We start from the raw sequence: 115343 nt of genomic DNA, 5'->3' as shown, positions 1-115343 counted from the left end.
ACACATCCAGCCACTACTATGGTAACATCTTTCTTTTTTTGTGATGAATGAATCTTTCCGAGCTCTGAATAAAGTTTTTCTGCTGCTTTTTCTCTAATATGGCAGGTATTGAGTATCACTAAATCAGCTTTATCTGCGTCGCTAACAATATTAAAGCCCAGAGGTTTGATTATATTTTCCATTAAAATGGAATCATAGACATTCATCTGACAACCGTAAGTTTTAATATATAAGCCTTTCATGTTATTTAAATTTAATTTCTTATATAATATGTCAAAACTCAATGCCGATCTACAATATTACATTTTTTGCACTCAAACTCGCACAAATCATTAATGATGCACGTTTCACATGAAGGTCTCTGTGCTTTACAGATATATCTCCCATGTAGAACTAACCAGTGGTGAGCATAAAGTAGGTATTTTTCTGGTATAACATTTAAGAGAGATTGCTCTGTTTTCAATACATCTTTTTCTGCTACAAGGCCAACTCTATTGCTCACTCTAAAAACATGAGTGTCAACTGCTAAAGTTGGTATGCCGAGCCCTGAATTTAAAAAGACATTAGCACTTTTTCTTCCTACTCCCGGCAAAGATATTAAATCGTGAAAATCTGTAGGTACTTTACTGTCATACCGTTCCACCAATATTTTACTAAGCTCGATTACATTTTTTGCTTTAGTATTATATAAGCCAATACTACTTATACGTTTTCTTAGCTCATTTTGCCCAAAGTTCAGCATCTTTTCCGGACTATCTACAACTTTAAATAGTTCTTTTGTAATTTTATTAACGCTTACATCAGTTGTCCGTGCCGATAGAACGATTGCAACCAGCAATGTAAAATGGTTGACATAATTTAGCTCTATTTTTGGTGTAGAGTTTGATTGCTGAAACCTTTCAAATATCAGTCCTACTTTTTCTGCGTTCATACATAGAACTAAAAACTTATACTATACTGGAATATCTTGCTGTGTAAATTTAATGTCCCTCTTCTTTTAAAAAAGTTCTATTCAAATCTCAAAAAAATTGGTGCTGGTTTAGGTAATGCGATGCCCGAACTTATGGATATATTGCATAAAGATTCTAAATCACGTTGTTTTTGGGGAATTCGCAGTCGATCCAGTATCATCTCTGCTGATTTTGGAACGATCGGCTGCAACAAAATACCGATTATTCTTATATATTCTAGTAATTTATAAACCACTAAATTCATACGCTCTTTGTTGTTTTTACTTAATACCCAAGGTGCACTCTTATCTATGTATGCATTAGCCTCAGATGATAAATTAATGATCAAAAGTATAATGTGACTGAATTCATACCTGGAAAGGTGACTCATCACTTGTTCTAGTATAGATTTGCGATTTGGCAAACTTTCATCACCTTGAAGTAATTTTTGGTCGATTGTGGGAACAATACCAGAGCATTGCTTATGTAAAAATGAAATCGTCCTTTGTACTAGATTACCGATGTTGTTTGCAAGTTCTGAATTTATTCGGCTGATCATATTTTTCTTACTGAAATTGCCATCTTGACCAAAGCTTGCTTCTCTAAGAAGGAAATAACGTAGTTGATCAACACCAAACTCTGTTGCCAGACCAATCGGATCTATAACGTTTCCAAGAGATTTGGATATTTTTTCTCCTTCATTTAACCACCAGCCATGAACTGCAATTTGTTTTGGTAATGGTACATCTACAGCAAGGAGAATTGCTGGCCAATAGACAGCATGAAAGCGTAATATATCTTTACCGATAACATGAACATTAAAACAGTCTTCATTTGCCCAAAACTGCTTATATTCATTATCTTCAATCTCAGGAAAATTTACTGATGTAATATAGTTAGTTAATGCATCTATCCATACATAAATCACATGCTTATCATTTTCTGGTACTTTTATTCCCCAGTTAAAACTAGTACGAGAGATTGATAAATCAGTAAGTCCTGATTTTACAAATGATATAACTTCATTTTTTCTGCTCTCTGGAAAAATAAAATTTGGCTGATTTTGATATAGTTCAAGTAATTTGTCCTGCCAATTTGATAAGCGAAAAAAATAACTCTCTTCTTTCACCCATTCAACTTCAGCACCAGTTGGTGCTTTGCCATTTATTAATTCTGATTCTGGGTAAAATGCTTCATCACGAACTGAATACCAGCCTGAGTAAGAATCCAAATATATCTGTCCTCTTTTTTCTAATCTATTCCACAATGCTATCACTGCTTTTTCATGACGTTCTTCTGTAGTGCGAATAAAATCGTCATATTGAAAATTCATGAATTCAGCTAATTCTTTAAACGAAACACTTACTTCATCTGTAAATTCTTTTGGCTCCATTCCCCTTGCTTTGGCCGCTTTTTCGATCTTTTGTCCATGCTCATCTGTGCCTGTAGTAAATTTGACATTTTTTCCAGCTAATTTCATGAATCTTGCCACCACATCACAAAGAAGAGAGGTATATGCATGACCAATATGTGGCTTATCATTTACATAATATATTGGTGTGGTGATATAAAAGCTCTTAGATTGATCCATATTTTAAGTAACGAGAACTTTAATGTACTTATACTGGCAAGAAAAATCAACTTTTCTGTACAAACCTCTATTTTTTAATATATTTGCCATACTTGAATATTAAATCCAGATCTTTTATATGGAGGTATGTACTAACATGAGTATAATCAATGTGCCGTTACCAAGACTCGAACTTGGGACCTCGTCATTACCAATGACGTACTCTACCACCTGAGCTATAACGGCGTACTTATATATTATGATAATAATGAATAATACAAAAAAGAATAAACAAAAAGAAGAGGAGAAAAAAAGATTAGCGAAAGCTTTGAAACAAAATATTCTAAAAAGAAAAAAACAGCAACAGAGTAGACATAATGCCAGAACTACCGGAAGTGGAAGTAATATCTAATTTCTTGCGTAATAGAGTCAAAGATAAGCAGATTAGCAATGTTATAGTTAATAATTGGAGTTTACGTGCGCCAATAACAAGTAATATCGATGATTTGCTAAAAAATAAAATTATAAACGATATCAAGCGCAGAGGTAAATATATAATCTGTAACACAGACAGTAATATGGCTGTAATTATGCATCTTGGTATGAGCGGAAAACTTATCTATACTGAATATAATCAAGTGCAGAATAAACATGACCACGTGACATTCTTATTTTCTGATAATACCTCAATAATTTTTAATGATCCAAGAAGATTTGGTTTAGTTGTTGTGTTAAATAAAGAACAAGAAATAAATTTTTTCAATCATTTAGGAATAGAACCTCTCACAGATGAATTTAATGGAAACTATTTACAGAAGTTATTAAAAAATAAAAAAGTGAATATAAAATCAGCATTAATGGATAATAAAATAATAGTTGGAGTGGGCAACATATATGCTTCTGAGAGTTTATTTAGAGCTCGCATATCCCCACTCAGGTTAGCACAAGACTTATCACGTAGAGAATGCGAAAAACTTGCTGCTGCAATAAAAAATACTCTTGAATGTGCAATCACTGCAGGCGGTTCAACACTGAAAGATTATGTGCAACCATCAGGGTCTGTTGGGTATTTTCAAAATAGTTTTTATGTATATGGCAAGGCGCAAAAACCTTGCAAAATTTGCAATAACGCCATAACACTTGTACAACAAAGTGGTCGTAGTACTTATTTCTGCAATGTATGTCAGAGTTAAAGTTTTATTAACATCAATTTTTGATTAAAAAGCATGCTTGAAAAAGATCCAATTGATTTGTTTGCAAAGTGGTATAAAGAAGTACTGAGTTCATCATGTAAAGAGCCAGCTGCAATGACACTAGCCACTTGTAGCAAAAATTGTATTCCATCTGCAAGAATCGTGTTATTAAAAAAGTATAGCAAAGAAGGTTTCGTGTTCTTCACCAATTTAAATAGTAGAAAGGGAAAAGAATTAACTGAAAATCCTAGAGCTGCATTAATATTTCATTGGATAGAATTTTCTCAGCAGGTGCGAATTGAAGGAGACATTAAACTTCTGGGGAGTGGCAAAGCTGACGAATATTTTTCCTCTCGTGCACGTGATAGTCAAATTAGTGCGTGGTGCTCAAAACAATCTAGTGTTTTAAAAAATTGGCAGGATTTTGAACAAGGTATTGAATTAAAAAGTAGGGAATTTCATGATCAAAAAATTCCTCGTCCTGATTTTTGGGTAGGGTTTTGCGTGATACCAAAAGTAATCGAATTTTGGCAAGAAGGTAAATATAGGAGACATATTAGATTTAGATACACCTTCGTCGAGAGAGATAATTGGAAAGTAGAACAATTGTATCCTTAATTGTATAATACTTCTCACTTGGCTGCGTTTTCCAAAATTGGTTTAATCTTTTCGAATTTCTCACGACTTATGTCACTTGGGTGGGAATTTCTCATAGTATATATTTTTTACATATTAGACCTCTTTCGAAACTAGCATAAAGCCAAAAAAGGTCTATAATGAGGGTTTTGAGGTGAGGAAAAATGAAGTATGAAACAGTGAATAATTTGTCAGAATCTTTCCATAAAATAAGAAAAAATTGGGAAATAGCCTAAAACTATTTCCCTCGAATTAAACTATAAATGAGCAGCTTTTGGCATTGTTGGACAGCAAAGTGCCACATGTTTCAAATTAGGTAATGGTACTGGATAATCATCATAAGAACAAGCTGATTCATCTGTTTGATTAATGTACTTATTAACTATATTACAACCCTTTGCAGGGTCATTTATATCACTAACAAAAACATCTTCTCTTAGATTTGTAAGACCAAAATTCTCCTTAGCTCTCTCTTGAGAAGTTTTAAACATATTCTCTGCTTGATCTAACTTATTATCTAGTATAAGCCATGGATCGACAGGATTAGCAGATGGTGAAACAGGATTATTACGATCCTTAACATTACTAATAGAGCTGTTAATACGAGATAAAGCATTGGACCGATAAAACATTGAGCAAGTAGGCCCGCAAATCCAAACGTAGCTCCAATTCCAATTCCCAATACTTGTCTTGGACTAAACCATCCACTTCCTATTTGTTTAGGTGCTTCAACAGGTCGGACATTAGGTGCACTTTCTGCTGAAATATTTTCAAACAAGCTCTCAAGATACATATCACCATCTTCTTCTACTGCACTTGTTTGTTTTTTCGCTCTACGTTCTTGATGTATCTGCTGACTATCTACATCAGAATTAATGATGAATTTATTCTTAGCCTCTATCTTTCTTGCTTTTTTAGCAAGTTGATCTTTCATCTCAGAAATAACAACATCCTTTCCAGCAAGCTGCTCGTTCACACAAGAAATTACCACATCTTTATCTTTTACCTCTTTTGCCTTCTCAGCCAATTGAGTTTCTTGCTCAGCAATAGCTTTGTTTTTACTAATTGCTTTATATGAAAGTGTGATGGCTAAAAGAGAAAACACAGCACAAAATGCAATTATTGGAAGAGTCAAATTTAAAACTGCAATTGAAGTTGCAATTGGAGCTAAGAGCTGAACATGAGGAGCTACAGCTAATACTCCAGATGCTAATAAGGCTAAAGTAGCTATGCCACCCGATATATAATATGAGGCATTATACTTGTTATTTGACATTTATTACCTCACGTAAATATATTAATAGGTCAATATTAGCATAAATTAACAAGCAGAGTCAAACTAATTTTGGCATATTGATAGATTTTAGAATAAGGAAATTACAATAGAAATGTTATAGACGTATAGTCCCATAACTCCTCCGTTGATGGTAACTTCCCATATATCATACCAACGTACTCTGGGACTGTATAATCACTTGCTTGGAAAAGTACTGTAGATCCTGCTAATTTTGGCTTTATGATAGATTTGAAAAAAATCTATTAACTCTGACATCGATTTTATTTTTCAGGAATAGGGGAACCCTTATCTGTATCAATTCTATAGAACTTGACAATACATGATAGCATTGGTATGCTGAAATGTAAACTTATGTGAGGTAATTATGGTTAGTGATAAAGTGAAGCATCAATATGCATTTTGTGCTTCAGCTGTTTCATTGTTAGTTGGGTTGTCGTTAGTCACAGTTGCATTTATGATAAATTCTGCAATTACTCCAATTATTTTAGTTGCAGGAGGGGTTTTAACTTTTTTGTCTCCGTTACAAGCGATAGAAAGTTACTCGTTTCTACAAAATAGCGAAAAACCCGTGAGTAAAGTTAAAAACTATTTACCTGGTAAGCCGGAAAGTAAGCTTTTTATAGAAAGGATTCTTGAGCCATTTGTTGAAGTTTTTGGTAAGAACAAAAGAGCTGACTAAGTTTGAAACGTAGAAACATTTCACTTGTATCTTTTACCTATCCATTGTGCTAACCCAAGAAGTATTTTTTTGCAAACTGACCAATTTGGGAAAATAAGAATGGTTTATTAAAGCATTTTTTTACTTTTCATTGTATATTTCTCAACATATTATCTTTAAGTACTAATAATTAACAACTATGGCATTATTAATAGTGGAGTCACCTGCGAAAGCAAAGACAATAGGTAAATATTTGGGTAAAGAGTTTAAAGTAGCTGCATCTTTTGGACATGTAAGAGATCTGCCAGCAAAAAACGGGTCTGTAGATACGAATAATGATTTTGCTATAAAGTATGAAATCATTGAAAAAGCAGAAAAGTATGTAGAACAGTTAGTAAAAGCGGCAAGCAAAACAGCAGACATATACCTTGCAACAGATCCAGACAGAGAAGGAGAAGCAATAGCTTGGCATGTGGTAGAGGCATTAAAGGAAAGGAAAGCAATCAGTAACAAGAATAACGTTTATAGAGTAGTCTTTAATGAAATCACCAAAAAAGCGGTGCAAGAAGCAATAAAGAATCCACGAGAGATAAATATGGACTTAGTGCGTGCGCAGCAAACGCGCAGAGCTTTGGACTATCTTGTAGGGTTCAATATATCACCATTATTGTGGACAAAATTATCAGGTAGTAAATCTGCAGGGCGTGTGCAGTCTGTTGCATTAAAACTTATATGCGAACGAGAAGATGAAATTAGTAAGTTTGTATCGCAGGAATATTGGAACATAAAAGCAGAAATGCAAAACAACAAAAACGAAGCTTTTTTTGCTATGCTAAGCCACTACGATAATAAGAAGCTAGAAAAATTTGATATTAAAAATGAGGAAGAAGCAAAAGACTTGGTCAAGGAAATTGAGTCAAGGCAATATGCTGTAAAAACAATAGAGCGCAAGCAGGTCAAGAGAAACCCACTTCCTCCATTTATTACTTCCAGTCTCCAGCAAGATGCAGTAAACAAGCTGCACTTTTATGTAAAAAACGTTATGCGCATAGCTCAAAATTTATATGAAGGTATTGATATTGGTGGAGAAACCGTTGGGCTAATAACTTACATGCGTACAGATGGGTTTTACATTGCGAATGAGGCTATAAGCTCAATTAGGAAATCGATTAAGTCATTATATGGCGATAAATACCTGCCGCAGTCTCCTCGTCAATATGTTAAAAAAGTCAAAAATGCTCAGGAAGCGCATGAAGCGATCCGCCCAACTGATATCAACAGAACACCAAGCAGCATTAAGGACTACTTAACACCAGAGCAGTTTAAACTATATGATTTAATCTGGAAAAGAACCATAGCAAGCCAGATGGAATCGGCAATACTCGATCAAGTGGTAGTCGAAATTAGCTCAACTGATCAGAAAGTAATTCTGCGAGCAAATGGGTCAAGTATATTGTTTGATGGTTTTTACAAAGTCTATCAAGATAACATAGATGATACAAATGAAGGCCTGCTACCAATCATGAAAGAAGGGGAAGCATGTAAGCTTATTTCAGTTGATCCGAAACAACATTTCACTCAACCCTCTCCACGTTACAGTGAAGCAAGTATCGTCAAAAAAATGGAGGAAATCGGTATAGGCCGTCCATCAACCTATGCAGCAATTATTTCGGTATTACAGGATCGTGAGTACGTCACACTGGATAACAAAAGATTTATTCCAAGCAGTCGCGGTAAAATGGTTACTATATTTTTGAAATCATTTTTTCATCGTTACGTAGAATATGATTTCACGGCACTAATGGAAGAAAAGCTTGATTTAATCTCAAACGGGAATGAAGACTGGAAGAGGGAACTAAGCAATTTCTGGGTGCCATTTTTTGATAATGTAAATTCTGTCAAGAAAATGACACATGATGAGGTTTTCAGTGGCATTCATGATTTGGTGATTGATTGGTTTTGCTCAGAGGAAGGAAAAAAATATGTTGATACAAAATGCCCAGTTTGCTCGGATGGAATATTGAAATTGAACTTTGGGCGAGGTGGAGTATTTCTTGGATGCTCTAACTATCCTACATGCAACAATACAAAAGAAATTGTGAATACTAATGAAGTCTCAGAATATCCAAAAAGTTTAGGTGTAGATGATGTAACTGGACAAGAAGTATTGATCAAAAAAGGTCCTTACGGCCTTTATGTACAGCTGAGTAGTGAATCAGAAAAGAAAAAAATAGTTTCTATACCAAAAGATATAAATGTCAACGATGTTGATATGAATATTGCAACTAAACTACTCTCCTTACCAAAAGTGATCGGAGAGCATCCCGAAACTGGAAAAGAAGTAAAAGTCGGTCTTGGGCGTTTTGGATATTATATTTTTTATGATGGTAAATACTTCTCTCTCAAAAAAAGCTTCAATGAGGTGCTGAGCACCAACTTAAATGAAGCTGTACAAATTATTGCAAATAGCCCGCGTAAAGAGCAGAAGTCTCTTGGGGTGAATGAAAAGGGAAAAGAAATTTTTATCTGCAAAGGCAGGTACGGATTCTATATAAAATGTGATAAAACAAATGTTGCTTTAGGCAAGGATATAGACGTTGAAAGCATAGATTTGAAGGAGGCTCTAGAGTTAATTAAGAATAAAAAGGCGAGTAAATAGCTTTTTATTAGAAAAAATGCTTGCAAGTTCAATCACAAGTATATACATTGGCATTTTAATAGTGAAGGTAAAATTATGTTAAGCAATACAAATAAAGAACTTTTTCGTTTCATTAAAAAGAATAGCTATTCTGAGGTGCTTAAATGTCTTGAGAATGGTGCTAATGTTGATACAAGAGACGGTCAAGGTCGAACTGCATTACATATTGCTGCTACTTCTCAAAAGAATAATTATGATATAGCTGAACTTCTTTGTATGAAAAGTGCTAATGTTAATGCAATAGACAATCAAGGTCAAACTGCGTTACATCTTGCTGCTCTCTATGGCAACTCTAATATGGTAACTTTGCTTTTGAACTCTGGAGCTGATATTCATATCAAAGATAAGCATGGCAAAACTGCATTAGACATTGCCGTTTCTTCTCGTCACTTTGGTATAGCTAAATCTCTTGATTATAAAGATAGCCAAGGTCAAAAATTATTACATCGTTTAGCTTCGTCTAGAAAATCCCCTGAACTTGAATCTCTTTTGAATGAATATGAGTATGGAGGCGGGTATTATGATATTATTAATGAACAAGATAAAAACGGTCGAACTCCATTACACCTTGATTCTTCTGCTGGGTACAATTGTGTAGTTACGCGTCTTTTGGATTATGGTAGTGAGCGTGAACACAATAGAGCTAACCTTGATGCCAAAGACAATAATGGACGAACTCCATTACATCTTGCTACCTCTGCTGGTAACTCTGGTACAGTTAAACTTCTTTTGGAGCATAGCAGTAAGGATCATAGAGCCAATATTTATGCCAAAGACAACCAAGGTCAAACTGCATTACATCATGCTGTTTCTGCTGAAAACACCGATATGGTGAAACTTCTTTTGAAAAAAGGAGCTAAGATTAATGTTAAAGATACTGAAGGCAAAACTGCATTGCATCATGCTGTTTCTGCTAAAAACACCGATATGGTGAAACTTCTTTTGAAAAAAGGAGCTAAAGTTAACGTCAAGGATAATGGTGATAAAAAACCAATTTCTTTTGCTAATGATAATAAAGAAATAATTGATTTACTTGAAAAAACACCACGCAGCTGTATTGCTAGAATTATGATAAAGATTATACAACAACCTTATAAGCCTTTCGGGCCCCTTTAGGCACTATCTTAGGCGTAGATTTATCAAAATATCTACGCCGTTGACGCAGTGTACAGTTAACCAGAAGTACAGAAGATGGGGTAATAGTTGACGCATCTTTAAGAGCATCTTCAGTAATATATTTTTACAAAGTATAATCCAAAAGGGGGTGCTGTAACCCCAGCAGCACTTCTTTTGCATTGGTTTAATACGTTCAGCATTTCTTGTGGGTTAGTTCTATTTTTCCAAATTCAACCAAAGTGCCTACAATAATCCTCACTTGATTGTGTAAAAAGGATAAGGCAGACATTTTAATATATATATGATTCTCATTTTGGATAATATCTATATCATCAATTGTTCTCACAGGATTTGTAGCTTGACAATCTTTTGAGCGAAAACTTGAAAAATTATGCTTTCCAAGTAGATGTTTAGCTGCTGCTCGCATAATATCCACACCAAGAGGGTTAAATACTTGCCACACATAACCAGCTTCCAGAGCTGCAGGAGCATAACGATTAGTTATTTTGTATTCATAATGTCTTTTTTTTGCTGAAAACCGTGCATGAAAGGTATCGTCGACAACTTCTGCATTAAGTATAGCTATAGGAGTTGATTTTAAATGATAATTTATTGCATTTCTTATTCTATAAAGCTCAAATTCTCTTTGCATATCAAAATGAGCGACTTGCCCTAAAGCGTGAACTCCCGCATCAGTTCTACCACCGCAGCATAAAGTAACTTTCTCACCACTAAAATTAAATATAGCATTTTCTATAGTTTCTTGTATTGAGTTAACAGAATGCTGCTGTTTCTGCCAACCAAAAAAACTACTGCCATTATACTCTATAGTTATTTTGTACCGCACTGCACTATGTCAATAAATCTACTATTTTCTATCTTAACATAATTTAGTGTATTATTAATAGAGTCAATTTTTAAGAATTTTTGATATGTTATAAACAGTTTTGAGGCAGTGCCAAAGAAAAATTAAAAAGTGCTTGACAGGAAAAAACGAGTGTTATATAGCACTATCATCTCTCATTTTATCCCGCTTAACTTTAACCATTGAGTTAAGTAAGGAAAAGCCCATGTGTGGTGCAGCTAAGTTGTGCCACACTACTTTTGCCCTTGTTTTTTTAACAGATAAAGTTTTCTTCATATAGAAGTGACAATAGATTGTCATCTGTCATTCCAGCGCGTAACGCTGGGATCCAGTAAACCTTATTTATTTAACTATACAAATCTAATTTTATTTTTAAAGGAGGCTATTATGTCACTAACTGATATCGCTCACCGTATTAATGAACTATCTTTATCATGGGAGCAATTTAAATTAATAAATGATCGCAGACTAAAAGAAGTTGAAAGCAAAGGACGTGCTGACTCTGCAACAATTGAGCAACTATGCAGGGTAAATAATGCCATTGATGGCTGCAAAGAGCGTCTAGATCTTATCGAAACAGCAGTTCAACGCCCAGAAGTCAATACAGATTTTAGTACAAGCGATAAATACTTTACAGATTATATCCGCAAGGGAATGTCAAACGGCTTATCACAGAAAACTCTTACTGGAGATAGTAATGAGATAGGAGGATACCTTGTTACTTCGCATATTTTAAAACGTATAAATAAATGTGTGACTGATTCATCTCCAATGCGGCAAATATGCTCCACTCAAAAAATATCTACTGAGACATTAGATTACATTATAGAAAATTGTGATCGCGCTGATGCCGGTTGGAGTGGCGAAACAATCGAGGATCGAGGTGACAATGGAAATAAGTCAAAATATGATTTTAACAGTGACACTGAGACACCTAAAATCCAAAAAATTCGCATCACAACCTATGAGTTATATGCTCAACCACAAATATCACAAAAATTACTTGATGATGCATTTGTTGACGTTGAAAGTTGGTTAGTAGAAAAAATTGTTGAGACTTTTAGTACAAAAGAAAATGAAGCTTTCATCAAGGGTGATGGCACTTTTCAGCCCAAAGGGATTTTATCTTACAATGATGGAACCAGCTATGACGAAATAGATCAGGTGAAAAATGATAAGTTGGACAGTGATGCCATAACGATATTATATTATTCTCTGAATGAGTATTATTCTAAAAATGCATCATTTCTAATGAATAGAAGCACGCTTAAGGATGTTAGGCTACTTAAATCTGAGTCCGGTCAGTATCTCTGGCAACCAAGCTTGTCACTTGAAACACCAGACACTCTAATGGGCGTTCCAGTATACCAATCTGCTGATATGCCACCAACACCTACTGCACAACAAAGTCAAGATGGTAATTGGCTTCCTATCATTGCAGTAGCAGATTTTAAGCAGGCTTATAAAATTGTAGATAGCAGGGGAATGAAAATATTAAGAGATCCTTATACTAATAAACCGTATATTAGATTTTTTATCACTAAGCGGGTAGGTGGAGAGGTTGTCAATACCAATGCTATTAAGTTGTTAAAAATCATGAAAACTTCATAAATCTTCCACTTATAATTATTTTACTCCATTTTAAGGTGTAATTCAGCATAATTTCTATTTTTAAGGGAAGTATGTTGACAAGTTATAATTTGCATGTAATAATTAACTTAGCTTAATTGATTATTAATTTAAAGGAGTAAAATATGGCAAAAGAAACAACAAACAAAAAGACTTTGTGGGGTCGTTTTAAAAGCTGGCTTGCAGGAACTTGGCTAGGGAGAGCTTGGAGTAAGGTTTGGAATACTGTTAAAGGCTGGTTTTCTAGTAATGGTGCAACTAAAGCAAGTGATGGTCAACCAGAGGCTAAAACTAAAGATAACGGTAAGGATAATGGACCTAAAGTATCTCAAGATAAGAGTGAAGTTGCTTCACCTGCTGCATCTGTTGCCGAAGAACCTGCTAAACCAACGCCAGTTACGGTTCCGCAACCTGGACATGCAGGACCTGATAATGGTGATAAGTCCTTTGATATGAAGGAAACTAATCAAAACCCTGTTCAATCTGATTCAACGCCACTTACTCAACCACGGGTACCTGAAGTTGAAAAATTTTCTGGGAAAATTACTGTTTACTCAGATGGAAAAAATGAGGTAGAATTAAAGTTAAATGTAGGCAAACATTTTGATACATTGACAAAATGGAAAAATCCAGCTACTCCTAAGCAATTTTGTGTATTTATAAAACTTAGTGGTAAGATATTATATATCACTGGCCGTTATAGCTCAAGGACAGGGGTAGGTGGCAACGTCGTAGCTATAAATTCAGTAGGAATTGATGGCACTGGAACTGTGTGCAATGTTAATGACCTAAAAGGAATGAAAGATCTGTTAGGTTTAAATGAAACAACAGCAGAGGTTAAGGCTGAGATATATAAAGAGGCTAAAGCTGCAGAGACTGAAGCTAAAACACCTGCACCTGATGTAAATGGTGGAAATTCAAGCTCAAAAGCTGTTAAATCTAGCAAAGAACAACCAGATGAGGGCCAAGAACATGGGTCTGTAGCATCTGAAAACCCTGCACCTAAAGCTGCACTTGCAGACTCTTCATCTGAAGAAGAGGTGTATGAGTACTCCGGTGAATTTCAGGAATTATTGAAAAAGAATTCTAAAGTTGAAAGCCATGAACCTGCTGCAATTGGTGAAACACAAGCACCACTTAAGGAGGTCGTCGATACACCTGAGAAACAATCTGAAGGTGAGGATAAGGGCCAAGAACATAGGCTTGAAACCCCTGAAGATCAAGATAATGGTCAACAAGCGAAGGAAGATGCAGCCTCTGTAGGTGATGATGAAAAGCGAGACCCAGAAGCTGCTAACCCTAGCAATGCACCACCAGCACCAATTGGAGGTGAGAGTGCGGAAGGTAGCCAAGAACATGTGGATGAAGTATCTGGAAGTCAAGGTGAGGATCAACGAGAAGCATGGCAGGAAGTTGAAAGCAACTCTGAACCTGCTGCAAATGGTGGGGCACCATTCTCACAAACTACTTGTCCAAAACCAGAACATGTTCCTACTACTAATGGTAAACCTAGAACATAATCAATATAACAAACTTTTCAAAAAGGAGCATCTCTTCAGGTGTTCCTTTTTTTATATACACACAAACAATTAATCAGATAGAATTATGAACACAGTTTTTTTGTTCTGATGCTTTTCAACTCTATAGTTCTAGGATTAAATTTTGTCTGTTTATTATTATTTTCATACATCATCATAAGAAAGAATAGAAGACTAAATGAGGAAAAAATCAAATCGGCAAATCTTGAGGGTGATTTAGTTAAATTAGAACATGAATTTCAGAAAGCGAAACAAACTTTGCTCGAAAGAGATGAGGAAATAGTAGATTTCAGAATTAGAAAAGCAGAACTTGAAGTAACTTTGCAGAAGGAACGCGATGAGAAGGAAAGAGAGATAGAACTTCTCACAAAAGCAGAGGAAAGATTAACAAATACTTTTAAAGCACTTTCGCTTGATGCTCTGCAAGTAAATAACAATAATTTTTTGAATCTCGCAAAGGAAGTGATTGATAATAAATTGAAAGAAACAGCTAGTGATTTTAATAAAAGACAAACAACGATCAACGAAGTTGTAACTCCAATAAAAGAAAAATTAGAAAAATTTGATCATGAAATACGCGAGCTGGAGAAAGAAAGAGTGGGGGCTTACGAAGGCTTAAAAGAGCAAATTGGAGCACTGATGAATCAAACTTCTAACTTAGCTAACGCTTTAAGAAAACCTCATACTAGAGGAAAATGGGGTGAAATGCAGTTAAAAAGAGTAGTTGAAATGGCAGGAATGATAGAGTACTGTGATTTTTTGATTCAACCATCGGTAAGTGATAAAAATGACGATAATTTATTGCGTCCTGACTTGATAATCAAAATGCCATCTGGAAAACAGATAATAATAGATGCTAAAGTGCCGCTTGATTCTTACATGGATGCTATATCACAAAACGATTCGCAAATACAAAAAGAAAAATTAAAGGAACATTCGTTAGCGCTAAAAAAACATATAAATGACTTAGGTAAAAAAGAATACTGGAATCAATTTGAAAATACGCCAGAACTTGTGGTCTTATTTCTTACAGGGGAAGGAGCTTTTAGCGCAGCACTCGAATGTGAGCCTGCTTTGATAGAGATTGGTGTGGAAAAAAGAGTGATTATTGCAACACCTATTACTTTAATTGCGCTCTTAAGAGCAATAGCGTATGGGTGGAAGCAAGAGATGATAACCGAAAGTGCGAAAAAAATTAGTGAACTTGGACACATATTATATGAGCGCATCTGCACAATGGGTGAAAATTTTGATAATTTGCGCAAAAGTTTAAAGAGTGCTGTGGACAATTATAATAAAACTGCAGGATCGCTCGAAGCAAGGGTATTTCCTGCTGCTCGGGAATTTAATAAGCTTGGTATACATTCAAAAAATAAAGAATTGAGCGTTGCAAAAGATTTGGAGTTTTTACCACGCAATTTGCATGCTGAAGAATTGCAGAGCGATTAGAGATCTGCTGCAAAACAAGTGAAAAGAGGATGAAAGTAAGGTATAAAGAGAGATAAGATAAACAAAAATGAGGCAAAATGGGGTTAAATTACCATAATCTAAAGAAACATCCAAGAAATTTCGCAATATAACAGGGCTAAAAGTAGAGGGATTTGAAAAAATCGTGGAAAAAGTCAGGCCAGAGTGGAAAAAAAATGAAAAAACGTCACGGATACAGCGTCCGAAAGATAGCAAAAAGCAAAAGAAAAGTTATTCCGGAAAAAAGAAAACGACCACCAGTAGATAGTATAAAATATGCCGATTCTGGGTATCAAGGTTGGCAAAAACTGCAGAAAAACGTTGTGATTCCGTACAAAAAATACCGTAAAAACCACTAACGGAGGAGCAAAAGGAGCATAATCGAAAGCTGGCATCGTTCAGGATGCGTGTGGAAAATAAGATTCGCGAGATCAAAGTTTTTAAGATTATGTCAAATGTTTACCGCAATTTTCAGAAAAAATATAACATGAGATTTAATATTATTGCGGGTATTGTGAATTTGAGGCATGGTTTTTAATAATTTTTGGGCTGGGGACTTCTTACCAGATTTTATCAGCAACTTGCTTTACGTTGTTTCGCAGGGGGGGTCTATTATCAAAAGAATATGATCTGCTAACAACTTCAACAGAAAATTTTATATATTTAGCTATGAGTAAAGTTATGTTAAGTAGGGGAATATGCTTGATTTACTAGTTTGTGGACAAGCTCTTAGATTGCCTAAAAAATTACTTAAATGCTTGAATTCCAAGCTTGAAAAGACTGGATCTCAATATCACGCATTATTTCAATTTAATCATCATGTATATTACTTCATTTTCCATACGCAATGCCTTTGGAGGGATAAAGATAGCTTTTTTGTGTACTTATAGTTTATTTTGAATTATTATCAACTTTTAATTGTTGCACTAAATATATTAACTTTATGCGAATATTTTTACACAAAGATGATTGGCCAACTAGCTTCATACCTGATAATATAAGCTCTATAGCTATTGATACAGAGGCAATGGGACTACTCCATCGGAGGGATAGGTTATGTTTTGTGCAGGTATCTGTTGGCGATGGCAAAGCTCACTTGATTCAATTTACAAGCAATTACCAAGCTCCAAATTTAAGAGAAATATTAAAGAATAAATATATAACTAAAATATTTCATTTCGCACGGTTCGATATGGGCATACTGTATCACTACTTGAAAACTTGGGCGCTTCCATGCTATTGCACAAAAATAGCTTCACGATTAGTACGCACTTACACAGATAATCATAGCTTAAAGGGGTTGTGTGCAGAACTACTTGATATTAAATTAAACAAACAGCAACAATCCTCTGATTGGGGAAATGAAAATTTAACAGAAAAGCAAAAAATTTATGCTGCTTCCGATGTCTTGTATCTCCACAAAATAAAAGAAAAGCTAGATTTAATGTTGGAGCGTGAAAATAGAAAAGAATTGGCTAAAAAGTGCTTTGAATTTCTTCCTACGCGTATTGAGCTGGATTTAATGGGATGGGAAAATACAGATATCTTTAATCATCAAATATGACATTTGTCTAAGCAGGAATAGCGACTAAATTCTGTAATTTCTGGACAGGATTTTGATTATTCAAGCATGCAGTCAAAAATATTAGACATGCTGTAATTGCTATTGAATAATGGAGAGAAGCACCCCATTACTCAATAGCAATTACAGCATGTCTATTCTTTCAAATGGATGTCCACCCAAAAACCTGCTGCAAAACAAGAGAAAAGAGGATGAAAGTATGGCATAAAGAAGAATAGTACAAACAAAAATGATGCAAAATGGGATTAAATTACCGTAGACCCCCTGCGAAACAACGTGAAGCAAGTTGCTGATAAATCTGGTAAGAAATCCCCAGCTCAAAAATTATTAAAAACCATGCCGCAAATTCACAATACCCGCAATAATATTCAATCTCATGTTATATTTCTTCTGAAAATTTCTGTAAACATTTGACATAATCTTAAAAACTTTGATCTTGCAGATCTTATTTTCCACCCATATACTGAACGACGCCAACTTTCGATTATGCTCCTTTTGCCCCTCCGTTAGTGGTTTTTACGGTATTTTTTGTATGGAATCACAACGTTTTTCTGCAATTTTTGCCAACCTTGATACCCAGAATCGGCATATTTTATACTATCTACTGGTGGTCGTTTTCTTTTTTCCGGAATAACTTTTCTTTTGCTTTTTGCTATCTTTCGGACGCTGTATCCGTGACGTTTTTTCATTTTTTTTCCACTCTGGCCTGACTTTTTCCACGATTTTTTCAAATCCCTCTACTTTTAGCCCTGTTATATCGCGGAAATTTCTTGGATGTTTCTTTAGATTATGGTAATTTAACCCCATTTTGCATCATTTTTATTTGTACTATTCTTCTTTATGCCATACTTTCATCCTCTTTTCTCTTGTTTTGCAGCAGGTCTAGTCATTCTTGATAATGCGAGTTTCCATAAATCCAAGAAAACTAGTGAGCTTGCCAAACAGTTGGTGCTGAAATTCTTTATCTTCCTCCATACTCTCCTGATTTTAATGAAATTGAACACCAGTGGTTTCCTATTAAAAATAGGGCAAGGCAAAATCACTGCCATTAAGTTAAGGAAGGAATGGCTAAAAATTGAACAAAAAAGTTTGTAGTGATTAAGGAGTTATGGCAAATGCTAAAACAAAATAGAGCAAACTTTAAAGTAGATAAACTCTTAGATGTAAATTAGTTAAGAAATAGCTTATTTAAAAGTCATTTTACAGAAGATTTGACAAAAGTTGCTCCAGGAATACTGTCTTTCAGAAATGAGTAGGGTAGTATTCAAAATACGTGTTTTCTAGCCCTTTTTTGGTAATTGAGTGAACGAACATCAGATATCTTATGAAGATCAACTTTCCTCCCCTTCCTTACAACTAAAGTGTTTGTTAAAAATAACTTAGATAATTGCTCCATAACGCAATCCATGTCCGATTCTGTAGAAAAAATATCGAAAGCTAAGTTTTTAATTGCATTAAATGAAACAGATTTATTAATGCTTTTTTCAAGCTTACTATCAGCTAGGTCTGCATTCAATGCCTCTTCTACATCTTCTGTCATAATACTTTCTAGGTTGCTAATAAAAATGGTTGACCAAAAATCCTGCTTAATAGTTTCAACACTTTTACCTGTAAAATTCTCTAAGCCTAACCTTCCTTTGAGTTTAGAAAAAAATGTTTCTATTCCCCAACGTAAGTAGTATAACTCTTCAAATTCCTCAACCTTAAATTGCTGCTCATCTAATAATGATGTAATTAGCACTTCAATTTCACCAGAGGAAAGTATGATTTTAACTAGCCTAAATTCCATTTCATCAGGTAATCCTAGCTTTCTTAGCTGCCTTGCCACTTTAATAGGTGCAGTAGCTACTGCTATTGTACTAGAGGGACTGCCCGGCTTAAACATATCGTTTACTTCACTAAAAGATGAACTTGGACAACGAATTACATAATTAATTTTCCTTTCCGTAAGCTCGGCAATAAATCGATAAGATACATACCCTCTATCACAGATTAGTAAGTCATCTGAACTGAGGCTTTCAAGCATATCGGTTGCTAAATCAACTTCATAACTGTCACCTCTACTTAACACCGATTTTATTGCAATATTATTTAGCACATCATAACAAGCTTCAAAGGTTGCACTTGTATAATCTTCAAACCTCTGAACTCCATTCCATACTGCTCTTAAGCCAAACTACTCTATTACCTCATCACTTTTTGGTAGAATTAATATAGAAGCATCAAATGCAAGTACCCTGAAACCATGGTGAGTTTTAAACTCCTGATCCTGGTAATATAGGGAAACTACATCATCATTAAGTTCTGAAAATGCAGTATACTTTAGCTTCTGTCTTACTTGGGTAAAAGCACTTGCAGTAACTGTATAATCTCTCATCGTGTACAGAATAAATTCATTGAGCATCACTTGTAATGATTTCACACTTTTTCTGAAAATCAAAATGAATACATCAATAAAAGGCAATTTTCTTTTTCGTAGAAAGTCTTTTGGTGATACTTTGTGATCATTTATAAAGTTTAAACTTATCAATTTATTTTTTATGAATTCGATTATTGTTTTTTTTACTCATATTATTTTTCCTTTAAGTTTAGGAATTTTACTTGATTTATTAATATAGTCCATCCTTTTCTCTTAACTTAATGGCAGTGCATTTGCTCTGAACCCCTCTTCGGTTGAATTTCTCATTCATGCAAAATTCATTTAAAAAGATCGTTGACACTAAAAACACATGTGTTACAATATAGGGCCAAGTTTTGGTGTGTGAGTAATTTTTTATAGCCATTTAGCTTCATGGTGACGATAATTTATTAATTACATTTGAGGAGGGTCAAATGGGTGTGAATGAGCAACAATTAACTAATAATGGAACTACAATAGATGATACAGTGGAGCTTCATCGTTCAAAACGAAATGTATGGTCTGAGGTAATCGGCGAAGCCTCTGGGATTTTTGATGCGCTTTTTGGTGAAGAGCATGGTATAGAAGGGCAAAATGCTACAACAGCAATGCCTCAAGTTACAGAAAGACAAAATATTACAACAAAAGTGCCACGGATTACAGAAAGGCAAAATGCTACAACAGAAGTGCCACAAAATGTTACAACACAAATTCCACCAGTCACTAGAGTACAAAATGCTACAACAGAAATATCGCCAACTACAGAAATGCTACTAGCAGAAAGGTATAGTGATGCATCTGTGCACTCAGGCGCTGAGCAAGGTGATTTAGATATGATAAAGTATTTTGTAGAGGACGATGCTGATATTAATGCTAAAAATAGCAAGGGTGATGCTCCTTTGCACTTGGCTGTTAAGGGAGGTCATTTGAATATAGTTGAATATCTTAAGGCAAATGGTGCTGATATTAATGCTAAAAATGAAAGTGGTGATACGCTTTTACACTTGGCTGTTAAGGGAGGCCATTTGAATATAATTGAATATCTTGTAGAAAATGGTGCTGATTTAAATACTAAAGATTTTTTTCATAAAACACCTGTACATTTAGCTGCTGAGAGTGGCAACTTAGATTTAGTAAAATATCTTATCGGAAACGGGGCTGATTTTACATCTTCTGACAGATATGGCAGTACATCTTTATTGTATGCTGCTGAAAGTGGTAGCTTAGATTTAGTAAAATATCTTATAGAAAAAGCTGCTGGTGTTGACGTTAAAAGAAGAAACGATGTACCCTCATTATTATTGTCCTATGCTGCTAAGAGTGGCAACTTAAATTTAGTAAAATATCTTATCGAAAGCGGAGCTGGTGTTAATGTAAAGGACAGTAATGGCTACAGTCCTTTGCATAGAGCTGTTTTTAAAGGTGAGCTTGATGTAGTAAAGTATCTTGCAGGAAAAGGAGCTTATGTTAATGTTGAAGGAGGAAGTAGTAAAACTACACCTCTATATGATGCTGCCAGGAATGGTCATTTAGATATAGCAAAGTACCTCATAGAAAAGGGTGCTGATTCCAGGAGAGGTGGTAATGAAACTTTATTTCTAGCTATTAAAAAAGGAGATCTAGATTTAGTAAAATACCTTGTGGAAGAAAAAGGTGTTGGTGTTAATGTTTGGGTACGTGGAAAGCAATCTCTACAAGTAGCTATAGAAGAAGAGAAATTTGACATTGCAATATTTCTTGTAGATAAAGGAGCTAATCTTCATTGGAATAGGAGCAACATTCTGCATGAAGCTGCGAAAAAAGGCAGTTTAGATTTAGTTAAGCATCTTATAGAAAGGAAGGGAATGAATGTCAATATTAAACACAATCAAAGCACTTCTCTTCATATAGCTGCTGAAAGTGGCAATTTAGATTTAGTAAAATATCTCATAGAAAAAGGAGCTAATGTTAATCTTGGAGCGCCTTTGCATGCTGCTGTCAGTAAAGGTAATTTAGAGATAGTAAGATATCTTGTAAATGCAGGGGCTGATGTTAATTCTAAAAGATATGGTGAGACTCCTCTTCATTTGGCTGCTAAGAATGGTAACTTAGATATAGTAAAATACCTTATAGCAAATGGTGCTAATCCACAAGTTACTGATAGTGACGGCAAAACTCCTCTGCAAATAGCTGATCAAGACTGTCATTTAGATATAGTTGAACACCTTGCGGAGAAAGGACAACAAGTTACAGAAGTGCCACAGGCTACAGAAAGACAGCGAGTTACAGAAGGACAACAGGTTACAGAGGAGCCACGAGTCACATGTGACGAGCATGACAATACGTCTTTACATTCAGCTGCTAAGCATGGAAAGTTAGATAGGGTGAGATGTCTTGTACAGGAAGGTACTGATATTAATGTTAGGAGTGAAAGAGGTTATGCACCATATTTATATGAGGGTACTGATATTAGTGTTAGAAATGGAGGAGATTATACACCTTTACATGAGGCTGTTATCCATAGACACATTAATGTAGTTAAGTACCTTGTAGAGAATGGAGCTGACATTAATGCTCAAAGTAAAACAGGCCGTACACCTCTGCATTATGCTGCTATGCATGGTCTTATAAATAACCTTTGCTTGTATGGTAACTTAGATGTAGTTAAATACCTTGTAGAGAAAGGGGCTGATGTAATGGCTAAAGATAAGAGTGGTAAAACACCGTTAGATACTGCAAAAAGTCTATGTAATCCACAAGTCGTTGAATTTCTTTCACATTATCGATGCGGAAGACGTAGTCGTCGCTCTGTAACAGAAACCCAACCAGGAAGATCCTCATTGGTAAGTGATAAGGTTGTTAATTTGATTAAGGATTCTACTACAAAATCTTCAGCTCTACTTACTTCCGGAGATCATAATAATAACGCTGTTACAACTGCACCAACTACTATAGTAAATACCGTGTTATCGTTAGTGTATGTTGTTGCTGATATGTTTGTTACTGCTAAGTCTAACAAAATACAAAAACCAGTTCCTGAAAATCTTTTGTCACCAATTGAACAATCGATGGAGCGGAATAATGTAGGCGATGCTGAAAGAGCTATACGGAAAATGGGTGGGGGTGATCCTAATACTAGTCTTAATGAAATATTGCTTGGTGGTAATAAAACTTGGTTACAGAAATGATTTTTTGACCGGATATATAGCTAATTTAGGTATGATTTGCCGGTTCGTTATCCCGCTGCTTGTTAGCGGGATCTACGCTAAGGTACTCCAAATAAATCCACGCTGTTGTAAATTAAAAATATGATATAAATAAGATAGAAGGGAAGGTAACTCTACTTATACCCGTACTCATAATCTTCCGTAGACCTGCTGCGAATCAAGGGGTGAAAATTTAGAATATGAGATTAGGTAAAAACATTAAGAAATAAGATTGAAGCCCATGCCGCAAATTCACAATTCCGGTTGCTCCTACGATAGTGGCTTTTTACGGTATTTTTTGTACGGAATCACAACGTTCTTCTGCAATTTTTGCCAACCTTGATACCCAGAATCAGCATATTTTATGCTATCTTTGGGCAACAATTTTTCCTGTTTCCTTATGCGAAAATCATGCATTCGACCTCGATGTGATCTTGAAACTGACAAAATTTGCCCATTTCCCTCGATCACAATTTCGGTTTTTATTGTGGTCATTTTTTTCTTTCCGGAATAACTTTTCTTACGTTTTTTGCTGTCTTTCGGCCGCTGTATCGGTTGCTCCGTGACGTCTGCTAAAATTTTTAAAATCCTTTCTGGAGTCGGCGTTCTATCCTTTTTTATCGCAATTTTTTTGGCCAATAATGGCTCCATTTTCTTCAAAAGTCGGCAAATATTTGAGTTGTGCAAATTAAACAAAAAGCCCAAAAATGGATGCGTTATGTACGTTCTGTAATAAATTAGAACACATAAAATCCTGTCTTCTAGCGCCTCAACATGCGATTTTCTTCCGTGACATTTCTTTTTCGCTTCCATTTTTTCCCACTCTGGACGCACTTTTGCCACAATTTTTTCAAATTCAGATGTTGTGAGCCCTGTCAATTGTCTAAAAATATATGGTGTTCTTGCTATTTTTACGTAACTTATTGCCATTTTACTCTTCTAAAATTTTCATTTTACATGCTTTTTAGTCGTTTTCACCTACTTTCTACTTTTTCGCAGGGGGTCTACAGTTTTTTCACGATAAATTTGCAAAAACAGTGGTAATAGGATATAAACCTAGTTAACATTTCACTACAGCTATCAATATCATTGCGTACTTATTGAACTTTTAAAGTTATTTAATATTGACGCTATATACTTAAGTGTTAAAATAGAATGAGAAATTTTTAGGAGTTTATATGGCAGCAGGCGGAAAGGCGAAAACAGCTAGTAAAAATAACCCTACTCAGCGTAAGAAAGCTGAGCAAAGAATGTACAATAATAAACCAGTAAAGCCTGTTAGGTACATAGATCGTGATTCGCGTATGAACTATATGTCTGCTCAATATGATGATGGTAGTCTTGTTGAAGATGAGACTAGTGGTGATCCTATAAAATGGGAAGCTGTATCATAGGTTTAAATTTGTGGTTAAGGTTACTATCGACTCTAAGGAATGTGAAGTAGAGCACGGTCTCACTATAATTCAAGCTTGTGAAATGGCGGGGGTGGAGATTCCACGTTTTTGTTATCATGAGCGCTTAGCAATTGCTGGTAACTGCAGAATGTGTTTGGTTGAAGTGGAGGGTGGACCTCCAAAACCAGTAGCTTCTTGTGCAATGCCAGTTGCAGAAGGTATGGTTATTCATACTGATACTCCCAAAGTTAAGAAAGCGCGTGAAGGTGTGCTTGAATTCTTACTCATTAATCATCCGCTTGATTGCCCAATTTGTGATCAAGGTGGTGAGTGCGATCTGCAAGATATCACGATGACTTATGGGAAAGGAGTTAGCAGACTCGAGGAGCATAAAAGAGCTGTACCAAAAAAGCATTTTGGTCCACTGATTGAAACTGCGATGAACAGGTGCATTCATTGTACAAGGTGTGTTAGATTTTTGTCAGATGTTGCAGGTACAAATGAACTTGGAGGAATCGGAAGAGGAGAAAATGTAGAAATCAGCACTTACATAAGAAAGCATATTAGCTCTGAATTATCTGGAAACATCATAGATCTCTGCCCTGTGGGAGCTTTAACTTCCAAACCTTATTCTTTTAAAGCGCGTTCTTGGGAGCTATCACATTGTGAGACTATAGATGTGCTGGATGCAGTCGGTAGCGCAATCAGAGTTGATTATCGTGGTCCAGAGGTTATGCGGATATTGCCAAGGCTGAACGAAGAAATAAATGAAGAGTGGATATCAGATAAAACTCGATTTGCTTATGATGGGCTGAAAGTGCAGCGACTTGATCGACCTTATGTAAAAAAGGATGGTAAATTAGTTCCAGTTGATTGGAATGAGGCATTAACTGTTGCTACAAAAAAATTAAAGAGCACAAAATCAAATAAAATGGCTGCGCTTGCAGGGGATTTAGCAGATTGTGAGTCTATGCTTCTGCTCAAAGAAATGATGCAAAAGCTTGGTTCAGGAAATATAGATTGCAGACAAGATCGTGCAAAGCTTATACCAAATAATCGAGCATCATATGTGTTTAATACTACAATTGAGGGTATAGAAAACGCAGATTTATGTCTGCTGATAAATACAAATCCAAGAACAGAAGCACCAATCATTAACGCAAGATTGAGAAAGAGATACTTGCAAGGTGGTTTTACTATTGCAAGTATTGGTCCTGATATTGAATACCTATATCATGTTGAAAAATTAGGTGATGACCCAAACATTTTAAACGAAATAGCAGAAGGAAAGCATAAGTTCTGCGAGCTACTAAATGCTGCTCAGAATCCTATGCTAATCATCGGTCAAGACGCATTGATAAGGGATGATGCTAACTCAATTTTAGCTCTAGCTGGCACAATTGCAGAAAAATTTAACATGATTAAAGATGATTGGAATGGCTTTAATGTGCTTCATAAAGCTGCAGCGAGAGTTGGTGGTCTGGACGTTGGGTTTGTTCCCAAAAGAGGTGGAAAAGACACTAATCAGACACTGGAAAATGCAGAAAGTGGTAACATAGAAGTTGTTTATCTTCTTGCTGCAGATGAAATTGATACGTCAAAATTAGAAAATACATTTGTAATTTATCAAGGTCATCATGGTGATAAAAGCGCACATGTAGCAGATATCATACTACCTGGCTCTGCATATACAGAAAAATATGCAACTTATGTAAACACTGAGGGCAGAGTGCAAAGAACAAATTTAGCTGTATTTCCTCCAGGTGAAGCAAAGGAGGACTGGTTAATTATTAAAAATCTCTCACAATATTTGGATCTCTCATTACCGTATGATAGCTTATTTGATGTGAGAAAAAAATTAGACACTTTAGGTCCACAATTTAGAAATGCCGATCAAGTGATAAAAAATAAATGGGTATCGATAAGCAGTGCGGAGATAAATTTAAGTGATATGCCCTTTACTTTTAAAGAGTATAATTTTTATATGACAGATTCAATAAGTCGCGCTTCAAAAATAATGGCAGATTGTACTAAGGCTTTTCTCAGTTGCTAAAAGAGTATGATGTTTCTTGGATTTATTGTATTTCTTACGCTTGCAGCGATAATTTTTTTTCTCATCCCTAAAATTATTTCCGGCATGGTTTTGTTCAGAGCATTGAATTCATATCTTCTGAATAAAAAAAATATCAATATGACTCCCCTTGTTTTTTCCTTATGCGTGTATATCTGCTGCACTCTATGTTTTTTTTATATTAGTTTTATGGTTTCAGTGGATTTATACGCTCTCTGCTCCATGAGTTCGTTACTGCTGTTAGAAATGTGGTTTTATAAGCAGAAAACTGCTTATAAAATGATACTTTGTTATTTATTTTTCGCCTTTCCCTTATCAAATTTTATTGTATTTGAATTTGAAATTGTTGAATGTGATCCATTCGCTTCACTCAGAAGAATATTTCACATAGAATGCACTTCTATTGAAAGTATGTTCACAAGTTGTTTTTCTTTTTCAATTTTTTGTCTTGTGGTATTGATGATATTTATGATGTATTTTACTACCATGCTAAATAACGGGCGATTTAAAAGTACAGCAAATGTTTTTATTTTAGTTGTATTGTCCGTTTTATCTGTTATTTCAGTTAGTGTTCTGCCTTCTTTCATATTATTGCGGTAACTCTATGCTTCTGATAATTCAAATTCTCTTTCTTCTCATTCCGTTATTGTTGTCGGTTGCGTATTTGGTGTACTTTGAGCGTAAAGTTATTGGTGCAATTCAACTGAGGCACGGCCCAAGTGTGGTCGGACCATTTGGGTTATTACAGCCGTTTGCAGATGCTATCAAATTAATAATTAAAGAGCCAATAATACCCTTTAGAGCAAGTACTATACTGTTCATTATGGCTCCAATGCTAACTTTCATTTTAGCATTGATTGCCTGGGCAGTAATACCGTTTGGTGCTGATGTAATTATCGAAAATGGTCAGCAAGTGGTGATTCCTAAGGTTATAGCAAACATTAATGTCGGTGTGCTTTATGTGCTGGCTATATCATCTTTGGGAGTTTATGGTATCATTATTGCAGGCTGGTCAAGTAACTCTAACTACGCATTTCTTGGTGGCATAAGGTCAGCTGCTCAGATGATTTCATATGAAGTTTCAATAGGATTAATAGTTGCCACAGTTGTTATTACCACTGGCACATTAAATCTTGGAGAAATGGTCGTGAAAAAACATAATATGCCGTTTTGGGTTGATTTACTACTCATGCCTATCGGGGTAATATTTTTTATTTCTTTGCTTGCAGAAACGAATCGTCATCCATTTGACTTACCAGAAGCCGAATCAGAACTTGTTACCGGGTATAATGTTGAATATTCCTCCATGCCTTTTGCTCTCTTTTTCCTTGGAGAGTATGCAAATATGATTTTAGCAAGCGCTATGATGACAATATTCTTTCTGGGTGGGTGGTACCCTCCATTAGAGCTGAGTTTATTTTATAAAATTCCTGGTTTAATTTGGTTTATTTTAAAAATAGTTGTACTTTTGTTTATATTTATTTGGATTAGAGCCACAATACCTCGTTATCGATATGATCAACTCATGCGCCTTGGTTGGAAAGTGTTTTTACCAATATCAGTGTTTTGGGTGATTCTCGTTTCAGGAGTGTTGCTCTTTACTGGAAATTTACCTGGATCTAATGTTTAATTTCCCAAATACTAGACTAAGACGCAAGCGCTCAAGTCAGTGGATTCGCAATTTAACAAGTGAAAGCACTTTATCAGTAAATGATCTAGTTTTACCTCTTTTTGTTCAGGGCGGAGAAGAAACAACTGAACCAATTTCTGGCTTACCTGAAGTCAAATGCTATTCAATAGATGGAATAGTGTCGATAATTCAAGAAGCTAAGGATTTAGGAATCAATGCTGTTGCGATTTTTCCCGTAGTGAATAATAAATTAAAATCTAAAAATGCTGAAGAATCATATAACTCTAACAACTTAATCTGCAGAGCAATTCGTGCTGTAAAATCAAAGGTACCTGAAATTGGTATTATTGCAGATGTTGCACTTGATCCATACACTATTCATGGTCATGACGGTATTGTAAAAGACAACAAGGTGGATGTAGAAAATGATGAAACCGTGTCGATATTATGTAAGCAAGCACTTGCTTTAGCAAGGTCAGGGTGCGATATAGTTGCTCCTTCTGATATGATGGATGGTAGAATAGGAATGATTAGAAAGGCACTGGATGGTGAGAGTTTTCAGGATGTATCAATATTATCCTATGCGGTGAAATATTGTTCCAGTTTTTATGCACTATTCAGGCAAGTTGTTGGTTCATGTGGGCTATCAAATTCTATAGATAAAAGTGGTTATCAAATGGATTATCGGAATGCGCGTGAAGCAATCTGTGAAATTGAAATGGATATAAATGAAGGCGCAGATTTTATTATGGTTAAACCAGGCATGCCATATTTGGATGTTATTAAAACAGCAAGTGATAAATTTAATTTTCCGATTTTTGCTTATCAAGTAAGCGGTGAGTATGCAATGATAAAAGCTGCAGCAAATAATGGATGGCTAGATTATGACAAAGTAATTCATGAATCTTTAATCAGTTTTAAACGTGCAGGTGCAAGTGCAATATTCACTTATGCAGCTCTTGATGTTGCAAAAAGTTTGTAGTTCAAGGTGTGCCATAGAGACACAAAGAATGTTCTGAAAAGAGCAAACTAAGTGCAAAAGCTACGCAATAGATGAGGGTGGGCCCCTCGAAGCCGGTTTACAAGAGCAGGCTTCAAACAACCATAAGCTGCTTTGGTAAAGAGCCAAGGTAGTGAGCATTATGGAAAAGGCGTAATTATGCGTCATGTATGGAATAGAAAGATGAACGAAAGTGAACCACTGATGAAGTGTCGAAAACAATTAGGTGGCGTCAAAACCAGGGGGTCTTGATTAACCTGGGATAAGTCTATCAGGAACTTGTTTACTGGGTAGATGGCGTCCGGCATAGAGGTGGCATGAATCTATTTCAGGCTATTGTGTGGAACTACGGGAACCTGTCGTTTCGATGATAAGGGAGAAATCCAAGGAGCTAAACTCCAAGGGTGAGAGTACCGATACGGAAAACAGGGGCGGATCAGCTCGTAGTAGTGAAGAAGTTTCTGTAATGGGAATGGAGCGAAGGGGCTGAGTTATTCAGTTTTAGTTATTTGTCAACCGAAAGGGAGGAGTAAATGAATAAAACAAAGTCTTTTGATATACCGAAGCAACTTATTAGGAGAGCTTATAAACAAGTGTCCAAAAACAAGGGTGCTGCTGGTGTAGATGAGGTTTCGATAACAAAGTTTGAGGAAGATCTAAAAGATAATCTCTATAAACTATGGAATCGGATGTCATCTGGAAGTTATTTTCCAGAGCCTGTAAAAGCTGTAGCAATACCAAAAGGTACGGGAGGGGGACAAAGAATTTTATGTGTTCCTTCAGTATCGGACAGGATAGCGCAGACAGCAGCTACAATGTATCTAGAACCGTTAGTAGAACCGAAGTTTCATGAAGATTCATATGGTTATAGACCAAACAAATCTGCACTGGATGCGGTAGGAACTGCGAGGAAAAGATGCTGGTGGTACGATTGGACGATAGATCTTGATATAGCAGGATTTTTCGACAATTTGGACCACGAGTTGGCATTGCAAGCTATCAAAAGGCACACAGACTGCAAATGGGTCATACTGTATGTTGAAAGATGGATAAAAGCTCCAATTCAGCAAGCAGATGGCGGTAAGGTAGTTAGGGAAAAAGGAGTTCCGCAAGGAGGTTCAACAAGCCCGCTGATCTCAAACATATTTATGCATCATGTATTTGATGAGTGGATGAGACGAAAGTGCCCAACAATAGCATTTGAGAGGTATGTAGATGATGCGATAGTGCACTGCAAGAGTAGTAGGCAGGCAGAATTTATGAGGGTAGCAATAGAAGAAAGATTGGCTGAGTATAAGCTAAAATTACATCCTGAAAAGACACAAATTGTGTACTGCAAGGATGACAATAGGAAAAGTGAATTTCCTAAACAAAGTTTTGATTTTCTGGGTTATACATTTAGACCCAGGTTAGCAAGAAATAAAATAGGAAAGCATTTTGTTTCATTTCTTCCTGCGATTAGCAACAAGGCCAAGAAAAATATTACTACAACCATAAGGTCATGGAAAATACTACGAAATACACACAAAACATCAGAGGAAATATCAAAGATAGTAAATCCAATAGTCAGAGGCTGGTATCAGTACTATGGCAGGTTTTACAGGAAAGAGATATACAAACCTCTGAGAAACATAGAGCGGCACCTAGAAAAGTGGGTCAGAAGAAAGTATAAGAAGCTTCGAAATCATGGAAGACTAGCAAGGCAACTTCTAGGAAAAATGAGGAAAGAAGAGCCAAATACTTTTTACCACTGGACACTTGGTTTAGGGCAAAAGACTGAATAATGGGAGCTGTGTGAGTCGCGAGGTTCATGCACAGTTCTGCGAGAGACTGGTGGGGAAGTTCCACCGGTCTACTCTCCCAGATACTTTTCAGAAGAAAATCTTTGGACTGCAGTTAGTATTAAAAATCTTGCTGAAAGCATACAGAAGTTGAATCTGAGTGATGATGACAAGAGAGAGCTTAAGAGCGCTTTTGATGATAACATTTCTAAAATACTTAATAGGTTATCAAGATTCAGACTAAATTCTTATAGACTTATTAGTATATTAGAAGGAGTAACTAAGCTGATATCTTTAGGCGTTGTAAGTAATAATAGTGGTATTACACAATCTCTAAATAAGCTATTCGAAAATTTCAAGAAATATAATAATGAAAATAAATTAACACAAGAAACATTAGAATTTCTCAGATCAATACCTGATCAAGCAGTACCTGCAAGACACATAGAAACGGATGATCTAAGGTTAACACCTAAAAATATTTAGGCAGAAGATGCACCAGAATCTAAACGTTATAATCTACCAGAAGACTTAGAAAAATTCAAAAAAGAGGTTCTGAAGCTACAGGGAATTGAGTATATTTCTACACCTGAAGCTCGGAACTAAAAAGGGGTTTTTATTGCAGAGGTTCGTGCGCTTGGAAGGAATCAGTGGGGAATATATGCTAGAGAGAAAATAAAAGCAGGCAGCTTTCTTGGTATTTATGATGGAGAGCGCATGAGTAGCGAAGAGGCAGAAAAGAACAGAAAAAATAGTGCATATCTTTTTGATCTGAATGAACTTATAACGATAGATGCCTCTCAATTGCGTAATTGGGCAGCATATGTAAATTATGCAATAATTGGTACTGCAAATATTCGTACTATTGAGTATAAAATCCAGGAGATTTCATTAGCAGCACAGGAGACTATTTCTTCGGGTCAGCAATTACTACTTGATTACGGGAATAATTATTTCACTAATGTTGATTACTCCCCTGTTTATTTACACCCTACAGATAACTGGAAAACGCCTAAAGGACATTATGATGAAGATAAGGTTGTTTATAGCGACAAGGTGATTCTACTACTAAGTGAAATGGCTAAAGCTTTTGGATTGAAGCAAGAATATATTGCAGTGACTAAACTATTTCAAGCAGTGTATAGTAGTCAGGACCTTAGCGTTTTACTATCAAGTCTGAGTGTTAAGGCTATTGATCTACCTAGTTATTCACTTGAACTTATGAGTGATAAAAAATGGAAATTTTCTGAATATGATTCACAACAAAATATTACTCCTCTAATGCTGGCATGTTATCTTGGAAAGGAAGCAGAAGTCAGGTTGCTTTTGGATAGTGGTGCTGACCCAATCAGACGAACCTTGCACGGGGGGCATAATGCATTATTTTTAACGATGCTCAGTGATGCTGTATCAGAAATTAAAGAAAATATTTTTAATAAATTAATTAATCATACATTTGAAGCGTTAAAGAGGAAAAGTGATGCTTTTTATACTTCTGGATATGAAAAACCTAGCAATTACAATAAGTTACTACTCAAAGATTTATCTAAGTTTCTTCAATTAACAGATTCTTCTGGATCTAATATATTTGATCACATGATAGACAAAGGTGAATATAATTTATGGAAGAAATATCTTGATTATAAGATTAGTGGCGATGAGGTTAATAATAAAGAAGAGAAAAGAAAAATCGCAGAAAAATTCATCAGCGATAAAGGAATCCTTAGTCTTATGGCTAATATTAATAGAGATGGAGAGTACAAAGAGGTAGTAGAAATTTTACTTGAAAATGCAACTGGAAAATTCATAAATCAGCGCCTTCAAGACCTTGAAAGCGGAGAAATTGATTCTCTTAAAACTGAGGAAATAGATAGAATTTTAGAAAATTTACGAAATCTAGATTATGCGAACAAAAAAGGTAAAATAGTAAGCATAGTTACAACTCTTTTACTTAATGAAACAAATAAACTAAAGGATCAATTAGCACTAGGTGATCAGGTTGCTGACATTACTACCAAAATACAAGAGATTCGAAATAGATTTACCAACGTCTTGGAGCACTTAGGCAGTAAAAATAAACTTGATACTGAAATTCGGGCAATTGAGAGATTCAAGACTAGCGGATGCGGTCCATCTGGGGGAGGAAGAGAAAAAAGAGCGGCAATTTCTTGTAGATTAAATGCAAATGAATATATAGAAAGGCTAAGAGAATTGCCAACACAAGAACAGATAAGTTTTACACGAGCAAATGAAATAGATTTTATCGGCTCCGCTCGTGAGGTTTGGCAGGCAGAAAAAGCTAGAGATTTATTGCGTTCTGATGCTGATATTGAGCAAAAACCATATGAGATAGATAAACTACTCAAAGACCCAAAAGAAAGGCGATTTCTTGATTTATTTGAAGATGTTTCACAATCAGAAAATTCAAAGTTAAAGCAAGGATTTATGACTGCTGCAGGTAGAATACAGTTTTTCCAAGGTGTTCATGAAACTTTTGTATCCTGTGCAAAACAAGAAGGCTCAGCAACGATCTCAACGACAGATTGTATGCTCAGTGCCGGGGAAATGGGATTTTCATTTTTGTCTCAGCCAATTGAAAATGGAATGCTGAAACTTAATACAAAAGTTTTAAATCCAGCTGGAAGTATTGCAGGGGATGCACCTGTTCTTGGTAGGTTCAATGGAATGAAGTCTAGTGGCGTAGAAAAAAGCTTAGGTAATAATGTAGTTAAATTTAAGACCGTTCGATTGCCTAAATATGCAGTTAAGAGGAGGGGCAGGGGTAATAACTAGTGTTTTTGATATTGCAGATGTAGCAGAGTCAGCAAAGAATCTCATAAATTGCTTGCGTGAAGAAGAAGGAGAAGAGCCGTGTTCAGAGAAGGAAAAGAGAGATAATATAGCAGGCATAACTTTTGGCAGTGTTTCATTTATTTCTGGAGTTGCATTTCTTGCAATGCCAGGAGCGGGAACTGTAGTGGGGTTTGCATTAATGGTAGGCCAGGCAGTTTATAGTGGTATTAGTAACATTAAAGCATATGAAGATAAATATGACATAACGCGCGATGAAAATTGGCGTATTTTTTGGCACACAGTTGCTTTTCAACCTATACCACAAGATGTTCAAAAACTTGCAGCTGACACAGAAGTTTTTAAGCGATTGGCTGAAGAGGCTTGGAGGCGTTTGGAGAATAGCACTGATGTGGTTGCTACGGCAATGGGATTGTGAGCTCGTTGGTAGAATGATTACTGAAACTTCAGGTACAATTGTTAGGCATGCAAAAATAGAAGATGGGAAGGGATGTACAGGTTCTGATAGGAGAGGTAATCTATACTCTCATAAAAGCTGTAGCGATATAACAGTTAAGGTTCCCCATATCTTGCCAAGTCATGCGAATATAAAGATGAATAAGACAAATGCAGATACTACAAAGCTCGCGCGCACAGCTTCTATAATTTCTGGATCTATTCCTGCAAATGCTCAAATGCTTGGCTTGCCTCAATGGTCAGGTAAAGAATATGAATATCAAGAAGGGCTACGCCCAGAATGCTTACCATCTGAATCGGATAGAGCTGTTCTTGTCTTGCATGAATGTATAACAAAAGTTCCATATTATAGTGAAAATCCTGAAGCAATCTATCCATTCTATAATGCATTTGTCATAGCTAATAGAGCAAAAATGGCTAACCACAATAAAAATCAGACTATTCTTTTTGATCTAAGATATGTAAACAGTGGAACAGTAGTTGGAAATAATGAGAGGAAAAGTGCTTTTCTTGTTCATGGTGGACACGCAAAGATATTTGGTGGCAATGGTACTCAAAATGTATTTCATTTACTGAATAAAGATTTTTCAGGTCGAATTTATGGTGGTGATACTAGCAATGTGCTTGACCTAAGTGGTTTAAATGGCCCGAGTATTTTATACGAAGAAGAGGATGGTGTTGCAAGCTTACTTTATAAGGAAGCCCCGGGAGAATTTGTAAAAAAAGTGTTTTCTGCTACAAAAATTAACGGTGTTATTGGGTCAAAAGACAGACAAGAGTACATTGATTGTAAAAACAATGAGGAAATGTTTATCAATAGCGAAGGAGGTTATGAAAGTGATGAAAAAGACTTTCTAATGAACTGCAAAAAAGCAGTAATTTGGCCATATACAAAAGCCACAGGTGGTGATGGTAATTATGTTTTCTATATAAAGCCAAGCAATATACTTGAATCTGTTGGGCGTTCAGAGATTGATGTAAGTGGAAATGGCACTTTAGTATTTCCAGAAACTGCATTGCTGAAAGACTGTAGAATTATTTATTCTAGAAGTAGTAATACTTTATCTTTTGAGATACCGCTTGGTCAAAATAAAACATTTGTGTTAGAGGTTAGAAATTATCTAAACGAAGATAAACCTAAGTTTCATTTAATTGATAAGCATGGTAGTAATATCGTGCCAATAATTGAAGAGTCAGAGTCAAAAGAGGCTTCTGCTCAGATCAAATCATTCCGTTTGAATGCAGAAAAAGAAGCATTCAAAGATATCGCAGGAGATGAGGCTTGGTATATAAGCATCTCTGAGTCACGTACAGATTATCAAGTTCTTGGGGTTATAAAAGATAAAGAATCTCAGCAGTACGGAGTGTTTGGTAGATCAGGAATTGATGTGATTAACCTTAGACCCCCTGCGAAACAACGTGAAGCAAGTTGCTGATAAAATCTGGTAAGAAATCCCCAGCCTAAAAATTATTAAAAACTATGCCTCAAATTCACAATTCCTGCTATAATATTAAATCTCATGTTGTATTTCTTCTGAAAATTGCGGTAAACATTTGACATTATTTTGAAGATTTTTATCTCGCGAATCTTATTTTCCACACGCATCCTGAACGATGCCAGCTTCCGATTATGCTCCTTTTGCTCCTCCGTTAGTGGCTTTTTACGGTGTTTTTTGTACGGAATCACAACGTTTTTCTGCAGTTTTTGCCAACCTTGATACCCAGAATCGGCATATTTTATGCTATCTTTGGCCAACAATTTTTCCTGTTTCCTTATGCGAAAATCATGCATTCGACCTCTATGCGACTTCGAAATCGACAGAATTTGCCCATTTCCCTCGATCACAATTTCGGTTTTTATTGTGGTTGCTTTCTTTTTTCCGGAATAACTTTTCTTACGTTTTTTGCTGTCTTTCGGCCGCTGTATCGGTTGCTCCGTGACGTCTGCTAAAATTTTTAAAATCCTTTCTGGCGTCAGCGTTCTATCCTTTTTTATATAGTACTTTCCAAAGCAAATGATAACTGTATAATGACCATTTAGGCATGTAGGAAAAGTGATGGTATACAGTGTTGATTTAAGAGAGAAAGCAGTATCTTTGGTTAAAAAAGGAAAGCCAAAGGAAGAGGTTGCAGAACTTTTGGAGATAGGAATAGCAACGTTATACAGATGGCTAAAAAAGAAGGCTGCAGGTGAGAGCTTAAAACCAGCAAAAATGAGTGGTTTTATAAGAAAAATAGATCCAAAAATGCTGAAAGAGTATGTTAAAAAACACCCAGATCAGACGCTAATGGAGATGAAACAAAACCTAGGATTTGGGATAAATTCGATCTGGTATAGGCTGAAGCAGTTAAAATCACAAGAAAAAAAAGACCACGCTTTACCGAGAGCGGAACCACGAAGATAGGCAAAAATTTGTCGAAAAAGTTGCCAAAATAGACCATGAAAGCATTGTGTATATAGATGAAGCAGGAGTCGATAATAGGCTATACCCAGAATATGGAAGAGCTCCACGAGGGGGAGAAAATTTATGCAGACATTACGGGCAAAAAACGCGAGAGAATCAGTATGACAGGTGGGTGGATTAAGAAAAATTTTATTGCGCCCATGACCTTCACTGGAGGGTGCGATAAGGATGTATTCAATGCGTAGCTGGAGCAAATATTGCTACCAAAGTTGCCTGTTGGTACAACTATAATTATGGATAATGCTGCTTTTCATAAAACCGCTAAAACAAGGGAATTAATAGAATCTATAGGTTGCTATTTGCTCTATCTTCCTACGTACTCACCAGATCTGAATCCAATTGAGCATTGCTGGCATACGATTAAAAGCTGGCTCAGGACTCGCATGCATCAGCAGGATAATCTACACCTTTTGGTTGGTAAGGCGATTATGGAAGTTTATCACTTGTATTAGAAAGTACTATAGAAGAAGATCCTTTTCAAGGTTTAAGTGGCGCTGGATCTTTGCGAGGATTTTACAGCACTGGAATGGTAATGTTTGCTCACGATGAAGAAAGCAGTGTACGTCAGATAGTATTTGAACTTCGTAATGGTGAGCGTGTTCCAAGTAAGCTAGTGGATAAAGTGGATGGCCGTTGGCATCTTGTTGATCAATGGAATAGCTAATTTTCAATATTTTTTTTAATTTAAAAATTAACCTATGGGGGGTTATTTATGCTACAAGATTTTTCCACTGATTTGAATACTGCTAAGCCTCAAAGCGGCTTAATACCGAAAGGTCCACTAGACCCCCTGCGAAAAGGTAGAAAGTAGGTAAAAACGACTAAAAAGCATGTAAAATGAAAGTTTTAGGAGAGGGAAGATGGCAATAAGTTACGTAAAAATAGCAAGAACACCATATATTTTTAGACAATTGACAGGGCTCACAACATCTGAATTTGAAAAAATTGTGGCAAAAGTGCGTCCAGAGTGGGAAAAAATGGAGGCGAAAAAGAAATGTCACGGAAGAAAATCGCATGTTGAGGAGCTAGAAGACAGGATTTTATGTGTTCTAATTTATTACAGAACGTACATAACGCATCCATTTTTAGGGTTTTTGTTTAATTTGCACAACTCAAATATTTGCCGACTTTTTAAGAAAATGTAGCCATTATTGGCCAAAAAAATTACTATAAAAAAGGATAGAACGCTGACGCCAGAAAGGATTTTAAAAATTTTAGCAGACGTCACGGAGCAACCGATACAGCGGCCGAAAGACAGCAAAAAACGTAAGAAAAGTTATTCCGGAAAAAAGAAAGCAACCACAATAAAAACCGAAATTGTGATCGAGGGAAATGGGCAAATTCTGTCGATTTCGAAGTCGTATAGAGGTCGAATGCATGATTTTCGCATAAGGAAACAGGAAAAATTGTTGGCCAAAGATAGCATAAAATATGCCGATTCTGGGTATCAAGGTTGGCAAAAACTGCAGAAAAACGTTGTGATTCCGTACAAAAAACACCGTAAAAAGCCACTAACGGAGGAGCAAAAGGAGCATAATCGGAAGCTGGCATCGTTCAGGATGCGTGTGGAAAATAAGATTCGCGAGATAAAAATCTTCAAAATAATGTCAAATGTTTACCGCAATTTTCAGAAGAAATACAACATGAGATTTAATATTATAGCAGGAATTGTGAATTTGAGGCATAGTTTTTAATAATTTTTGGGCTGGGGATTTCTTACCAGATTTTATCAGCAACTTGCTTCACGTTGTTTCGCAGGGGGTCTAATGTTGATCCAAAGCTCAAAGAAAGTGAAACACTTAGAAACGTTATTGGTGGGGTCGATGAAGAAACTGGCGAATATCATGGGATAGAGGCTTTCCTCAGCAGTGAGAGTATAATACATGTTGCCCCAAGAATCCTTATTGCTCCAGGATTTACTCATCAGTTGCCTGAAACAGAGTCAAAAGAAGAAAAGTCTAAAAATCCAATAGTTGCAGCATTAATCCCGGTAGCAGAAAAATTAAGAGCTATCATAGTTGCAGATGGCACAAATACCAATGATGAAGAAGCAATAAAGTGGAGAAAAAGTATCGGTAGTTGTCGTGTTTATGTAGTTGACCCTTGGGTAAAAGTGTTTACTGAAAAAGGAGAAGAGATTTTACCTGCGAGTCCATTTGTTGCAGGGTTAATTGCCAAAATAGATAATGAACATGGGTTCTGGTGGTCGCCATCGAATCAAGAGATTAATGGTATTGTTGGTACTAGCAGACCTGTTGATTTTACGTTGGGTGATGCAAATTGCCGTGCTAATCTTTTAAATGAAAATGAAGTTGCAACAATTATTCATCAAAAGGGCTACAGACTATGGGAAATAGGACTTGCTCAAGCGATGATAAATGGGCTTTTCTACCCGTAAGGCGTACTGCAGACCTTATTAACGATAGCCTTCTTCGAGCGCATCTCTGGGCAGTGGATCGCAATATTACCAAAACATATATGGATGATGTCATTGAAAGTGTTAACTCTTATTTTGCTCATTTAAAGGCACAAGGAGCAATTTTGAGCGGCAAATGCTATGCGACTCCAGAACTAAACACTCCGTCAAACATTGCAAGCGGAAAGGTATATTTTGATTTTGAGTTTACACCACTATATCCTGCTGAGCAGATTACCTTCAGATCTCATTTAATAAATAATACAATACTTTACAAGTGACTTTTAAATAAAATTCTTAATATTAAAATCGGAGAAAAATATGCTACCAAAAATCCTAAAGAACTTTAATGTCTTTGTTGATGGTCGAGGTTATGCTGGAAAAATTGACGAAATAACTCTTCCCAAATTAACTATTAAAACAGAGGAATATCGAGCTGGCGGCATGGACATACCCATTAGCATTGACATGGGAATGGAGAAATTAGAAGCAGATTTTACTTTTTCTGAATACGATACGGAGCTATTTAGGCTTTTCGGCTTAATAGATGGAAATTCAGTAGCTCTGAAACTCAGAGACGGATTACAAGGAAGTGGTATCAATAATATTGAAGCAGTGATCATAAACTTAAGAGGCATTTTTAAAGAGTTTGACTTTGGTAGTTGGAAGCCAGCTGAAAAAGCAACCCTAAAATGTTCCTTAGCTGCTCATTACTATAAACTTACCATTGGTGACAAAGAGCTTATCGAGATCGATACTGAAAATATGATTCGAAAGATAAATGGTATTGATCAGATGGCACTACTCCAAACTGTGCTCGGAATATGACATAGTTGACAAAACAACAAAGAAGTGTTAAAATGTAACAATTACTTACTGGAGTAGTATATGGCTAATATGAATACTAAAGTTCATGAAAATTCTGAAGAACAATTAGTTAATTTGCTTGTCAGTGTTGCACAATCTCAGAATAAATCTGTTTTAAAGTTATTGGCTGAATTAATGGAAGAGGAAATTGAGGATATAGAATTATCTAAAATTGCTGGTGAACGCTATAAAGAGAAGAGAATAAGACATCAAGATGCCTTCTGGGATTAGGCTATATAATATAGATTACTCAGAATCTGTTATAAAAAAAGATATTCCAGCACTTCCAAAAAAGATAAAGTCAATTATTGAGAAGGCAATAATGGAACGTCTTACGGTTGAGCCAATAGGACTTGGAAAACCTTTGCGCCATGATTTAAGTGGACAGTACAGTTTAAGGGTAAGTACTTATCGTATACTTTACTACATAGACGCTCCAGCACATACAGTAGTAATCACTTCAATTGAACACAGAAAAGATTCTTATCAAAGCTAACAATTCTTATTTTTCAAGAAAATTAGTCATGTAAAAGTCAATGTAGGCTTTTATTTAATTAATTTTTTAGGGGGAGATATGCAAACAATAACACTTAATAACCCAATAACAGTTGATGGAACACTTGTTTCAGAACTTACCATTAGACGTCCGAAAGTAAGAGATTATCTTGTTATGGAGCGTTTTGATGGTAGTGATTTAAGTAAGGAAGTCGTATTAACTGCAAATTTAACATCAACTGCAAAAGAAGCAATTGAAGAACTGGATATTGCAGATTATGTGAAAGTACAAGAAATCTTAAAGGATTTTTTTTCACCAATTATCCAAAAGACTTAAGACTGAACGTACTAATGCTCAGCTCTATCACAGGTGGTGGTGTTGAGCAAATACTCAATATGGAAATTAATGAATTTATTTCGTGGGTTAAAGTAGCAGGGGAATTTAAATGTCAACGTTATCTATAAAAATAGGAGCAGTGTTGGATGGCAGTTTTAATGCTGTAATAAAGGGAAGTAGTGGTCAGCTTCTAGTCTTGGCGAGAATATCAGAAGGCTTGATTCATCCTTAAAATCAGTATCTAAGTTTAAACAATTGGGTTCTGATGTTTTGGCTAGAAAGAAATCCTGGAAAGGCTTTGAAGATCAGGTAAAATCCTTGGCCAAACAAATGAAAGGAATAGAAAAACCAAGTAAAACTTTAAAAGCTGAGTTTGATAAAGCCAAAGCTTCGGCAATAAAAGCAAAAGATGCGTATTTGAAAAAGAGGGATGCTCTACATTCATTAAATGAAGAAGTAAGGAAAAGTGGAAAAAACATTAAGTCTTTAGTAAGTGATCAATATAAACTTGGATCATCTGTTGAGCTACTCAAGAGCAAATATAACAAACTTGGATCTGCAATACGTAGTCACCAAAGTGTTTTAGCAAGTAAAGCACGCTTTAAATCACAAATCATAGAAACAATTGGGCTTGGACTGACACTTGCAGCCCCGATCAAGGTTGCTATTGATTTCGAGAGTGCTATGGCTGATGTGAAGAAAGTTGTAAAATTTCATCAGGATAAAACTACGGATGAATCAATTGAGTTTGCTAAAAAGTTGAAAGAAATGTCTCGTGAAATACCGCTATCAGCTGCAGAATTAGCACAAATAGCTGCAAGTGGTGGCCAGCTTGGTATTGACAAGAACGATCTAATTAAATTTACAACAATAGTTGCTAAGATGACCACAGCGTTTGATATGTCTGCAGAGGAAGCTGGTAACGCTATAGCAAAGATCTCTAATGTTTACGGGATTGGAGTTAACGATATGGAAAATGTAGGTAATATAATAAACCATCTTTCGGATAATACTGCTGCTAAAGCGAAAGAAATGGTTCTTACACTGAATAGAATTGGCGGTAATGCGAAACAGTTTGGACTCGATATTGGTCAAGCAAGTAGCTTAGCTAGTAGCTTCATAAGCTTAGGTAAACAACCTGAAAAAGCAGCAACTGCTATAAATAACTTTCTTAGTAGACTCCAAACTGCAAGAGAGCAAAGTCCTGAATTTCATGATGCATTAGATCAAATGGGAACAAGTGTAGAGGAACTTGAACAAGCTATTAAAAAAAATCCTCAAGAGGCAATATTACAATTTCTTGAAACCTTAAAAAAAATAGATGATCAAGAGCCTGCTGGCATTCTTATGAACCTATTTGGCGGAGGATTTCAAGATGATATTGCTCTGTTAGTAGGAAGTTTAGGTACTTACAAAAAAGCTATTGCTCATTTAGCTGATAAAGAAAAATATAACGCTTCAATGCAGGAAGAATTTAACAATCGTGCAAATACTACAGCTAATAAACTACGACTTCTCAGAAATGCAATAGCTGAAGTTGCTATGAATCTAGGTTCAGTTATGTTACCTACTTTAAAATCCATAGCTGAATATTTACAAGAAAAAACTCAACGCATAGCTATGCTTGCAGAAAAATATCCAACTTTAACTACAGCAATCATGGGTACTATAGCAGCTTTAATAGGTTTGAAAATCCTAACAGTAGGCGTTGGTTATGGATTTACTTTTTTAGCAAGTACAGTTCTTGGTCTAAGAGCAACAATAATTGCAACGTTCTCATTTTTATCAACTACAGTTTTTCCTGCAGTGATAATAGGACTAAGAGCAATAGGATTAGCTGTAATGAGTAACCCTATTGGATTTTTAATAGCAGGACTTGTTACTGGTGCAGCTCTTGTTATGACTAATTGGCAAAATGTGAAGGACTTTTTTGTTAGCTTGTGGGAGTACATAAAATCGATAATAAAGCAATTGGTGAAGCTTTCTCATGGCTAGGAGACACTGTCAGTAGCATATTTGGTGGATTTTCTGAGAATAGTACGATTAAGAAATTTGAAGGCAACGTAAGTGTTGTTAATGAGCTTTCTAAAAATAGCGTTTTCAGTAATGGAGATCCATTGGCAAACAATAGTGCTATAAGACAACTATCGGAAAGTAGCAAAAACAATCTTGAGAATCTTAAAGTAAAAAGTGTTATAGAAGAGAAAAGAACTACGGACCAAGAAGAAGTTGAGAAAGCACTTAAGGAACTGATAAAAAGTAAATGTGAAAATAGGGAATCGAAAGTATATAACCAAGCATTCTATCAAACATTTAATATCAATATTAAAGCAGAGCCAAGTCAAAATATCCGTAGTCTTGCTGATGCAGTAATAGAAAGATTTAGAGAACAAGCACGTGGCGCACTATTTGATATAGTTGAAGAACTGCATTAATGTTGCTTGGAAAATGTAAGCTTGAACCAATAAGCCTGAGATACAGTAAAGAAGAGAGATGGCATACAATTGAATGTATTGAAAAAACGTCACTACAAAACATCGGTTCAGGAATTGAATGTATTGATTTGACAGGAGTAATTTACCCACATTATCAGAGTCGTGGTTTAGAGCAATTAAAGAGTATGCGTAGCTCTAAAGAAGCTCATGTTTTAGTTAATAATTCAGGCAATGTACTTGGAAATTTTGTCATTACTAGCATAGAAGAGAAACAGATATCATTCTTCCCAGGTGGACAGCCAAGAAAAGTTGAGTTCCAATTAAAGCTAAAAAGTTATAATAAATGATTTACTATTACACAAAAGAGAATGAGATGTTGGATTATATTTGCTGGAAGTACTACGGATATAGTAGTGGAGCAGTGGAAGAAATATTACTTGAAAATCCTGGTCTTGCGGAATACGGTAGTTTTTTACCTGCAGGTCTCAAGATTAAGCTCCCTAAAATTCAGAAAATATCACAAGAGCCTGTTATCAATATTTTAGATGAATGACTCCAGACTTTGATATAATAGCAGAAGGTAATTCAGTAACAGAAGCATTAAAAAGGAGCTTAATATCTCTGCATGTTACTGACGGATCCGGTACTACAAGTGACGAAGCTGAGATATGTATTGATTATAACTCCAGTGCTTTAAAGCTTAAGGGTAAATTACAGATTTTTCTCGGGTATAAAGAGACAGGTTTACTGCTTATGGGAGTTTATACAGCAAATGAAATTACAATACAAAGTCCACCACAAACATTGAGAATAAAATGCAATGCTGCAAGTTTGAGAGGATCATTAAAGGAAAAAACATCAAAAGAATGGAAGGACATTACCTTGAGTGATTTAATTAAAGAGATAGCACAAAAGCATGGGTATGAAGGTAAAACTGCCAAAAAGTTTGAAAATATATTTATACCGCATATTATCCAAACAGACGAAAGCGATATGAATTTTCTGGAAAGATTAGGTCAGGATTATGATGCATTAGTAAAATCAGTGGGAGGTTATATAATTTTTATTCCAAAAGGAGAGGCAAGGTTAGCAACTGGTAAGGTTTTAGGGACAACGGTATTAACACCTCAAGAAGTCATAAATTGGAGGGTAAATTTTAATGTACGCAATAAGTATGGATCTGTAATTGCAAAATGGTACAGTTATGAAATGGGAAAAACTACAGAAGAAAAAGTAGGCAATGAAGATCCAAGTTATTCCATGCAAACACCTTACTCTACTGCAGAATCAGCAATTAGTGCAGCAACTGCTAAATTAAAACAATTGAAACGCAGCACATCAATTTTAAATGTTTACTGTTCCTGGTAATCCTGAACTATGTGCAGAAGCCAAAATTAGCCTTTCAGGGTTTTGTCAGGAAATTGAAGGAGAATGGGTAATTAGCAAGGCAGAACATATTTTAGATAGTAGAGGATATCAAACTACTGTAGAAGCAATGGTAAGCAGAAAATAAGAAAATTTTAAGGAAATGATTATTTAATTCTAGGAAATATTGGAAATGAACATGATAAGTAAGAACATAAAGAATAAAATAAGCTTTCTATGGCTTATGATAACAGTTATATGTGTTATTATCACATACTGCTATGCAAAGGGTAAAGCTGTGAGTGATTATAAAACAATATTACAAATTGCTTCTGAAAATTGTAGTGCTGAAGTTGTAAAATTTATAGTCCAAGGTATGGTGAATATTAATAATACTAAAATATCTGGTTTTACAGCGCTACATAGTGCAGCATATGCAGGGTGCACAGAAGTTGTTAAGTTGTTAGTTGATGAAGGCATCGATATAAATGCTACTAGTAAGTATGGCAGTACAGCACTTCATAATGCTGCAGACTACGGTCACTTAGAAGTTGTTAAATTTCTACTTGAGCAAAACGCAAACCCTAATATTACTGATAATAATGGAAGAATGCCTAAAAAGTTGGCTGTAATGGAATCACGACACAATAAGAATAATAAGCCCTACGATGAAATCATAAAGCTACTTGCTAGAGCAGAGGATAACTACAAATCAGAGAAGTAAGCTATTATCAGCAATTATTCATAATAAATTTACATCTATGCAAAACCAAAAAATTCCATTAGCAGTAATAGTAACGATGGCAATACAGGCTATAATGGTAATTTGGTGGCTTGCCAAGCTAGATTTACGGGTTCACATACATGATAAATTTATAGAGCAGAATAACGGATTAATCGTAACGGTATATCGCTTGGAAGAGAGAGTCAAAAGTCTTTCTGAAGAGCTTGATGAGTTTAAATTACAAGTTTTAAGCAGAAAGTAAGGTCTACAAAATATCTCTTAAAACATCTATTAACGGTATTAATATGTTGCACTTTTATTTAGAAAAAGGTGAAAAAATCAATAAATATTATCATTTTCCTACCCTTCCTTTCTTAATCCCAAATTCGAGTTATACGTCTTGGAGCTTTATTATAAAACTCAGATTGAGATTGACGATCTTTCCAATTTTGAATGTACCGCTCAATTAATGAAGAATCTCCTGTTATGATCAATAGGTTTTCAGCATTTCTTCTCTGTGCATTATGAGAAAAGTTGGATCCAGTTATGATTTTTTGGTTGTCAATGATAACTACTTTATTATCGGCGATAGCAGGTTTGAAATCAATCCAAATTGGAATTGTGTGCTCAAATAATTGATTAATGACACTATGTATTCCGTTAATTGCCGATTCATCTAAGATAACCTTAACATCAACACCTCGTTCCTTAGCTCTAATTAGCGATTTTGCAATAGATTCAGAATTAATGGAATAGGCTTGGACCAACACAGATTCTTTAGCATGATCTACAGAATCGATTATTAGATTGTTACAATTCTCTCCGGGAGTGAAACCGACTGTAATTTTTGGACAACTAGCAAATCCTAATAGAAGCGAACAAGTTAATAAAACTAATAAACATCTAAACATGACTAAATATATCCTTTCAGTAGACGGTGGCGGAATCCGAGGAATTATACCAGCAATAATATTAGCAGAAATAGAGAAAAGGACAAGCAAAACTATTTCAGAAATTTTTCACTTAATGGCAGGCACTTCAACCGGTGGAATAGTTGTTGCAGGGCTACGTAAGAAAGATGGAGAAGGAAAACCACAGTATTCAGCGAGTGATTTAGTCAATTTTTATCAAGAGTATGGTCCATATATCTTTAAATCCTCATTTTTAAGAAGGTCAATATTTTCATGGTTAAACGGTGCTCAGTATCCATATCAAAATATAGAGAACGTACTACACAAGTATTTCGGTGATGCCACTCTTGCAGACGTCTCAAATAATTTACTACTTACTAGTTACGATATTCATAACAACTGTCCTTTCTTTTTTAAGAACTGGAAAGAGGATAGAAAATTCATTAAATTAAAGGACGCGTTAAGAGCAACAACTGCAGCACCAACATATTTTGCACCTAAATATCTGAAAATCAATGACGTTGAAAGAGTTTTGGTGGATGGAGGCGTATTTGCTAATAATCCAGCCGCATGCTCATATGAAACAGCAAGAAACTATTCCCTGATGATGATATGGTACTGCTTTCAATTGGTACCGGCCGTGTATCTAGCCCTATTAAATATGTTAACTCAAAGAAACTTAGGAAAGATAACTTGGGTAAAACCACTACTGAATGTAATGTTTGCCTCGGGACTTGACTGTGTCAACTATCAATTGAGTCAGATCAACTATGTTTTTTAAAATTTTTTGAATTTAGTCTTATTACAACTTTTGTTTATAATTTTGTATTCTTATTCAATTGAAAAATGTATTTTTGACAATAAAAACCCTAATTTATCATAGAAAAATTTTATATCAAACAACAGTTACTGCTTAGATCTTGTGATTAACGAATATGTGCATAAGTACTTAAAATGTGTGGGGACGTACTTACACACATATTCGTTAACCTATTTTCTATGCAGATTTTTTTAATTCACATTAACTGCTTCTTTAAGCCTCGCATTGGCAATTACTATGATTTTTCGCATTAGAGCTGTTATAGCCACCATCTTCTTTTTACCTCTACCAATAAGATCAGAGTAAAAAGCACCAAGCGCAGATTTGGATCTTGCGGCAGCCATTGCAGCCGTAAAAAGCTTTGCACGAACATTGCTTCTACCACCTGTTATCCTTCGGTAACCAATAGTTTTACCACTTTCTTTTGGATGCGGGGCAACTCCAGCAAGACTTGCAACTTCTTTTTTGTTTAAGTAGCCAAGTTCTGGCATCAAGCATACAAAATCTTGAGATAACTTGATACCTATTCCTGGTACCGTTCTAAGGATTTTTTGGCGCTTTTGTAACTCTGGATTTTCATCAATAATTTTTTGCATGGTATCGTTGAGCTCATTTATCTGACTGTTAAAAAAGTCGATTGTTTTTTGGCAACTTTCTTTTATATGGTCGTTTTCAGGTGCTGCAAGCCTACATTTCTCTTGAGCTCTCATTTGCGTAATGTCATCACGGCGTTGACAAAGTGCAACTAAGGCTGTTTGTTCTTTTGACATAGGCACAAATAGAGATAGAGTACTATAGCGTTCACATCCATATTGAGCAAGAGCTCTTGCATCTGATTGATCAGACTTTGCTAAAGTTCCATGAGATATGACAAAGCTTTTTACTTTGCGAGTATTAGCTCGATGTACAGCAACATCCTTATCAACAAGAAAATGTGCTAAACCAAGCTCATATTTTCCAGTGTTTTCCAGAGTTACTAAAGAATTAGGTAAGATATTTGAAAAATCTTGAAACAATTGTTGCCAACCAGCGGCATTATTATCAAACTTGATAATGTTCTTTTGGTTGTGAGCTGCAGCAACATTTTTAAATTTTCCTATATCAATTCCAATAAAATTTTGATAAGATGTAATCATAATAACCTCGATAGTTTAATTAATTTAAGATTGTAAACGGGTGCATACATATGTCCCATGCAACTATTCAAACGTATCGAGAGATAGGGCTAGTGTACCTTGATCTGAACGGCTGTAATACCAATTATTGGTCGGTCGCACACGCCCGTGATAGCCCTATTCCTATAGTTAGTAGGGTTATCCTCTCTCTTGTTTCTTTTATATCATATTTTTAACTTACAATTATAAGAAAGAAGAGGGTAATAATCCTGGTTTACAAGATAAACTTTCAGCGTCAGAATTACCTAAAGAGCATGTAGAAAAAATCCTAACTTTAACGCCACCGCCAGTGCCAAAGAAAGCTTCTGGTGCTTACATCTCTCTCGATGACGTAAATTGGAAAAATTATCCAAAAGATGTAGAAAATGTTCAGAAAGAAAATAATATTCCCCTATCATCCCCAGTGTCAGAATTATCTGAAGAGCAAGTGAAGCAGATTCTAACTTTAACACCACCACCAGTGCCAAAGAAAATTCCTGGTGCTAATAAAATTGGCAAATACATATATGGTCATCAAAATCCAGAACAACTAAGTATAATACTAGAAAAAAAATTATTTGATATGGCTGCACACAATAGTCTCAGTGAAAATAACATAAAATTTCTGCAATCTCGATCAGCAGAAGATATATTTGAGCTTAAAAACCCAGAAGGAAAAACTGCTTTAGAAGTAGCTAAAAAAGCTGGTAATCAGCAGTTTATGGACATAGCTTATAGTAAGCTAGAAGGAATAAAAGGAGACAATCAAGAAATAAATAGAAAATTTAGTGAGTTTTTTATTGAAAAATCAGAAAAAACTGAATCCACTACTGTAAAAGAAAGAGCAAAAATTTTTGAAAAATTAGGGACAAATCCTGCTGATATTACTCAAAAAGCTCTTCCTTCCACAGGAGTAATTGTAAGTAAAATAGTTGAACAACTTGAAAAACCAATAGACCAAACAGAAAGCAAAGGAAGACAAGACCTGCTGCGAAGCAGTGTTGGACTAGCTAAAACATGAGATAACCCAAAAGTAAGGTAAGTTAAGACCCGTGCCGCAAGTTCACAGTACCCGCAATAATATTAAATTTCAAACAGCTACATTAGCATACATGAAAACTATTAAGATGGTGTTGGCACATGGAAAAAAGGTTAAGTATGGAGCACGGTCTTATATTAGACCCCCTGCGAAACAACGTGAAGCAAGTTGCTGATAAAATCTGGTAAGAAATCCTCAGCCTAAAAATTATTAAAAACTATGCCTCAAATTCACAATTCCTGCTATAATATTAAATCTCATGTTGTATTTCTTCTGAAAATTGCGGTAAACATTTGACATTATTTTGAAGATTTTTATCTCGCGAATCTTATTTTCCACACGCATCCTGAACGATGCCAGCTTCCGATTATGCTCCTTTTGCTCCTCCGTTAGTGGCTTTTTACGGTGTTTTTTGTACGGAATCACAACGTTTTTCTGCAGTTTTTGCCAACCTTGATACCCAGAATCGGCATATTTTATGCTATCTTTGGCCAACAATTTTTCCTGTTTCCTTATGCGAAAATCATGCATTCGACCTCTATACGACTTCGAAATCGACAGAATTTGCCCATTTCCCTCGATCACAATTTCGGTTTTTATTGTGGTTGCTTTCTTTTTTCCGGAATAACTTTTCTTACGTTTTTTGCTGTCTTTCGGCCGCTGTATCGGTTGCTCCGTGACGTCTGCTAAAATTTTTAAAATCCTTTCTGGCGTCAGCGTTCTATCCTTTTTTATAGTAATTTTTTTGGCCAATAATGGCTACATTTTCTTAAAAAGTCGGCAAATATTTGAGTTGTGCAAATTAAACAAAAACCCTAAAAATGGATGCGTTATGTACGTTCTGTAATAAATTAGAACACATAAAATCCTGTCTTCTAGCTCCTCAACATGCGATTTTCTTCCGTGACATTTCTTTTTCGCCTCCATTTTTTCCCACTCTGGACGCACTTTTGCCACAATTTTTTCAAATTCAGATGTTGTGAGCCCTGTCAATTGTCTAAAAATATATGGTGTTCTTGCTATTTTTACGTAACTTATTGCCATCTTCCCTCTTCTAAAACTTTCATTTTACATGCTTTTTAATGTTTTTCATCTGTTTTTTACCTTTTCGCAGGGGGTCTATTGAAGTTTTTTTCTATAGGCTCAAACAGATATCTGGTTTTAGTTTAAAAAACAGATCTGAAATAAATCGTACAAAAGAGCTCCTCATTCAATGATACTTAATTAACAAATTTACCGATATAGGTACGGCTAAGCTTGAGTTAGCTGCGTGAGTTTACTGTGATTTACATACCCAATGAGGTCTATGTAACAAAGCCCCAGAATTGGGGTTAACAACTTCAGGTGGCGGATTATTTGGTCTTATTATCGCTATTGGCCTCAGTAATAAATCCATGTCAGTTACTAAGTTGTGATATAAATATGGACTCTTAACTTATAAAATACTATAGTGAAATGCAGTGTAACAATCCTATGTGTTTTAAAAAGCTTATATCATTAATAAAATTTAAGAAGAAAAAAGTAGCGCCACCACCTTTGGTGGTGGCTTGGGAAAATGATTACCTAGACTATAAGAAATTTGCAAACAAATGCAACACTATAATTAAAAAAATTGAAGAAATTTTTACAATAATATCTTTGGAAGGATATGACGGATGGGGTAAGACTTTTTTTCTGAAAGAGTGGATAAGAGATTTGAAGCAGCAAAATGAAATTGCAGCTTATTATAGCGCATGGGATATCAATGCACTGGACCAACCGCTTCCTTCTTTTTTGAATTTTTTATTTGAGGATTTATTTTCGTCATATGAAGTAAAGAGAAGCGTTATACAACAGTTCAAGAACATAAATCAGGAGCTATTTTCTTTAAATACACTAGGAAAAGTAATTAGTAAATCTCCACTTGCGATGCTTTCTGTGCTCCTTGATGCTACTAAAGAAGCTGATAAAAAAGACATTGGTGCTGTTTTAAGAGAATTAAATAATCTTCAGAAAAGACAGGAAAATATTAAAGATTTTAAAATTCAATTAGCAAAAGTAGTTAATAAAATTAGGGAAGGTAAAAACATTTATATAATGGTGGATGATCTTGATATATGCCGTCCCAAATTTATTGTCGATTTTTTAGAATCCATAAAGTACATGCTTGACATAGAAGGGCTTGTTTTCATTATTTCTGTCAGTAAAGATAAAAGCAACGTGTATAAAGCTATTAATACAATACTTGGATCAAATTTTGACCTAAAATCTTTCACTGATTTATCCTTACACTTACCAAAACAACCTATAGAAAGATTTACAAAAGAACTATTCAAAAACATAAAATTGCCGAAAAAGTCAAAAAATTTGATCATAGACGGTTTTATATTTTATGCAGAAAGCTTATCTCTATCGTTAAAAACGATAGAGTACTGCGCAAAGAAAATAAAGTTGTGTCTTCTGAATTACACAAAGGAAGAAATACCTGTACCAAATTTGTTTTCATTTTTAGTAATACTACAGTCAATAAATATTGATATTTATGATGAATTAGATTTTTCATTTGAAAAAGCTTTGGAAAAAATTGCAAATGAATATAAGCCTGCAATTTTAAATCATCCAAATGGTCAAGGAGAATGGGAAAAATTAAAAATTTCTCTGGAAAATACCTTTGCAGATGAGAGGTCAAAAATTAACAAAAAAATAAAGGATATAATATTTTGAAGATGGCCCTGCCTTTATATGACAAAGACAGGACTGAATTATACTTACTTACCAGCTGCGACCACCATTTTCGATTTTAGCGATTCGTTCCTTTACTTTTACTTGATTTAGAACAGCATCAGGAAGCTTTGCTTCATGCGAAACATTGGGTTGAGTGACACCTCTTTTGCCATTGCCTTTAGTAATAGCACAAGTTGCAAATTCACCCTTTACATGCATAATGGTAGGATCTTCTTTAAACCCATGATTTCTCTGCATCTCAGGCTCAATTTTGCTACCATTGTGTGTAATCATGCACTTTTCTAGATTTGAACTATGTTTGACTGGCTTTCCAAAACCAGATTTTGTAAAATCAGGTTGCTCAATCTGTTGTGATGGATGCCTGGGTTTGAATCTATCTGGACTAAAACGCTTTTTGCCTTGATCTTCTGGATTGTGATTAAGCGAATTATCAGCTTGTGTACTAATAGGAAATTTTGTAGTTTGTTCAGGAAGCTCTAAAGGAACCTGCTCCTTTACTTTTACTGCTTCACTTTTTTGTGGTTTCGGATGTTGAGCAGTTGCTGTGCTTGACTGAGTACGCTCTTCTGCAGTGGTAGACACCTCCATAATAGTACTTAAGCGTGAATTTTCTACCACATTTCCTGCATCTGATGGTACTTCACTTCTTTGTTGTTCCATACACGGAGTAGAGTCGTTCATTCCTCCAAACAACATATCATCAATAGTTGCTGGTTTTGATTTAGTTGGATTTTGCTCAAATGCGTTCATATTTTCCATCATCATTCTATCTATATCCGCTTGTGCTGAAGAAGCGAGAGCTTCAAAATCAATACTAGAAGTGCTTGATGGTGAAGGAACACTATTTCTTCTTTCTCTTAGCGTTTTAAGAGGGTTTAATACATGAGCCAATTTCATACCGACATACGGCTTTGTAGCAGCAGGATCAGCTTTCTTTGTTGCATTTAACTTGTTTAAACCATTGCCAGTAGGAATGCTCCATCCCAGGTGCAGATTACCTGATTGCTCTACTTTAGGATGATGTTTAACTGATTGCTTAACTTGTTTATCAGGAGTTTTATTAGCTCTTTCTTCGGATTTTGCTTTATTAAGCGCATTCTGTTCAAAAATTGCTAGCCTTCCAGCAAATTTAGCTTGGTGCGACTTTGGCGGTACAGGTGGAGCAACTTTAGGTTTTGTTACACCCTGCAACTTGCTTTGTGACAATAATTTAGTTTCTGGCGATCTTAGAGGAACGGGTGGAGCAACAATTCCTTTTGAATTAGCGCGAGAAAAGATTTTTGGACTATTTTGTTCTATTATATTAGTCATTTTTTTACCTCTAAACCTATTAAGTATTTAAATTATAAGTTCAGAGGTATTAATTTTATGATAACAATGTTATAAGCAACAAATCTTTGGGGGAAAGAAAATAACCTTTAATATTTTTAGTAAGTCAGCTATGCTAAAAGCATGCAAAAACGTCATGTAACTATTTGTTTTATACTACTTTCCATAATTGGTGCGCTATTTTTGATGCGCCCTATGATTTTTCCGTGCCTTGCATCTATTGTTGCTGCATATTTATTTAATCCCCTAGTGATAAAACTTGAAAGATATAGAATACCACGTTTATGTTCGGCAGTTTTTATAATACTTGCATTATTAATAGTCTTTATATTACTTATAACATTTGTTTTACCTATTATATATTGCAAAATTACCTCGATATTAAACTTTTTAGTAAGTCAAACGCCTTCACTTAGATTTAAAATAATCCCATCTTTATTGAAATTTCTTAATATAAAAATAGATGATGATTTATTTGATCATCTGTCTAAGAATCTAGCAGAAAATTATAGTGATTATGTATCATACTTCATCAATGCTATTGATATTGTAAGCCATTTCACAATCCAAGTATTAAGCTCGAGCTTTAGCTTGGTACAAATAGTGTCGCTAATGGTGATTACTCCTGTAGTATTCTTCTATATATTGCGTGATTGGCATTTAATTATAGAAAAAGCTAGGAGATTAATTCCTGTTCCTCACAGAGAAAAAGTTGCAGATTATTTTTCAAAAGTAGATTTCATTGTATCTCATTATCTAAGGGGACAGGTAAACGTATGTATTGTCATGATGATTTTTTACTCAGTGGGCTTAAGTATAATAGGATTGGAGCATTCTATTACTGTTGGGATTTTATCAGGGACATTAACATTTATACCTTATATAGGGCCATTAATCTACACAACAATTGGATTTTTGAGCGCTGTCACCCAATTTAGTGGATGGTTTGAAAGCGTTGCTGTTTTAACATTATTTTGTGCTGGACAATTAATAGACTCAAATATATTGGTTCCTTTATTAATAGGGAAAAAAGTTCATATACATCCAGCTGTGATTATTTTGGGAATCACCATATGCGCCTCATGTTTTGGATTTATAGGCGTGTTGCTTTTTATTCCAATAATTGCGATATTTAATGTATCAGTAGAATGTGCAATCAATAGATATTTGAAGAGTGAGTTTTACAAAAACGGTTAGTGTGCAATTAAATCTATTTAACAATGATCAAGTTGATTATTGTCAGCAAAATTTTATCATTTTGGATGAAAATAAGCAGATATATCATTCAGTAGTTGATGATTTGACTTGGAAATGTATGATTCTTTTTGGGCCTAAAAGTTCAGGTAAAACTCACCTCGCTCACATTTGGCAATCAGTAAACAATGCGATTTTTATCAATGTAAATAATTTTGTAAGCGAGATTAGGTATAGTGATGCTTTTATTTTAGAAGATATACAAGATATTAAAGATGAAACGATGTTATTACATTGTTACAATTATATGAAGGAGAATAATAAGAGATTGCTAATGACTTCTTCAATCTCACCAAAAAAGCTTAATTTTAAGCTAAGAGATTTAAGTTCTCGAATATTATCAACTATCACAGTAAAAATTTCACCTGCAAGTGAGGAATTATTAAGAATTATGCTGATAAAACGATTTTCGGATAAACAGTTAAAAGTTGATTTAAAAGTGATTGATTATATTTTAGCAAGAATAGAGCGTTCTTTTTGTAGCGTTAATAAAGTTATAGAGAAAATAGATAGTGAATCTATGGGATCAAATATTACAATTCCGTTTATTAGTACTTTGTTAAAAAAGAGCATTACATGATTTCTGTTTTGCGTGGCATAATTTTATTAGACTATAGCGCTTAGAAAGTTTTGCTATGCATATAGCATACCATCATACTGACAGTTAAATGAGGAGTAAGTTGATGATTTACTCTTACTATCTTAACAATTATGTTATTATATACAGACCAAAAGCTAAATTTATGTGGCACATAGTCTCGTTTTTTATGTTATCGATGATTTTAGTAAGTTGTGGCCTACAAAAACCTGCACCTGTAGTGCTTAAAGGTGAAGAATTTTATGGAAAAAGAGATCTAGAATATACGAGAGAATACCACTTAATTAAAGAAGATGTTGACCCTTCAGTTAAAAAAGAAAATAGAAAAGTAATCATAAGTAAAATATATAAAGATAGCAACAACACAAAAAACGTGGAAATTGACGAGGTAAATTGTAAATTTGTAATGCCAGTTAAAGGCGCTGTTACCTCTTCTGATGAGATGTGTAAGGATGGTGTAAAAATTGCTGCTCAAAATGGTACAAATGTAATTGCTTCTGCACCCGGTAAAGTGATATATGTAGGTAAAGGGCTGAGGTGGTATGGAAATTTAATTATCGTGGAGCACAAAGATAATTATATGACTGTGTATTCCTATTTAAAAAATATACACGCTGAAATCGGTGATAAAGTGAAGCAGGGCCAAGTAATTGGATCTGCAGGTAAGTCAAGTACAGAAGACAAAAATCCGCAGATATGCTTTACTCTGAGGCATAATGGCCAAGCAATTGACCCGTTGCCTCATATGAACTGTAATTAAATTTGGATTTATTATGAAATATGATTTTAAAAACGTTGAAAAGTTTTATCAAGATAAGTGGGACTTTTCTGTAAGCAAGAATAGTAACCAGGAAAAGTGCTACGTACTGGAAATGTTTCCATATCCATCTGGTAAAATTCATATGGGGCACTTGCGTAATTATGCAATAGGGGATGTGATAGCACGCTATAAGAGAGCCAGTGGATTTGACGTTTTGCACCCTATTGGCTGGGATGCATTTGGATTACCAGCTGAAAATGCAGCAAGGGACAATAATGTGAACCCTAAAGATTGGACGGAAGAAAATATAGATAATATGCGTAAGCAGTTAAAATCTATCGGTCTTTCTTACAACTGGGATCGTGAGCTCTCCACATGCACACCTGAATATTATAAACATGAACAAAAATTCTTTTTGGACTTTTTAAAGCGCGGGCTTGCTTATCGAAAGGAGTCATTGGTTAATTGGGATCCAGTAGATGAAACAGTGCTTGCAAATGAGCAAGTGGTGGACGGAAAAGGGTGGCGATCAGGCGCAATTGTTGAAAAGCGTAAGTTATCTCAGTGGTTTTTAAAAATTACTGACTTTACTGAAGATCTACTCAAGTGCTTGCAAAGTTTAAAAAATTGGCCGGAAAAAGTAAAGACGATGCAAGAGCGCTGGATAGGAAAATCTGAGGGAGCAACTATAGAATTTGATGTGGCCCAATTAAACAAAAAATTGAAAGTCTTTACGACCTATCCCCATACTCTATTTGGCGCTTCTTTTTGTGCAGTAGCAGCAGATCACCCTATTGTGCAGGATATCAAACCTGATTTCATCCCAGTGCGTGACACTGGGATACATGATGAAAAAATTGGAATTTATACTGGTATAAATGTCAAACATCCATTTCTTGATAAAGAATTACCGCTCTATATAGCAAATTTTGTGCTGATGGAATATGGAGAAGGCGCAATTTTTGGCTGCCCTGCACACGATCAACGTGATTTTGAATTTGCGCAAAAGTACAATTTACCAATTATTCCTGTGGTTTCTTCAGATAACTTAGGTGTCATTCAAGCGGCGGACGCTGGAGTCCAGGAACCCTATACTGGTGACGGAACAATGTTCAACTCTGAATTCTTAAATGGACTCACAGTTGATGAAGCAAAGGAAGTGATAATAAAAAAACTCGAAGAAAAAGGAATTGGAAAAAAAACAATCAATTATCGTCTTCACGACTGGGGAGTGTCAAGGCAGCGCTACTGGGGATGTCCTATACCTATCATATATTGCAAAGACTGCGGAACTATTCCAGTGCCAGAAAAAGACCTTCCTGTGGTGCTACCAACAGATGTGGAATTCACAAGTGGTGGCAACCCACTTGATAAGCATCTTACTTGGAAATTTGTTGATTGTCCAAAATGTGGAAAGCCAGCGGAGCGCGAAACAGATACATTTGATACCTTTTTTGAATCTTCTTGGTATTTTGCTGCATTTTGTAGTGAAAATAAATCTATCGATAAAAATGCGTGCAATCGTTTTATGCCTGTTGATTATTATATAGGTGGAATCGAGCATGCGATTTTACATTTACTCTACTCACGATTTTTCTGCAGAGCCTTAAGCAAATGTGGCTATTTTGACATAAAGGAACCTTTCTCCACTTTAATTACTCAGGGAATGGTCTGCCATGCAACTTACAAAGACGAAAATAACAAATGGTTATTTCCAGAAGAAGCCAAAGAATTGATAGCACAAGGTGCTAAGATTCAGGTAGGGAAAATTGAGAAGATGAGCAAATCGAAGAAGAACACAGTCGACCCAAATTTTATCATAGAAAAATATGGTGCAGATACGGCGCGTTTGTTTGTGTTATCTGACACTCCACCAGAAAAAGATATGGAATGGTCTGATGATGGTGTGGAAGGTTGTTCTCGCTATATAAATAAATTATGGCGCATGGTGATGCAACTTAAGTCTATAAAACTGCCTGTCATCCCAGTACTTGACACTGGAATGACACAAAACTATACAGGCAAACTTTTAGAGTACAGAAAAAAAATACATAAGCTTCTACATGGACTCACAGGCGATTTGGAAAGCTGCAGACTAAACTGCGCAGTAGCAAAATTCCGCGAAATGACCAACTTAATAGCTGAAATAGATGTAAAAACTGGAAAATCTATCATTGCTGATGGTATATGCATACTGATCAGAGTAATCGAGCCATTTATACCGCATTTGGCTGAAAATCTATGGCAAGAAATAGGAGGTGAAGGTATGCTATCTCTAGAGCCTTGGCCAAAAGCTGACGAATCATTGCTGATTGACAATACTGTGACCGTAGCGGTACAAGTCAATGGAAAATTGCGTAACACAATCGAGGTAGCAATTAATTTACCTCAAGAAGAATTGAAAAAAATAGCAATAGATTCTGTACCCAAGCATATTGATCAAGATAAAATTCGTGCTGTGTATACTGTGCCAAATAAAATAGTTAATATTGTTATATAAAAAAATTTATTAGTAAATTTTCATATAATTTAACTTAATAATTATACTATTTCTAATATAAAACATGTATATTTATATATATTTTTATATGAAGAATTATATGAAAACAAAGAAATTATTTACTTTAGCTGCATTACTTACTTCATCTTTAGCAAGTGCTGTTGATTTAGCTGATTTAGAAAATAAATACTATGTAGGTTTGAATTTTGGTGGTGAATATTCTGGTGGCTTGAATCTTCGCCCCAACCTTCTTATTGGTTATCATTATAAAAAAAGCTCTAAGCTAGAACTTGAGATTAATAGTAGTATTCATTCATTAAAAAACATAGGAATTGGCTTGCTGGCAAACTATCCTTATTATCCCGATATTGATCTTGGTCCTGCTACTCTATATGTCAGTGGAGGTTTAGGCAGCTATATCCAAATAATCGGAGAGGCAAGCTCAGGCGGTGACGCCGATAAATCTTCAGTATTGAGTATAAGTGACGAAGACAAATCAATCGAAACAGCGTCAGAAAGTCCTTGCTCGCCCGAAGAGCGTAGGAAAGAAATTATACAACTTATAGCAAAAATGCATTATGACGTAAACAAACAAGAATTTACTGACGACCTATCTAAAATTGGTTCCGGTATAAAGAATGAATGTGAGAAGCTCAAAGCACTTAATAAAACGATTAAAGAGGTCACCGAAGCCACTCAATCATCTCCAGTGATGTATACAAATCAAGTAACGACCAACCAGCCTTCAGCAAACAAGATACTGGGTCATATTGCCTATAAACTAAAGATCGGTGTTGATTATAAATTCACTCCACGGATAATAGGCGCAGTTGGTCTTAACTTGAGTGGATCATTGAATAGCCTCTCACAAGTAGGCACAGGCATAGAAGTTGGTATACGTTATAATTTTTAATGCTATATAGTAAGATTTAAGCTTTATAGTTAATTACTCAATCTTCATGTTTACGAAAAATTCTTGACTTAACATGCTGTCTTTACTATAATTTAATTAGTTTTTTAATTTAACGTGAAGTCCAATTATGAGTGAAATAGACTTTATTAATGTTGATCAGCCTTCAAGTTTTGATAATGCAATATTTAACCTTGGTAATGGGTGTCTCAGGGTTACAGAGGACTCTTTTAATCCAAATACTTGTGATTATAAAGCAACAGGTGAAATACTAGATGAAAATCATCATATGATAGGAAATTTAGTTATTAACGGACAGGTTGAAACTTTGCATCTTGATGATCACAAACTTAGTGTCAAATATGGTGTAGAAATGAGTTTAGAAGGCGATATAAACAACATATTCTCTCTTACAGAAAAAATATAAAATTATAAAAGCTTCTATATTATTGCTTATGATGTAGAAGCTGCTTTTATAATAAGCTTTAAAATTATCAAATTTTACACTAAAATAATTTCTTTAGTATCTTTTAAAAATTCATGAAATTTACACTATCTTGGTTGTTAGAGCATCTAGAAACCAATGCAAGCTTAGAAGAAATTACAGATAGATTAACTCATATAGGCTTAGAAGTAGAAAATATTATTGATAACACTAAGTTAGCTGGGTTTGTTGTTGTGGAGGTATTAGAGGTTATAGCGCATCCAAATGCTGATAAATTAAAATTATGTAAAGTAAATGACGGAAGTAAAATTTTGCAAATAGTCTGTGGGGCAAATAATGTCAGAAACGGCATTAAAACAGTGCTTGCATCTCTCGGTAGCACATTACCGGAAAGCGATTTCACAATTAAACCGACAAAAATACGTGGTATATTAAGTGAAGGAATGCTCTGTTCCGCCTCTGAACTTGCATTAGCTCAAGAGGAAAGCGAGGGAATAATGGAGCTTTCCGATAACTATAAAGTAGGAAACAAATTTTTCAATTGTGATCCTGTGATTGATGTAAACGTTACACCCAATCGTGGAGATTGTTTGAGTGTTTATGGAATTGCCCTCGACCTTGCTGCAACTGGAATTGGAGCATTAAAGACTTTAAGCATTTCACAACTTACCAACTCTATAAATTCACCTATCAATGTTGATGTTAGATCTCTTGCAAAACCTGTTTGTGATGGGAAATCTTTAGGAGAAGTGCAGATGAGCACCGCAGAATACTCGAATGTATTCGAGGAGCGCAATCAAGCTTCAACGACAAAATTGCCATCAGAAGCATTGTTATGCAAAAGATCTACTGATGGAGAGAGCTTTATCAGTGGCATATACATTGCAAGTGTAAAAAATAAAGAGAGTCCAAAATGGCTAAAAGATAAATTGGAATCAATAGGAATGCGTTCTATTTCTAGAGTGGTTGATATCACTAATTACATTATGATATCTTTTGGTCGCCCCATGCATGCATACGATGCAGATAAAATAGAGGGAAAGCTTATAGTGCGCAAAGCAAAGAATGGAGAAAAATTCATCGCTTTAAATGGTAAGGAATATTTACTGAACGCTGATACAAGCGTTATCGCAGATAATAAAAATATACATGCAGTTGCTGGTATTATAGGTGGAAAGTGCAGTGAGTGTACCCTTGAAACCACTAACGTTTTCTTAGAGTCTGCATGGTTTGATCCTATCTCTATTGCTAAATCCTCAAGGCAGCTCGGCATTTCCACAGAATCCAGTTACAGATTTGCACGTTCAGTTGATCCTGAATTCATTATAGATGGGCTAAATCTTGCAACTAAAATTATTTTAGACTTATGTGGTGGGGAAGCTTCAGACTATGTCATCCAAGTAGCTGACTACTCGGATCCAGGAAAAAAAGATGTAGATTCCAGCGTCAAGCGCTGGGATGACACCAAGAGGTCTATTAATTTTAATTACCTGGATGTGAATAAGTTCGGTAGTATGTCAGCGTCACCTGATGAGGTATTCAATATTCTAACTAAATTAGGATTTAGTATTGATAAAAAAACTGAGAATAACTGGAGCGTACAAGTTCCAAGTTGGAGACCAGATGTCACAATACCCGTCGATTTGGTTGAAGAAGTAGCAAGAATATATGGCTATGATAAAATAAAGGAAGAACCACTAATAGATAACGTTAAGGTAGAAACCAATTCGCATGACGATTTGTGTGTTTTGATGACAAGCAGAGGGTTTCATGAAGTATTAACCTGGTCGTTTATGAGCGAATCAGTAGCTGAAAAGTTTGGATACTCAAATAAGTTGTTCACTATTCAGAACCCTTTTAACAACAACTTTAATATAATGAGACCAAGCATTATGCCAAACTTATTACAAGTTGCTGCTGATAATATTGCTCATGGCACGTCTGATCTGGCAATCTTTGAAATCGGACCGACTTACGATGATGAAGATATTATAAATCAGCCTAAATATGTTCTCAGTGGGATTAGGTCGGGAAATAATCTGCCACGGAACCATTATAATACTGATAGAAAAGTAGACGTTTTTGATGCAAAAGCTGATTTTATGGCAATTTTGGAGTTTTTTAATATCAATTATGATAATTTAACAATAGAAAGAACAGAGAAAGAATATTATCACCCAGGAAAGTCGGGAACTTTCTCTTTTAAGAATAAAGTAATAGGTTACTTTGGAGAACTGCATCCGAGTATATTAGATTTTTTCGGTATAAAACAAAAAATTATAGGCTTCGAGATCATATTAGAAAATATTAAAAACTTTCCTACCAATAAAAAAAAGTTTATTGATTATAAGTACCAAAGTGTAAAACGTGACTTTGCATTTATTGTAAATAAGAATGTAGAAATAGGCAGCATAATTAATATTGTACAAAAAAGCTCAGAGCTTATCACAGAAGTGTTAGTGTTTGATGTATATCATGGAAATAATATAGAACCTGATAAAATTTCTATAGCATTATCAGTTACTTTCTGCTCTCCAGCTCATACATTAACTGAAGAAGAGATTCAAAAAGAATCAAGTGCTATAGTTAATTTAGTGTGTGAAAGGACCGGAGGAATTTTGAGAGAAAGCTAAATCCTAACTTTTTATCACGTCTAAATCTGTATACGTATTATGTAAACATATTAAATTACAAATGTTCTGTAACCGTTCACGATTTTTTATTAAGATGTACAGTCTCAGAGTATAATTGCATACGATCAAAAACGTATCCATTCAGGGGTATGGCTTAAGAAACAATAGCCAAGAGGTTTTGAAAAGCTTTTAGATATACAGTCCCGGAGGGCTTTGTTGCATAGCTACTTGCATTAATGTTTATATAAAAAATATTCAGGTAGCCATTTCAAATTTAGGCATACCAATATCAGTAAATTTATTCATTAAATGGCACTTAATTAACAGCTCTTTTTCACGATTCATTTCAGACTTATTTTTCAAGCTAAATCCGAATGTTTTTTTGAACCTAAAGAAAAAGCCTTCAATATGTGATCTTAAGCCATATTTCATCATCATCTTCCATTCTTTTATACCATCTTCATAGTTTTCATAAGATTAGACCCCCTGCGAAACAACGTGAAGCAAGTTGCTGATAAATCTGGTAAGAAATTCCCCAGCTCAAAAATTATTAAAAACCATGCCGCAAATTCACAATACCCGCAATAATATTCAATCTCATGTTATATTTCTTCTGAAAATTTCTGTAAACATTTGACATAATCTTAAAAACTTTGATCTTGCAGATCTTATTTTCCACCCATATACTGAATGACGCCAACTTTCGATTATGCTCCTTTTGCCCCTCCGTTAGTGGTTTTTTACGGTATTTTTTGTATGGAATCACAACGTTTTTCTGCAATTTTTGCCAACCTTGATAGCCAGAATCGGCATATTTTATACTATCTACTGGTGGTCGTTTTCTTTTTTCCGGAATAACTTTTCTTTTGCTTTTTGCTATCTTTCGGACGCTGTATCCGTGACGTTTTTTCATTTTTTCCCACTCTGGCCTGACTTTTTCCACGATTTTTTCAAATCCCTCTACTTTTAGCCCTGTTATATCGCGGAAATTTCTTGGATGTTTCTTTAGATTATGGTGATTTAATCCCATTTTGCATCATTTTTGTTTATACTATTCTTCTTTATGCCATACTTTCATCCTCTTTTCTCTTGTTTTGCAGCAGGTCTATTGGTTTTGAATAGTATTTTACATTTTTTACCTTAATGTCGTGCTATTTGTGAAGTTTGGTATTAGCTAGTTTTGCATACAGTCCGTCTTTATTTATTAGAGAAGCATGAGTTCCTATTTCTTCTACTTTTCCATGATTGATCACTATAATTTTGTCAGTTTTGAGTGCTGTAGATAGCCTATGCGTAATTATAATTGTTGTTCTATTTTCCATTAATTTGCCCAATGCTTTTTGAACTAGGTTCTCGCTTTCATAATCAAGAGCAGAAGTTGCCTCATCTAATATTAAGACCTGAGGATTTTTTAGTATTGCTCTTGCTATGATAATGCGTTGTTTTTGTCCCTCAGAAAGTTTTAATCCTCTTTTGCCTACAAATGTACCAAATTTATCAGGTAATTTATCAATAAATTCCATAGCGTATGCGCTTTCAGCTGCCTGCTTTACCTCTTCATATTCAGCATCAGGCTTGCCGTATAATATGTTTTCCATTATTGAGCATGAAAATATTGTGTGATCTTGTGGTACCAGACCAAACAATGATCTCAGGTCACTTAATTCAATTGACTTAATATTATGTTCATCGATGGTAACGCTGCCTTCACTTGGGTCATGGAACCGAAATAGAAGTTTTAAAATAGTGCTTTTACCGCTACCAGATGGTCCAACAATTGATACTGATTGACCCGCACCTATAGAAAATGATACGTTGCTTAACGCAGGTTTGTTAGGCTGAGATCCATAAAAAAATGTTACGTTGTTAAATGAAATCTCTTTTTGAATATTACAAATTTTTATAGGGTTACTTGAATCTGTTATAGAGCTTTTCATGTTTTTAAATTCAAATAAACGCTCTACTATTCCAAGCCCTCGCTGTAAGTCACTGATATTATCACTCAAATTATTTATAGCTCCTGCAGCAAGTGCCGAGTAAAATACAAATGAAGATAGCTCTCCAATAGTTATATTATTACTTAGGACTTCTCTAACTCCAAAAAAGAGCAAAACAACTAATGAGCCTACCACGCACGTAATAATAAGAGTGACTAGGATAGCACGCAAGAGCACCAATTTTATGTATGATTTTGATACTGAATTTAAATATTCCTTAAAGCGGATTTTTTCATTTTCTTCCAGTACAAACGATTTTATAGTTACTATAGACCTAAAATTCTCCTCACTAAATGATGCAAGCTCACTTAATTTATCCTGAGAAAAACGAGCATAGCTACGCACTTTTTTCCCAAGTGAGGTCATAATAATTAATAAAATAGGTATTATTGAAATTGCATATGCTGTTAGCTCTATATTGGTATATAATAACATTACAACGCTACCGATTAATATTACAAAATTTCGTAATATTGTTAGTAAGCTGCTATTTATGATTGATTGCAATACAGATGTATCAGTAATTAATGCTGAAATAACATCTTGTACACCAGTGTCCTCAAAGAAACTTGGTTGTAAGTCAGTAATGCTGCTGTACAAATCATATCTAATCCTAGATATAACTTTCTCGCTACCAATTCCAATAAAATATAAACGAGTAAATGCAGTAAATGAAATGGCCAAAACTATAAGTAATAACTCGCTAGTAAAATGGCTCTGTGTGCCAGAATCAATTATGTTGCTTAAACCTCTGCCAAAAAGAAGAATTGTTAGAGCAGAAAATAAAACTGCAATAAAAGCTATGATGAAATAAGATAGATTCGGTTTGATGTAGTGAAATAACTGCCCAATACTAGATTGCATCATGTTCTTTATGCGTCTTACCAGTTAGTATATAGATTTTAATTTTAGGAGCTAGTTTCAAAAATTGAATTCTTCCATCAGTTAATGCCGTTACTTGGATATCTATAGGAGAGGAAGGTCCTGGTCCCTTGGTAAAATATTTATTAATATATATTATAATTTAGGTATTAATATATTGTTAAATACTCTTGAAGTAAACTTTTAATTGTATTGATTGATAAAAATTCTCCCATGAAGATAAATAAATTAAATAATGAAGAATTAGAAATATGGTTAAGCCTAGCAAGAACTGTAGGACCAATAAAATTTTTTAGTGTACTGAGAGCATATGGATCATTAGATGAAGCATCAAAATATCTAAATAGGTTAGCTAGTAATAAGAAGATATATAGCATTCAAAACGTACAAAAAGAAATCAATGATGCACAAAAAATTGGAGCTAAAATTATACCAGCATGTGATCCAGATTATCCTGATCTTTTGAGAAATGTTTTAGATTGCCCTCCTGTAATAACTGCACTTGGCGATATATCATTATTAAATCGTGAAATAATTGCAATAATCGGTGGACGTAATTCTTCAATAGACCCCCTGCGAAAAGGTAAAAAACAGATGAAAAACATTAAAAAGCATGTAAAATGAAAGTTTTAGAAGAGGGAAGATGGCAATAAGTTACGTAAAAATAGCAAGAACACCATATATTTTTAGACAATTGACAGGGCTCACAACATCTGAATTTGAAAAAATTGTGGCAAAAGTGCGTCCAGAGTGGGAAAAAATGGAGGCGAAAAAGAAATGTCACGGAAGAAAATCGCATGTTGAGGAGCTAGAAGACAGGATTTTATGTGTTCTAATTTATTACAGAACGTACATAACGCATCCATTTTTAGGGTTTTTGTTTAATTTGCACAACTCAAATATTTGCCGACTTTTTAAGAAAATGTAGCCATTATTGGCCAAAAAAATTACTATAAAAAAGGATAGAACGCTGACGCCAGAAAGGATTTTAAAAATTTTAGCAGACGTCACGGAGCAACCGATACAGCGGCCGAAAGACAGCAAAAAACGTAAGAAAAGTTATTCCGGAAAAAAGAAAGCAACCACAATAAAAACCGAAATTGTGATCGAGGGAAATGGGCAAATTCTGTCGATTTCGAAGTCGCATAGAGGTCGAATGCATGATTTTCGCATAAGGAAACAGGAAAAATTGTTGGCCAAAGATAGCATAAAATATGCCGATTCTGGGTATCAAGGTTGGCAAAAACTGCAGAAAAACGTTGTGATTCCGTACAAAAAACACCGTAAAAAGCCACTAACGGAGGAGCAAAAGGAGCATAATCGGAAGCTGGCATCGTTCAGGATGCGTGTGGAAAATAAGATTCGCGAGATAAAAATCTTCAAAATAATGTCAAATGTTTACCGCAATTTTCAGAAGAAATACAACATGAGATTTAATATTATAGCAGGAATTGTGAATTTGAGGCATAGTTTTTAATAATTTTTAGGCTGGGGATTTCTTACCAGATTTTATCAGCAACTTGCTTCACGTTGTTTCGCAGGGGGTCTATTGAATGGAAGAAATTTTGCTAATAAGTTGGCACTTGATTTAAGCGAAGCTAGTTTTGTTACAGTCTCTGGGCTGGCAAAAGGAATTGACACTGCAGCAAATAGTGTAATATATAAAAACCACCCCACGATTGCTGTTGTGGCAAGCGGAATTGATATAGTATATCGAAAAGAAAATTTTGATTTATATAAAAAGATCACTGAGAACGGTGGATTGGTAATAACTGAGCTTCCATTTGCCACTCAACCAAAGCCTCAATATTTCCCTCAAAGGAATCGAATTATATCTGGCTTGTCGCTCGGTGTTGCAGTAGTGGAAGCATCGAAACACTCTGGTTCTTTAATAACAGCAAACTTTGCTTTGAACCAAGGAAGAGAGGTTTTTGCAGTTTCTGGTTTTCCTTTAGACTCGCGCTGTAGTGGTAGCAATTATTTAATCAAAAACGGTGCTAAGCTTATTGAATCTGCTGATGATATAATAGAGAGCATTAGATTCAGTTTACCTCTTCAGCAAAAAAGCCTATTTAATATTGATAACTATTCTGATTCAGATTTTGATCGTGAAAGTGTCAAACAAGAAAAATTACAACAAGCAAAATCAGTTTTAGCAGGTCATATTAACTCTGTACCCATTGACGTAGATGAGCTGATTTTAGAAAGTGGACTGCCTACCAATATAGCCTTAATGGCTCTTTTAGAGTTAGAACTGGAAAACAGAATAGAGGGCTCACCAGGAAACAAAATATCACTAATTTTTGGCACCGACTGATATTATGCAAGAAACTAGGCAAAAATTTCCTTAATCTTAAACCTTTAGTTCCTCAAATACTTCACTTGCCCTATTTAAAACAGAGTCAGGAAAGCCAGCAAGTTTTGCTACGTGTATTCCATATGACTCATCTGCAATGCCCTCGATTACTTCATGCAAAAAGATAACTTCCCCATTCCACTCTTTTATTTTTACGCAAAAGCATTTCACGTTTTCCAAGTATTCGCTTACTTTAGTTAATTCGTGGTAATGAGTTGCAAAAATTGCTCTGCACTTACTTACATTATGAATATGTTCAATTACCGCTTGAGCAATGGACAAACCATCATATACTCCTGTGCCTCTACCAATTTCGTCAAGTATAACTAAAGAGCGATCTGTTGCATGATTGACTATTGTGGCTGTTTCAATCATCTCTACCATGAAAGTGGAATGGCCCGCTGCTATGTTATCAGTTGCACCGACTCTACTGAATACCTTATCAATTACTCCAATATGTGCGCTTTCTGCAGGTACAAATGACCCCATGTGAGCTAGAATTGCAATTAAAGCGTTTTGCCTTAAAAAAGTGCTTTTTCCAGCCATATTAGGACCAGTGATTAAATGTATACCACTCAAATTGATGCTATTTGCAATAAATTTGTTATTAGCCTCAACTACTGGATGTCTTCCGCTACAGATATTGAACTCTTTGCTATCATCAATAGAGGGCTTTACGTAGTTATTTTGCACTGCAAGTTCTGCAAACGCAGTTCTGATGTCAAGTTTTGCTAAAGCATTGGCAGCAATAGCAATTTTTTCAGATTTCTCAGCAATTTTACTGCATAATTCACCAAAAATTCTTATTTCTAAGCTGATTGCAGCGTCACGCGCTGTAAGAATTTTATTTTCGAGCTCTTTTAATTCGGCAGTGGTATAACGGAAACTATTTGCTAAGCTTTGCCTGTGAATGAATATATCAGAAGTCACTTTGTGATTTGCTGAAACTTCAACGTAGTAACCTAGTATATTATTGTGCAATATTTTAAGCGCTGCAATGCCGGTCAGATCGCGATAAGACTCGCGGAATTTATTTATCAGCTTATTACTGTTATTTAATATATAAGATAACTCAGATAATTCCGAATCATATTTTGGATTTATGAATCCTCCTTCTTTTATATTACATACATTATTGTCAAACACAGCGTTACTTAGAAGCTCAAATAGATTTTTATGGTCACCTAGGTTCTTCTGTATGAGGCTCAATTCACCTTCATTTAATTTTAACTGAGATAGGAATTCAAATAACTCTAAAATTTTTCCAAGGCCTATTTTCAATAAATTTATATCTTTTGGTGAACCACGTTCTAGCATTAGACGTGATAGCGATCTTTCAATATCTGGAATATTGGACAATATTTCCCGTATTTTCCTTCGTGATTCATAGTTATTTACAAAAAATTCAACTGTGCTGAGCCTTAGGTTGATTGCCCTCTGGCAAACAAGCGGTGATGCAAGCATTTGCTTGAGCAGGCGTCCACCGGGTGCCGTTACTGTATGATCAATAACTGAGATTAGTGAACCTTTCTTTTCACCAGATTGAGTTGAAAACAACTCAAGATTTCTCCTTGCAGAAGCATCAATTAGCATAAAATTTTGTTGCTTATATGTTTTTGGAAGCTCAAGCCTTGGAACTGAGCCCCTCTGCGTAGCCCTAACATATTCAAGTAGTGCACCGCATGCCATGATTTCCACCTTACTGAAATTTCCTATTACTCCAAGCTCTCTGATTTTATAAAACTCGCATAAAGTTCTATGAGACTTGCTATACTCAAAAAAGCTCTGTGCATGCTGCGTTACTGATATTTTATAATTTTTTAAAATTGATCTAATTTTTTCATTCTCGGTGAGCTTTTCGGAAATCAATAATTCTCTTGGTGAAATACGTAATAAATCACTATCCAGAGTATTTAAATTTGTTACAGTGTGGAAAAACTTTCCCGTTGATAACTCAAGCCATCCAATAGCATATTCATCATCCTTTTCAACTATGGACGCCAAATAATTATTGCTTTTATCCTCTAATAATGACTCTTCAATAATTGTGCCTGGTGTTACAATTCGCACTACATCGCGCTTTACTATTGATTTATAGCCCCTCTTTTTTGCCTCATCTGCTGTTTCGAGTTGATCACAAACTGCAACTTTAAACCCTAAATCTATTAGCTTATGCAAGTAAGATTCACTACTATGCGCAGGAACTCCACACATTGGTATCTCTTGCCCATTTGAATTACCTCGCTTGGTTAACACTATGTTTAACAGCTTTGCAGCTTGAATAGCATCTTCAAAAAATAATTCATAAAAATCCCCCATCCTATAAAACAGCAGGTGATCCTTATATTGAGCTTTTAGACTTAAATATTGCTCCATTGCAGGAGTATTTCTTTCTTTTATAAAATTCATAATATTTTCAATATATGCTATATTAGCGATAAATTAATTGTTGCAGTATCATTATAGAGTATATTATATGTATATATGTGAGTAGAACTAAATTTATTAATTGATGAAGATGTCATCGTGCCACAAGAACAACAAACAAACGTTAGCTTTTCTGGAATGCTAGGTAGAGCATTACTTTTGCCATTACGGACAGCAGCGTATGTATTCAATCCATGCAATTGGTGTAATTCATCAGACTAGATAAAAAAAGATGCGGAGATTGCTTTAAAAGAAATGAGGGACGGTCGTCCAAGAATTGTTTTGCTACAGGATGACGCACCTATCATGTTTTTCCACTCCTGTATCACTAACACAGCTGCTTACAGGATCACCTTTACCGTTGATTGAGTGACTTTTTTTCTCAGTCTGCTCAGTAAGAAATCTTACAATTGGTTCACGATCAGGTTGTGAACCAATCGGAAGAAAAAGTATTCCACATGCAGCCCTTTTAAGTGGCGTTGTTCCATATTTGTTTGTTTCATCAATATTAGCACCATATTTTAAAAATAATCTGGCAACTCCTTCACTACGATGAAAAGCAGCATTATGAAGTGGAGTATTACCGTTTTCATCTTTAGCATGAACATCAGCACCATTTTTTAAAAGAAGCTCTGCAACGTCACACCTTTTTTGTGAAAGACTGTCAAGGCCATAATTAACAACTATATGAAGTGGTGTTTCTCCTCTTTTATTTCTAGAATTAACATCAGCCTTCGCGTCCAAAAGGAGTTTTATAGCTTTTATTTGACTAGACCCAACAGCTTGATAAAGTGGTGTACCATTATTTAGATCTTCAATTTCAGTATTGGCACCATAATCCAAAAGCATCTTGACAATATTTAGGTAATTATCCATATGACTATTAGTAATGGCTTTATGGAGTGATGTCTCTCTATGACCGGAATAATCACTAGTTACAGCATCAACATTAGCGCCTTTATCTAACAACAGCTCTACAACTGCATCATATCCACGATTAGATGCTTTATGAAGTGGCGTGTTGCCAAAATGATCTTTGCTTTCAATATTTGCACCATGTTTTAAAAGTAATTCAGCAACTTCTTTGCTACCATAACCAGCAGCTTCATGAAGCGGTGTGTTTTGAAACACATCATCACTTATGGCATTAACATCAGCACCTTCTTCTATCAAAAATCTAGCAACTTCCTCACAATTCCACATAGCAGCAACATGAAGCAAAGTTATGTTGTTTGTAGAGGTGCTATATTTAGATGTTACTGATCTCAATATATCATTACTAATTTCAGCATGAATAATATTAGGATCTGTTTTTAAAATAGGTCTGAGTTGTTCAACTTTTTCTGTAAGTTGATCGTTTATAATAATCTCTATAAGTTCTTTAATATTTTTTGTCATGGTATGCCTCATAATTTAACCAACCCATTAATATTATATATACTAATAAGTTAATTTGCAATGAATGTTAATATCGCGCATAAGTTTAAGAGATTGTAAAAGTATAATTTGATGATATCGCGCAAAACTTTAGGTCTTGTTTTGCTAAAGAATGATGCACCTATCAGGCTTTTTTATTCTTAAATGTACAGTCCCAGAGTGTGATGGCATGATATATGAGAAGTTACCATTAAAGGAGGAGTTGTGGTTACATGGGTGCGCCAGAACGACAGAGGCAGTATGTTGAGCAATACAAAGCGGCTTAAGGGTCTTACCAGATATGAATTTATATGCAACCAGTACACACAATTCCCTGAGTTATTTATACTTAATCCATGCCATCATACTCCGGGACTGTATATCTAAGAGAAGGTTATAAACAACTTGACAGAAAATTTAAAATAAATTACCCATGTAATGTCATAAATATCCTTAAATCATAGCATTTGATTCCTTATATGTTAGGTGTAGTATCAATCTCTTCAGATCATGCTGGTTTTGAATTAAAATCAGCAATTAAATCTTATTTGGAAGTGTTAGATTATGTGGTTCTGGACCATGGTTGCCATTCTAAAAAAAAGTATGTCGATTATCCAGACTATGTTACTAACGTTACAAAAGATGTTGTAAACAAAAAAGCAGACTACGGAATATTAATCTGTGGCACAGGTTCTGGTATGGGCATTGCAGCGAATCGCTTTGAAGAAATTAGAGCGGTTTTATGTTATAATGTTGAAATTGCAAAATTGGCACGCGAGCACAATGATGCAAACGTACTCTGCCTTGGTGCAAGATTTACTGATAATGAACTGGCAAAAGAAATAGTAAAACAATTTCTAGAGACAAAATTTTCAAAAGAAAGCAGACATAAAGAACGCATTAATAAACTCAATAACATAAGTTATCCAGACAAGAAAAAAGGAATGAAAACTTATAATGAAGATGAAATATCAAAATTTGCCAAAATAGCGAGTGAGTGGTGGAATGAAAATGGCAAATTTAAGCCATTACACATGATCAACCCTGTCAGAGTGTCTTATATAATTGGAAAAATCAAAGAGCTAAAAGAATGCGATTTAAAAGAAATATCAATACTTGATGTCGGATGTGGCGGAGGCATTTTGTCAGAATCAATGGCACGCGTTGGTATAAATGTCACTGGTGTGGATGTATGTGAAGAAAATATCAAAGTAGCAGAATTACATGCAAAAAAAGTAGGATTAAATATAGAATACATACACACCAGCATTGAAGAGCTGAATAATAATAAAAGATATGACATTATTTTGCTAATGGAGGTAGTCGAGCATGTGGATAATTTAGAATTTTTCATGAAAAGATCAATAGAATTACTAAAACCAGGGGGGCTGATATTTCTATCCACAATAAACAGGACCATGAAATCCTTCCTTCTTGCAATTGTTGGTGCAGAATACATATTAAACTGGTTGCCGAAGGGCACGCACAACTGGAACAAATTCATGAAGCCATCGGAAATTGCAAATCATTTAAAAGAAAATAATGTGTCATTATATAATATGGCCGGAATGGAGTACAGCGTAATAAAAAATGAATGGAAGCTAACCAAAGGTGTAAACGCTAACTACATACTTTGCGGAAAGCTTAGTAATTAACCGGCTATTTAAGAAAATAGACCTTGTATCTTGAAAAAAACATCTAATGTTTTAAGCTTAAGCATTAGATGGAGAAGGGAGGCACTCTGAAATAGGCCTTAGATATAAAATCTGTAGCCCCCTGCGAAACAACGTGAAGCAAGTTGCTGATAAAATCTGGTAAGAAATCCCCAGCCCAAAAATTATTAAAAACTATGCCGCAAGTTCACAATACCCGCAATAATATTAAATCTCATGTTATATTTTTTCTGAAAATTGCGGTAAATATTTGACATAATCTTAAAAATTTTGATCTCGCGAATCTTATTTTCCACACGCATCCTGAACGATGCCAGCTTTCGATTATGCTCCTTTTGCTCCTCCGTTAGTGGCTTTTTACGGTATTTTTTGTACGGAATCACAACGTTTTTCTGCAACTTTTACCAACCTTGATACCCAGAATCGGGATATTTTATACTATCTACTGGTGGTTGTTTTCTTTTTTCCTGAGTAACTTTTCTTTCGCTTTTTGCTGTCTTTCGGCCGCTGTATCGGTTGCTCCGTGACGTCTGCTAAAATTTTTAAAATCCTCTCTGGAGTCAGCGTTCTATCCTTTTTTATAGTATTTTTTTTGGCCAATAATGGCTCCATTCTCTTCAAAAGTCGGCAAATATTTGCATTATGCAAATTGAACAAATAGCCTAAAAACCTATGCGTCATGTAGCTGCGATAGTACAAGATTACGCATAATATTTTATCTTCCAAGGCCGGTAAATTGGACATTCTTCCATGACATTTCTTTTTTTTCTCAAGTTTTTCCCACTCTGGACGGACTTTTTCCACGATTTTTTCAAATTCCTCTACTTTTAGCCCTGTTATATCGCGGAAATTTCTTGGATGTTTCTTTAGATTATGGTAATTTAACCACATTTCGCCTCATTTTTGTTTATACTATTCTCCTTTATGCCATACTTTCATCCTCTTTTCTCTTGTTTTGCAGCAGGTCTCTTCTTATGAATCATTCTGATTATTGGGAGAGGGGTTATAAAATCGCGTTTAAATTTAATAAATTGTGGAAATATGTTTTTTAGTGGATTAAAATAGTACCCTACTTGGGAATTACGTGTTGATTGTATTGCAAAAATCTTGGATCAGATATGGAAGCAAAATTATTCATAACTACAGAAGTATTATATATGTTCTAGCTTCAACTGTACCAATAACCAACAGCTGCATTTTTGCGCATATTATCCAGTAGCAGGTTGCTTTGAATCATAATCTTTTGTTGATACATCTGCTGTTTAATTGCTTCTATATTCACTGCATTACTCTTGAGATCGCACACCATCATTAACCTTGAGGTGCCATTATCCCTCAATTCTACTATTTCATTCACACTTGCTTTACTAAATAAAATCTGTAAATCTGGATTTAAATCTCGCATTTTTATTTCGAATTCTTTTACGCTTGGTAGTTTTAAATCACTTGCCAGTGCACCAAAATTTGAACAATTAGCTTTTTGCTCTTTCAGAGTATTTAATAGACTCTCTGAACCTTCAACAATAATCTGTTTGAATTTTACAGTGTTTGTGAGTAGTGTATGATCAAGTTGTACTTTATCGATTATCCTTATAATAGAGTAACCTTCGCCGAAATTTTCTGGACCGGAAATATCCCCTACTTTCAATCTTTCTAAAATGCTTTTGAGTTTTCCTTTTAATTGATTTAAATTAACTGTTGTTTTACGCACCTTTATTGAAGGCTCTGGAATAAAGTTGTTATTATTGCGCAATTTTTTTACTAAATCTTCAGCCACACCATAAATGTCCTTGTCCTTCTGACCTGGAATTATAAACTCTTGAAACGTGATAAGATGATCTGACCTTTCTGTTTGTCCTTTGACATCATCCAATTCCTTAGCACTTATATTGATAAACGGCACGATTCTTGCTTCAATAATTTTACTCCACAATAGTTGGCATTTTATTTGTTTTTTTAAAATACCAAGATCTATATTATGCTTTTTTATGTATTGATCAATTTCATCTGCCCTAAGTTTAAAACTTTGGGTCAAGAATAACAGAATAGCATTATTTAACTCTTCTTTACTTAACTTTATATTCAATCTCTGAGCTTCGCTGACGATCATGATTTCATCTATTAGCTGCCTCAAGATTTGAGACTTTACTTCACTTTGGTCAATATCCTGAGCACCAAACAATGAATTTATTAAGTTAATGCGTTTTTCGATATCTAAATTTGAAATTGGCTCGCCATCCACATCTGCAACAATTTTAATCTCAGCTGCAAATGAAGTGATTGGTAATGCCCATATTATTAACAGTAAAATCAGTATTCTAAACATAAGACTATTCAGCTAACAATCAATTCTATAGTAAATACTGAATCAATGCTAGCCAACTTTTTAAATATCCTTACTTAATAGCAAATCATATAAACAGTTACGACTTAACTGCAGCAACATTAGGCGATGAACTTGTACTTCTCGCTGCACGCTCAATCAAAATTTTACTGCTTATAGGACCAAAGCCTGAAGGACCGCTGGAACGATTATCACAGTTCTCCTTATCACTACCACATCCGCTATCAATACTTGAAGACTTGGACAGTGGTTGCTTTTTTTGTGAAGCATATTTAACAACTTCACGCGCGGCTTCCGCGAGCACATCAAATGCGTATTTATGATCCTTGGAGATCTTGTTCATTTTTTGTGCATCGGTAGAATTAAACATCTTTTTTGAATTGGTGGGATTAAGTGGATAAACACTCTTACTATCAAGAGCGCCATCATAGCTATCACTACTTGGAGGTCTAGATAGTTGTGTGGACAAAATAATATTCTCTACATCTTGCGTTAACTTGTAATTCTCTGGATTAGTTTTAATCAGATGTTTAATTCCAGCTGCATCAGCAGTGTTATCCTCAATGAATCTTTCTACACACTCTTTTAAACTTTCTACTTCTTTTGTTAAATCTTCATTTTGCTTCGTTAAATTTTCATTTTCCCGCGCTTGACCTACGATAGTGTCTTCTAACCTTTCAACCTTTTCTTTTAATTTCTCAATCTTATGTTCTAGACTTGCTCTCATATGTACTGCTCTATTCAGCATACCTTCTTTCATATCATTTTCCATTCTTTGTAAATTTAAATCCTCTTTTAGCTTCTTATTTTCAGCTTCCAACTCTTCATAAACTTTTCCTGCTTCCTCAAATTTTTTCTTCTTACTCTGCAGCTCCTTAGCTCTAAGCTCTAACTCATTTTGTAATTCTTTCAATTTCCATTCTTGTTCTTCTATACCTTTAGCAGAAGATTTAAGCTGTTCTTTATAATTCTGTTCCAATTCTAACATCTGAGATCTAAAGCCTCGTTTAGCTTTGTTACTTTCACCCATTAGATATTCTGCATATTCCTCTGCTTTAGTTAAATCTTCTGTCAATTTTTTTACCATACTGTTTAATGCTACATTCTGTTGACTAAGCACTCCAAGCTTTTTCTCTACATTTTCTTTTTCTTCACGCGCACCTTCAACTTCTTTCTCCTTCTCCTTCAGTATTGTGTTGAGCTTCGCTAACTCCTCACACATCTTATTATTTTGTATTTGTAAGCTGCTATTCTCCTCCTCAAACTTTTCAATTATCTCCCTATCTTTTGCTCGTAAATCGCCATTCTCTTGTTCTAATTTTTTAATCTTTTGCTTAGTTTCTATAAGATCACCTTTTAAATCGCTATTTTCTATTTGTAAGTTACCATTTTGCTTTTCCAAACTTTCAATTACCTGATTTGCCGACTTATCTCTTACTTGTAAATCGCTGTTTTGTTGCTCTAATCTTTCAATTATTTGTCTAGCTTCTGCAATCTCACATCTTAAATCACTATCACGCCTGCTTAATTCTACAACTTTTTGTTGAGCATCTGCAATCCTCTGATTCATGAACCCTTTTTCTCTCTCAAATTCTTGCTCGATTTTTTTAATCTCACCCTGTAGGCCACATTTCTGTCCATTCAATTTTTCTACGTGATTTTTTAACTGTTCATTTACGTGCTTAATTCTTTCATCCAGCTCAATAGTTTTTAAAAATTTCTGACTTAATTCCTCTTTTTCTACTTTGGTTGTTTTCAGCTCTTCCAGTAGTAACTGTTTCTCTTGCATTAGCTCATGGTGCTTTTGATTCATCACTTGCAAATCTGCTTCCACTGCCTTCAATTCAACGTTTTCTTTTTTCAACTTTGATACTTCCTGTTTTGAATTAGCCAATTCATCCATTTGCGGCAAACCAATTTCTGTCTGAATTGCGATTTGCTGTGTACTAATTTCCGTCTGAGTTTCAGCTGTAGCTTGTTGTGTGCTAACTTTTGTTTGGTTTGTCTGAGTTCCAATTGTAATTTTTTGCAATTCATCTTTTATTTGCTGTGAACCAACTTCTGTCTGAATTGCGATTTGCTGTGTATTAATTTTCGTCTGAGTTTCAGCTGCAGCTTGTTGTGAGTGAAATTCTGTCTGAGTTCCAGCAACAGTTTTTTGTGGTTGAACTTCTATCTGAGTTCCAATTTCTATTTTACTCGTTTTAGTAACTTCACTAGCTGGTGTGTTACAAACTACCACACCAGCATTACTCAGAGAATCCAGATTTGTATCTATACCTTTGTCGTTAGGATTTTGCTTTACTTCGATTGCTTTGTCTTCTTGCAAATTGTTACCAGCAACAACAGGCACAGCGCTAGGCACTGTTACAGTGTCCTTCTTCTTACCTTTTTCTGTTACTCTAAAACTCTCTCCACATTGTGAACTTAGCCATTTTTTTACACCATCATAAAATGAGAGGCCTTGAATATGTAGTCCATAATTTTGTTGTACTAATTTTAAATCATCTTTCGATAGCAATCCAGGTTTTCTACCATTAAATTCCACTATTTCAGTTATACCATTACTACTTACATTCATGACCATGGTACAATTTACAGGCCAAGTACTTGTCATTTCATAACTTGCATCTTCTTTAAATTCATAATGTCTTCTCTCCTTTTCATCCCTATAAGCATGTACTTCATGCTTCTTTTTGTAATAAATGTTTAATTCGCTAGTATTTTCCTCTTTCTGTAAAAGATCACTAATTTTTGTTGGCTCATTTTTATCACGGCCAATAATATTAATGTTTAAAACTCTGTCAGTATCATTAATTTGTGTATAATAAGTTTGAAGCCCTACCTCCTCCCCCAAACACTTTCTTGCAGCTTTTACACTCTCATTTGCTAATTCTATGTACTTATTTAGATTTTCCTTAAAACTCTTACTGAAAGATTTACCTTCTTCATCTAATGCTTTGTCTATATACTCTTCTTTAAAATTTTTATCACCCATCAACTCTCTTAATAGATCATCAAAATCCCACGCATTGTTGTAATCATTTCTTATGGCGTTGAAGTCACTTTTTTCTTTTAACTTTTTTAAGAATGATATTTTTTCTTTTAGCTTATCTTTATTCAAATTTCCCACTATCTTGTCTAACTGAGGATATAGTCTTTCATAGCTAGTAGCACGTGGTATATTATAATGTTTTCTTGCAAGATTATTTGATTTTTTACGATCATCTAAAGATTGTGCTATATTGTGAGATCTTTTTGCAAGATTATTTAGTTCTTTATGCAGCTTATCATTTTCTGCAATTGAGCGGCAAAATCTTACAATAGCCAAATCCTTAACAGATGGATTTGCTTTCTCTGCCTCATCCAGCTTGCTTTTGAGTAATACAAACTTGTCCTTAAGAGAGGCAAGGTAAGATAACGCGCCACGATCAACATGTTTCCTAAATTCGTTTTTATCTTTGTAAGAATGTAACTTTAACAAATACTCAATTACATCAGAAACATTAGCTGCAGTTTCTGTAGCAAATTTAACATCAAAGCCTTCCTCTTTTGGCTTGTTGCTTGTTTTTTTCGCTTCTGCCGCTCTTTTTGGCCTTAAAATCTCACCAATACTACGTAACATACTAACCATAGAACCACTGCCATTAAGTTAAGGAAGGAATGGCTAAAAATTGAACAAAAAAGCTAAGTTTTTAATTGCATTAAATGAAACAGATTTATTAATGCTTTTTTCAAGCTTACTATCAGCTAGGTCTGCATTCAATGCCTCTTCTACATCTTCTGTCATAATACTTTCTAGGTTGCTAATAAAAATGGTTGACCAAAAATCCTGCTTAATAGTTTCAACACTTTTACCTGTAAAATTCTCTAAGCCTAACCTTCCTTTGAGTTTAGAAAAAAATGTTTCTATTCCCCAACGTAAGTAGTATAACTCTTCAAATTCCTCAACCTTAAATTGCTGCTCATCTAATAATGATGTAATTAGCACTTCAATTTCACCAGAGGAAAGTATGATTTTAACTAGCCTAAATTCCATTTCATCAGGTAATCCTAGCTTTCTTAGCTGCCTTGCCACTTTAATAGGTGCAGTAGCTACTGCTATTGTACTAGAGGGACTGCCCGGCTTAAACATATCGTTTACTTCACTAAAAGATGAACTTGGACAACGAATTACATAATTAATTTTCCTTTCCGTAAGCTCGGCAATAAATCGATAAGATACATACCCTCTATCACAGATTAGTAAGTCATCTGAACTGAGGCTTTCAAGCATATCGGTTGCTAAATCAACTTCATAACTGTCACCTCTACTTAACACCGATTTTATTGCAATATTATTTAGCACATCATAACAAGCTTCAAAGGTTGCACTTGTATAATCTTCAAACCTCTGAACTCCATTCCATACTGCTCTTGAGCCAAACTCCTCTATTACCTCATCACTTTTTGGTAGAATTAATATAGAAGCATCAAATGCAAGTACCCTGAAACCATGGTGAGTTTTAAACTCCTGATCCTGGTAATATAGGGAAACTACATCATCATTAAGTTCTGAAAATGCAGTATACTTTAGCTTCTGTCTTACTTGGGTAAAAGCACTTGCAGTAACTGTATAATCTCTCATCGTGTACAGAATAAATTCATTGAGCATCACTTGTAATGATTTCACACTTTTTCTGAAAATCAAAATGAATACATCAATAAAAGGCAATTTTCTTTTTCGTAGAAAGTCTTTTGGTGATACTTTGTGATCATTTATAAAGTTTAAACTTATCAATTTATTTTTTATGAATTCGATTATTGTTTTTTTTACTCATATTATTTTTCCTTTAAGTTTAGGAATTTTACTTGATTTATTAATATAGTCCATCCTTTTCTCTTAACTTAATGGCAGTGAACTTGGCACTCCCCCTTCAAAATTAACATTATTGCTTGATATATTAGGTATTGCCTTTTAACTTACAAACTGCCTGCAATTTAAGTCTTATAGGAAAGCTACCGGTTTAACGTTTAAATAATTTTATGAAAAAAGCAATAGATCTTACAAAATGGTGTGCTCCACAAAAAGAGTTTATAGTAGCAGTTGTGTTAAAAGTCAATAGAAAAATGAAAAATACTGAAAATAATTTTCACTTATTTTAAAGGTATAAAAAGATGTTGCCAAAAATCTTAAAGAATTTTAACGTATTCGTTGATGGTCGTGGTTATGCTGGTCGTATCGATGAGATCACTCTGCCAAAACTTACCATTAAAACAGAGGAGTATAGAGCTGGTGGAATGGATATTCCTATAAGCATTGACATGGGCATGGAAAAGCTTGAAGCTGAGTTTACTTTTTCTGAATATGATACAGAGCTATTTAGACTCTTCGGTTTAATAGATGGAAACTCAGTATCTTTAACGCTTCGTGGAGGAATGCAAGGAAGTGGTAATAATGATATTGAAGCAGTGGTGATAAATCTTAGGGGAATATTCAGAGAATTTGATTTTGGTAGCTGGAAACCTGCTGAAAAAACCACTCTTAAATGCACTGTGGCTGCTCACTATTATAAACTCACTATCAGTGGTAATGAGCTTATCGAGATTGATGCCGAGAATATGATTCGGAGGATTAACGGTGTTGATCAGATGGCCTTACTGCAGACAGTTTTAGGTATTTAAGTTGTAATTCTTAGCTCAAATTCTTTTAATTAGTGTGGATGTGTATAAGTGCTTTAAGTCTGTGTAAGCGCACTTATCCACAACCACACTAATTTGCTAATATTTAGATCTAAGCAGACTTAGGGATGTATTCCTCGGTAAAAACCCTTCCATCTCTTACTAAAGAGTTAGCAAGTATAAGAAATTTTCTCATTGCAGCAGTAGAAGCAACCTTATATGGCTTTTTATATTGATCATACAATCTATCAAAGAAAATTTTTATATAAGAATTCCATTCCCTAGCGCTAAGAATGCACATATGTAAAACTTTCCTAACTTGTGATCTACCACCCTGAATACACCTTTTTCCTTTACTAAAACCACTGTCTCGATTAAAGGGTGCTGTCCCGGAAAGGCTAGATATTTCTTTATGTCTGATAGTCCCTAGTTCTGGTAGATAACAAATCATAGTGATAGCTAAGATTGTACCTGCACCTGGCATACTAGTTATTGATATGTATTTTTTTTTAAGCTCTTGACTTTGATCAACCAATTCTATCATCTCATCTTCTAAGGATTGGATTTGATTTTGCAAAACAACGAGTAGCTCTTCCATTTGTTTGATTATGGATATATCAGTTACCTGATGAGCTTGGGTTTTTTGTATTTTTGCTATTTCTACTAGTTGATTTCTGCGAGATAACTTTTGCTTCAAACAATCAATATTATTGTTACTAACTTTTAAAGGAGTAACACGCATATCTGTATTACTAACGTAACGTGAGATGATGCTACAGTCTATTTTATCAGTTTTAGTAGCAATACCAAGGCTTTTTGCATAGTCTCTCACCCATCTTGGTTGAATGACATATACTTCGAAACTATGGCTTAGTAAAGTATAAGCACATAATTTTTCGTATCCACCAGTTGCTTCAAGTCCAACTTTGGTTACGTTATGTAAACGCAAAAAGTCAAGTATTTGATCAATAGCTTGTATGTTATTTTCAAATACTTTATGATGTCCAAGTGGATGAATGTGGATGTCTAATTTGTTTTTGCTAACATCGATGCCAGCAATGATATTTGATGAATTCATAATTCCTCCATAGAATAATATGTAATACTGCATTTTCCACCCTTATATACGAGCCTCAACGCTCAATCAGTTGTTCGGAACTTTCAGTATAATAAATCAGAGAAGAGAACCTTGCTTCGGTACGGTCCTTATTGACCAAGAATATCGACGGTTCCTCTTCTCTATGTGTCTTTAAATATCACCATTTCGTAATATTTATAAAGACTTGTTTTTAACATATAAGAATACCGAGCTGGTGGTATGGATATTCCAATAAGCATTAGATCCCCTGCGAAACAACGTGAAGCAAGTTGCTGATAAAATCTGGTAAGAAATCCCCAGCCTAAAAATTATTAAAAACTATGCCTCAAATTCACAATTCCTGCTATAATATTAAATCTCATGTTGTATTTCTTCTGAAAATTGCGGTAAACATTTGACATTATTTTGAAGATTTTTATCTCGCGAATCTTATTTTCCACACGCATCCTGAACGATGCCAGCTTCCGATTATGCTCCTTTTGCTCCTCCGTTAGTGGCTTTTTACGGTGTTTTTTGTACGGAATCACAACGTTTTTCTGCAGTTTTTGCCAACCTTGATACCCAGAATCGGCATATTTTATGCTATCTTTGGCCAACAATTTTTCCTGTTTCCTTATGCGAAAATCATGCATTCGACCTCTATGCGACTTCGAAATCGACAGAATTTGCCCATTTCCCTCGATCACAATTTCGGTTTTTATTGTGGTTGCTTTCTTTTTTCCGGAATAACTTTTCTTACGTTTTTTGCTGTCTTTCGGCCGCTGTATCGGTTGCTCCGTGACGTCTGCTAAAATTTTTAAAATCCTTTCTGGCGTCAGCGTTCTATCCTTTTTTATAGTAATTTTTTTGGCCAATAATGGCTACATTTTCTTAAAAAGTCGGCAAATATTTGAGTTGTGCAAATTAAACAAAAACCCTAAAAATGGATGCGTTATGTACGTTCTGTAATAAATTAGAACACATAAAATCCTGTCTCCTAGCTCCTCAACATGCGATTTTCTTCCGTGACATTTCTTTTTCACCTCCATTTTTTCCCACTCTGGACGCACTTTTGCCACAATTTTTTCAAATTTAGATGTTGTGAGCCCTGTCAATTGTCTAAAAATATATGGTGTTCTTGCTATTTTTACGTAACTTATTGCCATCTTCCCTCTCCTAAAACTTTCATTTTACATGCTTTTTAGTCGTTTTTACCTACTTTCTACCTTTTCGCAGGGGGTCTCTAGAAGAAGCGTTGCACAAAGTCAACAAGATAATTAAAATATTATAAATTAAGCATAATATTTAATTTAATATATTTAATTTATCACGGAATATGAGAGTGTTCTTATGTTGTTTCATCCTTCAAAGAACATTAGTAATTAATGCCGAAACAAAATCTTTTATTTACTTTCTAACCATTATTCTATTAGAATTTACAATATTTGTCTCTCCTTTCTCGAACAGGTATATACCTTTATGTAAACAGATATTACCAAAAACTTAAGGCACATAGCCACTTTCAGCGATTTTACATAACGGTTGTGAGAGGAAGTTTTATTTGAACGATAAGCTACACCATGCTTTTTCACGAACTCATCTATACCAAATTTAGCATAGCCCTAAAACCCGCACCATTGGCCTACTTTTCCCCTAATATATTTTAGCCGCGTAGGTAAATTACTTTCCGTAATCTATTAATAGTATTTTCATAATGCAATATTTATGGAAAATTGTCTCAACCTAGTGTGGCCTTTTTGCCCTTTTTTGAGACAAGTAAAAAATAAATAATTCAATTTTTTTGTGACGGTGGGGAGAGGACTTTTCTCTATTAAAAAGATATTTTTGACAAAAGGTTGATTTCTTAATTTAATTATGTAGTAATTAAGTATTATTATTAATTATGGAGCAAATCATGCTAAACAATAAAGAACAACAGAAATTAAAAGCTGTAGCTAGCGACTGGTTCACTGAAGCAGCACAAGAAGGTTACTCAGAAGTGGTAGAGTTTCTTAAAAAAAATGGAGCAAACCTTAATGCTAAAGATAAAAAGATTTTAAGCGACTGGTTCACTAAAGTAGCACAAGAAGGTTACTCAGAAGTGATAGGGCTTTTTGGAAACCATGATCATCCATGCCTGGTAGCTGCTAATGAAGGTAATTGGGAAATAGTAAAATATTTATTAGAAGCAATGGCGCAAAGAAAAGAACAACAAAATGATACTGAAAAACATGAAACTGATTCTGAGCAACTAAGTACAAAATTTGAAAACGTACGAACTGACCAACCAGGATCTTCCACAAAGAAAGAAGCACCTAAACTTTAAAGAATTATGGTGTGAGGCCTTTTTTCGTAATTTTCACTATTTGAATTTCGCTTTACCATAATACTGCTGCTTGGCTCTTCATATGTTGAGTTTTTTCCAAACATATCCCCCCCAAACACGCAGTGCTACATGCAAAAAGCAGAGAAGCCATGCTTCCAAATTGTAGGTATATTATTGCAGTTGTTAACATAGCTACTCCAATAGCAAGCCATACTTTTTTATTTGGATTGAAAAAAGCAGTAGTAGCAAACAGCAAAATCAACAAGAGACCTGCTGCAAGACAAGAGAAAAGAGGATGAAAGATCAACCATATCACCTCACAGCTACTCTATGATTACCTTTTTAGCATACCTTGTCTATTTACTTTCTACTGCTTCCCTGAACGGATACCTGAATAGCTATAGTGGAGGAAGCCAAATGGGAACATTAATCCAAACACATAAGTGTAGTATTACCACCAAATGCTGTGGTGTTGACGCTTACAACTTTTTCTGTAGAAAATCGCTGTAGATAATGAGGGCCGCCAGCTTTTGGTCCAGTGCCAGATAGTCCTCTACCACCAAATGGTTGTATGCCAACTGCTGCACCTATCTGGTTACGGTTGATGTACACATTTCCAACTGATATTTTTTTACTTATCACGTCAATTTGACTTTGTATACGGCTCTGCAAAGAAAACGTAAGTCCATACCCTGTATTGTTTATATCATTTATAACTTCATTCAAATTTGACTTATTAAAACGTATAATATGTAAAATAGGACCAAACACTTCTTGTTTTAATTGTGAAATTTTTTGTATTTCATAAATATACGGAGGAAAGAAGTGACCATTATGAGAATTTGCATCCATAGGTACTTTAGATAAAAGATTTGAATCTTTATCCTCCGACATTTTTTTTGTATGTTTAGTCAGCATATCCATAGATGCTTTGTCAATAATTGGACCAATATCAGTGCTAAGTTCCACAGGGTCTCCAATTTTTAATTCTTGCGCTGCACCGCATATCATTTTTATCTGCTTTTCTGCTATGTCCTCTTGAATAAATAGAACTCTAAGTGCAGAACAGCGCTGACCACTACTCCTGAACGCAGAAAGTAAAGCATCCATAGCCACTTGCTCTAAAAGAGCAGAGCTATCAACGATCATAGCATTGAGCCCTCCAGTTTCAGCAATAAGTGGCACAATAGGACCATCCCTATTTGCAAGCATTTTATTGATTATTTGAGCAGTTTGTGTTGAACCAGTAAAAGCTACTCCGGCAATTCTATTGTCTGGCACCAACGTCTTACCTAAATATCCACCCTCCCCTGGAATGAGATGCAACACATTTTTTGGTATTCCAGCTTCATGTAGTATTTTAACAGCTTCATAGGCAATAATAGGTGTCTGCTCTGCTGGTTTTGCAAGTACCGTGTTACCTGCTGCAAGCGCAGCTGAAACTTGCCCAAGAAAAATAGCAAGTGGAAAATTCCATGGTGATATACACAGGAAAACTCCCCTGCCTTCAAAGAAAATGAAGTTATCTTCACCAGCTGGGCCTGGCAACTTTTTCCAGTCGCTTAGTTCATTTTTTGCTATCGTTGCGTAGTAACGTAAGAAATCTACTGCTTCTCGTACTTCTGCTATTGCATCTGATAAAATTTTCCCTGCTTCCACAATCAGAATGTAAATTAATTCTTTCATTCTTTCTTCAAGTAAATCTGCAGCTTTTTCAAGGTGTTTAGCACGTTCTTTCGCTGGAGTGCTCTGCCACTGAAAGAATGCACTATGGGCTACTTCAAGAGCATTCAAAGCTTGATCGCTTGTTGCATTTGACACTTCTCCTATTACATGTTCCAAATGTGCAGGATTTACCACTTCAGTAAATTTGGTATCATCAAGAAGTGACTGCCCATCAATTATTGGTCCAACTTGCCATTTTTTTTCACTAAAACTCTTTATATCATCTGCAAATTGTGAAATTATCACGGAATCACTAATATCCATTCCCAAAGAATTTTTTCTCTCTGGTCCCAAAATATCTTGTGGTAAGGGAATACCAGGATGCGGTTCATAATTGAAACCTATAGCTTTTTCCAGTGGATCTGAAATTAGCTCATCAATTTTAACGTTAGGGTCATTTATTTGATTAACAAACGAACTATTAGCCCCATTTTCAAGCAGACGTCTTATAAGGTATGGCAACAAGTCACTATGTTTACCAACTGGTGCGTAGACACGACAGCTAACATTTGTTGCAAGCTCTGACATTGCATAATCGTATAAGTCTTTTGCCATGCCATGTAAGCGTTGAAATTCAAATCCAGGATGGGTTTTGTCAGCAAGCTCCATAATAGAAGCAAAAGTATAGGCGTTATGAGTTCCAAAGCATGGGTAAAAATTGTTTGGTTTACTCAAAAGTTTCTGTGCACATGCAAGGTAAGATACATCAGTATAGCTTTTTCTTGTAAATACCGAGTAATCATTTAATCCCAATTCTTGCGTACGCTTGATCTCTGAATCCCAATATGCACCTTTCACAAGCCTAACCATAATTTTATGGTTTGACCGAATGGCAACATCCTCCACAAAGTCCAAAACAGACAAAGCACGTTTTTGATATGCTTGTACAGCTAAACCAAGCCCTTCCCACTCAGAAAGCGATTCATCAAGCCGTAATTGTTCAAACAAGATTAAGGACATTTCGAGTCTTTCTGTTTCTTCTGCATCTATGCATAGTGAAATGTTGTATTTTTTTGCCTCACGGCAGAGCTCTAAAACCTTAGTGAATATCTCACTAGCAATTTGGTCAAATTGACCAAATTCATAACGCGGGTGTAAAGCAGACAATTTTATTGAAATTCCATGGGATTTAAAACAATCATTTATTTCACTGGATTCACCTATAGCTTTTATTGAATGCATGTATGAATTAAAATACTCTTCTGCATCTTCAGCAGTGTGAGCAGCTTCGCCAAGCATATCAAAAGAGTATAAAAACTTACTATTGTCATCTAGTTTTGCATATCTTAAAGCTTCTTCTATGGTTTCTCCAACAATAAAATGATTACCAAGCATAGACATTGCTTGTTTTACTGCTTTGCGAATAATCGGCTCTCCTAAATTTTTAAGTAATTTAGAAATTGCGTAATAGAACTTCGAATCACCTTCATTATCTCTTAATATACTGCTACCTATCATCAAACTCCATGTAGAAGCATTGACAAACAGTGAAGAAGAATGCCCTAAATATTTATTCCATTCCTGATTAGCAATTTTATCTTTGATTATTTCATCTATTGTATAATCATCTGGTATTCTAAGCAGCGATTCAGCAAGACACATCAATGCTATTCCTTCATCATTGGAAAGCGAGTATTGCTGCATAAAGGAATCTACAATACTTAATTTATTGTGTTTGATTTTTTCAACAATTTGTTTTGCAATATTATAAATTCTACTTTTTGAATCAGTTGAAAGCTCTGCTTTTTCTACAAGGTAACGTACATAACTTTTTTCATCAGTACGATAAAATCCTTGTAAACGCTTCTTTAGTTCATTAGGTTCTTGTATAGAGCTTATCATATATAACTATCTCCAAAAATATTTCGACATCATACGTACGTTGGAATTATATCATAACTTTATGTAGAACAAATTATTATTTGCTAAGTGGAGAATACAGCAAGTGGAAGTAGAGCTCCAAAAGAAGTCTATTTGCCAACACAAAAAGTACTGAATATACTACCCAATATTTCTTCAACGTTAATAATTCCAGTAATTGTTCCAAGTTCAAGTGAAGCAAGTCTCAAGTCTTCAGAGATCAGCTCAATTGGATTATTTATGTTAAAACGTTGTAAATGTTCCAGTGCTTTCTGCATATAATTCCTATGCCTCTGCCTAGTGATTACTGGAGTGTCTCTATCATGCCCAAATTTTTCTTCTGCTCTTTCTTTAATTAAAGAGATCAATTTGTCTGTTCCAATTCCCTTTAAAATCGAAATAGGCAAAAAATTTATACCATCAATCAGTATATTCTTGTCCTTAATTACATTATCAGCTTTGCTTAACACGTAAATAGTATCATTTTGGTCTGATGTCATTCCAGTAGCTCTAAGGTTGTCATGAAAGTAGCTGACACTGGAATCTATACTGCTTTTTTTCTGGATCCCAGTGTCAGCTACTTTCATGACAATAGTGCTATAAGGAAATAGCTCTATTCTAAAATCAGCTTCAAAAGACCTTTTTTTCGCTCTACTTATACCCTCTGATTCTATTGGATCTGAGCTTTCACGAATTCCAGCAGTATCGGAAAGAATTATAGGGTATCCGCCAATATCAATATGAGCTTCAAGCACGTCCCTTGTTGTTCCAGCATATTCAGAAACAATAGCGATATCACGTTTAGCCAAAAAATTAAATAGTGTTGATTTACCGACATTTGGTTCACCAGTTATCACAACATGTAAACCCTCACGCAATCTTTCACCTCGTCTATTATCATTCAAATGCTCTTGTATCGACTGTATAAGTGTTTGAACTTCATTGTTCACTTTTTCCAATTCATCTTTTTCTGTTTTAACGTCCTCGGGAAAGTCTATGTATGCTTCAATTTTAGACTGCATTTTTATCAATGCTTTTCTCCAGCTGCTGTACAATTTTTCAAGCTCTCCTGACATCTGCTTAATTGCCTGTTTAGCTTGCACTTTCGACTCAGCATCAATTAAGTCTGCTATTCCCTCTATTTGAGTGAGATCAAATTTACCGTTTAGAAAGGCCCTAAGTGAAAATTCTCCAGGTTCAGCCATTACAAAGATTCTTGATAATTCTTCCAGGATGATTTTAATTACAGCCTTGCTTCCATGCACCTGCAGCTCTATCACATCTTCGCCAGTAAAGCTGTTTGGAGCGGGGAAATAAATAATTATTCCATTGTCTATTAATTCTTTTGAACTATCACATAGATCAACTAAAGTAGCAAACCTTGGAGCCACATCTTTTTTAATATTAAAATGATCTAAGGTTTTAAGTGCGCTCTTACCCGATATTCTAATTATTGCCACCCCTGATTTACCAAATACTGTTGATAAAGCAAAAATAGTTTTATCTGTATTTACCATTGCTCAGTGTATTTCTTAGTAATGCTACACTTAAGTAGCCAAATTATCTAATCTAAAAATATTTAAAATTTTTACTTATTTTATTAATTTATACTAATATAATACTGATATGTTAACAAATTAAGGATATTTATGAACATGTTGTATAAAAAACCACTACTCAAAACAGCGGTTGTAACACTATTATTAACTTTTATATCAAATTCGTCTTTTGCTTATACTGAATATGGATTTCTTGACAGTAAGCATAAAGATGAAGATTACTCATATTCAACAGAAGAAAAACCAAGCAACGTCTATATGAGTTTTAATTATAGTAAAGCAAACCCTGGAATCAGCTCATTTAGCGCAAGAGAGAATAGCATTCAAAAAGTAGAAATTAGCAATAACTTTGATTATAAGAGCGGATTTGCAGGTAATGCTTCTATCGGTTATAGAGTTGGGGATATGAGGGTTGAACTAGCAAATCCAAGACTTTCATTAATTGATTCAGATCTAAGCTCTCATCTTTACCCTGGTGATGGCTATACACGCGTTGATGTTGTAGGTGATAATGGCAACGTTGTGGAAAATCTTTATAAAGGAAATGTAAGTACATTACAACATGATGGAATAGAGAAACACATTAGAAAGGAAGGAAATCCAAAAAGATATTCTGAACCTTTATTGAGCATGCGAAAAATAGAAAATAATAGTTTCAAAAAGAAAGCAGCAATGGTCAATTTATATTACGATATTAGTAATCATAGTGATTTTACACCATATTTGAGTATAGGTGGTAGTATAGCTAATATTAGCCTTTCTGGTATCTCACAAATAAAACCAGCTATACAAGGCAAGCTTGGGCTGAATTATAATATAAATAATAAAATTCAATTATCTGCGGGATATAGATATCTTACTGCATTAGGCCAATATGATTTTCAAGAGGTAAAATTAAACGAAGTTCCTACATTAAAATATACTGTGAGAGAAAACAGCCATGATCAAGACGGCCGTAGTAGTAAAATTGTAAAGGAAATAGTTATGCCAGGATCAACAACTGCAACTGTTGAAAGTAATTTTGCTAATCATGCTTTAGAAGTTGGACTAACGTTTAATTTTTAATGACACATCCCTTTAGCCAAGCGGTTTTGGAGACAATTAACAGTAGGTTTTGAAAGGGACTTAGCTTCTTTTGTCTCCAAGTCAAGTACAGAGAAGTTTTCCTTTCAAACACCAACTATAATCGCTATTTAACAGTTGATTTTAGCGGGTTTCGCTTATTAAAAGGTTATCCGCAAACAAGAAAAGTATAGTCCTTTTCTTAATAATCAGATTCTTAGTTGGTTGTTATATTAGGTGCTTGATAAGCATAATTTGGAGCCTCTTGCGTGATTATTATATCATGAGCGTGACTTTCTCTTAAGCCAGACGAAGTTATAGTAACAAATTTACAATTTTTCTTCATTTCTTCTATATTTTTATTGCCGGTATACCCCATTGCAGCCCGCAGTCCACCAATTAATTGATGAATCACTCCAGAAGCTGGTCCTTTAAATGGAACTCTTCCTTCTACACCTTCTGGAACTAATTTGAGTTTTGAGTCCTTATCTTGAAAATAACGACTAGCTGAACCTCGTGTCATAGAGCTAATAGATCCCATTCCACGATAGCCTTTATATGCTCTGCCCTGATACATAATAATCTCACCTGGACTTTCGTCAGTACCAGCAAAAATTGAACCTATCATTACAGAGTCAGCACCAGCGGCAATAGCTTTTGCTACATCTCCTGAATACTTTATTCCACCATCAGCAATTAGTCTTATATTTCTTACCCTGCACATCTCTGCAATATTTTGAATTGCAGAAAATTGCGGCACACCTACACCAGTAACTATCCTGGTTGTACAGATTGAACCAGGTCCTATGCCAACTTTTACCGCATCAACCCCTGCATCAATTAATGCTTCAGCAGCTTCTTTTGTTGCAATGTTACCACCGATTAGCTGCACATCTCCGTACATCTTTTTTATTTCTCTAATAGTGTTAATAACACCAGAGGAATGTCCGTGAGCTGTATCTACAACTATTACATCAACTTCTTCCTCAATTAATGCCTCGCATCTTTCTATGCCATCTTTTTTACCTGTACCAATTGCAGCTGCAACTCTGAGCCTCCCTTTACTGTCTTTACATGAATTTGGGTATTGGTTGTATTTTTCAATGTCTTTAACCGTAATTAAACCTATACAGCGAAAATTTTCATCTATAACTAAAAGCTTCTCTATTCTATTTTCATGCAACAATTTCATTGCAGATGCACTATTCACTTCTTTCTCTCGTACTGTGATTAATTTATCTTTTGTCATCACTTCAGAGATTTTTATACCCATGTTCTCATCTTCGATGAATCTAACATCCCGGTTTGTCAAAATTCCAACTAATTTGCTTTGATTAACCACAGGAATTCCAGAGTAATTGTACTTTCTCATTAGTGAAATTGCCTCTGCAACTGTTTTATCAGGAGAAATCGTAATTGGGTCATATACAATCCAGCTTTCATATTTTTTTACTCTTCTAACCTCTGAAGCTTGTTCATCTATTGATAAGTTTTTATGTATACAACCTATTCCCCCATGCTGAGCAATAGCTATTGCAAAACCTGACTCAGTTACAGTATCCATCGCAGAAGATATGAGTGGAATGTTCAGTTCTATACTATTGGTTAGATAAGTTTTTGTATCCGCATCACGAGGCAATATATCAGAATTGGCCGGTAAAAGAAGTACGTCGTCAAATGAATAACAAATTTCCATTTTCTTCATAAGCTTTTTTAAAAGCTTATATGTCAATTGATTAAGTTGCAATAGAATAGTTGATAAAGTAATCGAAAAGTTTGACAACATGTGCAAAGAAAACAGTCTAATACTTCTTCATGAATTGTTGGGCACTACCCTACCAACATTAAGAGCAAATGAACAAAATGCTTGTACTTTACCTGTGCTAAAGTAAAATTAAGCTTTACTTAATAGTTGTTATGCTGGATGGAATGCACGAAGAATGTGGAGTATTTGGTATAAGCTGCAATAACGACGCTGCATTTAACTCTATACTTGCTCTCCACGCTTTGCAGCATAGAGGTCAAGAATCTTTTGGTGTAGCAACCAGTAACAAGGATAAGCTGCATTCTTATCATTTTCAAGGTCAAGTAAGCAGTGTGCTTGACGATATAGATGAAATAAAGAGATCTTTACCCGGAGATCATGCAATAGGACATGTGCGGTATTCAACAAGTGGAAGTAAGTTCGGAGCGCAGCCAATGCTTGGTAAAAATGACAAATTTGGGGATTTTGCCATAGCGCATAATGGTAATTTAATTAATGTTTTTCCAGTACGTGAACAGTTAATTAAACAAGGATGCATTTTTCAATCAGATATAGATACAGAAGTAGTAGTGCATTTGATGGCAAGCAGTAAGAAAGATAGCTTTTTGATGAGTTTTATAGATGCATTAAAACAAGTACAAGGCGCTTACTCTTTTGTAGCAATTAATAAGGGTGTAGTAATAGGAGTGCGTGATCCTGCAGGAATCAGACCTCTTGTTTTAGGAAAATTAAATGATTCTTATATGCTTGCATCTGAAACTTGCGCACTTGATATAGTAAATGCTGAGTTTATCAGAGAGATAAAACCAGGTGAACTAGTAATGATTGATCAAAATGGCAAATTAACTTCAATACTTCCTTTTTTGCAGCAAAAATCAAGCTTTTGTATTTTTGAGTATGTCTATTTTTCAAGACCAGATAGCATAATGGAAAATAGGTCAATATATGATATAAGAAAGGCAATAGGAAAGACGCTTGCTAAAGAAAGCCCTCCAATAGGCAACATAGACATGATTGTTCCAATACCTGATTCTGGAATACCAGCAGCTATTGGGTACGCAGAGCATTCGGGAATACCTATGGAACTTGGAATAATTCGTAATCACTATATAGGAAGAACTTTTATACAGCCAACCGCTGAGGTGCGTAAAGTTAGAATAAAATTAAAATTCAATGCTAATAAGCACATTTTAAAGGGTAAAAATATAATTTTAATAGATGATAGCATAGTACGTGGCAGCACACTAAAAAGTATAATAGTTATGTTAAAAGACGCAGGAGTGAAAGAAATTCACCTCAAAATTTCAAGCCCACCAATTAAGCACTCTTGTTTTTATGGAATAGATACACCAGAGTGCAAAGATTTAATTGCTGCAAATCAGTCTGTAGAGGAAATTAAGAAGATTATAGGAGTAAATAGTTTAGCCTTTTTGAGTATTGATGGGCTATACAGGGCTGTGAAAGAAGAAAAGCGTAACAATATAGCACCGCAATATTGCGATGCTTGCTTTACCGGTGATTATCCAATTGGTAAATAAGTGACATTATAATAAACATCTTTACACCATAACTAAGGACACCCTTGATGCTATTGAAATCCAGAAAATTTATTTAATGGATATTGAAATTTAGCAGTAATTATGTTAGTTAGAGTGAGTAGTGTTTTTTAAGGTTTTGTGTGTCAAAAAGTGATGTATTGAATAAACGTGATAAACTAGCTTCTGAGATTTTAAAAGAGGTTGCGGACACTGATAGTGATACAGTGACGTTATTTGATATTAAAACAGCTTTGCATGAGCGAGGCTTTGGCATTTTAATAATCATCTTTTCCTTACCGTTATCAGTACCGATACCAGTTCCACCTGGATATACAACCATGTTTTCTATACCTTTAATATTATTTTCGCTGCAGCTTTTATTTGGGTTTGATTCCCCTTGGATGCCACATTGGTTAGAGAGAAAATCTTTTCAACGTTCAACACTCGCTCTTATAGTAGAGAAAACTTCTCCTGCATTAAAAAAAATAGAAAAATTTATGAAACCAAGAATGGCTTTTATTTTTTATGGGCCTGGTGAAAAGATTTTAGCTTTTATAATCCTGCTTTCTGCGTTATCCATAGCTCTTCCACTGCCTCTTACTAATTTTATTCCTGCAATTGGCACAACGCTCATTTCACTTGGTATTATGAGTAAAGACGGGGTTTTATCTATACTTGGAGTGTTAGTATCACTCTGCGGATTGTTACTTACTCTTATTATAATAATCAAAGGACCACAACTCATAATTGGAGCATTTTCTTTTCTAAAAAGCTTTGTATATGGTTAGGCTTTATAACACTTTAACAAAAAAAAAGGAGCTTTTTATACCAATCGATAAAAATCATATAAGAATGTATGTTTGCGGGCCAACGGTATATGATACAGCGCATATAGGCAATGCGAGGTCTGTTGTTGTTTATGATGTATTATTTCAGCTGCTTAAATTTTGCTATGGCAAAGTTACCTATGTGCGTAATATTACAGATATCGACGATAAAATAATCAATTCAGCAAGTGAAAAAAAGAGCAACATAGAAAGCATAACTACATATTACACCAAAGCTTTTCATGATGACATGAGGAGCATAAACTGCATAGAGCCAACACATGAGCCAAAAGCAACTGAAAACATAGACTATATTATAGAATTAATTGAGTGTTTACTTAAATCTGGTCACGCTTATGAGTCCAATAAACATGTGTATTTTAGCGTAGAGTCTTACCCAGAGTATGGTGCTTTATCAGGAAAAAAAATTGATGAGTTGGTTCATGGTAGCAGAATTGAGGTTGATGAAAACAAAAAGCATCCAGGAGATTTTGTATTGTGGAAGCCTGCAAGTGATGTTGACTATGAACTTTCAAGTTATTGGAATAGCCCATGGGGAGAGGGTAGACCTGGATGGCACATAGAATGTTCAGCAATGGCATATGCTTACCTTGGTAAAGATTTTGATGTCCATGGTGGCGGCATAGATTTGCAATTTCCTCATCACGAGAATGAAATTGCGCAGAGCAAGTCTGCGTTTGCTGGATCAACATTTGCAAAGCATTGGATGCACAATGGCTTTCTTACAGTAAATGAAGAGAAAATGAGTAAGTCCTTGTTTAATATAGTCAAAGTAAGGGACCTTCTTGATAAGGGAATAAAAGGTGAAGTAATACGCTATGCACTACTCAAAACTCATTATAGAAAACCACTTGATTGGACTGAAAGTGTTATCCATGAGGCACAAGAAACTCTAAATAAATTTTATCGGTTATTACGCGGCGTAGATATAGAAAGTGTCAAGATAAGTGATGCAGAAGTTTCTAAAGATTTTATAGATGCTTTAAAAAACGACTTAAACATTCCTGAAGCTATGGCTATCTTACATGAAATGGCTGCAAAAATTAACAAAACGAGTAATGCAGACGACAAGCTTAAATTAACTCATATCTTTGTCAAGAGCGCTAGATTTATTGGCCTTCTTCAATTAACTTATCAAGAGTGGTTTAGCGTTGATGTGAGTTCTCAAGAAATAGAAAGATTGATAGACTTAAGGAGAGCTGCAAAACAGAATAAAAATTATGATACTGCAGATAAAATAAGAGACCAATTGAAAAAAATGGGAATTTCAATTTCTGATAATGAAGATGGTACGACAACCTGGTAAGTTGATATGGAAAATTATTTTCTGTTATTCAAAGATAGCTTACTAACATCGTTAATCTTACCAGTACATCAAAGCTTTATGTTTGAGGTTATGTTGTATTTTAAATCTCGTCATAACTTACCACTAATGTTACTCTTTGGAGTATTGGGATCTAGTTTTGGTGGAATAGTTAATTGGTATTTAGGCAGAATAACAATTTCGGTGCGGCAATCATACCACAAATTAGAAAACAAATATACAACATCAAAAACTACAAGAAATCTACTTATTTGTGCAGTTATATTATTTTCATGGGTACCAGCGCTTGGAAGTGTAATTCAGATCCTATCTGGTTATTTTAAGTTAAACCTCTATACTTTTATCCCATTGGTTATCTTATCTAATTTTTCCTATTTGTTGTATCTAATCATTACCACTTAAAACCACAACTGTCCGTTAAAAAGGAATAGAAAAACCTGGTATATAGGGTTCACCGCGAAAATTCGCAGTATTGTTAAATTTGCTTTTACACATTGAAAATGTTTTATCGCAACCTGCAAGTATTGAATATTGATCTCCAGCAAAAATTTGATATGGGGGCGACGTGAACAATGTGATCACTTTATTTTTATATTCTTTCACTACACCTTCGAATGCTGCTGAGCCAAAAAATTTTACTATCCCATGCTTATAATATTCATCGCTCTCAGTTAAATTTGCGTCCTCAAATCTTTTTTCGTCTATTACTTTAGTAACTGCACTTATTTTACTAAATTTTTTAGTATCGGCTTTGCATTTTTCATCGCAAAATTGTGCTCTGCATGTAGGGGAATATAACTCTTGCGCAGTTCTCTCGAGCTTTGCTGAGAGCCCTCTAATTTCTACAATAAATCTTCCATTATTTAATGTTATTTTACCAAAAGTCCCTGAATGTAGATTCATTATTCCTTGGCTCAAGTCTTTATAATTTACAAGAAATATTTCAATATTTGCAAAATCGTATTTGCCCGATAAAACATCTTCTTCTTTAATGTTATCACTATTTAATATCCCTTCAATTTCTAGATTATCAGTTTTAAATTGCTATTTAGTATTATGCTACTGGCTGTAAACCCACTTGAAGACTTATAGATTACGTTATCAATATTTAAGTCTTCATCGTAATCAGTGAATCCCATCACTTTTCCACCGATAAGTATTAACTTCCAACATGTTGCAATAGTCAGTAGTTCTCCAGATAAGTGGTCTTTTAATGTGGTTTGCATAGTTGCCTCCGTTTATTTTAGTTGATTGAATTTTGAAAGTAGTTATATGGTTAGTAGATAAAGGTGTGATTCCAGTGCGTTCTTTTCTCGTCGTCCGAGTATTCCAAAGGTGTCATCCTATGGCTTGACCATAGGATCCAGCCTAAAAAGAAACAGATCCCAGTGTCACGCACTGGGATGACAAGGTGGTAGGAACGACAAGAGGAGGGCACTGTGAATCTACATACCGCAGAAAACTGCGGTATGTATTAGTAGAGGTTAGAAAGAGAACTTCACACCAGTAAGTAGAATAGCTCCTTTGTTAGGGGGTACAGCAGCACCTCCTAGCTTTATACCACCTGTCTCCTCAGTCATAAAGTACTGAAGAGTTGCATAAGGGATGAACTTGCTCTTACTGCAGGCAGGGGATAGATCGTATTGAACGCCAAGTGCAATATGATGAAGCTTATCGCCATCGTTCATTTTGCTGCCAAAGTATGTCAAGCTTGTATAGATATTCTCACGCTGATAACCAGCACCAACAGTCCAATGCATAGTATCTTTTTTATCTCCTACAAACTGATCTTGTATCCCTTTAGCTCTTAGGTTGTCCGGAGAAATGCCTGAAGAAGAAACTGGCTCATACTTAGTGCCACTCGCATCTAATTTTTTAATACCCTTAGGTTGGCCAGATTTACCCAAATATGCAAAAGATGCAGCAAATTTTGCGCTTTGTTTATCATCAATCTTATAGTCAGCTCTGACACCCAAATTTGCACCCAAGAGTTTTTCATATTCTATATACTCGTCATAAATATGTTTATTCTCATCTGGTTGTTTTGGTTGACCCCATTCACCAACTGCAGCAGCTTTAACCTTGAGCTTATATTCATCAAAGTCATATTCATAATGCACACCTGCACTAAATATGTGCTCATAGTCGGGGCCAACGTGTCTGTGTTGACTGACTGCACCACCTGCGAGATCTTTCATTATAGCAGTGAACGCAGGTTTTTCAAAAGCTGTTTCAACTGCAGCTTTAACAGTAGCTTTATCCTTAGGTGCTAATAAAGCATTTACTGCAGTTGCAATTTTTGTAGCAGCAGCATTTGTACTTCCAGTATTACCAGTAAAGAAATTATCACTTCCTTTAATTGCAATAACAAAAGCCCCCTCGTTAGCTGGTTTAACTGCTTTAGCTGCAGCGTCAACATCTGTAACAGTAACATCTTTGTATTTAGCTAGGATTTCAGTAACAGGTTTAGCGTTAGCAAAATTTGGATTTGCAATCTTTGAATTAACAACTGCAAACACTTCTTTTATAACATTCTCCTTCTCAGTTGCTGTAAGAGCAGTAGCATCACCAAAAGCATCCAAAGGAGAATTATCTGCTCCTCTTGCTTGAGCTGCTGTAACTATAGCCTCGATAGTACCAGCATCTATTGTACTATAAGTTTTACCACCTACAGCAATAGGAGAAAGTGTTAATTTTCCATTTTCAACGTATGCCTTAGTAATACTCTCAATTTCGTCTGCGTAAGGATTACCAGATGAACTACCTGAAGCGGCAATGTTATCACTCACACTAAACAAACTACTATCATAGCGAGGTGCGTAACTGATACCAAATCTTGCGCCCATATAATTCGGTGAGTAGTAAGCCACTCTAAATGGTAATGTAGTCATAACACCTTTGTTGTACTTTCCTGCCATGCGGAAAGAAAGTTTTTCACTTTCACTTGAGAAGCTTTCAGTCCAAAGACGTGGCGTTACGTAGAATGGAAAGCTTCCAGAACTTCCTTCTAAGTTCACTTTTCTGTACCAATCGCTATCTGCACCACCATCAACAGTTGCAATTCTTGTTGCGTCAAGTCTCATTAGAGACTCAGGACCAAATTGGTACCCTAGTTTCACATCACCATATTCTGAATTAACAAATATGTGCGCACCTCTGCTCCTTGCAGCACCGACGCCTTGTGAAGCTCCTTTACCTTCTGTGACTGGAACATGAAATTGCACATCAGCACCGTAAAGAAGACCTAAATCTTCATTTTTATTTTCAGCTCTCAAGTGCAATATTGCATCTGCAACCGTACCACCATTATTGCTATAGTCACCAACATTTCCTATGCCTTGAGGGAATATCGGATTCGCTCCTTTTATTTTGTCCGAATCAACATCATAATAATTTGTATATTTTTTAGGTCCACCTGCCATAAGGTTGTAGCGTCTATATCCTGGTTCATCAGGACCAGCTTTAACATGACCATGGGCATCAACAACACCACCAAAAGTTATTCTTAGGCCACTTTTTGTTTCCAGGCTCAAATCTGTAGCACCACTTTTTCTGACTTCAATAGCTTTTGCCTTACTTTTATCCTCTATGTTTTTGTTAGTTACAGGTTTTATGTTTTTAGTTTCAATTTTAGAATCTTTAGCTTTAGAATCCTTAGCGTTTACAGCTTTTTCCGTTTTAGGATCATTTTTTAAATCCTTACCGTTTTTAGCATTCGCTTTAGAGTCCTTAGCTTTATCGTTTTTAATTTTTTCATTTGCGAGCCTCATCTCTTCTTCTTTTTTCTTCTTCTCAGCCGCTAATTTCATCTCATCCTTTTTCTTTTGCTCAGCTACTTGCTTCGCGTCTTCAGCCTTTTTTCTTGGAACAGCATTGCATATCCTGTCCATTTTTTCTTTTAGCTTTTTATTTGTAAATTCCGGTTTCCCAGAAGTTTTAGTGCTCTCTTGCTTTTTTATTTCCCTCATACCTTCACTAGGAAGGTCAGCCGCAAAGCCGCCGCTGAAGGAACAAAGAGTTAATAAAGAAGCTAGAGCAGTTCTAGTGTACGTAGACTTTTTCATTGAAGTGCCCCCAAAAAAATTCAAAATAAATTACCTTAATCTATATTAATCTTAAATAGTATCAAAGCGTTGAAAATTCAACTTAAAGCAATCTTATAGCGAAAATCAAAGTAAAATGCAATACCTTTCAAGCTATTTTTTTAGTAAAATCGCTATGTTTAACAGGCATATTAACCAAAATTTAGCACAGAAGTTAATATTTCTTGCCTATTAATACTTTGACAGGATCATAACCATTCTGCTTATTGTACGGAAGTAAAATTTTTATGTAGCTAAAAGTTACCAGAAGAGATGAAGTCGGTGCATAACGCTGGAGCTCAAAAAATGGGATAAGTTTGTTTCTTTACAAAAGATTTGATGGTATTATTTAATAACCTGCTTCTGAACTCATTAAATGAACATTAACATAAAAAACCTAGTTAGTACTTTTTCTAAATTGCCAAGTCTAGGGCCATCATCATCTCGCAGGTTGGTAATACATTTACTTCAAAACAAAGAGAAAGTTATGTTGCCACTTGCATCTTTAATTAAAGAATTAGCGGATCTCATAATGGAGTGCAAAATTTGTGGAAACTTAGATGTGCAATCTCCGTGCTCTATTTGTATCAATCCAAAACGCGATCCTAGGACATTATGTGTTGTAGAAGAATTAGGTGACTTATGGGCATTTGAAAAAGGAAGCATATATTTAGGTTTATACCATGTTTTGGGTGGAAGACTGTCTGCAATAAATGGCATAGGTCCAAAAGAACTTAATCTTGATACTATCGTTACAAGAGTAATAGAGTCTAAAATTGAAGAGATCATTATTGCAATTAATCCAACGTTAGAGGGTCAAGTTACCGTACAATATATAATTGAGTCATTAAAAAACTTAAATGTGAAAATATCACGCCTTGCTTGTGGCATACCAATGGGTGGAGAAATTGATTATTTAGATGAAGGAACGCTAAAAGTAGCGCTAACTTCAAGGCAAGATATAAAATAATTTTAGCCAAGCTATCAGTTTTTTACCACATCAACCGTCTACTGATAACCTTTCTGCAACTTCTGAATATGCTTCTTTTAAACTCCCTAAGTTCAAACGAAAAACATCTTTGTCTAGCTTTTGATGAGTGTTTTTATCCCATAACCTGCAGTTATCAGGGCTGATTTCATCAGCTAAAACGATTTTTGTACTATCATTTATTAACCTACCAAACTCTAGTTTTAGATCAATTAAATCTATGCCTGCATTTGAAAACAAATCAATTAAGATTTCGTTGATTTTTAAAGTTGTGGACTTGACTTCCTCCATTTCGCTACTGGTTAGCCAACCAAAATATAGCACATGGTTTTCATTGACCATTGGGTCAGCTAGGTCATCATTTTTATAAAAAAACTCAATTATAGGAGATGTGAGTTTCTCTCCTTCTTTTATATTAAAACGTTTACAAAAACTTCCAGCTGCAACATTTCGAACTACAACTTCAAGAGGTATGATTTTTAACTTTTTAACTAATTGTTCTCTTTCGTTTAGAGTTTTCATGAAGTGCGTGTTTATCCATTGATTGTTAAGTTTTTCCATGATGAAAGCACTAATGCGATTATTAATTATCCCCTTACCTTCGATGATTTCATATTTTTCCTTATTAAAGGCTGTAACATCATCTTTAAAATGCTGCACAACAGTTAATGGGTTTTCAGTTGCAATGATCAATTTTGCTTTACCTTCATAAATGATTTTATTCGATGACATGACTAATTTAACTGTATATTATAATAACATTTAGATCTCTTTTCTGTCACCCCAGTGCTTGACACTGGGATCCAGGAGAAACATGATGGATACCAGTGTCAAATACTGGAATAATACTAAAAAGCTATTATATCAACATAATTAAAAAAAAATACATGACATTTAGTGTTACAATATTGACCATATTCCCAGAAATGTTCCCTGGATTTTTGAACTATTCTCTTGCAGGAAAAGCATTAGAAAAAAAAATATGGGACCTTGAAGTGGTAAATATTCGCTCCTTTGCTAAAGATAAACATTTAACGGTAGATGATGTTCCATATGGAGGTGGAGCAGGTATGGTTATGCGCCCTGATGTCGTTGGTAATAGTATAGATAGTGTACTTTCATCTCATCAAAATACTAAACTTATTTACATGACTCCATCTGGCAGGCAGCTCAACCAAAAAATCGCAAAAGAGTTAATAGAGCTTTCTCATATAACAATATTATGTGGTCGATTTGAAGGTATTGACCAAAGGATAATTGATGCGTATACTCCTTATGAGTTAAGTATTGGAGATTATATACTTTCCGGAGGTGAGCCAGCCGCAATGGTGGTTCTTGATGCATGCATTAGGCTCCTTCCAGGTGTAGTAAATAATACCTATAGCATTGCTGAAGAGAGTTTTAGCTATAGTGGTGGTATTCTTGAATATCCTCAATATACCAAACCTCAGCAGTGGATTGGGTATAAAGGAATGGAATATAAAGTGCCTGAGGTTCTGTTATCTGGCAATCACAAAAAAATAAGTGATTGGAGACAGAGGCAGTCTCAAGTGATAACAAAAAAGCGTCGGCCTGAATTATTAAATGGATAGATAAATGACAAATTTACTTGAAAAGTTCAACAAGCAACAAATGCAAGTGTTAGCTAAAGAAATACCAGAATTTCGTCCTGGTGATGATTTGAAGATTACTTTTAGGGTAGTTGATGGTGCAAATGAGCGTATGCAGATATTTGAAGGTGTATGCATATCAAAAAGAAATCGTGGATTACATTCTTCCTTTGCAGTTAGAAAAGTAAGCCATGGAGAGAGTATAGTATCTCAATTTTTTGTTTACTCTCCTGCGCTGGTTTCCGTGCAAGTGACAAGAAAAGGAAAGGTTCGTAGAGCTAAACTATATTATCTGTGCAAACTATTTGGAAAAGCTGCAAGAATCAAAGAGCGTACTACTTATGTTAAGAAGAAATCTAAGTAGGTTTCATTAGTGGCAGGACAAAGTTGTCAAACATTACCTACTTTGTCATCCTATGGCTTGACCATAGGATCCAGGAAAAAGAAATGGATCCCAGTGTCACGCACTGGGATGACAGAAAAGAGGTGTACTGGAATGACAAAGGAAGGCACTCAGATGACAATGGGAAGCGTTGGGACAACAAAAAAAACTAAATGAGCATAAAGAAAAAATTCCTTAAGCTACTTAAGTCCAAGCGTGTACACGTTCGTATCAAAAGAAAAAATAAAAAGAACAAAGCACTACGCTTCTGCTCTTTTATGGCATTAGTAATCTCTCTTGGTTGTCCTATCTGTATACTACTCAGTATATTAGTAAATTCTTATAGTGCCTTGACGGTTACAAAAATTTTGCTACCAATTGAAGTAAGCGATCATTTTTTTTCAATAAATAATCCTCGTGATTTGCGTCATGAATCCATTAGTTTACTCGATAATTCTTTGCGTAAAGTGTTTGAAGGAAGTGATTTTAAAGATAATGACGAAATTTTAAGTCGTAATTCTTACAAAGAGCTGGAGAATTTTTTTCATAAAAAAACAAAAGATAGTAGACTTCTTTCGAAGCCTGTTTATGGTGAGAAATTTTTAGGAGAAGCGCAGGCGAGCACCGCAGAATACTTGAATGTATTTGAGGAGCGTAGACAAGCTTCAACAACAAAATTGCCATCAGAAATCGAGTTTCGAAAGAAGTCTTATGAAATATGGTTCACTGCATCAAGTACAATGAATGCAACAAATAAAGGTAAATATCAGGACAGTCACTATATTAAACTGCTTGATTGGTTAAATGAAAAAGGTAGAGTACGAAAATTTTTCAATAAGTCTTTATTCTTTAAATCTGATTCTCGCGAACCAGAAAATGCAGGAATTTTAGGAGCGCTTATTGGCTCACTAATGACAATTATAGTGTGTCTGGGATTGGCGATGCCTATAGGAATTATGTCTGGCATCTACTTTTATGAATTTATGCCTAAGAATAGGCTAATCACCAATATTGTAGAAATTAGTATAAATAATCTTGCTGCAGTTCCTTCGATAATATTTGGCGTAGTAGGTTTAACTCTCTATCTTGGTATATTTGGATTGCCTCGTTCTTCACCACTTGTTGGCGGCATGACTCTTTCGTTTATGATGCTACCTAATATCATTATTGCAACAAAAAATGCTTTTGCAAATGTTCCTATTCCAATAAAAGATGCAGCTTTTGCACTTGGAGCGCCTCACATTAAAGTTATATTAGATCACTCTTTACCGATTGCATTACCAAGAATCATACATGGTGCTGTACTCGCAATTGCGAGAATTTTAGGTGAATCTTCTCCATTACTCATGATAGGTATGGTAGCGTTTATAGCCGATACTCCAAGATCTTTTTTTGATCCAGCAACTGTTTTGCCTGTACAGATATATATATGGTCAAGCAGTCCCGAAATTGCATTTGTCGAACTTGCAGCTATCGCAATTATAGCTTTATTATTGGTATTGTTTGCGTTAAATTTAATAGCGAATTTTGTCAAAAAGAAATTTGAATTTTTTAATTTTTAGCAACTCATGAAAATCACAGTCCTATCTGGCTATGGCTTAAACTCAGAAAAAGAAACTGCATTTGCATTTATGGAATGCAGCAGGAAACTTGGTATCAGCAATACTGAAGTGAAAATCGTTCACATTAATGAAATTATAGATAATCTAAGTGAACTGAAGTCAAGCAATATACTTGCAATTCCAGGGGGTTTTTCTTATGGTGATGACACTGGCGCTGGTAACGCATTTTCTTTACGTATTAAAAATAATTTGTCAGGGGAATTTCAAGAATTTTTATCTGAAGATAAGCTTGTTATAGGAATATGTAATGGATGTCAGATATTAGCAAAGTTGATTCCAGAGTTCTCTAATCTAGCTTTAATCCATAATGATATAGGTAATTACCAATGTCGCTGGGTAAAAGTTAAAGTGAATCACAAAAGTAATTCTGTTTGGCTGAGTGGTTTAAATGAGCTATATCTTCCTATCGCGCATGGAGAAGGTAAATTTTTTATGGATCAAGGTACTTTGGATCAATTAATCGAAAAAAATTGCACAGCATTACGTTATATAGATGATAACAGTAGCTATGCTAACCTGCAATTTCCTCATAATCCAAATGGATCGATATATGATCTTGCTGCTTTATCAGATAAAAGTGGTAGAGTGTTAGCTTTAATGCCTCATCCGGAAAGAGCAATGTTTTTTACTCAGCAGGACAATTGGCCACTAGAAAAAGAAAAGTGCAAACGTTCAGGAGTTGCGATGCCAAAATATGGCGATGGAATGCTCATTTTTGAAAATGCACTGAAGTACTTTTGCTAAAACTTATTGGTTGAGGCTTATGATTGAAATTGAAGAGATTTCCTATGGTGTTGTAGAATAGACCAAGAAGTAGTGTTGCAATCCGAGCATTCACTGAATCCGATGTTCCAATTCTTGTTACAAAGTTTGCAGAAGTAAATTGGCCAAAACCGCTATCTATATTTGAAACTTATTTGCAGGAACAAAAACTTGGTGAACGTGTTGTATGGACTGCTTCTCATAATGATGAGTTTGCTGGATATGTGACATTAAAATGGTGTTCCGAATACAAACCTTTCCAGAATAAAAGCATCCCAGAAATCATGGATTTTAACGTATTACCAGTTATGAGAAATAAAGGTATAGGATCAGCTTTGCTTGAAGTTGCAGAAAAAGAAGCAGCGAAAAAAAGTGCCATTGTTGGGTTGGGTGTTGGTCTTTATGCTGATTAAGGAGCTGCTCAAAAACTATATGTCAAGATAGGCTATGTTCCCGATGGCCTTGGCGTTACGTACAAATATAAGGATATTAAACCTGGCGCTAAAGTCGATCTCGACGATGATTTGGTGCTTTGGTTCATGAAGAAGTTAAAATAGCAGCCATATTATGATTCTTCCTCAATCAGCATTGTTTCCTCCACGTGATCATATAAAAACGCCTTTCCGCAATAGGGGCAAACGATTTCCTCTTCTTCTCCAATGTCCAAATATATTAACGGATGGCCAAATCCTTCATCATTTTCATCACCACGACAACAAACTTTTCTATTATTAATTCTCATCTTTGACATGTTGCTCCTTTAATTTACAACATTTTGTACATTAATGTACTCATTTAGAAATAAAAAGCAATAAACACTATTTTCCATCTTTTACTCCATTCAGTTTGATTAATTCATTTTGAATGCCTTTTGGTACAAATTTACTAACATCTCCTTTGAGCCTTGCTATTTCTTTTACAAAGCTTGATGAAATGAATTGTGTATCTTCAGAGGCAGGAAGAAATATGGTTTCAATTGCAGGAAGAAGTTTATAGTTCACCCAACTCATTTGAAACTCATAATCAAAATCTGATACTGCTCTTAAGCCCCTAATAATGACCGAAGCATTTTGCTCTTTTGCAAAATTCATTAGCAACCCATTAAAAGATATAACATCTGCGCCAATCCCTAGTTCTTTAATTTCATTTTTAGCCATACTTGTGCGCAATTTTGCACCAAAAGCAGCATGCTTATTAATATTTTCTGCAACCCCAATTATTAATTTATCAACAATTTTACACGCTCTTTTTATTATGTCAATATGTCCGAAAGTTATAGGATCAAATGTACCTGGATAAATTCCTATTCTGTAATTAATTTTCATCCTTTATTTTTATACAAATTACTTTAAAAACTTTTAATGGACATCATAACATTTTTAAACTAAAAATGAAAGGATGTACTTGGCCTGATAGCTCAGTTGGTAGAGCAAAGGACTGAAAATCCTTGTGTCGCTGGTTCGATTCCTGCTCAGGCCACTTCCTATTTTGTATCCGTTTAGCCAGTAGCATCAACTTAAGGAACTTTATTAGCAAACCTTCCTAAAAACATGATGATGTTTAAATGTACAATGCTCTGGAAGTATACATCTAAATGAGAATGTCAAGTTACATAAGACTTGACTAAAAAAAGCTCACAGGATCAACATCTATTACTACTGCTACACTTGAGTCTAAGCCACAATTTTTAATCCAACCTCTCAGGTTTTTTCGTACGAACAAACTGTGCTTGTTGTGTATTTTTAGTAATATTCTATATCTATACTGATTGTTTAAAAAACTTATCGCTGCTGGTGACGGACCAAAAATTTCAAATTCTTTTTTTTCTGTATCCCAGTGTCCGCTACTCGAATGACAGAGAGGAAGTGCAATATTCTTCGCCACTTCATTTGCTGCTCTCTGCACTCTAATCTGATTTTTTCCAGAGATGATAAGTGCTATTAACCTGCTAAAAGGTGGCATTCCTGCTTTGCGCCTTGATTCAAGCTCGATCTCGTAAAACAGATCTCGTTTTTGATGCTGCAGTGCTTTGATCACGGAACTTTCAAGGTTATTGGTTTGCACGATCACTGTTCCTTTTTCGCTGAATCTCCCAGATCTTCCTGCAACTTGATGTAACAACTGATATGTCTTTTCCGCTGCCCTTAAATCAGAATTTTCCAAACTCAAATCTGCATTTATTACTCCAACTAAAGTTAATTTCGGAAAATTGTGCCCCTTAGCAATTATTTGTGTACCAATTATAATATTCACTTCCTCCTTTAACACTAAGTCAATAATATTATTAACTGACTTCTGGTCACTACTTATAATTGCAGTTTTTGCATTTGGTATTAACTTCACCGTTTCTTCAAGCAGTCTTTCAATTCCTATACCATAAAGAGACAATGACCCTTCACTTTGGCAATTAGTGCATTTTTCTGGGAGTGTTGACTGATATGAGCAATGGTGACAGAGGAGTAAGTTTTTTTTCTTGTGGTATGTGAGCCAAACAGCGCAATTTAAGCATGGAATTTTGTATCCACACTTTTTACAGACTGCCAGTTGTGCATATCCTCGACGGTTTAGAAAAAGCATCACTTGCTGTTTTTTTTCTATGGTTCGTTGTATGTTCTCAAAAAGCTCATTTGAGATCCATTGTTTACTATTTCTCATATCCACTACTTTAATGAGTGGTAGTTCTGCACCACCAAACCGCTTTGTTAATCTGACATGATTGTAATTGCCATTTTTAACGTGATGAATAGTTTCAAGCAGTGGAGTGGCTGACGATAAAATAATCGGGATGTTTTCAATTTTAGCTAAGATTATCGCCATATCTCGAGCATTATATATGATACCCTGCTCTTGTTTAAAAGATGAATCGTGTTCTTCATCAATAACAATTAATTTTAGGTTTTTATAAGGCAAAAAAAGTGCTGATCTTGCTCCAATGATTATTTGTGCACTTCCGTTTGCTATGTTGAGCCAATTATTTCGCCGAGTTTTTGGAGTGAGACCAGAGTGCCATTCAGCTATATTTCCAGATATCTGCTGGCGGATACGATTTACTAATTGTGATGTTAAAATAATTTCTGGTAGAAGTATCAGGACTTGTGCATCACCTTCTTCTGATGTCATTCCAACCTGGTCTGGTGTCATAGTACCAAATGTTTTTATCCCGAGCTGGTTTGATGTTATCCCAGCCTGGTCTGGTGTCATCCCAGTGCGTGACACTGGGATCCAGCGAACTTTATTCGCAAATGAATCCAAAGGACAAATATCAAATTTTGTACCGAAACACAATTCTGTGGTGGCATGACATGCAAAGTGGATTCCAGTGTCAAGCACTGGAATGACACCCTCTATAACAGGGGGTTCATACAGTTGTGCATCATGATGATTTTTAATGACTTCTGCAATCACAGAGAGATAAACTTCTGTCTTTCCAGATCCCGTCTCGCCATCAAGCAAAGTCACTGAATATCTTCCCAAATTACTTATTATTCTACTGCTTGCTGCTTGCTGTTCAGAATTTAATTGGTAATTTATTTCACTTATTTTCTGCTCTTGCTTAGTATGAACTAACTTATCTATATTATTTACCTTCAGTACCCCTCCCATGATCACTTTTGCAAGCATACCAATCAATATCAGATTATACTCTGCAACCCACTCTGCAAACGCGATTAACTTTGGTCTGACACTTGGTAAATCAATTTTTTGTTCAATGAATTTCAGTTCTCTGTTGGTTTTGTTGCTATACTGCCAAACTATGCCAATTAGACGCCTTCTGCCAAATGGCACTACGACGTAGTCTCCAATTGAAACTTTAGTATTTCCTCCAACCGCATATGAGAATAACTGGTTAATTGGAAGAGGTAGTAATATGTCGACTGTTTTTGCCATAGCGAATTGAGTTTAGCATTGTTTTTAAAGAGCTTATAGCTATTCCAGAGGGGAAGACAAATATAGTGACTTTCAAGTCGAAAATTAGCGTTCTATGCTTTTTTCAATCTATGGACTTGTAGTCCATGGTGGTTGAATTAAGCTTAAAAAACGTATACGATAACGTTATTTCATCTAAATCTTTTGTACTCTGGTCAAGTATTATCTCAGGATCAATATAGAAGGAGACTGGCATAGCTGCTTTTTGCTTTGGCAGCAGCATTTGTTCATTAAAGCAAAAACATGCAATTTTATTAAAATATTTACCTGCTTTAAAAGGCGTGACATTATATACTGCCATTCCAAAAGAAGGCTGGTCCGATAGATTTTTTGCATAATAAAAAGCTAAACTTTGCTCCCCTATGTTCACGTCCATATAGTTAGTTTCTTGAATAAATTCCCAAGGAAGATCAGGCATTATGTCAGCATTAAAATATACCCTAATTTTCTGATTAGTTACATTTGTTATCGCGTTAGTTACTTTTTTTGTTGTGCCACCATATCCAGTAGCTTTACAGAAAATCCTATATAAGGGAACTGATGCATATGTAAGACATAGCATCAAAAAAACTAAAGACATTAAAAAAAAGACTATAGAATTCTTATCACTCTTCCTTAAAAAGGAAAACATTTAATCTCTATTATTTAACAAATTAAGTAATCTAAGTAAATTTAGGAATATGTTGATAAAGTCAAAGTAAAGATTAGTTGCACCGAGTATTGCTAACTTAGTAGTAGCAACTTCCGATCCGTCATTATATTTGTAATAAACATCTTTGATTCTTTGGGCATCATACGCAGTCATTAATGTAAATACTATCACTGATATGAATGATATTGCAAAATAAAGTGGACTACTTCCAAGGAACAAATTCACTATAGATGCTATAATTAATCCCCAGACTCCCATAATCAAAAAAGAGCCCATACTTGTGAGATCTCTTTTTGTGGTGTTACCATATAAAGCCATAGAGCCAAACATGATTGACGTAATGAAAAACGCTCTTGCTATATTTTCTGCAGTATAAACTATAAAAATATACGATAAGGAAAGCCCCATTAACACCGAAAATGCGAAAAATATAGTAACTGTGGACTGAGCACTTAGGTGTTGAATTTTGTAAGACATATAAAACACTAATGCAATAGGGGATAACATTACCACGATCGATAGAACGGGATTAGAATAAATTACCTGAAAAAGACCAGAAAACACCGTTAAAAATGCAACAAGACCTGTAACACCGAGGGCCAAAGCCATATAATTATATACTTTAGTCAGATAACTTCTGAGTCCAGCACTGTAGTAGGCGCCTTGAGAGCGGATATCCTGTTCATTTCTCATGTAAGACATAGTATAACTCCTTTTGTCCATTATTTAACGCATTCATTATAATATAAAACTGCATTTTTATCAAGTGTTTTTATGCTATGCGCTGGCATTTGTTTTAACATAAATAGAATGTAAACCTATTGCTGCTGCATTTGAAACATTTAAACTACCAATTGTATTTGAAATTGGTATTTTTAAGAGATAATCACAGTTTTCTTTAACCAGCCTTCGCATTCCTTTTTCTTCAGATCCCAATATTATAACTCTTTTTTGACCAAAGCTCTTTATTTCATTTATATCCTCGCCAGCGTTACAATCAAACCCATAACACCAGTAACCAAAATCTTTTAAAGTTTTTATTGTACTTACTATATTTGTAACATGTATTAATGGCACAATGTCTAGTGCACCACTAGCCGCTTTTGCAATAGATGCATTTTCGCTTGGTGAATGATGACATGGCAAAACCAATGCATTAACATTAAAACAGGCTGAAGTTCTTAAAATCGATCCTATATTATGTGTATCTGTGACTTGATCTAGAATTACAATAGTAGAACTATCAGCGCTACTTTCAGCGATTTCTTCAATACCTAAGTGGTTAGAAATAGGAGCAACTTTTAATGCAATTCCTTGATGGTTAACACCTTTGGGTAAAATGCTATCAAATATTTTGTTTTCTACTATTTGAACTTTAATATTTTTACCTTTTGCACATTCTATAATTTCTTTTTCATGCTCTTTGTAAGAATTTTCTGTTACTAATAGTTCTATACATCGCCTATTTTTATTTTTTAATGCTGATATACACGTGTGCCTTCCGTACAGCCAAAAATTCTCATTAGTCTTTTGTGATTTCATCGTACTCTAAGAAGCCGTTGTACTTAAGTTTTCTCTTTCCTTTTATAAAGCCTACTATGGTTAATACTTCATCTACTTTTTCATTAAAAAACTTAACGACTTTACTCACACTTTTCCTTAATTTGATGTGTATGATTTATTGAACATTTTCATCATTTTTTTTATTCAATAATCTTTTTTTCTTTTAATAGGCTTTGCAGCTCACCTTTTTCGTACATTTCTCTAGTTATGTCAGAGCCACCGATAAATTCTTCTTTTACATACAATTGTGGAATTGTTGGCCAATCAGAAAATTTTTTTATGGATTCACGTATTTCATCACTCTCCAGTACATTAATAGCCTTAAATTTCACATTTAATTTTTTGAGAATTGATACTACAAGTCCAGAGAAACCACATTGTGGAAAATCGGAAGTGCCTTTCATGTATAGTACTACATCATTTTCTCTTATATCTTTTTTTATTTGTTCGAAATCGCTCATAAGTCTACCTTAATTTTGAGTATTAGTTTCTAATTGCAAAGCATGTATAGACTGACCTTCCAAAGCTTTATGTACCATTCTATGTTGGTCTATTTTTGTCTTTCCAAGAAAAAGATCAGAAGTTATTTTTAAATGGTAGTGATCATTATCTCCAGCAAGATCATTAATCTCTATATCAGCACCAGGAAACGATTGTTTGATGATCTTTTCTAATTCGTGAATTGCAATAACCATTAATTTTTAAAACCACAACACTTTTTATTATAAATCCAAAACAACTGAGCGCAATAAAAAGTTGCTATAATATTTTCAAAAGCAAAGCAGTTTCACAAAAAATCTACCACATGTCTATAATTTACCGACAACATTCTACGAGAAGAGTTTTGCCATCATAAAGGTCAGCTACAAGATGCTTGACATGCAAACTTTCGACCTTACCACTTTGGTCATGACACTTTTTAATAGTTGATATTCTTTGTTCAACTGTGTCATCAAGTAGATTTTTATTAACTTTTTCGTTGCTAGTATCGCTATCTTTAAGATAAACAACATTTGTACAATTTGTTTTATTATAGTAATGCACACCAAGACATAAAATTGACGATGCAAACATACCTGTAGCCACAAGTGATAATAATCCTGTATTAGTAGCCAGAATGCTTTGGTAAAATGTTGTAATATTACTTATACCACCTGCTGCATAAAGCCAGAAAGGAAGTGCTAGATTTGCAACAATAAAACCTGTGGATAATGCAGTAAATAGTGGTCTATCATTTATTACTGATTCTATTTTCCCAACTTTCCTAATTACTTCTTCATCAACGTTAGCAATACCATTTTTGTTAGCTTCCCAAGTATTAAATCTATAATGCAAGATAGTGCCATTGCTGTGTACCACAGCCAAATGTCTTAAGATTTGTTCTTTGGTTTCAGGCTCTAGTGCTTTTTTAAAAATTTTATCAGGATCTTTTTCATCAATTTGATGCTCTATAGTATTATTAAATTGTTTAATAGCACAAAATATACCAATTGCGAATAATGAAAGTGCTATAATTCCTGGAACAGTAATAAATTTAGGATTGTTTATAATGAACGCAATCAGACTTCCCTTGTCTTGTAAGTACACTGAAGTAGCATATGCAATCGTATACATCGCGATGACAGTAGCACTGACCATAGGAATCACAAAACTCGCCCGCTGTACGGCACGCTTTACTCTTAGCCCGGTTCTGCTTGTTTTTTTTCTATCGTTGCCATCTACATAACTGTCATTACGACCTTGAAGTAATGGCTCTTGGCTATCATCTGTAAATACTGATTGTGAACCATCACCTGGTTCTCCATTAAAGCTTCCATCATTAGAAAAGATAAAAGAATTTCCTTTATCACCTTGACCACCTACTCCTTCATGTTTATCAACACTATTGCCTGACCTTACAGTTGAATAAATATGCTCTCTAGGATTCACTAATTTTTTCCTATCTGAGCTATTTTCAACTTCTAAAGGTAGACTATATGAAACTTTGCTAGCATCACTGGCTGCTTGAATAGGAGATTGTGGAGAATCAATTTCACCTTTAAATGGATTTGAATCATCTAGGTCTTCTTCTTGTCCTACTCCTTCTAATTCAGCATCCGCTCTATCTGAAACTTTTGTTCTAGGGAATAGTTTCGGTTTTCCTTCACTTGATGCTGTTTGACCGCCAGCCGATTCACCTGCAATTGCTTGTTCAAGGTTATTCTTTAGCGTTTGCACGCCTGGACCTCTTGTTTCAACAACTTTCTCTTCCGTTTCTTTAGAACTCTGACCTTGTGGTATTGGCATATTTACCCTCTGAAATTAATTACTATGCTGTGTTGATTACGTTATACTTATTAAGATATGGTAAACATTAGTGTACGAATAACTACTCTTTCGGGATTCTGTCATGCAAGTAGCATGGCACTGAGGCTAACAATTGGCAAAAGTTCTTGTCCATGCTTTTGCTTCCTGGCTTAAGAAAACACAATTAATATGACGTTCCTTGACTTTTTCAACACTTATGGAGGTGGCCCTGAAGTACTATAGTTGCGTGCTTGACACTCAGATTTAATTTGTTGCATAATATATATAAAATACTAATTGTGCTGGAAGTAAACATTATTGATGAAAAGTGGTGTAATATAATTGGAGATTCAGAGGAGTTTGTATTAAATGTTATAAATGCCTCTTTAAGGGAATTAAAAATAGACCACTATAAACCACGCATATCAATAGCTCTGGCTGATGATAATTTGTTAAATCAGCTTAATTTAAAATTCAGAGGAGTGGATAAGCTAACCAACGTACTATCATTTCCGTGTGAACAATTATCCAGCGACTGCGATTTAGGAGACATAGCAATTTCAATAGACACAATAGAGAGAGAATCGCATGAATACTGTATACCTATCCTCACTCACATTGCACATATGTTGGTCCATGGATTACTGCATTTACTGGGCTATGATCACGAAGAACAAGACGAGGAGGTTATAATGAAGAATGTAGAAAATAAAATTTTAGCTTCGCTTGGCTATGATGTATAGGTGAGACTTTCGAGAAATTCTGTCACTTTATAGACAAAAAAACAACTCTTGTTATTATCTTAAATATGAATGATGATTTAGTATGTTTAGGGATTATTACTTCCCCTCACGGAATTAAAGGGGCTGTTAAAGTCAAAACCTTTACTGAAAAGCCTGAAAATATTTTCTCATACGGCGAGTTAACAGATGGTGATGAGAGTTATATAATAAATTCAATGTCAGTTGTAGGTGATAATTTAATATTAGCAACAATCAGTGGTGTAAATTCTCGTAATGAAGCAGAGCGTTTAAGAAATAAGAAGCTGTGTATAACAAGGACCAAGCTACCGAAACTAAATGATGAGAATGAATTCTATCAAAACGACCTTATAGATATGGAGGTCAGACTAGAAAATGGTGAGTTATATGGTTGTGTAAAGTCTATATATAACTTCGGCTCAGGAGATATATTAGAAATTTTAGTTATCAGCACAAAAAAGAATATTATGCTATCTTTTACTAAAGAAATATTTCCATACATAAATATAAAAGAAAGATATATAACGCTCAATATGCCTGAGTTTATTACCTAATAAAGGCTTTGATGTTTATATAAATTTATTTATAATCATAGGATCAAATTGAAAGTGTAATTATGGCAGAAAGAGCGAATGATATCAGGCCAGGTCAGGTACTAGAACATAATGGAGGACTGTTTTTGATTGTGAGTATTATGCATACTCGACCAGGTAAAGGTGGAGCGTACATACAAGCCGAAATGAAAAATATTAAAACCGGAG

General features: G+C 35.0%; 92 protein-coding genes, 2 tRNA genes and 21 pseudogenes (2 of these 115 cut by a window edge). 73 read left to right on the top strand and 42 right to left on the bottom strand.

Annotated elements, in window-relative coordinates; genetic code table 11:
• The 4 genes from miaB to AAGD89_RS00850 form a co-directional block, all read right to left on the bottom strand.
• Positions 1 to 242, bottom strand: partial view of a tRNA (N6-isopentenyl adenosine(37)-C2)-methylthiotransferase MiaB gene (gene miaB, locus AAGD89_RS00865; protein ID WP_341808955.1) — the beginning only. The gene continues 1081 nt to the left of window position 1, outside the view; the window shows 242 of its 1323 coding nt (coding positions 1–242); the start codon lies at positions 240 to 242; its stop codon lies beyond the left edge, outside the window.
• A gap of 38 nt (positions 243 to 280) precedes the next feature.
• Positions 281 to 931: an endonuclease III gene (gene nth / locus AAGD89_RS00860; RefSeq protein ID WP_341808457.1), complete on the bottom strand. Its 651-nt coding sequence runs from the start codon at positions 929 to 931 to the stop codon at positions 281 to 283.
• 77 nt (positions 932 to 1008) lie between these two features.
• Complete coding sequence (gene metG, locus AAGD89_RS00855; RefSeq protein WP_341808456.1) at positions 1009 to 2541, bottom strand: methionine--tRNA ligase; 1533 nt, start codon at positions 2539 to 2541, stop codon at positions 1009 to 1011.
• A 152-nt stretch (positions 2542 to 2693) separates the two neighbouring features.
• Positions 2694 to 2766: transfer RNA gene (locus tag AAGD89_RS00850), tRNA-Thr, on the bottom strand.
• 131 nt (positions 2767 to 2897) lie between these two features.
• On the opposite strand from AAGD89_RS00850, the gene mutM reads away from it, so the two are divergent.
• Both mutM and pdxH read left to right on the top strand, forming a co-directional pair.
• Positions 2898 to 3713 (top strand): bifunctional DNA-formamidopyrimidine glycosylase/DNA-(apurinic or apyrimidinic site) lyase, encoded by an 816-nt coding sequence (gene mutM / locus AAGD89_RS00845; protein ID WP_341808455.1) that lies wholly within the window; start codon positions 2898 to 2900, stop codon positions 3711 to 3713.
• Positions 3714 to 3746: 33 nt separating this feature from the next.
• Entirely contained in the window at positions 3747 to 4331 is a 585-nt protein-coding gene (pdxH, locus tag AAGD89_RS00840; protein ID WP_341808454.1) for a pyridoxamine 5'-phosphate oxidase, read from the top strand.
• Between the two features lie 275 nt (positions 4332 to 4606).
• On the opposite strand, the gene AAGD89_RS00835 is transcribed toward pdxH, so the two are convergent.
• Positions 4607 to 4840 (bottom strand): hypothetical protein, encoded by a 234-nt coding sequence (locus AAGD89_RS00835; RefSeq protein WP_341808453.1) that lies wholly within the window; start codon positions 4838 to 4840, stop codon positions 4607 to 4609.
• Positions 4841 to 4866: 26 nt separating this feature from the next.
• Positions 4867 to 5625, bottom strand: coding sequence for a hypothetical protein (locus tag AAGD89_RS00830; protein ID WP_341808452.1), 759 nt, complete (start codon positions 5623 to 5625; stop codon positions 4867 to 4869).
• Positions 5626 to 6010: 385 nt separating this feature from the next.
• Here AAGD89_RS00830 and AAGD89_RS00825 point away from each other — a divergent pair, with 385 nt between their 5' ends.
• The 3 genes from AAGD89_RS00825 (at position 6011) to AAGD89_RS00815 (ending at position 10118) form a co-directional block, all read left to right on the top strand.
• A complete protein-coding gene (locus tag AAGD89_RS00825) occupies positions 6011 to 6325 on the top strand; it encodes a hypothetical protein (RefSeq protein WP_341808451.1) in 315 nt (104 codons plus the stop codon).
• Between the two features lie 178 nt (positions 6326 to 6503).
• A complete protein-coding gene (gene topA / locus AAGD89_RS00820) occupies positions 6504 to 8963 on the top strand; it encodes a type I DNA topoisomerase (RefSeq protein WP_341808450.1) in 2460 nt (819 codons plus the stop codon).
• A gap of 75 nt (positions 8964 to 9038) precedes the next feature.
• Entirely contained in the window at positions 9039 to 10118 is a 1080-nt protein-coding gene (locus tag AAGD89_RS00815) for an ankyrin repeat domain-containing protein (protein WP_341808449.1), read from the top strand.
• A 110-nt stretch (positions 10119 to 10228) separates the two neighbouring features.
• On the opposite strand, the pseudogene truA reads toward AAGD89_RS00815, so the two are convergent.
• A pseudogene (gene truA / locus AAGD89_RS00810) lies at positions 10229 to 10965 on the bottom strand (tRNA pseudouridine(38-40) synthase TruA).
• A 405-nt stretch (positions 10966 to 11370) separates the two neighbouring features.
• Between truA and AAGD89_RS00805 the strand changes: the two are divergent.
• From AAGD89_RS00805 to AAGD89_RS00785, 5 genes and pseudogenes are all read left to right on the top strand, one after another.
• Positions 11371 to 12594 (top strand): phage major capsid protein, encoded by a 1224-nt coding sequence (locus tag AAGD89_RS00805; RefSeq protein ID WP_341808448.1) that lies wholly within the window; start codon positions 11371 to 11373, stop codon positions 12592 to 12594.
• Between the two features lie 143 nt (positions 12595 to 12737).
• Positions 12738 to 14132 carry a hypothetical protein gene (locus tag AAGD89_RS00800; protein WP_341808447.1) on the top strand — a complete coding sequence of 465 codons (1395 nt, stop codon included), beginning with the start codon at positions 12738 to 12740 and terminating at the stop codon, positions 14130 to 14132.
• Positions 14133 to 14240: 108 nt separating this feature from the next.
• A complete protein-coding gene (rmuC, locus tag AAGD89_RS00795) occupies positions 14241 to 15599 on the top strand; it encodes a DNA recombination protein RmuC (RefSeq protein WP_341808446.1) in 1359 nt (452 codons plus the stop codon).
• A gap of 275 nt (positions 15600 to 15874) precedes the next feature.
• Positions 15875 to 16155 (top strand): annotated as a pseudogene (locus AAGD89_RS00790) (transposase family protein); the annotation flags it as partial.
• A 405-nt stretch (positions 16156 to 16560) separates the two neighbouring features.
• Positions 16561 to 17181, top strand: a complete 621-nt coding sequence (locus tag AAGD89_RS00785) for a ribonuclease D (RefSeq protein WP_341808445.1) — start codon at positions 16561 to 16563, stop codon at positions 17179 to 17181.
• Positions 17182 to 17526: 345 nt separating this feature from the next.
• Here AAGD89_RS00785 and AAGD89_RS00780 read toward each other — a convergent pair.
• Positions 17527 to 18006: pseudogene (locus tag AAGD89_RS00780) on the bottom strand (transposase family protein).
• Between the two features lie 78 nt (positions 18007 to 18084).
• Here AAGD89_RS00780 and AAGD89_RS00775 point away from each other — a divergent pair.
• A pseudogene (locus AAGD89_RS00775) lies at positions 18085 to 18251 on the top strand (transposase); the annotation flags it as partial.
• Between the two features lie 212 nt (positions 18252 to 18463).
• Here AAGD89_RS00775 and AAGD89_RS00770 read toward each other — a convergent pair.
• Positions 18464 to 19750: pseudogene (locus AAGD89_RS00770) on the bottom strand (IS4 family transposase).
• Between the two features lie 281 nt (positions 19751 to 20031).
• Here AAGD89_RS00770 and AAGD89_RS00765 point away from each other — a divergent pair.
• The gene (locus AAGD89_RS00765) at positions 20032 to 22764 is read left to right on the top strand and encodes an ankyrin repeat domain-containing protein (protein WP_341808444.1); all 2733 of its coding nucleotides are present in this window, start codon (positions 20032 to 20034) and stop codon (positions 22762 to 22764) included.
• A gap of 291 nt (positions 22765 to 23055) precedes the next feature.
• On the opposite strand, the pseudogene AAGD89_RS00760 reads toward AAGD89_RS00765, so the two are convergent.
• Positions 23056 to 23712: pseudogene (locus tag AAGD89_RS00760) on the bottom strand (transposase family protein); the annotation flags it as partial.
• Positions 23713 to 23960: 248 nt separating this feature from the next.
• Between AAGD89_RS00760 and AAGD89_RS00755 the strand changes: the two are divergent.
• Together AAGD89_RS00755 and nuoG are read left to right on the top strand one after the other, a co-directional pair.
• On the top strand, positions 23961 to 24176 hold the full coding sequence (locus AAGD89_RS00755; protein ID WP_341808443.1) for a hypothetical protein: 216 nt from the start codon (positions 23961 to 23963) through the stop codon (positions 24174 to 24176).
• A gap of 10 nt (positions 24177 to 24186) precedes the next feature.
• On the top strand, positions 24187 to 26229 hold the full coding sequence (gene nuoG, locus AAGD89_RS00750; protein WP_341808442.1) for an NADH-quinone oxidoreductase subunit NuoG: 2043 nt from the start codon (positions 24187 to 24189) through the stop codon (positions 26227 to 26229).
• Between the two features lie 401 nt (positions 26230 to 26630).
• Here nuoG and AAGD89_RS00745 read toward each other — a convergent pair whose 3' ends face one another.
• Positions 26631 to 26834, bottom strand: coding sequence for a hypothetical protein (locus AAGD89_RS00745; protein WP_341808441.1), 204 nt, complete (start codon positions 26832 to 26834; stop codon positions 26631 to 26633).
• 17 nt (positions 26835 to 26851) lie between these two features.
• Here AAGD89_RS00745 and nuoH point away from each other — a divergent pair, with 17 nt between their 5' ends.
• The 7 genes from nuoH to AAGD89_RS00710 all read left to right on the top strand — a co-directional run bounded on the left by nuoH (position 26852) and on the right by AAGD89_RS00710 (position 35361).
• Positions 26852 to 27877, top strand: a complete 1026-nt coding sequence (nuoH, locus tag AAGD89_RS00740; protein WP_341808440.1) for an NADH-quinone oxidoreductase subunit NuoH — start codon at positions 26852 to 26854, stop codon at positions 27875 to 27877.
• On the top strand, positions 27870 to 28859 hold the full coding sequence (hemB, locus tag AAGD89_RS00735; protein WP_341808439.1) for a porphobilinogen synthase: 990 nt from the start codon (positions 27870 to 27872) through the stop codon (positions 28857 to 28859). Before nuoH ends, hemB begins: the two co-directional genes overlap by 8 nt.
• Positions 28860 to 29410: 551 nt before the next feature.
• On the top strand, positions 29411 to 30661 hold the full coding sequence (gene ltrA, locus AAGD89_RS00730; RefSeq protein WP_341807935.1) for a group II intron reverse transcriptase/maturase: 1251 nt from the start codon (positions 29411 to 29413) through the stop codon (positions 30659 to 30661).
• Positions 30662 to 30808: 147 nt separating this feature from the next.
• Complete coding sequence (locus AAGD89_RS00725) at positions 30809 to 31144, top strand: hypothetical protein (protein WP_341808438.1); 336 nt, start codon at positions 30809 to 30811, stop codon at positions 31142 to 31144.
• A 132-nt stretch (positions 31145 to 31276) separates the two neighbouring features.
• Positions 31277 to 33451, top strand: coding sequence for an SET domain-containing protein-lysine N-methyltransferase (locus tag AAGD89_RS00720; protein ID WP_341808954.1), 2175 nt, complete (start codon positions 31277 to 31279; stop codon positions 33449 to 33451).
• Positions 33417 to 33887, top strand: a complete 471-nt coding sequence (locus AAGD89_RS00715; RefSeq protein ID WP_341808437.1) for a hypothetical protein — start codon at positions 33417 to 33419, stop codon at positions 33885 to 33887. The genes AAGD89_RS00720 and AAGD89_RS00715 overlap by 35 nt, the downstream gene beginning before the upstream one ends.
• Positions 33888 to 33900: 13 nt before the next feature.
• Positions 33901 to 35361 (top strand): hypothetical protein, encoded by a 1461-nt coding sequence (locus AAGD89_RS00710; protein WP_341808436.1) that lies wholly within the window; start codon positions 33901 to 33903, stop codon positions 35359 to 35361.
• Between the two features lie 35 nt (positions 35362 to 35396).
• Here the strand turns inward: AAGD89_RS00710 and AAGD89_RS00705 are convergent.
• Positions 35397 to 35930 (bottom strand): annotated as a pseudogene (locus tag AAGD89_RS00705) (HARBI1 family protein); the annotation flags it as partial.
• A gap of 52 nt (positions 35931 to 35982) precedes the next feature.
• Between AAGD89_RS00705 and AAGD89_RS00700 the strand changes: the two are divergent.
• From AAGD89_RS00700 to AAGD89_RS00615, 19 genes and pseudogenes are all read left to right on the top strand, one after another.
• Entirely contained in the window at positions 35983 to 36330 is a 348-nt protein-coding gene (locus AAGD89_RS00700; RefSeq protein ID WP_341807926.1) for an IS630 transposase-related protein, read from the top strand.
• A 56-nt stretch (positions 36331 to 36386) separates the two neighbouring features.
• Positions 36387 to 36575 carry a hypothetical protein gene (locus AAGD89_RS00695; protein WP_341807927.1) on the top strand — a complete coding sequence of 63 codons (189 nt, stop codon included), beginning with the start codon at positions 36387 to 36389 and terminating at the stop codon, positions 36573 to 36575.
• 48 nt (positions 36576 to 36623) lie between these two features.
• Entirely contained in the window at positions 36624 to 36842 is a 219-nt protein-coding gene (locus AAGD89_RS07230; protein ID WP_410541844.1) for a transposase, read from the top strand.
• Positions 36843 to 36850: 8 nt separating this feature from the next.
• Positions 36851 to 37054 (top strand): annotated as a pseudogene (locus AAGD89_RS00690) (hypothetical protein); the annotation flags it as partial.
• A 196-nt stretch (positions 37055 to 37250) separates the two neighbouring features.
• A pseudogene (locus AAGD89_RS00685) lies at positions 37251 to 38084 on the top strand (transposase).
• Between the two features lie 71 nt (positions 38085 to 38155).
• Positions 38156 to 39087, top strand: a pseudogene (locus AAGD89_RS00680) (phage tail sheath family protein); the annotation flags it as partial.
• Positions 39088 to 39127: 40 nt separating this feature from the next.
• The gene (locus AAGD89_RS00675) at positions 39128 to 39634 is read left to right on the top strand and encodes a phage major tail tube protein (protein ID WP_341808435.1); all 507 of its coding nucleotides are present in this window, start codon (positions 39128 to 39130) and stop codon (positions 39632 to 39634) included.
• A 60-nt stretch (positions 39635 to 39694) separates the two neighbouring features.
• Positions 39695 to 39904 (top strand): hypothetical protein, encoded by a 210-nt coding sequence (locus AAGD89_RS00670; RefSeq protein ID WP_341808434.1) that lies wholly within the window; start codon positions 39695 to 39697, stop codon positions 39902 to 39904.
• The gene (locus AAGD89_RS00665; RefSeq protein WP_341808433.1) at positions 39888 to 40169 is read left to right on the top strand and encodes a type II toxin-antitoxin system RelE/ParE family toxin; all 282 of its coding nucleotides are present in this window, start codon (positions 39888 to 39890) and stop codon (positions 40167 to 40169) included. Before AAGD89_RS00670 ends, AAGD89_RS00665 begins: the two co-directional genes overlap by 17 nt.
• 78 nt (positions 40170 to 40247) lie before the next feature.
• Positions 40248 to 40505, top strand: a complete 258-nt coding sequence (locus tag AAGD89_RS00660; protein ID WP_341808432.1) for a phage tail assembly protein — start codon at positions 40248 to 40250, stop codon at positions 40503 to 40505.
• A gap of 109 nt (positions 40506 to 40614) precedes the next feature.
• Positions 40615 to 40737, top strand: a complete 123-nt coding sequence (locus tag AAGD89_RS00655) for a hypothetical protein (RefSeq protein WP_341808431.1) — start codon at positions 40615 to 40617, stop codon at positions 40735 to 40737.
• 23 nt (positions 40738 to 40760) lie between these two features.
• Positions 40761 to 42500 carry a phage tail tape measure protein gene (locus tag AAGD89_RS00650; protein ID WP_341808430.1) on the top strand — a complete coding sequence of 580 codons (1740 nt, stop codon included), beginning with the start codon at positions 40761 to 40763 and terminating at the stop codon, positions 42498 to 42500.
• Positions 42446 to 42940, top strand: coding sequence for a hypothetical protein (locus tag AAGD89_RS00645; protein WP_341808429.1), 495 nt, complete (start codon positions 42446 to 42448; stop codon positions 42938 to 42940). The genes AAGD89_RS00650 and AAGD89_RS00645 overlap by 55 nt, the downstream gene beginning before the upstream one ends.
• Positions 42940 to 43287, top strand: a complete 348-nt coding sequence (locus AAGD89_RS00640) for a phage tail protein (RefSeq protein WP_341808428.1) — start codon at positions 42940 to 42942, stop codon at positions 43285 to 43287. Before AAGD89_RS00645 ends, AAGD89_RS00640 begins: the two co-directional genes overlap by 1 nt.
• A complete protein-coding gene (locus AAGD89_RS00635) occupies positions 43284 to 43493 on the top strand; it encodes a tail protein X (RefSeq protein ID WP_341808427.1) in 210 nt (69 codons plus the stop codon). Before AAGD89_RS00640 ends, AAGD89_RS00635 begins: the two co-directional genes overlap by 4 nt.
• Positions 43490 to 44308, top strand: a complete 819-nt coding sequence (locus AAGD89_RS00630; protein WP_341808426.1) for a contractile injection system protein, VgrG/Pvc8 family — start codon at positions 43490 to 43492, stop codon at positions 44306 to 44308. The genes AAGD89_RS00635 and AAGD89_RS00630 overlap by 4 nt, the downstream gene beginning before the upstream one ends.
• On the top strand, positions 44289 to 44453 hold the full coding sequence (locus AAGD89_RS00625) for a hypothetical protein (protein WP_341808425.1): 165 nt from the start codon (positions 44289 to 44291) through the stop codon (positions 44451 to 44453). Before AAGD89_RS00630 ends, AAGD89_RS00625 begins: the two co-directional genes overlap by 20 nt.
• 150 nt (positions 44454 to 44603) lie before the next feature.
• The gene (locus AAGD89_RS00620; protein WP_341808424.1) at positions 44604 to 45029 is read left to right on the top strand and encodes an ankyrin repeat domain-containing protein; all 426 of its coding nucleotides are present in this window, start codon (positions 44604 to 44606) and stop codon (positions 45027 to 45029) included.
• A gap of 37 nt (positions 45030 to 45066) precedes the next feature.
• On the top strand, positions 45067 to 45291 hold the full coding sequence (locus AAGD89_RS00615; RefSeq protein WP_341808423.1) for a hypothetical protein: 225 nt from the start codon (positions 45067 to 45069) through the stop codon (positions 45289 to 45291).
• A 112-nt stretch (positions 45292 to 45403) separates the two neighbouring features.
• Here the strand turns inward: AAGD89_RS00615 and AAGD89_RS00610 are convergent, their stop codons facing one another.
• Positions 45404 to 45940, bottom strand: coding sequence for a phospholipase D family protein (locus tag AAGD89_RS00610; protein ID WP_341808422.1), 537 nt, complete (start codon positions 45938 to 45940; stop codon positions 45404 to 45406).
• Here AAGD89_RS00610 and AAGD89_RS00605 point away from each other — a divergent pair.
• Positions 45939 to 46706: pseudogene (locus tag AAGD89_RS00605) on the top strand (patatin-like phospholipase family protein); the annotation flags it as partial. The gene AAGD89_RS00610 and the pseudogene AAGD89_RS00605 overlap by 2 nt on opposite strands.
• A 245-nt stretch (positions 46707 to 46951) precedes the next feature.
• On the opposite strand, the gene AAGD89_RS00600 reads toward AAGD89_RS00605, so the two are convergent.
• Positions 46952 to 47896 (bottom strand): IS110 family transposase, encoded by a 945-nt coding sequence (locus AAGD89_RS00600; protein ID WP_341808247.1) that lies wholly within the window; start codon positions 47894 to 47896, stop codon positions 46952 to 46954.
• Between the two features lie 328 nt (positions 47897 to 48224).
• Here AAGD89_RS00600 and AAGD89_RS00595 point away from each other — a divergent pair, with 328 nt between their 5' ends.
• Entirely contained in the window at positions 48225 to 48935 is a 711-nt protein-coding gene (locus tag AAGD89_RS00595) for a hypothetical protein (RefSeq protein ID WP_341808421.1), read from the top strand.
• 228 nt (positions 48936 to 49163) lie between these two features.
• Here AAGD89_RS00595 and AAGD89_RS00590 read toward each other — a convergent pair.
• Positions 49164 to 49997 (bottom strand): annotated as a pseudogene (locus tag AAGD89_RS00590) (transposase).
• Between the two features lie 429 nt (positions 49998 to 50426).
• Between AAGD89_RS00590 and AAGD89_RS00585 the strand changes: the two are divergent.
• Complete coding sequence (locus tag AAGD89_RS00585) at positions 50427 to 51656, top strand: P-loop NTPase fold protein (protein WP_341808420.1); 1230 nt, start codon at positions 50427 to 50429, stop codon at positions 51654 to 51656.
• A 48-nt stretch (positions 51657 to 51704) separates the two neighbouring features.
• Here the strand turns inward: AAGD89_RS00585 and AAGD89_RS00580 are convergent, their stop codons facing one another.
• Positions 51705 to 52988, bottom strand: coding sequence for a hypothetical protein (locus AAGD89_RS00580; protein ID WP_341808419.1), 1284 nt, complete (start codon positions 52986 to 52988; stop codon positions 51705 to 51707).
• Between the two features lie 141 nt (positions 52989 to 53129).
• On the opposite strand from AAGD89_RS00580, the gene AAGD89_RS00575 reads away from it, so the two are divergent.
• From AAGD89_RS00575 to pheT, 7 genes are all read left to right on the top strand, one after another.
• On the top strand, positions 53130 to 54203 hold the full coding sequence (locus AAGD89_RS00575) for an AI-2E family transporter (RefSeq protein WP_341808418.1): 1074 nt from the start codon (positions 53130 to 53132) through the stop codon (positions 54201 to 54203).
• 1 nt (position 54204) lies between these two features.
• Positions 54205 to 54840, top strand: coding sequence for a DnaA ATPase domain-containing protein (locus AAGD89_RS00570; protein WP_341808417.1), 636 nt, complete (start codon positions 54205 to 54207; stop codon positions 54838 to 54840).
• A 163-nt stretch (positions 54841 to 55003) separates the two neighbouring features.
• Positions 55004 to 55618: a M23 family metallopeptidase gene (locus AAGD89_RS00565; protein WP_341808416.1), complete on the top strand. Its 615-nt coding sequence runs from the start codon at positions 55004 to 55006 to the stop codon at positions 55616 to 55618.
• A gap of 13 nt (positions 55619 to 55631) precedes the next feature.
• Complete coding sequence (gene leuS, locus AAGD89_RS00560) at positions 55632 to 58118, top strand: leucine--tRNA ligase (RefSeq protein WP_341808415.1); 2487 nt, start codon at positions 55632 to 55634, stop codon at positions 58116 to 58118.
• A 100-nt stretch (positions 58119 to 58218) separates the two neighbouring features.
• Positions 58219 to 59031, top strand: coding sequence for a hypothetical protein (locus AAGD89_RS00555; RefSeq protein WP_341808414.1), 813 nt, complete (start codon positions 58219 to 58221; stop codon positions 59029 to 59031).
• Between the two features lie 127 nt (positions 59032 to 59158).
• Positions 59159 to 59455: a hypothetical protein gene (locus tag AAGD89_RS00550; protein ID WP_341808413.1), complete on the top strand. Its 297-nt coding sequence runs from the start codon at positions 59159 to 59161 to the stop codon at positions 59453 to 59455.
• A 113-nt stretch (positions 59456 to 59568) separates the two neighbouring features.
• Positions 59569 to 62106 carry a phenylalanine--tRNA ligase subunit beta gene (pheT, locus tag AAGD89_RS00540; RefSeq protein WP_410541858.1) on the top strand — a complete coding sequence of 846 codons (2538 nt, stop codon included), beginning with the start codon at positions 59569 to 59571 and terminating at the stop codon, positions 62104 to 62106.
• Between the two features lie 550 nt (positions 62107 to 62656).
• Here the strand turns inward: pheT and AAGD89_RS00535 are convergent.
• Both AAGD89_RS00535 and AAGD89_RS00530 read right to left on the bottom strand, forming a co-directional pair.
• A pseudogene (locus tag AAGD89_RS00535) lies at positions 62657 to 63136 on the bottom strand (transposase family protein).
• 121 nt (positions 63137 to 63257) lie between these two features.
• A complete protein-coding gene (locus tag AAGD89_RS00530; RefSeq protein WP_341808412.1) occupies positions 63258 to 64967 on the bottom strand; it encodes an ABC transporter ATP-binding protein in 1710 nt (569 codons plus the stop codon).
• A gap of 231 nt (positions 64968 to 65198) precedes the next feature.
• Between AAGD89_RS00530 and AAGD89_RS00525 the strand changes: the two are divergent.
• From AAGD89_RS00525 to AAGD89_RS00515, 3 pseudogenes are all read left to right on the top strand, one after another.
• Positions 65199 to 65555: pseudogene (locus AAGD89_RS00525) on the top strand (DNA-processing protein DprA); the annotation flags it as partial.
• Positions 65556 to 65628: 73 nt separating this feature from the next.
• Positions 65629 to 66462: pseudogene (locus AAGD89_RS00520) on the top strand (transposase).
• A gap of 72 nt (positions 66463 to 66534) precedes the next feature.
• A pseudogene (locus tag AAGD89_RS00515) lies at positions 66535 to 67302 on the top strand (DNA-processing protein DprA); the annotation flags it as partial.
• A 36-nt stretch (positions 67303 to 67338) separates the two neighbouring features.
• Here AAGD89_RS00515 and mutS read toward each other — a convergent pair.
• Positions 67339 to 69750, bottom strand: coding sequence for a DNA mismatch repair protein MutS (gene mutS, locus AAGD89_RS00510; protein WP_341808411.1), 2412 nt, complete (start codon positions 69748 to 69750; stop codon positions 67339 to 67341).
• Positions 69751 to 70053: 303 nt separating this feature from the next.
• Positions 70054 to 71166 carry an ankyrin repeat domain-containing protein gene (locus tag AAGD89_RS00505; protein WP_341808410.1) on the bottom strand — a complete coding sequence of 371 codons (1113 nt, stop codon included), beginning with the start codon at positions 71164 to 71166 and terminating at the stop codon, positions 70054 to 70056.
• Between the two features lie 294 nt (positions 71167 to 71460).
• Between AAGD89_RS00505 and AAGD89_RS00500 the strand changes: the two are divergent.
• Positions 71461 to 71571 (top strand): annotated as a pseudogene (locus tag AAGD89_RS00500) (IS481 family transposase); the annotation flags it as partial.
• Positions 71572 to 71663: 92 nt separating this feature from the next.
• Positions 71664 to 72839: a bifunctional 2-polyprenyl-6-hydroxyphenol methylase/3-demethylubiquinol 3-O-methyltransferase UbiG gene (gene ubiG / locus AAGD89_RS00495; protein WP_341808409.1), complete on the top strand. Its 1176-nt coding sequence runs from the start codon at positions 71664 to 71666 to the stop codon at positions 72837 to 72839.
• Positions 72840 to 73024: 185 nt separating this feature from the next.
• Here the strand turns inward: ubiG and AAGD89_RS00490 are convergent.
• From AAGD89_RS00490 to AAGD89_RS00475, 4 genes and pseudogenes are all read right to left on the bottom strand, one after another.
• A pseudogene (locus tag AAGD89_RS00490) lies at positions 73025 to 73748 on the bottom strand (transposase family protein).
• 277 nt (positions 73749 to 74025) lie between these two features.
• Positions 74026 to 75183 carry a SurA N-terminal domain-containing protein gene (locus AAGD89_RS00485; RefSeq protein WP_341808408.1) on the bottom strand — a complete coding sequence of 386 codons (1158 nt, stop codon included), beginning with the start codon at positions 75181 to 75183 and terminating at the stop codon, positions 74026 to 74028.
• Positions 75184 to 75280: 97 nt separating this feature from the next.
• The gene (locus AAGD89_RS00480) at positions 75281 to 78826 is read right to left on the bottom strand and encodes a hypothetical protein (protein ID WP_341808407.1); all 3546 of its coding nucleotides are present in this window, start codon (positions 78824 to 78826) and stop codon (positions 75281 to 75283) included.
• 57 nt (positions 78827 to 78883) lie between these two features.
• Positions 78884 to 80002, bottom strand: a pseudogene (locus AAGD89_RS00475) (IS4 family transposase); the annotation flags it as partial.
• A gap of 356 nt (positions 80003 to 80358) precedes the next feature.
• On the opposite strand from AAGD89_RS00475, the gene AAGD89_RS00470 reads away from it, so the two are divergent.
• The gene (locus tag AAGD89_RS00470; protein ID WP_341807904.1) at positions 80359 to 80865 is read left to right on the top strand and encodes a phage major tail tube protein; all 507 of its coding nucleotides are present in this window, start codon (positions 80359 to 80361) and stop codon (positions 80863 to 80865) included.
• Between the two features lie 109 nt (positions 80866 to 80974).
• Here the strand turns inward: AAGD89_RS00470 and AAGD89_RS00465 are convergent, their stop codons facing one another.
• Together AAGD89_RS00465 and AAGD89_RS00460 are read right to left on the bottom strand one after the other, a co-directional pair.
• Positions 80975 to 81940 carry an IS110 family transposase gene (locus tag AAGD89_RS00465; RefSeq protein WP_341808406.1) on the bottom strand — a complete coding sequence of 322 codons (966 nt, stop codon included), beginning with the start codon at positions 81938 to 81940 and terminating at the stop codon, positions 80975 to 80977.
• Positions 81941 to 82272: 332 nt separating this feature from the next.
• Positions 82273 to 83106: pseudogene (locus AAGD89_RS00460) on the bottom strand (transposase).
• 749 nt (positions 83107 to 83855) lie between these two features.
• Here AAGD89_RS00460 and AAGD89_RS00455 point away from each other — a divergent pair.
• Together AAGD89_RS00455 and AAGD89_RS00450 are read left to right on the top strand one after the other, a co-directional pair.
• Positions 83856 to 84266 (top strand): hypothetical protein, encoded by a 411-nt coding sequence (locus tag AAGD89_RS00455; RefSeq protein ID WP_341808405.1) that lies wholly within the window; start codon positions 83856 to 83858, stop codon positions 84264 to 84266.
• A 149-nt stretch (positions 84267 to 84415) separates the two neighbouring features.
• A complete protein-coding gene (locus AAGD89_RS00450) occupies positions 84416 to 84565 on the top strand; it encodes a hypothetical protein (RefSeq protein WP_341808404.1) in 150 nt (49 codons plus the stop codon).
• 127 nt (positions 84566 to 84692) lie between these two features.
• On the opposite strand, the gene putA is transcribed toward AAGD89_RS00450, so the two are convergent.
• Both putA and mnmE read right to left on the bottom strand, forming a co-directional pair.
• Positions 84693 to 87833, bottom strand: a complete 3141-nt coding sequence (putA, locus tag AAGD89_RS00445; protein WP_341808403.1) for a bifunctional proline dehydrogenase/L-glutamate gamma-semialdehyde dehydrogenase PutA — start codon at positions 87831 to 87833, stop codon at positions 84693 to 84695.
• A gap of 128 nt (positions 87834 to 87961) precedes the next feature.
• Positions 87962 to 89368: a tRNA uridine-5-carboxymethylaminomethyl(34) synthesis GTPase MnmE gene (mnmE, locus tag AAGD89_RS00440; RefSeq protein WP_341808402.1), complete on the bottom strand. Its 1407-nt coding sequence runs from the start codon at positions 89366 to 89368 to the stop codon at positions 87962 to 87964.
• Positions 89369 to 89506: 138 nt separating this feature from the next.
• Between mnmE and AAGD89_RS00435 the strand changes: the two genes are divergently transcribed.
• Positions 89507 to 90475, top strand: coding sequence for a P44/Msp2 family outer membrane protein (locus AAGD89_RS00435; RefSeq protein WP_341808401.1), 969 nt, complete (start codon positions 89507 to 89509; stop codon positions 90473 to 90475).
• Positions 90476 to 90689: 214 nt separating this feature from the next.
• Here the strand turns inward: AAGD89_RS00435 and guaB are convergent, their stop codons facing one another.
• Positions 90690 to 92177, bottom strand: a complete 1488-nt coding sequence (gene guaB / locus AAGD89_RS00430; protein ID WP_341808953.1) for an IMP dehydrogenase — start codon at positions 92175 to 92177, stop codon at positions 90690 to 90692.
• A gap of 212 nt (positions 92178 to 92389) precedes the next feature.
• Between guaB and purF the strand changes: the two genes are divergently transcribed.
• The 3 genes from purF (at position 92390) to cysS (ending at position 95929) form a co-directional block, all read left to right on the top strand.
• Positions 92390 to 93775: an amidophosphoribosyltransferase gene (gene purF / locus AAGD89_RS00425; RefSeq protein ID WP_341808400.1), complete on the top strand. Its 1386-nt coding sequence runs from the start codon at positions 92390 to 92392 to the stop codon at positions 93773 to 93775.
• 140 nt (positions 93776 to 93915) lie between these two features.
• Positions 93916 to 94563 (top strand): exopolysaccharide biosynthesis protein, encoded by a 648-nt coding sequence (locus AAGD89_RS00420; protein ID WP_341808399.1) that lies wholly within the window; start codon positions 93916 to 93918, stop codon positions 94561 to 94563.
• The gene (gene cysS / locus AAGD89_RS00415; RefSeq protein WP_341808398.1) at positions 94556 to 95929 is read left to right on the top strand and encodes a cysteine--tRNA ligase; all 1374 of its coding nucleotides are present in this window, start codon (positions 94556 to 94558) and stop codon (positions 95927 to 95929) included. The genes AAGD89_RS00420 and cysS overlap by 8 nt, the downstream gene beginning before the upstream one ends.
• Positions 95930 to 96364: 435 nt before the next feature.
• Here the strand turns inward: cysS and AAGD89_RS00410 are convergent.
• Both AAGD89_RS00410 and AAGD89_RS00405 read right to left on the bottom strand, forming a co-directional pair.
• A pseudogene (locus AAGD89_RS00410) lies at positions 96365 to 97173 on the bottom strand (DUF2163 domain-containing protein).
• A 258-nt stretch (positions 97174 to 97431) separates the two neighbouring features.
• The gene (locus tag AAGD89_RS00405) at positions 97432 to 100011 is read right to left on the bottom strand and encodes a hypothetical protein (RefSeq protein WP_341808397.1); all 2580 of its coding nucleotides are present in this window, start codon (positions 100009 to 100011) and stop codon (positions 97432 to 97434) included.
• A 400-nt stretch (positions 100012 to 100411) separates the two neighbouring features.
• Here AAGD89_RS00405 and recR point away from each other — a divergent pair, with 400 nt between their 5' ends.
• On the top strand, positions 100412 to 100999 hold the full coding sequence (gene recR, locus AAGD89_RS00400; protein WP_341808952.1) for a recombination mediator RecR: 588 nt from the start codon (positions 100412 to 100414) through the stop codon (positions 100997 to 100999).
• Between the two features lie 30 nt (positions 101000 to 101029).
• On the opposite strand, the gene purC is transcribed toward recR, so the two are convergent.
• A complete protein-coding gene (purC, locus tag AAGD89_RS00395) occupies positions 101030 to 101749 on the bottom strand; it encodes a phosphoribosylaminoimidazolesuccinocarboxamide synthase (RefSeq protein WP_341808396.1) in 720 nt (239 codons plus the stop codon).
• Positions 101750 to 101904: 155 nt separating this feature from the next.
• On the opposite strand from purC, the gene trmD reads away from it, so the two are divergent.
• The 6 genes from trmD (at position 101905) to AAGD89_RS00365 (ending at position 105806) form a co-directional block, all read left to right on the top strand.
• Positions 101905 to 102609, top strand: a complete 705-nt coding sequence (trmD, locus tag AAGD89_RS00390; RefSeq protein ID WP_341808951.1) for a tRNA (guanosine(37)-N1)-methyltransferase TrmD — start codon at positions 101905 to 101907, stop codon at positions 102607 to 102609.
• Between the two features lie 4 nt (positions 102610 to 102613).
• Positions 102614 to 102991, top strand: coding sequence for a 50S ribosomal protein L19 (gene rplS / locus AAGD89_RS00385; protein ID WP_341808395.1), 378 nt, complete (start codon positions 102614 to 102616; stop codon positions 102989 to 102991).
• A 23-nt stretch (positions 102992 to 103014) separates the two neighbouring features.
• A complete protein-coding gene (locus AAGD89_RS00380) occupies positions 103015 to 103182 on the top strand; it encodes a hypothetical protein (RefSeq protein ID WP_341808394.1) in 168 nt (55 codons plus the stop codon).
• On the top strand, positions 103183 to 104571 hold the full coding sequence (gene pstA, locus AAGD89_RS00375; protein WP_341808393.1) for a phosphate ABC transporter permease PstA: 1389 nt from the start codon (positions 103183 to 103185) through the stop codon (positions 104569 to 104571).
• A gap of 6 nt (positions 104572 to 104577) precedes the next feature.
• Positions 104578 to 105375 carry a phosphoribosylformylglycinamidine synthase subunit PurQ gene (locus AAGD89_RS00370; protein WP_341808392.1) on the top strand — a complete coding sequence of 266 codons (798 nt, stop codon included), beginning with the start codon at positions 104578 to 104580 and terminating at the stop codon, positions 105373 to 105375.
• A gap of 173 nt (positions 105376 to 105548) precedes the next feature.
• Positions 105549 to 105806 (top strand): GNAT family N-acetyltransferase, encoded by a 258-nt coding sequence (locus AAGD89_RS00365; protein ID WP_341808391.1) that lies wholly within the window; start codon positions 105549 to 105551, stop codon positions 105804 to 105806.
• Positions 105807 to 105958: 152 nt separating this feature from the next.
• Here AAGD89_RS00365 and AAGD89_RS00360 read toward each other — a convergent pair whose 3' ends face one another.
• Both AAGD89_RS00360 and coaD read right to left on the bottom strand, forming a co-directional pair.
• On the bottom strand, positions 105959 to 106144 hold the full coding sequence (locus AAGD89_RS00360; RefSeq protein WP_341808390.1) for a zinc-finger domain-containing protein: 186 nt from the start codon (positions 106142 to 106144) through the stop codon (positions 105959 to 105961).
• Positions 106145 to 106211: 67 nt separating this feature from the next.
• Complete coding sequence (coaD, locus tag AAGD89_RS00355; RefSeq protein ID WP_341808389.1) at positions 106212 to 106718, bottom strand: pantetheine-phosphate adenylyltransferase; 507 nt, start codon at positions 106716 to 106718, stop codon at positions 106212 to 106214.
• A gap of 81 nt (positions 106719 to 106799) precedes the next feature.
• On the opposite strand from coaD, the gene AAGD89_RS00350 reads away from it, so the two are divergent.
• Positions 106800 to 106872: transfer RNA gene (locus AAGD89_RS00350), tRNA-Phe, on the top strand.
• A 144-nt stretch (positions 106873 to 107016) separates the two neighbouring features.
• Here AAGD89_RS00350 and priA read toward each other — a convergent pair.
• The 8 genes from priA to AAGD89_RS00310 all read right to left on the bottom strand — a co-directional run bounded on the left by priA (position 107017) and on the right by AAGD89_RS00310 (position 113821).
• Positions 107017 to 109281, bottom strand: a complete 2265-nt coding sequence (priA, locus tag AAGD89_RS00345; protein WP_341808388.1) for a primosomal protein N' — start codon at positions 109279 to 109281, stop codon at positions 107017 to 107019.
• Positions 109282 to 109384: 103 nt separating this feature from the next.
• Positions 109385 to 109951: a cytochrome c oxidase assembly protein gene (locus tag AAGD89_RS00340; protein ID WP_341808387.1), complete on the bottom strand. Its 567-nt coding sequence runs from the start codon at positions 109949 to 109951 to the stop codon at positions 109385 to 109387.
• Positions 109952 to 110674, bottom strand: coding sequence for a Bax inhibitor-1/YccA family protein (locus AAGD89_RS00335; protein ID WP_341808950.1), 723 nt, complete (start codon positions 110672 to 110674; stop codon positions 109952 to 109954).
• 75 nt (positions 110675 to 110749) lie between these two features.
• On the bottom strand, positions 110750 to 111514 hold the full coding sequence (rlmB, locus tag AAGD89_RS00330; RefSeq protein ID WP_341808386.1) for a 23S rRNA (guanosine(2251)-2'-O)-methyltransferase RlmB: 765 nt from the start codon (positions 111512 to 111514) through the stop codon (positions 110750 to 110752).
• Positions 111495 to 111623 carry a hypothetical protein gene (locus AAGD89_RS00325; protein WP_341808385.1) on the bottom strand — a complete coding sequence of 43 codons (129 nt, stop codon included), beginning with the start codon at positions 111621 to 111623 and terminating at the stop codon, positions 111495 to 111497. The genes rlmB and AAGD89_RS00325 overlap by 20 nt, the downstream gene beginning before the upstream one ends.
• Before the next feature lie 52 nt (positions 111624 to 111675).
• Positions 111676 to 111996, bottom strand: a complete 321-nt coding sequence (gene grxD / locus AAGD89_RS00320) for a Grx4 family monothiol glutaredoxin (protein WP_341808384.1) — start codon at positions 111994 to 111996, stop codon at positions 111676 to 111678.
• Between the two features lie 9 nt (positions 111997 to 112005).
• Positions 112006 to 112230: a BolA/IbaG family iron-sulfur metabolism protein gene (locus AAGD89_RS00315; protein ID WP_341808383.1), complete on the bottom strand. Its 225-nt coding sequence runs from the start codon at positions 112228 to 112230 to the stop codon at positions 112006 to 112008.
• Between the two features lie 121 nt (positions 112231 to 112351).
• Positions 112352 to 113821, bottom strand: coding sequence for a hypothetical protein (locus tag AAGD89_RS00310; RefSeq protein WP_341808382.1), 1470 nt, complete (start codon positions 113819 to 113821; stop codon positions 112352 to 112354).
• A gap of 299 nt (positions 113822 to 114120) precedes the next feature.
• Between AAGD89_RS00310 and ybeY the strand changes: the two genes are divergently transcribed.
• From ybeY to efp, 3 genes are all read left to right on the top strand, one after another.
• Entirely contained in the window at positions 114121 to 114564 is a 444-nt protein-coding gene (gene ybeY / locus AAGD89_RS00305) for an rRNA maturation RNase YbeY (RefSeq protein ID WP_341808949.1), read from the top strand.
• 65 nt (positions 114565 to 114629) lie between these two features.
• Entirely contained in the window at positions 114630 to 115136 is a 507-nt protein-coding gene (gene rimM / locus AAGD89_RS00300) for a ribosome maturation factor RimM (RefSeq protein WP_341808381.1), read from the top strand.
• Between the two features lie 62 nt (positions 115137 to 115198).
• Positions 115199 to 115343 carry the 5' portion of an elongation factor P gene (gene efp / locus AAGD89_RS00295; protein ID WP_341808380.1) on the top strand. It continues 422 nt past the right edge of the window, so only the first 145 of its 567 coding nucleotides appear in the window; the start codon lies at positions 115199 to 115201; the stop codon falls past the right edge of the window.

The organism is Wolbachia endosymbiont (group E) of Neria commutata (assembly GCF_964026735.1).
Lineage (GTDB): Bacteria > Pseudomonadota > Alphaproteobacteria > Rickettsiales > Anaplasmataceae > Wolbachia.
Note: the sequence above shows the minus strand (reverse complement) of the source record. Positions and strands in the feature narration are given on the sequence as shown.

Coding starts and splice junctions, on each gene's coding strand:
- AAGD89_RS00550 (WP_341808413.1), top strand. CDS start 59,159: ATGAGTGAAATAGACTTTATTAATGTTGATCAGCCTTCAAGTTTTGAT.
- nth (WP_341808457.1), bottom strand. CDS start 931: ATGAACGCAGAAAAAGTAGGACTGATATTTGAAAGGTTTCAGCAATCA.
- AAGD89_RS00800 (WP_341808447.1), top strand. CDS start 12,738: ATGGCAAAAGAAACAACAAACAAAAAGACTTTGTGGGGTCGTTTTAAA.
- AAGD89_RS00755 (WP_341808443.1), top strand. CDS start 23,961: ATGGCAGCAGGCGGAAAGGCGAAAACAGCTAGTAAAAATAACCCTACT.
- mnmE (WP_341808402.1), bottom strand. CDS start 89,368: ATGGTAAATACAGATAAAACTATTTTTGCTTTATCAACAGTATTTGGT.
- AAGD89_RS00805 (WP_341808448.1), top strand. CDS start 11,371: ATGTCACTAACTGATATCGCTCACCGTATTAATGAACTATCTTTATCA.
- AAGD89_RS00710 (WP_341808436.1), top strand. CDS start 33,901: ATGATTACTGAAACTTCAGGTACAATTGTTAGGCATGCAAAAATAGAA.
- AAGD89_RS00315 (WP_341808383.1), bottom strand. CDS start 112,230: ATGGTTATTGCAATTCACGAATTAGAAAAGATCATCAAACAATCGTTT.
- AAGD89_RS00825 (WP_341808451.1), top strand. CDS start 6,011: ATGGTTAGTGATAAAGTGAAGCATCAATATGCATTTTGTGCTTCAGCT.
- pdxH (WP_341808454.1), top strand. CDS start 3,747: ATGCTTGAAAAAGATCCAATTGATTTGTTTGCAAAGTGGTATAAAGAA.
- AAGD89_RS00370 (WP_341808392.1), top strand. CDS start 104,578: ATGAAAATCACAGTCCTATCTGGCTATGGCTTAAACTCAGAAAAAGAA.
- hemB (WP_341808439.1), top strand. CDS start 27,870: ATGTTTAATTTCCCAAATACTAGACTAAGACGCAAGCGCTCAAGTCAG.
- AAGD89_RS00465 (WP_341808406.1), bottom strand. CDS start 81,940: ATGAATTCATCAAATATCATTGCTGGCATCGATGTTAGCAAAAACAAA.
- AAGD89_RS00660 (WP_341808432.1), top strand. CDS start 40,248: ATGCAAACAATAACACTTAATAACCCAATAACAGTTGATGGAACACTT.
- AAGD89_RS00670 (WP_341808434.1), top strand. CDS start 39,695: ATGGCTAATATGAATACTAAAGTTCATGAAAATTCTGAAGAACAATTA.
- AAGD89_RS00555 (WP_341808414.1), top strand. CDS start 58,219: ATGAAAACAAAGAAATTATTTACTTTAGCTGCATTACTTACTTCATCT.
- priA (WP_341808388.1), bottom strand. CDS start 109,281: ATGGCAAAAACAGTCGACATATTACTACCTCTTCCAATTAACCAGTTA.
- AAGD89_RS00655 (WP_341808431.1), top strand. CDS start 40,615: ATGTCAACGTTATCTATAAAAATAGGAGCAGTGTTGGATGGCAGTTTT.
- purC (WP_341808396.1), bottom strand. CDS start 101,749: ATGTCATCGAATAAAATCATTTATGAAGGTAAAGCAAAATTGATCATT.
- AAGD89_RS00575 (WP_341808418.1), top strand. CDS start 53,130: ATGCAAAAACGTCATGTAACTATTTGTTTTATACTACTTTCCATAATT.
- topA (WP_341808450.1), top strand. CDS start 6,504: ATGGCATTATTAATAGTGGAGTCACCTGCGAAAGCAAAGACAATAGGT.
- AAGD89_RS00360 (WP_341808390.1), bottom strand. CDS start 106,144: ATGTCAAAGATGAGAATTAATAATAGAAAAGTTTGTTGTCGTGGTGAT.
- AAGD89_RS00635 (WP_341808427.1), top strand. CDS start 43,284: ATGATTTACTATTACACAAAAGAGAATGAGATGTTGGATTATATTTGC.
- AAGD89_RS00335 (WP_341808950.1), bottom strand. CDS start 110,674: ATGTCTTACATGAGAAATGAACAGGATATCCGCTCTCAAGGCGCCTAC.
- trmD (WP_341808951.1), top strand. CDS start 101,905: ATGACATTTAGTGTTACAATATTGACCATATTCCCAGAAATGTTCCCT.
- AAGD89_RS00665 (WP_341808433.1), top strand. CDS start 39,888: ATGCCTTCTGGGATTAGGCTATATAATATAGATTACTCAGAATCTGTT.
- AAGD89_RS00580 (WP_341808419.1), bottom strand. CDS start 52,988: ATGACTAATATAATAGAACAAAATAGTCCAAAAATCTTTTCTCGCGCT.
- AAGD89_RS00830 (WP_341808452.1), bottom strand. CDS start 5,625: ATGTCAAATAACAAGTATAATGCCTCATATTATATATCGGGTGGCATA.
- AAGD89_RS00480 (WP_341808407.1), bottom strand. CDS start 78,826: ATGTTACGTAGTATTGGTGAGATTTTAAGGCCAAAAAGAGCGGCAGAA.
- putA (WP_341808403.1), bottom strand. CDS start 87,833: ATGATAAGCTCTATACAAGAACCTAATGAACTAAAGAAGCGTTTACAA.
- pstA (WP_341808393.1), top strand. CDS start 103,183: ATGAGCATAAAGAAAAAATTCCTTAAGCTACTTAAGTCCAAGCGTGTA.
- AAGD89_RS00340 (WP_341808387.1), bottom strand. CDS start 109,951: ATGTTTTCCTTTTTAAGGAAGAGTGATAAGAATTCTATAGTCTTTTTT.
- pheT (WP_410541858.1), top strand. CDS start 59,569: ATGAAATTTACACTATCTTGGTTGTTAGAGCATCTAGAAACCAATGCA.
- coaD (WP_341808389.1), bottom strand. CDS start 106,718: ATGAAAATTAATTACAGAATAGGAATTTATCCAGGTACATTTGATCCT.
- AAGD89_RS00835 (WP_341808453.1), bottom strand. CDS start 4,840: ATGTTTAAAACTTCTCAAGAGAGAGCTAAGGAGAATTTTGGTCTTACA.
- AAGD89_RS00785 (WP_341808445.1), top strand. CDS start 16,561: ATGCGAATATTTTTACACAAAGATGATTGGCCAACTAGCTTCATACCT.
- rlmB (WP_341808386.1), bottom strand. CDS start 111,514: ATGAAATCACAAAAGACTAATGAGAATTTTTGGCTGTACGGAAGGCAC.
- AAGD89_RS07230 (WP_410541844.1), top strand. CDS start 36,624: ATGGATAATGCTGCTTTTCATAAAACCGCTAAAACAAGGGAATTAATA.
- AAGD89_RS00405 (WP_341808397.1), bottom strand. CDS start 100,011: ATGAAAAAGTCTACGTACACTAGAACTGCTCTAGCTTCTTTATTAACT.
- AAGD89_RS00450 (WP_341808404.1), top strand. CDS start 84,416: ATGCTTCCAAATTGTAGGTATATTATTGCAGTTGTTAACATAGCTACT.
- mutM (WP_341808455.1), top strand. CDS start 2,898: ATGCCAGAACTACCGGAAGTGGAAGTAATATCTAATTTCTTGCGTAAT.
- AAGD89_RS00715 (WP_341808437.1), top strand. CDS start 33,417: ATGCAGTTAAGAGGAGGGGCAGGGGTAATAACTAGTGTTTTTGATATT.
- AAGD89_RS00695 (WP_341807927.1), top strand. CDS start 36,387: ATGAAGCAGGAGTCGATAATAGGCTATACCCAGAATATGGAAGAGCTC.
- AAGD89_RS00610 (WP_341808422.1), bottom strand. CDS start 45,940: ATGTTTAGATGTTTATTAGTTTTATTAACTTGTTCGCTTCTATTAGGA.
- AAGD89_RS00765 (WP_341808444.1), top strand. CDS start 20,032: ATGGGTGTGAATGAGCAACAATTAACTAATAATGGAACTACAATAGAT.
- rimM (WP_341808381.1), top strand. CDS start 114,630: ATGAATGATGATTTAGTATGTTTAGGGATTATTACTTCCCCTCACGGA.
- AAGD89_RS00615 (WP_341808423.1), top strand. CDS start 45,067: ATGCAAAACCAAAAAATTCCATTAGCAGTAATAGTAACGATGGCAATA.
- AAGD89_RS00585 (WP_341808420.1), top strand. CDS start 50,427: ATGTGTTTTAAAAAGCTTATATCATTAATAAAATTTAAGAAGAAAAAA.
- AAGD89_RS00640 (WP_341808428.1), top strand. CDS start 42,940: ATGTTGCTTGGAAAATGTAAGCTTGAACCAATAAGCCTGAGATACAGT.
- mutS (WP_341808411.1), bottom strand. CDS start 69,750: ATGAATTTTATAAAAGAAAGAAATACTCCTGCAATGGAGCAATATTTA.
- AAGD89_RS00505 (WP_341808410.1), bottom strand. CDS start 71,166: ATGACAAAAAATATTAAAGAACTTATAGAGATTATTATAAACGATCAA.
- AAGD89_RS00745 (WP_341808441.1), bottom strand. CDS start 26,834: ATGAAAGAAGGCAGAACACTAACTGAAATAACAGATAAAACGGACAAT.
- ubiG (WP_341808409.1), top strand. CDS start 71,664: ATGTTAGGTGTAGTATCAATCTCTTCAGATCATGCTGGTTTTGAATTA.
- grxD (WP_341808384.1), bottom strand. CDS start 111,996: ATGAGCGATTTCGAACAAATAAAAAAAGATATAAGAGAAAATGATGTA.
- nuoH (WP_341808440.1), top strand. CDS start 26,852: ATGCTTCTGATAATTCAAATTCTCTTTCTTCTCATTCCGTTATTGTTG.
- AAGD89_RS00470 (WP_341807904.1), top strand. CDS start 80,359: ATGTTGCCAAAAATCTTAAAGAATTTTAACGTATTCGTTGATGGTCGT.
- AAGD89_RS00700 (WP_341807926.1), top strand. CDS start 35,983: ATGGTATACAGTGTTGATTTAAGAGAGAAAGCAGTATCTTTGGTTAAA.
- guaB (WP_341808953.1), bottom strand. CDS start 92,177: ATGAAGAAAATGGAAATTTGTTATTCATTTGACGACGTACTTCTTTTA.
- AAGD89_RS00455 (WP_341808405.1), top strand. CDS start 83,856: ATGCTAAACAATAAAGAACAACAGAAATTAAAAGCTGTAGCTAGCGAC.
- ltrA (WP_341807935.1), top strand. CDS start 29,411: ATGAATAAAACAAAGTCTTTTGATATACCGAAGCAACTTATTAGGAGA.
- AAGD89_RS00625 (WP_341808425.1), top strand. CDS start 44,289: ATGTTTACTGTTCCTGGTAATCCTGAACTATGTGCAGAAGCCAAAATT.
- AAGD89_RS00815 (WP_341808449.1), top strand. CDS start 9,039: ATGTTAAGCAATACAAATAAAGAACTTTTTCGTTTCATTAAAAAGAAT.
- rmuC (WP_341808446.1), top strand. CDS start 14,241: ATGCTTTTCAACTCTATAGTTCTAGGATTAAATTTTGTCTGTTTATTA.
- AAGD89_RS00485 (WP_341808408.1), bottom strand. CDS start 75,183: ATGTTTAGAATACTGATTTTACTGTTAATAATATGGGCATTACCAATC.
- AAGD89_RS00565 (WP_341808416.1), top strand. CDS start 55,004: ATGTGGCACATAGTCTCGTTTTTTATGTTATCGATGATTTTAGTAAGT.
- cysS (WP_341808398.1), top strand. CDS start 94,556: ATGGTTAGGCTTTATAACACTTTAACAAAAAAAAAGGAGCTTTTTATA.
- AAGD89_RS00630 (WP_341808426.1), top strand. CDS start 43,490: ATGACTCCAGACTTTGATATAATAGCAGAAGGTAATTCAGTAACAGAA.
- AAGD89_RS00435 (WP_341808401.1), top strand. CDS start 89,507: ATGTTGTATAAAAAACCACTACTCAAAACAGCGGTTGTAACACTATTA.
- AAGD89_RS00600 (WP_341808247.1), bottom strand. CDS start 47,896: ATGATTACATCTTATCAAAATTTTATTGGAATTGATATAGGAAAATTT.
- leuS (WP_341808415.1), top strand. CDS start 55,632: ATGAAATATGATTTTAAAAACGTTGAAAAGTTTTATCAAGATAAGTGG.
- metG (WP_341808456.1), bottom strand. CDS start 2,541: ATGGATCAATCTAAGAGCTTTTATATCACCACACCAATATATTATGTA.
- AAGD89_RS00530 (WP_341808412.1), bottom strand. CDS start 64,967: ATGCAATCTAGTATTGGGCAGTTATTTCACTACATCAAACCGAATCTA.
- AAGD89_RS00675 (WP_341808435.1), top strand. CDS start 39,128: ATGCTACCAAAAATCCTAAAGAACTTTAATGTCTTTGTTGATGGTCGA.
- rplS (WP_341808395.1), top strand. CDS start 102,614: ATGACAAATTTACTTGAAAAGTTCAACAAGCAACAAATGCAAGTGTTA.
- purF (WP_341808400.1), top strand. CDS start 92,390: ATGCTGGATGGAATGCACGAAGAATGTGGAGTATTTGGTATAAGCTGC.
- AAGD89_RS00310 (WP_341808382.1), bottom strand. CDS start 113,821: ATGCCAATACCACAAGGTCAGAGTTCTAAAGAAACGGAAGAGAAAGTT.